We start from the raw sequence: 90,177 nt of genomic DNA on the forward strand, positions 1-90,177 counted from the left end.
AGTCCCCCACCCGCCGGACGCCGCTGCTCGGCGGGCAGACGTTGCCTGCCGGGGCGCTAATGGGTCAGCGTCACCGCGGCCGCCGCGGCCTGCCCCGACGCGGGCGCGGTGTGCGTCCAGCCCTGGTCCGACGCGCTGCTGTTCCAGTGCCGGCCGTCGTACGTCACGGACGTGACGCCGAGGGCGGTGGCGTGGCAGACCAGCCACAGGGCGAGGGACCAGCCGGTGGCCGGCTCGCCGGCCGCGATCGGATAGCTGACGCCGCCGTCCGCGCCGGCCGTGGGCACGGCACCCGGCACCCGGCCGAACTCCCTTCGGACGGCGGTCTCTATGCCGGACGCGGTGCCGGAGTCGCTCGTCGCACCGGGCCCGGCCGCACCCTGTCCCGCCCCGTCCTGGGCCACCGCCTGCTCCTCGGCGGCCTTCTGTCCCGCCGCCTTCCGGCCGCTGACCGTACAGCTCAGCGCCGGGCCCTGCCGGCCCGTCAGCACGTCGGCCAGGGTCGTCGCCATGCCCTCGTGCTGGGCATACGCCTCCGGGTAGCCGCTGTGCTGGACCCGCTGGGCGGCGACCGTGACCGGCAGGTCCGGGTAGTCCGGCACCTTGACCAGCGCGTCGAAGAACCTGCCCGACGCGTAGACGGGGTCGCGGATCTGGGCGGGGCTGCCCCAGCCCTGGGACGGGCGCTGCTGGAACAGGCCGAGGGAGTCCCGGTCGCCGTAGGTGAGGTTGCGGAGCTTCGACTCCTGGATCGCGGTCGCCAGGGCGATGGTGACGGCCCGCTCCGGCAGGCCGCGCGCGTGGGCGACGGCCGCGATGGTCGCGGCGTGGGACGCCTGGTCCAGGTCGAGCGTGACGGTCGTGCCGTCCGCGCCGTGCGCCGTACACTCGTCGGAGGTCGCCGAGCGCAGGAAGCGGACGGCGAGATAGCCCACCAACGCCAGGACCACGCCCACCCCGATCGCCACCACCGGCCACGCCCTGCGGTGCCCCCTCCCGCGTGCCGTCACGTCGACCCTCCTCTTACCCGCCCTCAGCTACAGTTCGATTGCGTTGTTGCGCAACCATATAACTCTGACGGCCGCGTACTGGGGCGGGATCCGGCGCGGCGGACCCGATCGAGGGGGAAGGCATGACTGGTCGGCGCGGACCGGCGAAACTGGCCGTGCGGCCAGGCCGGTCAGGACGCCTGGGCGACCGGGGACTTGAGCTGGTCCTGCTGCTCGGCGCCATTCTCATCTGCGTGTACGGCTACGCCGAGACGGCCCTCGCCGCCACCGGGCAGCTGCCCCCGAGCATGGCGACGGCGTGCGCGGTGGCGATCGTACTGCCCCTGGCGTGCCATGTGGTCGTACGCCGGTTCGCACCGCACGCCGATCCGCTGATCCTGCCGCTGGCGACCCTGCTCAGCGGGCTCGGCCTCGTCCTGATCCACCGGCTCGACCTCGCGTACGCGGCGCACTACCGCCACTCGACGCCCGCGGCGTCGGGGCAGCTGATGTGGTGCGGGATCGCCGCGGCGGTGTTCGCCGCGGTGGTGGCGCTGCTGCGGGACCACCGCCGGCTCCAGCGCTATCCGTACGTCACGATCGCCGTGGGCATGATCCTGCTGATGGCGCCCGCCTTCTACCCCGGCGACGTCTACGGCGCGAAGCGGTGGATCTTCATCGGTCCGCTGTCCTTCCAGCCCGGCGAGTTCGTGAAGATCGTCATCGTGGTGTTCTTCGCCGGGTACCTGACGCTGCGCAGGGACGCCCTCGCGCTCGCCGGCCGGCGCGTCATGGGGATGTACCTCCCGCGCGGGCGGCAGTTCGGCCCGGTCGCCGCCGTGTGGATCCTCAGCCTGCTCGTGCTGGTCTTCGAGCGGGACCTCGGCACCTCGCTGATCTTCTTCGGCCTGTTCGTGATCATGCTGTACGTCGCCACCGAGCGGACCAGCTGGGTGCTGTTCGGCGTCGTCATGTTCGCCGTCGGCGCCTTCGTCGTCGGCTCCTTCGAACCGCACGTCCACGGCCGTGTCGTCGCCTGGCTGCACCCGATGGACATCTTCCTCCCGCCCGACAAGCGCCCGCCGGGGCTGATCTCGGACCAGGCGGCCCAGGCGCTGTTCGGCTTCGGCTCGGGCGGCATCCTCGGCACCGGGCTCGGCCAGGGCCACCCGGAGCTGATCGGCTTCGCCGGGCGCAGCGACTTCATCCTCACCACGGTCGGCGAGGAGCTGGGCCTGGTCGGCGTCACGCTCGTCATCGTGCTCTACGCCCTGCTCGCCGAGCGCGGGCTGCGCACGGCCCTGACGGTCACCGACCCGTTCGGCAAGCTGCTCGGCGCCGGGCTGGCCACGGCGATCGTGCTGCAGGTCTTCGTCGTGTGCGGCGGTGTCACCGGTCTCATCCCGCTCACCGGCAAGGCCCTGCCGTTCCTCGCCCAGGGCGGCTCGTCCATGGTCGCCAACTGGCTGCTGGTCGCCGTCCTGATCAAGGTCAGCGACACCGCCCGCCGTCCCCCGCCGGCCCCGGCCACGGACGTCAGCTCCGCCGACACCCAACTCGTCCGGCCGTGACCCCCGGGGCACTTCCGGCGGCGCCGTGCCATCCCCGGCCGGCGCCGCCGCGCCTCAGGTCAGCGTGAAGTAGGCGAGGCTGCCCAGGCCGGCCACCGAGCAGTAGACGGCGAAGGGGATCAGGGTGCGGTTCTCGAAGTACTTGACCAGGAAGCGGGTGGCCAGGTAGGCCGCGACGAAGGCGGCGACGCCGCCCGCCAGCAGGGGGCCGCGCAGGCCGTTGCCCTGGGCGCCGAGGAGCGGCGGCAGTTTGAGCAGGGCGGCACCGCCGATCACCGGCGTGGCGAGCAGGAAGGCGAAGCGGGCGGAGTCCTCGTGGTTCAGGCCCTTGAAGATGCCCGCGCTGATGGTGGAGCCGGAGCGGCTGATGCCGGGCAGCAGGGCCAGGATCTGGGCCGCGCCGATCGTGACGGCCTGCCGGATCGTCATCCGTGTGATCCGCAGGTCCGACTGCTCCTCCGCCGACAGGTGCTCCTCCCCGGGGGCCACGGTGGCCCCGGCCCGCCGGCGGCCGGTCCCGCCGCGCCGCAGCTGCTCGGTGACGAAGAGGACGATCCCGTTGAGGGCCAGGAAGATCGCGGTGGGGACCGGGCGCCCGAGCGTCGTACGGAAGACCTTGTCGAGCGCGACGCCGGCGACCGCGACCGGGACGCACGCGGTGATGATCAGCCAGGCGAGCCGCTGGTCCACGGTCTGGATCCGGCGCTGGGTCAGGGAGGTCGCGAGGCCGCGGATCACGCGCACCCAGTCGCGCCAGAAGTAGACGACGAGCGCGAGCGCGGTGGCCAGGTGGAGGCCGACCAGTTCGTTGAGGTACAGCGAACCGTCGGCGGAGACGTCGAGGTCGTGCTTCCAGTGCCCGCCGAGCAGTGCGGGTATCAGGATGCTGTGCCCCAGGCTGGAGACCGGGAACAGCTCGGTGACGCCTTGCAGCAGGCCTACGCCCACGGCTTCGGGATAGGTCAGAACGGACATCAGCCGGCCTTCGTCTCCAGGTGCGCGAGGGGGCGGAACCGCGGACCCGCGCACGGCGGGCGGCTCCGGCGGCGGAAGGTACTACACCTGGGCAAGAAACCGGACAGGCCGTGCGAAGCACCCCGCGTGAAGCGGCCCGCCCGGAACCCGTCCGCGCCCCGGTCGGCGCCCGGAATACCCCGACTTAACCCGCCTCGACCCGCGCCAGGAGGTTGCGCTCGTAGCGCTTGCGGGCCAGGACGAGCCCGGCCGCGTACAGCGCGAGCACGATGGTGAGAAGCAGGTAATACTCCAGCGGGAGCAGGGTGAGACCGAGCAGCGGGCCGAGCGGGGAGGGCGGCAGGGCCAGGCCGATGACCGCGAGGGCGGCCGCGGTCCAGCCGACCGGGCCGGGCGGGCGGTCCTCGAAGAGCCGGCGGCCGGTGCGCAGCAGGAGCATCACCAGGCTCTGGGTGATCAGGTTCTCGGTGAACCAGCCGGAGTGGAAGACCGCCTCGTCCTCCGCCGGGGCGGCTCCGTGCAGGGCGAGGGCGAGGACGACGAAGGTCGCGAGGTCGGCCGCCGCGTTCAGGACGCCGAACCCGGTGATGAAGCGCAGCAGGGCGCGCGGGTCGAGCGCGGCCGGGCGGCGCAGCAGGGCCGGGTGGGGGCGGTCGTAGGCGAAGGCGAGCTGCACCGTGTCGAAGCACAGGTTCTGCACCAGCACCTGCGCCGGGAGCATCGGCAGGAAGGGCAGCAGCAGGCCGGCGGCGAGCATCGCGATGACGTTGCCGACGTTGGAGGAGAGCGTGATGCGCAGGTACGTGGCGATGTTGCCGCCGCTCAGCCGGCCCGCCGAGATGGCGTGGTCGACGGCGGTGAGGTCCTTCTCGGCGAGCACCACGTCGGCGCCCTCGCGGGCCACGTCGGTGGCGTCGCGCGGGGCGATGCCGACGTCGGCCGCCCACAGCGCGGACACGTCGTTGACCCCGTCCCCGAGGAAGCCCACCGTGTGCCCGCCGGTGCGCAGCGCGGCGCTGATCCGCGCCTTGTGCTCCGGGGTGCAGCGGGCGAAGACGGTCGTACGGCGGGCCAGCGCGGCCAGCTCGCCCTCGCTCAGGCCGTCGGTGCGGTCGGCGGTGACCACGGCGTCCGCGCCGAGCGGGACGCCCAGGTCGCGGCAGGCGCGGGCCGCCGTGCCCGGGTGGTCGCCGGTGAGGATCTTGATCGTGACGCCGCGCGCGGCGAGGGCGGCGAGGGCCGGGGCGGCGGTGGGCGCGAGGGCGTCGCGCAGGGTGACGAAGCCGCGGAAGTCCAGGCCGCGCTCGTCGGCCGGGGTGTAGTCGCGCAGCCGCGCCGGGCGCTCGGCGGTGGCGACCGCCAGCACCCGCAGGCCCTCCCGCGCGGCCCGGTCCGCCAGGTCCGTCAGGCGCTCCGGCTCCCCCGGTTCCAGGGCGCAGCGCTCCAGGACGGCCTCCACGGCGCCCTTGACGACGAGCGTGTGCGAGCCGAGCCGGCCGGGGGTGCGCACCACGGCCGTGGACAGCCGGCGCACCGGGTCGAAGGGCAGCGCCGCGACCCCGTCGTACGCCATCAGGTCGTCCTCGTCCGCCGTGTCCAGGACCGCCTCGTCCAGCGCGTCCGGCTCGGGCAGTTCGGCGAGCTGAAGGGTCCACCAGGCGTTGACGGCGGCCCAGCGCACCACTTCGGGGTCGGGGTCGCCCGCCGCGTCCAGGCCCTGCTCGACCACCGGCCGGTCCTGGGTGAGGGTGCCCGTCTTGTCCAGGCACAGCACGTCGACCGCGCCCAGGTCGTGCAGGGCCGGGAGCCGTTTGACGATGACCTGGTGGGTGCGGGCCAGCAGGGCCGCGCCGCGCGCCAGGCACATGGTGACGACGACCGGCAGCATCTCCGGGGTCAGCCCCACCGCGACCGCCACCGCGAACGGCAGGGTCTCCAGTCCCCGGTCGCGCAGCGCCGCGTTGGCCATCAGCACCAGCGGCGGGGTGAGCAGCATGAACCGGATCAGGATCCACGAGATGCCGTACACCGACCGGTCGAAGGCGCTCGGCTCCCGCCGGCCCACCGTACGGTCGTAGGCGGCCGCGAACCGGGTGCGCCCGCCCGTCTCGACCACGACGGCGGTGCCGCTGCCGGTGGCGACGCTGCTGCCCTGGAAGCACAGCTGCGGCTGCTCGAAGACGGCGGGCACGGCCGGCCCGGCGAGGTCCGCCGCGTGCTTGGCGACCGGTGCCGACTCGCCGGTCAGCGCCGACTGGTGCACGGTGAGCCCCCGCGCGCGCAGCAGCCGTACGTCCGCCGGGACCAGGTCGCCGGCGCCGAGCTGGACGATGTCGCCGGGGACCAGGTCCTGCACCGGGATCTCCCGGGCGAGCGGCGGCGCGTCCTCGTCGGCCCGGCGCACCACGGTGGAGGTGGTGGCGACCAGCTCGCGCAGATGGGCCATGGAGCGGTCGGCGCGGTGCTCGCCGGAGGCCCGCAGCACGCTGCTGGTCACGACCAGTACGAGGATCACACAGGCGGTGGACCAGGCGAGCACGGCGGCGGAGACCACGGCGAGGCAGAGCAGCACCGCGGTGAAGGGGTCGCGCAGGCCGCGCAGCAGCAGGCGCGGCCAGGCGGCGTCGGTGCGGGCGGGCAGCGTGTTGGTGCCGAAGCGGGCCAGGCGCTGCGCCGCCTCGTCCTCGGTCAGTCCGCGCGGTCCGGTGTCCAGGCGCCGCAGCACCTGCAGCGCGGTGGCCGCGTCCGGCACCCGGGCGGCCGGCGCGCTCTCGCGCGTCGCGGAGCGCGCGCCCGGCACGGCGCCGGCGGCCGGCGCCTCGGCGTCCTCTCCCCAGGCCGGGGCGCTCCTAGGCACCGGTCCCCTGCACCCCGGCCGCCGGCGCGGGCGCCTGCCCGGCGCGCTGGGACAGCCGGCCCACCAGCACCCGGACGACCGGGACGACGTCGGGGTCGCCGACGTAGTAGATCTGCCGCCGGCCCTCCCGGCGGGAGCGGACGAGACCGGCGAGCTTGAGCTTGGACAGGTGCTGGCTGACGGCGGGCAGCGCCCCGCCGACCCGGTCCGCGAGCGCGCTCACGTCGCTCTCGCCCTGGGCCAGCGCCCACATGATGTGCAGCCTCGGGGCCGCGGCCAGCAGCCCGAAGGCGGCGGCCGCCTCCGCGAGCACCTCGGCGGGCGGATCCTCGAAGCCGCCGGCGATCTGCGCCACAGTCCCTCCCTCGGGCCGCCCGGCCACCGCTCGTCGCATGCGCGGCCACCAGTGTAGGCGCCGGTGCCGGACATCTCGGGCGTCAGCCTGTGAATCGAGGCGGGGGCGGTGAGGAGCACCCCGTACACTTGCTAGATTGCGCAACCAAGCAATTCTGTTGCCGAACACTTGGCCGGTCGCAGGGCCGACCCCGTAAGCGCCGGGCCGACCGTTCACAGGAGTGGGACATGAGTGACCTGCGGGATGGTTCCACCGGCCGGACCACACGGCGGCGCACGACCGACCGGGTGCCCCACCAGCGCGGGCAGCGGCGCACCGTCCGCACCCGGCGCCCGCGCGGCCGGGTCCGGCGGGCGCTGCGGATCGCGGGCATAGGCCTGTCCCTGCTGATCCTGGCGACGGCCGGAGCCGGCTGGTGGTTCTACGCGCACCTGAACGGCAATCTCCACAGCGTCTCGCTCGGTGGCAGCGGCGGCAGCGAGAAGGCGGACGCCTTCGGCCGTACGCCCATCAACCTCCTGGTGATCGGCTCCGACGGCCGCACCAGCGCCGAGGACTGCAGACTGGGCGGCGGCTGCGCGCGGACCGGTGTGCAGTCCGGCAACGGCAACGCGGACGTGGAGATGGTCGTGCACATAGCGGCCGACCGCTCCAACGCCACCGTGCTGAGCATCCCCCGCGACACCATGACCGACGTCCCGGCCTGCACCGACCCCGTGTCGAAGACGGGCACGGCCGGCTACCACGGCGCGATCAACAGCGCCCTGTCGTACGGCCCGGCCTGCCAGGTCGCCACCGTCCACCTGCTCACCGGCATACCGATCGACCACTTCGTGCAGCTCGACTTCTCCGGGGTGGTCAGCATGTCCGACGCGGTCGGCGGCGTGGACGTGTGCGTCAGCGACAACGTCTACGACACCTACTCGCACCTGAAGCTCTCCCGGGGCGACCACACCCTCAAGGGCGTCGCGGCCCTGGAGTTCGTGCGCTCCCGGCACGGCTTCGGCGACGGCAGCGACATCGGCCGCACCTACGCGCAGCACCTCTTCCTCGGCGCGATGATCCGCAAGTTCAAGAGCGCGGGCACACTGGCCGACCCCACGGCCGTCTACGGCCTCGCCGACGCGGCCACCAAGGCGCTCACCGTCGACGACGGGCTCGGCAGCGTCGCCAAGCTGGTGGGGCTGGCCACCGACCTGAACAAGGTCCCCTCCCACCGGATCACCTTCGCCACCATGCAGACCGCCCCGGACCCCGGCGACAAGGACCGCGTCGTACCGGGCGCCGGCGCCCGGTCGCTGTTCGCCGCCGTCGCCGCGGACAGGTCGCTGACGGACGGCTCCGACCCCAAGGCTCCTTCCACTCCTGCCAGTTCCTCGACGCCGACGGCCCCCTCCGACGCCGGGAGCAGCGGCACGGACCGCGGCGCCCCCACCGCTTCCCCCTCCTCCTCCGCCTCCCATTCGTCGGCCCCCTCCCCCGCCGACACCCGCGCCGCGCACGCCCGGACGGCCGACCAGTCCGGCACCTGCGCCCAGGTCAGCCCCTACCGCACGGTCCGGCTCGACGGCGTCCCCATGACCCCCGCCCAGGCCTACGCCACCGCCCGCGACCAGCCCGACTCCGCCGCCTGAGTCCGCCGACGGCTCCCAGCGCGCCGGCAGGCGCGCCACGCCGCGGGCGGCCGGCCAGGTCGTCACCGGAGGCCGTCGACGGGTGACAGGCGTCCGCCCCGGGCACGGCGAGCAGGTCGCCGGGGCGACCGCCGGTCGGGGCCTGATCCGCACCCCGCGGCTGTGGCCCCGCCTCGACGAGGGCACCCGCAAGGCGGCCTGCCGCGGTGCGGCCAGACCGCCCTGCGCCGCCTGTCGTCCCGGATGGACCAGCAGACGGCAGGGTCGGTGTTCCGGTAAGGACACCGACGACGCCCTCTCACGCATCCGACAGCCGCGCCTCCTCCAGATCGAGCGCCCGCTGGAGCCGGCGCCGTGTGGTGTCGCTGATGGCGTGGGCGTCGTAGAGCCGGTGCAGTTCCGCCGTCTCCACCGCTATCAGGTCCCGCCGCAGCTGCCGGTAGACCAGGTCGGCCGATTCCGTGGCCGCGCCGTTCTCCCCGTTGCTCTCGGTCAGCCGGTCGCGGGCGTCCTCCAGGCGGGCGGTCAGCCCCCGGCGCAGCCGGTCCAGGACGACGTCCGGCACGACCTCCAGCTCGGCCAGCTCCTCCAGCCGGGCCAGTCCGGCGTGGGCCAGGTGGGAGCGGGCCTGCGCCTCCTCGCGGGCGGTGTGGGCGGGCTCCAGGGCGATGCCGGAGGCCCGGACGACCGGGGCGAGGGTGAAGCCCTGCACGACCAGGGTGACCACCACGACCGATGTCGTCAGCACCAGCACCAGCGGACGCCCGTCGAGCGGGGCGCCGCCCTTCATGGCCACCGGGATGGACAGCGCGGCGGCCAGCGGCATCACGCCGCGGGTGCCGGCCCAGGTCAGCACCACCGGGATACGCCAGTTCGGGCGGCTGATCCCGCCCTTGCGCTGCACGACCGCCGACAGCGGCGCGAGCCACAGCAGCCGCACCGCGACCAGCGTGGCGGCGATCGCGAGGGCGTACAGCGGCCAGGCCCGGTCGGCGTGGGCCAGCGCCCGCACCTGCGCGGGCAGGGCCAGCCCGATCAGGCTGAACACCACGCTCTCCAGCAGGAAGACGACCGTGCCGTACACGGCGTGGAGCTGGAGTCTTATACGGGCGTTGGTGAGCCGGTCGCCCCGGCCGCCGAGGACCACCCCGGCGACCACGCACGAGGTCACGCCGGAGGTGTGCGCGATCTCAGCCAGGAGGTAGGCGGCGTACGGCGTGACCAGCGCGATCACCGTCTCCAGCACGGGGTCCTCGGTACGGCGCCGGATCAGGGCGACCACGCCCGCGACCGCCGCCCCGATCACCGTGCCACCGCCCGCGAGCAGGAGGAACTCACCGCTCGCCGCGCCCCAGTCGGCGGTGGCCGCGGCCACCGCGATGCCGGCCGCGACGCGGACCAGCACCAGCGAGGTCGCGTCGTTGAACAGGCTCTCGGCCTGGACGAGGACCTGCACGCGGGGCGGCAGGGCGAGGCGGCGGCCCAGCGCGGTGACGGCGACCGGGTCGGTGCTGGCCAGCACCGCGCCCAGCACGAACGCCATCTGCCAGGACAGCGGGGTCACCAGCGCCGCCACCAGGGCCACGGCCGCCGCCGAGGCGAGGACCAGCCCGATCGCGAGGATCCCGACCGGTTTCCACACCGCGCGCAGCTCCCGCCAGGGCATGTCCTCGGCGCTCGCGTACAGCAGCGGCGGCAGCACGACGAGGGCGATGACCCGGGGGCTGATCTGGATCTCGGGGGTGCCCGGCAGCAGGGCGACGCCGAGACCGGCGACCACCAGCAGCGAGGGCGCCGGGATGCGCCAGCGGCGCGCGAAGGTGGCGACCACCGTGGCGAGGACCACGAGGGCGAGAACCGTACCGACGCTGCGCATGCCGTCCCCCTGGGATTGCGGAAGCCGCCCCGGCCCCCGGCCGACCAGACTTCCCGGCACACCAGCTCCCACCCTATCGGGCGCTCTCGCGTCAAGACAGTGTCAAGGTCGCCGGGGCCGCCCCCTGATACCGGCCGGCGGCGTAAAAATCCCGTCAAGATCGAGCCCCTCCGCGTCAGGGGCGCGTCAGCAGCGGTCGCCGGGGGCTGCCGGGGCGCCTAGCGTCGGCGGTGTGCGACGGGGCCGAGTCAGCGGGACCGCCGGTGACCGCCACTGGCGTGGCAGTGCCCGGCTCGCGGCGTGCTGCGCCGGGCTCTTCGGCGTGCTGGCCTTCCTGGTCGACTGGGACGCCGGCACCCTGACGGCGCCCCGCGCGCTGCTCTGGGCCGCCCTGTCCGCCGCCGTGTTCGTCGTGCTCCTGCCGCAGCGGGTGAGCGCGGGTCCGGGCTGGCTGGCGGTCCGCACGCCCTGGCGCCGGCGCCTCGTCCACACGGACGTGCTCGCGGCCGTACGGCAGTACGACGGCGTCTCCTCCCACCTGGTCCTGCGCGATGTCCACGGCCACCGGCTGGAGCTGGACCCCCGGATCCTCACCGCGAACCCGCTGCTGTGGCACGAACTCGACACCGGCGTGCGCCACTCCCTGGCGCGCGGCACGCTGCTGCACGGCGCGGACGTCCTCGCCCGGCTGGGCCACCGTGTCGACGACGAGGCGGCCCGGGCGGTGCTCCGGGCCTCCGGGCTCCTGTGACGGCTGGCTACTCTGCACGTGTGACGACCGAGCTGACCCTGCTGTCCCAAGTCGCCTTCCGCGGGCGGGAGATCACCGCGCCCCGGCTGCGCGGGCTCCTGGCGCTGCTCGCCGAGGACGTGGGGACCGGGTGCAGCACCGGGCGGCTCGTGGAGGGGCTGTGGGCCGAGGAACTGCCCGAACGGCCGGGCAAGGCGGTGCAGATCCTCGTCTCGCGCCTGCGCGCGCAGCTCGGCGCCGAAGTGGTCGTGAGCACGCCGACCGGCTACCGGCTGGCGCTGGAGGAGGCGCGGGTCGACAGTTCCGCGCTGCTGCTGCGCGAGGCGGCGAGCGCCGAACGCGCGCGGGCGGGGGACCACGGGGGCGCGCTCGCCGAGGCCGAGGCCGGGCTCGCGCTGTGGGACGGCGGCGTGGGCGCCGGGGCGGGAGAGGACCTGCACGATCCGCTGGTCGCGCTGCGGGCCGGCCGGGTCCGTGCCCACCGCGCGCTGGTCCGCTCCCGGGCGCTCGCGCTCGCCCGGCTGGGCCGGCGGGAGGAGGCCGCGGCGCCCCTGGCCGAACTGGCCGGGGAACTGCCGCGGGACGAGGAGGTACTGGCGGAGCTGCTGCGCTGCGAGGCGGTCACCGCCGGGCGGGCCGCGGCGCTGACCCGGTACGACGCCTACCGCCGGGGCCTGCGCGACGACCTGGGGACCGATCCGGGGCCGGGACTGAGGGCCCTGTACCAGGAGCTGCTGAGCGCAGACGCGCCGCCGGTCCGCCACGGCGTGCCGCACGACCCGAACCCGCTGCTGGGGCGGGAGGCCGACCTCGCCGCCGTGACCGGGCTGCTGCGCGAGGCCCGCGTGGTCACCGTCACCGGCCCCGGCGGGCTGGGCAAGACCCGGCTGTCGCACGCGGTGAGCCGGGCGGCCGAACAGCCGGTGGTGCACTTCGTCCCGCTGGCCGGCGTCACCACCGACGACGACGTCGCCGGTGAGGTGGCCTCGGCGGTCGGGGCGGGCGACGGGCGGCAGGTCGCCGGCGGTGCGGACGCGGTGAGCGGCATCGTCGGGGCGCTGGGCAAGGGTGCCACGCTGCTGGTGCTGGACAACTGCGAGCACGTCGTCGCCGGGGCGGCCGCCCTCGTCCAGGCACTGGTGTCACGGACGGCCGGACTGCGGATCCTGGCCACCAGCAGGGCCCCGCTGGGCCTGACGTCGGAGTCGGTGTACGCGCTGCCGGAGCTGTCCCTGGCGACCTCGGTCGAACTGTTCACGCAGCGGGCGCGGGCGGCCCGGCCCGGCGTGGAGCTGCCCGCGGCGCAGGTCGCCGAGATCTGCCGGCACCTGGACGGGCTGCCGCTCGCCGTGGAGCTGGCCGCGGCCCGGGTCCGGGTCCTGTCGGTGTCCGAGATCTCCCGCCGGCTGCTGGACCGGTTCGCGCTGCTGCGCGGCGGCGCCCGCGACGCCCCCGAGCGGCACCGCACGCTGCGGGCCGTGGTCGACTGGAGCTGGAACCTCCTGGAACCCGACGGCCGGGCCGCCCTGCGCGCCCTGTCCGTGTTCCCCGGTGGCTTCTGCGCGGACGCCGCCGAGTACGTCCTCGGCGAGACCGGGGACACGCTGACGCTGCTGGAGCAGCTCGCCGGGCAGTCCCTCGTCAAGGTGGACGACAGCCCCTCGGGGGTGCGCTTCCGCATGCTGGAGACGCTGCGGGAGTTCGGCGCCGCCCAGCGTGCCGCGGCCGGCGAGGAGGAGCTGGTGACCGGCCGTTTCCTGGCCTGGGCACGCGACTTCGGCCGCGCGCACCACGACGTGCTCTTCAGCTCCGACCCCGTACCCGCCTGGCTGCGCATCCGCGACGAGCAGGACAACCTCGTCCTGGCTCTGCGGTACGCCCTGGCCCGCGAGGACGGGGCGGGCACGGCCGCCGCCACCGCCGTACTGGCCTCCCTGTGGGCCACCGACTCCAACTACCCCCGGCTCGCCGCCCTCGTCGCCGAGACCGGCGGGCCGCTGTCCCGGTTCCGCCCCGGCGCCGAGGACGTCGAGGTGACCCGCAGCGCGGCGGCCGTCTGCGCGGCGAGCCTCTTCATGGGCCACGGCCCGCACGCGGCACGGCAGTTGGTCACCCTGCGCCGGCTGCCGCCCGCACCGCCGGACACCCTGCTGCGGGCGCTGACCGTCGTGCTGTGCGCCATGACGGAGATGCATCCGCCGCACTACGAGCGGCTGCGGGAGCTGTGCGAGGCCGACGAGCCGCTGCTGGCGGGTGTCGCGGCCTGCGTGGCGAGCTACCTCTGGGAGTCCCGGCAGGAGCCGGAGCGCGCGCTGGAGTACGCCCGCCGGATGCTCGACTCGCTGGGCACGCTCGGCAATCCGGCCCTGTCGCTGCTCAGCCACGGGCGCGTCGCCGAGCTGTGCCTGCAGTCGGAGCGGGGCACGGAGGCGTACGGCCAGCTGCGCGCCGCGCTGGACGCGATCGGCGAGTTCAGCGAGCACGCCAGCTGGTCGGACTCGGTCGGCGTGCACGGCGGACTGGTGCTGGCCTGCCTGCAGCGCGGGGACGTCGACGAGGCCGAGTACTGGCTGGGGCTCGCCGCCCTGGACCGGCCGCCGGAGGCCGCCCGGATCTTCACCACGGATCTGCCGCACCGCGCGGAGATCGCGCTGGCCCGGGGGCTGACCGAGCTGGGGCTCGGGCTGTGGCGCCGGGCGGTCGCGCAAATGCGGGAGGACAGCCTCGCGTATCCCGGGGATCCGTTCGTGGAGCCGTGGTCGCTGGAGCTGCGCTCCGCCGCGCTGGCCGCGCACGCGCACGCCGGCCGGCTGGAGCCGGTGGCCGGCCTCGCCGAGGAGCTGCGCGAGCGGCTGCTCGGGATGCTGTCCGGCGCGGCCGACCGGGGCCCGGTGGAAGTGCCGGTCTCCGGCACGGTGCTGCTCGCGCTGGGCCTGGCCGGACTGGCCAGGGGCGAGACGCGGGCGGTACGGCTGGTGGCGCTCGCGGAGCGGATACCGGCCGTACGGGACCTGCCCAGTCTGTCCTTCGCGCGGTCCCGGGCGGCGGCCGAGAACGCCGACAGGGCGGCGTACACCGACGCGAGGTCGAGGTACGCCGCCCTGGGGCGGGAGGAGGTGCGGGCGGAGGCGCTGCGGGAGCTGACGGGCGCCGGGGGGTGAAGCGCCCCGCCGGGGCGGGCCCGCACCCGCCGGACGGCCGGACTCACCGCTTCTGCTCGCGGCTGAACGTCGCCCTGGCCCACACGTAGCCCAGCACCGTCATCCCCGCGAACCACGCGACGGCCAGCACCGCGTTCTTCGTGCCGATCCCGCTGCCCAGCAGCAGCCCGCGCAGGGTCTCGATGGCGGGCGAGAAGGGCTGGTACTCGGCGAACCAGCGGAACCAGCCCGGCATGGCGTGCACCGGCACGAAGGCGCTGGACAGGAACGGCAGCATGACCAGCGGGGTCCCGATGTTGCTGGCGCCCTCGGGGTTGGGGCTCACCAGGCCCATGCCGACCGCGATCCAGGTCAGCCCGAGGCTGACCAGCGCCATCAGTCCGGCCGCCGCGATCCACTCCACCGGCGTGGCGTTCGGCCGGAAGCCGATGGCCAGTCCGATGCCGAGGACGAGCACCAGGGCCGCCATCGTCTTGATCACGCTGCCCACCACGTGGCCGGTCAGCACGGAGGCGCGGGAGATCGCCATGGTGCGGAAGCGGGCCATGATGCCCTCGGTCATGTCGGTGCACACGGACACCGCGGTGCCGAGCGAGGTCATGGCCACGGTCAGGTAGAGGATGCCCGGCACGAGGTAGGCGACGTAGTCGGACCGGTTCGCGTGGCCGCCGTTGATGCCGGCGCTCATCACGTCGCCGAAGACGTAGACGAAGAGCAGCAGCAGGATGACCGGGGTGAGCAGCAGGTTCAGGGTGAGGGACGGATAGCGGCGCGCGTGCAGGAGGTTGCGGCGCAGCATCGTGAGGTTGTCGCGGAAGGCGTAGCCGGCGGTGCTCATCGGGCGGTCTCCTTGTCGGCGGTCCGGGCGGCGGGGGTCTGGGCGGAGGTCTGGGCGGGTACGGAGCTGCCGGTCAGGGCGAAGAACACGTCGTCCAGGTCGGGGGTGTGCACGGACAGCTCGTCGGCCTCGATGCCGGCGGCGTCGAGCCAGTCGAGGACGGCGCGCAGTTCGCGCTGGCTGCCGTCGCTGGGGATCTGCAGCGTGAGGGAGTCGTCGTCCCGGGTGGCCTCGCGCAGGGCGGAGGCGGCGGACTGGTACGCGGCCGGGTCGGTGAAGCGGAGCCGGACGTGGCCGCCGGGCACGAGCCGCTTCAGCTCCTCGGCGGTGCCGTCGGCGACGATCCGGCCGCCGTTGAGCACCGCGATGCGGTCGGCGAGCTGGTCGGCCTCCTCCAGGTACTGGGTGGTGAGGAAGACGGTCGTACCGCCGGAGACCAGTTCGCGGATGATCTGCCACATGGTGTGGCGTGAGCGCGGGTCGAGGCCGGTGGTGGGCTCGTCGAGGAAGATGATCCGCGGCTCGCCGACCAGGGTCATGGCGATGTCGAGGCGGCGCTTCATGCCGCCGGAGTAGGTGGAGGCGGGCTTCTTCGCGGCCTCCACGAGGTCGAAGCGCTCCAGCAGCTCGGCGGTGACCCGCCGCCCCTCCCGCTTGGACAGGTGGTGCAGGTCCGCCATCAGCAGCATGTTCTCCTCGCCGGTGATCAGCCCGTCCACGGCGGAGAACTGGCCGGTGACCCCGATCGCCGCCCGCACCGCCTGGGCCTCGGCCGTCAGGTCGTGCCCGGCGATCCGCGCCGCCCCGGCGTCGGCCGGGATCAGGGTGGACAGGATGCTGACCGCCGTGGTCTTGCCGGCGCCGTTCGGGCCGAGCAGGGAGAAGATCGTGCCGGCGGGCACGCGGATGTCGATGCCGTCGAGGACCTGCTTGTCCCCGTAGGCCTTGCGCAGCCCGGTGGCCGCGATCGCGAGTTCGTGGCCGGTCGGCTGCGTCGGTTTCGTCGTCGTCATGCCCCAGAGCGTGCGGCCCGGGCGGTTCAGCGCGGCTTCAACCGGGTTTCAGCCGGGCGCCGGCCTCTCCACCGCGCTGAAACCGCAGGTGAGCGGTGGTCGGCGGGCCGGCCTTTAGGCTTCCTCTTGTAGGAAAGTCGCTTCGGAAAGAGGTCCCGTTGAGCTTCTGGTCGATCTACCAGCACGGCTTCGCGCGCGTCGCCGCGTGTACGGGCCACACCGTCATCGCCGACCCGTCGGCCAACGCCGCCTCCGTCCTGCGCCACGCGCGCCGGTGCGACGAGGAGGGCGTGGCCGTCGCCGTGTTCCCGGAGATGTGCCTGTCCGGGTACGCGATCGACGACCTGCTGCTCCAGGACGCCATGCTGGACGAGGTCGAGTCGGCCCTCGCCACCGTGGTCGCCGAGTCGGCCGGCCTGCTGCCGGTGCTGGTCGTCGGGGCCCCGCTGCGCCACCGCGGCCGGGTGTACAACTGCGCGGTGCTCGTCCACCGCGGCCGGGTCCTGGGCGTCGTACCGAAGTCGTACCCGCCGAACTACCGCGAGTTCTACGAGCGCCGGCAGATCGCGGCCGGCGACGGCGAGCGCGGCGGAACGATCCGGCTCGGCGGCGCCGACGTCCCCTTCGGCGTGGACCTGCTGTTCGCGGCCGACGACGTCCCCGGACTCGTGCTGCACGCGGAGATCTGCGAGGACATGTGGATCCCGGTGCCGCCGAGCGCGGAGGCGGCGCTGGCCGGCGCGACCGTCCTGGTCAACCTCTCGGGCAGCCCCATCACGGTCGGCCGGGCCGAGGACCGCAGGCTGCTGTGCCGTTCGGCGTCCTCGCGCTGCCTCGCCGCCTACGTCTACGCCGCCGCCGGGCTCGGCGAGTCGAGCACCGACCTGTCCTGGGACGGGCAGACCCTGATCTACGAGAACGGGGTCCTGCTGGCCGAGACCGACCGCTTCCCGCTCGGCGAGCAGTACGCGGTCGCCGACGTGGACCTCGATCTGCTGCGCCAGGAGCGCCAGCGGATGGGCACCTTCGACGACAACCGCCGCACCCATGCCGCCCGCACCGGCGACTTCCGCACGGTCTCCTTCGAGCTGGCCCCGCCGGCCGGCGCCGACCTGGGCCTGCGCCGGCGCCTGGAGCGCTTCCCGTTCGTGCCCGCCGACGCCGACCGGCTCGCCCTGGACTGCTACGAGGCGTACAACATCCAGGTCGCCGCGCTCCAGCAGCGCCTCGCCTCGATCGGCGGCCCGAAGGTGGTCATCGGCGTCTCCGGCGGGCTCGACTCCACCCACGCGCTGATCGTCGCCGCCCGCGCGATGGACCGCGCCGGCCGCCCGCGCAGCGACATCCTGGCCTTCACCCTGCCGGGCTTCGCCACCAGCGAGCACACCAAGGACAACGCCCACAAGCTGATGCGCGCCCTCGGCGTCACCGCCGCCGAGCTGGACATCACGCCGACCGCCCGGCTGATGCTCAAGGAGATGGGCCACCCCTTCGCCGCCGGCGAGCCGGTGTACGACATCACCTTCGAGAACGTCCAGGCGGGCCTGCGCACCGACTACCTGTTCCGGCTCGCCAACCAGCGCGACGGCATCGTCCTCGGCACCGGCGACCTGTCCGAGCTGGCGCTCGGCTGGTGCACGTACGGCGTCGGCGACCAGATGAGCCACTACAACGTCAACTCCGGCGTGCCGAAGACGCTGATCCAGCACCTGATCCGGTGGGTGATCAGCAGCGGCCAGTTCGACGACGAGACCGGCAAGGTGCTCGCCGCGATCCTGGACACGGAGATCAGCCCGGAGCTGGTGCCGGGCGAGGAGATGCAGTCCACGGAGTCGAAGATCGGCCCGTACGCGCTGCACGACTTCACCCTCTTCCACGTGCTGCGCTACGGCTTCCGCCCGTCGAAGATCGCCTTCCTGGCCTGGCACGCCTGGCACGACGCGGCGGCCGGCGCCTGGCCGCCCGGCTTCCCCGAGGCCGAGCGCCGCGCCTACGACCTGCCGGAGATCCGCCACTGGTTGGAGGTCTTCGTCCGCCGCTTCTTCGGCTTCTCCCAGTTCAAGCGCTCGGCCATGCCGAACGGCCCGAAGGTCTCGGCCGGCGGCGCCCTCTCGCCCCGCGGCGACTGGCGGGCCCCCTCGGACGGCACGGCGCAGGCGTGGCTGCGGGAGCTGGCGCGGTTCGACCCGGCGCAGGGGTAGGCGCCCGGGGCGGCGGGGCGTCCTCAGTTGTTCCAGGTCTCGTCGTAGGGGTCGTGCGGCACCGGCACCGGCCGCGCCGAGGTGACCGTCAGGTACGGGATCGGCCCGTTGTTGACGGGGTCCCGGAGCAGCCGGGGGCTGTAGGTGCCGGTGACCTCCAGCCAGGCGTCCGGCCGCAGCACCGGCGGCACCGTGCCGGTCAGGCCGATCTTGACCGGCTGGGCGTCCGCGGCACAGCAGTTGAGGGCCATCCGCACCAGATACGGCGTCCCCGAGCCGTCCATCGCGAGGAACCCGGTGACCTTGACCGGCCGGCCGCCCAGGGAGCGGCCGTGGTCGTAGGCCGCGCGGGAGGCGTAGTCGACCACCGACAGCGGGACCGGCCCGCTGCCCTGGGGCATCGGCGCGAGCCCGTACGGCTTCTGCAGCGCGGTACCCGAGCGCAGGGCGCTGTACGAGCCGAGGGCGGGCGGCGCGATGAGGATGAGGGCGAGGAGGGGGAGCAGGAGCAGCCAGGAGACACGGGGCTCGGGGTGGGCATGGGCGTGCCCGGCGGTGTGTCCCCCGGGGTGGGCGTCGGCGTCCGGCCCGGCCGCTCTCGCCCTGGCGCGCCGGCGCTCGTACCAGAGCGTCGCCAGCGCTCCCGCGATCAGCACCGCGCCCGAGGCCAGCAGCAGCGGCCGCAGACCCGCCTTGACGTACCGCAGGTACAGGCCGGTGCTGCCCGCGTGCAGCAGGGCGGCGCCGAGCAGGAACAGGACGGCGGCCTGGGAGTGGCGGTTCACAGCAGCACCGCCCCGGTCACCACGGCGCCCGCGACGGCCATGGCGAAGGTGGCGGGGGCGAAGCGCAGGGCGAAGCCGCGGCCGAAGGTGCCGGCCTGCATCGCGAACAGTTTGAGGTCGATCATCGGGCCCACCACCAGGAACACCAGCTTGGCCGTCAGGGAGAACTGGGTGAGGGAGGCCGCGACGAACGCGTCCGCCTCCGAGCAGATGGACAGCAGCACGGCGAGGACGGCCAGCGCGAGGATCGCGACCAGCGGGTTGCCGGCCGCCGTGCGCAGCCAGGAGGCCGGGGCCACGGCCTTCAGGGTCGCCGCCGCCATCGCGCCGAGCACCAGGAAGCCGCCCGCGTGCACGGTGTCGTGCCGTACCGAGTTCCAGAACGCCTCGCCCCTGGTCGCGCCCTCGTGCGCGCCGTGGGCCGGCGGGCGCAGCCAGTCGGTGCGGCCCAGCCGCTGCCACAGCCAGCCCATCACGCACGCCACCAGCAGGCTCGCGGCGAACCGCCCGAGGACCATCTCCGGGTTCCGGGGGAAGGCGACGGCGGTCGCGGTCAGCACGATCGGGTTGATCGCGGGGGCGGAGAGGAGGAAGGCGAGGGCGGCGGCCGGGGTGACGCCCCGGCGCACCAGCGCGCCCGCCACCGGCACCGACGCGCACTCGCAGCCCGGCAGGATCGCGCCCGCGACCCCGGCCACCGGCACGGCGAGCGCGGGGCGGCTCGGCAGGGCGCGCGCGAAGAAGGACGGCGGCACGAACACCGCGAGCGCCGCCGAGAGCAGCACCCCGAGTACCAGGAAGGGCAGCGCCTGCACGGTCACCGCGACGAACACCGTCATCCAGCTCTGCATCAGCGGGGTGCCGAGCAGCCCGCGGATCGGGGACTGGGCGAGCACGGCGAGGAGCAGCGTGAGCGTCAGCACGAGCGGGGAGCTGAGCCGGCGGCCCTCCTGACCCGGCGGTGCCTCGGCGGGGCCGGTCGGCGCACCGGGCGGCGCGTCTTCGGTGATGGCCACGGGCGGTTACCTCCGGCTGGTGTGCTGCCTCCCCCTCGGTACGCGCATGCTCGCGCGGGTGTTCACCCCGTCGCTGGAACCACTCTTCTTCTTGGGGCAGTCTTTTCCCTCGTGGCGAGCGTTCCGTATCAAGGGGGGCCGGGTATCCCGCCGGCGCACATGGTGGTCTGCGGTGACGACGGGCTCGCGCACCGGCTGGCCGCCGAGTTGCGCGGGGTCTACGGCGAGCAGGTCACCCTGGTGGTGCCGCCGAACGAGCGCACCGCCCGCCCACCGGTGGTCGGCCGCGCCCGGGCGGCGACGGCGGCGGCGCTGCTGGACCGCGTGGTGAGCGCGGCGGTGAGCCGGGCGGGTGCCGTCACCGGGAGTACGACGACGACGGCGGCGGCCGCGAGCACCCCGGGCGGTGCGGGCGGGCAGGACGGGCCGCGGGTGTTGGAGGCCGCCGACCTCAGTGAGGCGGTGCTCGCCGAGGCCGGAGTGGAGCGGGCCGCCGCGCTCGCGCTCGTCTTCGACGACGACGAGACCAACATCCGCGCCGCCCTGACCGCCCGCCGGCTCAATCCGCGGCTGCGGCTCGTCCTGCGGCTCTACAACCGGCGGTTGGGCCAGCACATCGAGGAACTCCTCGACCAGGCGGCCGCGTTGGCCGCCGGCGACGGCGAGTCCGGCGCGGACGCCTCCACCACCGTGCTGTCCGACGCCGACACCGCCGCGCCCGCGCTCGCCGCGACGGCCGTCACGGGCACCAGCAAGGTGGTGCAGACCGAGGGGCTGCTGCTGCGCGCCGTGGAGCGCCCGCTGTCCGCCGACGGGCGGCCCGCCGGCTCCGGGCTGTGCACGCTGGCCCTGCTGTCGGGCGGCGACCCGGCCGGCGCGGAGGGCCCGGAGGGGTCCGGGGAGCAGGAGACGCGGCTGCTGCCCGACGACGAGGAGGTGGCGCGGGCCGCCGGGCGGACGGCGCTGGTGCTGGAGCAGGCGTCGGCGACGGACGGCCAGGGCGCGAACGGGCGGGGTGCGAACGGGCGGGGCCCGGGTGGACGGGGGGCGGGTGGCCGGGGGGTCGGCGGTCGCGGGGTCGGTGGGGTGCCGCCGCTCGCCTCGCTGTTCTCGCGGCGGCTGCGGTGGTCGCTGGCGGGCATGGTGGCCTGCGTGGTCGCGCTCGCCGTCGCGCTGTGGCTGGTGAGCGGGATCCATCCGCTGCGCGCCTTCTACTACACCCTCCTCGACCTGCTCGCGATCGACGACCCCGCCAAGGAGGCGCCGCTGGGCCGGCAGATCCTCCAACTCCTCTCCGCGCTCGTCGGGTTGCTGCTGCTGCCGGTGCTCCTGGCGGCCGTGCTGGAGGCGCTGGGCACCTTCCGCACCGCCTCCGCCCTGCGCAAACCGCCGCGCGGCCTCGGCGGGCATGTCGTGCTGCTCGGGCTGGGGAAGATCGGCACCCGGGTGATGACCCGGCTGCGCGAACTCGACGTCCCCGTGGTGTGCGTGGAGTCCGACCCGGAGGCACGCGGGCTCGCGACCGCGCGCCGGCTGCGGGTGCCGGTGGTCCTCGGTGACGTCACCCAGGAGGGCGTCCTGGAAGCCGCCAAGATCCACCGGGCGTACGCGCTGCTCGCCGTGACCAGCGCCGACACCACCAACCTGGAGGCCGTGCTCTACGCCCGCACCGTACGGCCGGACCTGCGGGTGGTGCTGCGGCTGTACGACGACGACTTCGCCACCGCCGTCTACCGCACCCTGCGGGCCGCGTACCCGCACGCGCTGACCCGGAGCCGGAGCGTCACGCACCTGGCCGCGCCGGCGTTCGCCGGGGCGATGCTGGGCCGGCAGGTGCTGGGCGCGATCCCCGTCGGCCGCAGGGTGCTGCTCTTCGCCGCCGTCGACGTGGCCGGCCACCCCCAGCTGGAGGGCCGCACCGTCCGCGAGGCCTTCCGGGCCGGCTCCTGGCGCGTCCTGGCCCTCGCGGGCGCCACCGACACGGACCCCGGACACGTGCTGGAGAAGGGCGACCGGGTGGTGGTGGCCGCCACCCGCCGGGGCCTGGCGGAACTCCGCTGACCCGCCAGGCCCCGGCGAGGGGGGAACGCGGGCTACGGCCGCGGCAGGTGTCTGGCCGCGAAGTCCATCTCCAGGCGGACCTGCTTGATGCGTTCGTCGACGACCAGGGAGCCGTGGCCGGCGTCGTAGCGGTAGACCTCGTGGGTGGCGCCGCGGGCCTGAAGGCGTTTGACGTAGTTGTCGATCTGGCGGATCGGGCAGCGGGGGTCGTTGACGCCCGCCGAGATGTAGACCGGGGCCTTGACCTGGTCGACGTAGGTCAGCGGGGAGGACGCCTCGAAGCGCTCCGGGACCTCCTCCGGGGTGCCGCCCAGCAGGGTGCGGTCCATGGCCTTCAGGGCCTCCATCTCGTCGTGGTACGCGGTGACGTAGTCCGCGACGGGAACGACCGCGATGCCCACCGCCCACGCGTCCGGCTGGGTGCCGACGCCGAGCAGGGTGAGATAGCCGCCCCAGGAGCCGCCGGTCAGGACCAGGCGCTCGGGGTCGGAGAGGCCCGAGGACACCGCCCAGTCGCGGACCGCCGCCACGTCCTCCAGCTCGATCAGACCGACCCGGTGCTTGAGCGCGTCGGTCCAGGCGCGGCCGTAGCCCGTGGAGCCGCGGTAGTTGACGCGGATCACGGCGTACCCCTGGTCGACCCAGGCGGCCGGGCCCGCCGCGAAGGAGTCGCTGTCGTGCCACGTCGGGCCGCCGTGCAGGTCGAAGACCGTCGGCAGGGGGCCGCTCGCGCCCGCGGGCTTCTGGATCAGGGCGTGGATGCGGCCGCCGGGCCCCTCCACCCAGGCGTCCTCGACCGGCACCGACGGCGGGCACACGAGGCCCGGCGGGTCCAGGACGACCCCGCCGGACGTGGAGCGCACGGCCGGCGGGCGCGCGGCCGAGGACCACAGGTACTCCACGCTGCCGTCGGGCCGGGCGCTGGCGCCGGAGACCGTGCCGGGCGGGGTGGGGATGCGGGTCAGCTCGCGACTCGCCAGGTCGAGGCGGAACAGCTCGCTGCGGGCCTCGAAGCCGTGGGCGACGAGCAGGGCCGAGCCGTCCGGATACCACTCGGCGCTGACGTCACCCGGCAGTTCCAGGGCCAGGTCCGTCTCCTCGCCCGTCATCACGTCCCACACCAGCGGCTCCCAGCGGCCCCGGCGCTGGTGGCCGATGAGCAGGCGGGTGTCGCCCTCGACCGGGGCGAAGCCGAGCACCTCCAGGCCCAGCTCCTGCGTGCCGCCCTTGGTGTCGTCCAGCTCGGCGACCGTCGTGCCGTCCGGGCGCAGCACGCGCAGCGCCGCGTGCATGGCGTCACCGTGCTCGGTGTGCTCGACGGCGATCAGGGTGCCGTCGTGCGAGAGGTCGCCGACGCCCGCCGACTCGCGGTGGCGGTAGATCTCGACCGGGTCCTCGCCCTCGCGCGCGAGGTGGATCGTCGTGCCGTCCTCGTCCGTGGAGCGGCCGACCACCGCCGTGCGCCCGTCGCGGGCCAGGGCCAGCCCGGCCGGGTAGGAGGCGTCGAGACCGGGGACCGCCGGCTCGGCCGGGCCGCCCCCGAAGGGCTGGCGGCGCCAGACGCCGAACTCGTCGCCGTCCTTGTCGTCGAACCACCAGATCCAGGCGCCGTCCGGGGAGAGCACGCCGTCCGTCGTGCCGTTCGGCCGGTCCGTCGCCTGGCGCTGCTCGCCCGTCGCGCGGTCCCAGGCATACAGCTCGTACGTCCCCGTCGCGTTCGACACGAACAGGGAGCGGTCGGGCGCGTCCTCCGCCCAGTCGGGCAGCGACACCCGCGGCGCCCGGAACCGCTTCTCCCAGTCCGGCATGCCGGCCGCCGCACGGGCGCGCGCGCCCGGCTCCTTGCTCTCACTCATCGCCCCAGTCATGCGCCCATACTGCCTGGCCGCGCCGACAATTGGGTGGCGAGTGTCCGCAGCCTGTGGATAACTTTCGGATCATGACCGCAGAGAGTCCCGCGGAGAGCGCCTCCGCGTCCGCCCCGTCGAACTGGCGCGAGGACAACCGGGCCATGTGGGACGAAAGGGTCCCGATCCATGTCGGGGGCGCGTTCTACGACCTCGACGGCTTCCGGGCCCGCCCGGACGTGCTGCCGGACTTCGTGAGGACCGAGGTCGGCGACGTCACCGGAAGGACGCTCCTCCACCTCCAGTGCCACATCGGCACCGAGACCCTCTCCTGGGCCCGGCGCGGCGCCGCCCGCGTCGTCGGCCTGGACTTCTCCGCCCCGGCCGTGGCGGCCGCCCGCGCGCTCGCCGCCGACCTCGGACACGGCCCCGAGCGCGCCGCCTTCGTCACGGCCGACGTCTACGACGCGCCGCGGGCGGTGCCCGAGGAGTCGTACGACATCGTCTACACCGGGCTCGGCGCGCTGTGCTGGCTGCCGGACCTTCGCCGCTGGGCGCGGACGGCCGCCTCCCTGGTCTCGCCCGGCGGCTTCCTCTACCTCGCCGAGTTCCACCCGGTCACCGAGTCCCTGGACGACGCGACCGGTACGCGGATCGTGCGCGACTACTTCCACCGCGACGCCCAGGTGTGGGACGAACCCGGCACCTACGCCGACCCGGACGCCCGGACGGTCCACAACCGCAGCGTGCAGTGGCAGCACACGCTCGGCGACGTCGTCTCCGCGCTCGCCGCCGCCGGCCTGCGGGTCGAGTTCCTGCACGAGCACGACGTGTCGCTCTTCCCCCGGTTCGAGAACTTCGAGGTCAGGGACGGCTACCACCGTTTCCCGCCCGGCCACCCGCGCATCCCGCTCATCTACTCGCTGAAGGCGGGCAAGGACGGCTGAGGCGGCCGGCCCGCCGGAAACCGGGCCGGCATGCCGGAGCCTGGGCCGATCCGCGGGCGCGGCTTGGGCCGACCCGCCGACCGGGCTTGGGCCGACCCGCGGACGGGCGGCCGGCGGCGGCGCCGTACCGTGGAGGGCGTGTACCGCTTTCTGCTGACACCCCGCTGGTGGGGCATCAACGTCTTCGTGCTGCTCGCCATCCCGTTCTGCATCTTCATGGGGTCGTGGCAGCTGAGCCGGTTCGAGGGGCGGGTGCACGACAGTCGCACCGCGACCGAGCAGGCCGCCTCCGACCAGCGGGAGGCCGCGCAGCCACTGGACACGATGCTGCCCGTGGACAAGGCGACGTCCGGCCGCCGGGTCAGCGCGCACGGGCGGTACGGCACGCAGTTGCTGGTGCCCGGCCGCCGGCTCGACGACAGGACCGGCTTCTACGTCCTCACCCTGCTGCGCACCGACTCCGGCAAGGCCCTGCCGGTGGTACGGGGCTGGCTGCCGGGCACGGCGGACGCGGCGAAGGCCCCGGCCCCGCCGGCCGGCGAGGTCACCGTCACCGGCGCGCTCCAGGCGTCCGAGACGCCCGGCGACAACGGGGTCAGCGCCCAGGGCGGCCTCCCGGCCGGCCAGACCGCCGCGATCAGCTCCGCGTCGCTGGTGAACATGGTGCCGTACCGGCTGTACGACGCCTGGATCACCCTCGACAAGGCCGACTCCGGTATGAAGGCCGTCCCCGCGACCGCCCCGGCGGGCACCGGCCTGGACCTGAAGGCCTTCCAGAACCTCGGCTACACCGGCGAGTGGTTCGTCTTCGCGGGCTTCGTGGTCTTCATGTGGTTCCGCCTGCTGCGGCGAGAGGCGGAGGCGGTACGGGACGCCGCGCTGGGCCTGGTACCGGACGACGAGCAGGCGGCTGCGGCACCGGTGAGCGCCCCGTAGGAACACTCCGGCGGGGGTCACGACCCCGCCAGCACTCCGGTGTAGTAGACGGTCCCGGCGCACTCCCCGGGGACGGTCGCCGAGGCCGACGGGGAGCCGCCCTGCGCGGTGTGCGTGATCACGACGCTTCCCTCGGCCGTCCCCTGGTCGGTGACGAGCTGGGTCGTCGCACCCGACGTCGTGGACCCCGTCCCCGCGCCCGAACCGGAGCCCGTGGCCGAGCCGCTGGAGGCTCCCGCCTCCTGGCTGGGGGACGGGGTCGGTGACGCGCCGCCGGCGGAGCCGGTCGTGCCGCCGCCGGTGGTGGTGCCCCCGCCGGCGGTCGGGCAGGTCTCCGAGGGGACGAAGGCGAACTTCTCCTCGTACGCCGCGCCCGGCTGGAGCACCAGTCCGGACACCTCCAGCGTCGGGTCGGGCAGACCGGACGCCGGGTCACCGGCCGCGTGCCGGACGGTGGTGATCTTCGCCTGGTCGGCCGCGCCCTGTGCGGTGGGGGTGATGGTGCCGACGCCGCCGACGGTGCAGGCGGTGCGGGAGGTGTTGGTGACCCGGAACATGCCGTAGACCACGCCCGCGGAGTCGGGGGCGACGGCGCTGCCGGTGGCGGAGCCGAGCTGCGTGGCCGTACACGTCGGGACGCCGCCCGCGGCGGTGCTGGCGCTCGGGTCCGCGCCACCCGCGGAGCCGGTGGAACCGCTGCCGCTCCGGCCCTTCTCGCCGCCCCTGCCGGGCTGCTTGCCGGGCTTGGCGCCCGTACCGCCCGGTTGCGTCGTACCGTCCGTGCCGCCGCCGTCGGCCTTGTCCTGCCCGGAGCCGCCCTGGGCCTGGGAGGACTGGCCGGCCATGGCGGTGTCGGGGTCGGAGCCTGCCGAGGTCGAGACGTGTACCAGGGAGGGGATGGCGGTGCCGATGAAGAGGGCCGCGGCGGCCATCCCGACGACGGCCTGCCGCTTGCGGGCCCGCCGGGCCGGCACGGCCCGCCGCAACCGCTCCAGCGAACCGGCCCGCGGCTCGATACCGTCGACCGCGGACCGCAGCATCCGCCGCAGGGCGACCTCGTCGTCCCCGGCCTCGTCGAGGCCGTCACCGGCCCCGTCACGCCCCGAGCCGAGCCCGCCCAGCTCCGCCGCGAGCCTGTCCAGGCCGGCCCCGAGCCCCGCGGACCCCCCGCCGCCGAAGCCGCGCCCGCCGCCCGAGCCGGACCGCACACCGAGATCCGACCGCTCGCCGGAACCGGGCCCGTCACCCAGGCCGGCCCCCGCACCCGAGCCCAGCGCCTCGCCCCGACCAGGCCCCTCGCCAGAGCCCGGCCCCGCGCCCAGGCCGAACTCCCCGCCCGAACCGGACCGCACACCGAGATCCGACCGCTCGCCGGAACCCGACGCCGACCGCTCGCCCGGACCCGGACCGTCGCCCGGACCTGGCCCCGCGGTCACGCCCGGCACCGCACCCGAGCCCAGCGCCTCGTCCCGGCCCAGCCCCGTGCCCGAGCCCGGCCGCTCGCCCGAGCCGTCCCGCTTGCCCGGAACAGCCGCGGCACCCGAGCCCGGCGCCTCGTCGAAGCCGGTCCCCGCACCCGAGACGGGCCGCTTGTCCGGGCCCGGCTCCTCGCGCACGGCCGGTTCCGCGGCCGCCTCCGGGTGGTGCTGCCCCGCGGGGTCGTTCTCTCGGGGGCCGTGGTTCACAGTTCCGTTCCCTGCGTGCGATTGCGTGTGCTCGTCGTCTTCGTGCCGCCTCATACCGACCCTCGCTCGCTCATGCCGGTGCCGCCATGGCCACCCGCAGCGCGGCGATGCCCCGGGAGCCGTACGCCTTCACGGAGCCGAGGGATATCCCGAGGGTCTCGGCGACCTGGGCCTCGGTCATGTCGGCGAAGTAGCGCAGGACCAGGACCTCGCGCTGGCGGCGCTGCAGGCCCTTCATCGCCTTGATGAGATCGCGGCGCTCCAGCTGGTCGTAGGCGCCCTCCTCCGCGCTGGCCATGTCGGGCATCGGCTTGGAGAGCAGCTTCAGGCCGAGGATGCGCCGGCGCAGCGTGGAGCGGGAGAGGTTGACGACCGTCTGGCGCAGGTAGGCCAGGGTCTTCTCGGGGTCGCGCACGCGCTTGCGGGCGGAGTGCACCCGGATGAAGGCCTCCTGGACCACGTCCTCGCAGGAGGCGGTGTCGTCCAGGAGCAGCGCGGCCAGGCCCAGCAGCGAGCGGTAGTGGGCTCGGTAGGTCTCGGTGAGGTGGTCGACGGTCGTCCCGGCGACCTCGGGCGCCGCGGCCGCCGTGGTCTCGTCGGAGCCGTCACGCTGACCGGGTATGCGGGCGGGCCGCGCGGCGGGCATGGGCGCGATCACCGGCATGCCGCCGGGCGTGCGGGGCCGCAGCACCGCACGGGGCGGCCGGAGCGCCGCGGTGCCGCGGGCCGCGCTGAGTTCGAGTACCTCTGCCACGCCTGTTGGACACGTCTCGCCCCGCCAGGGTTGTACGTGCCGGGCGTCACATGTGCGACCACCGGCGGTGCCACAAGAGCCGTCATGCGTCCCGCTCTTCCCCTATGTCCCAAGTGGCCGGGGCGTCCCCACGCCCCCGCCACGACGTCCCCACGTCAGGATCGTTCGCCCCCCAGGCCCCGCAAGGGTGACCGCAAAGACGCGCCCCGCCCCGCAAGCGGTTGCGGAGGGCGGGGAGAAAAAAATCCTCTGGTGATCCTCTGTGCCGTACGGCAGATCTTCTGTCGCCGGACGGCCTGGTTCAAGTGGTCCGGACCATGCTCCTTGACACACTTCTTACCCAGATCCTACAAACGCGGCCCAGCGAGCGGGCGCAGGGCGGTCAGCCCAGCTCGGCGGCGACCAGTTCGGCGATCTGCGCGGTGTTCAGCGCGGCGCCCTTGCGCAGGTTGTCGCCGCACACGAACAGCTCCAGCGCGGTCGGGTCGTCCAGCGCGCGCCGCACCCGCCCCACCCAGGTCGGATCGGTGCCCACGACATCGGCGGGCGTCGGGAACTCACCGGCGCCCGGGTCGTCGTAGAGCACCACGCCCGGTGCGGTGGCGAGGATCTCGCGGGCGCCGTCGACGGTGACCTCGCCCTGGAAGCGGGCGTGGACGGTCAGGGAGTGCGTGGTGATCACGGGCACCCGGACGCACGTCACGGCGACCGGCAGCTGCGGCAGCCCGAGGATCTTGCGGGCCTCGTCGCGGACCTTCATCTCCTCCGAGGACCAGCCGTCCTCGCGCGGCGAGCCGGCCCACGGCACGACGTTCAGCGCGACCGGCTCCGGGAACGGACCGGTGTTGTCGCCCACGGCCCGCCGTACGTCACCGGGGCTGGTCCCCAGCTCCGTCCCCGCGACCAGGGACAGCTGGGCCCGCAGCGTGTCCACGCCGGCCCGCCCGGCCCCGCTCACCGCCTGGTACGACGACACCACCAGCTCGCGCAGCCCGAACTCGGCGTGCAGCGCGCCCAGGGCGACGATCATCGTCAGGGTCGTGCAGTTGGGGTTGGCGACGATCCCGCGCGGCCGCATCCGTACGGCGTGCGGGTTGACCTCGGGCACCACGAGCGGCACCTCGGGGTCCAGCCGGAAGGCGGCCGAGTTGTCGACGACGACCGCGCCGCGCGCGACGGCGACCGGCGCCCACTCTGCGGCGACGTCGTCCGGCACGTCGAACATCGCGATGTCGACCCCGTCGAAGGCCTCCTCCGTCAGGGCCGTCACCTCGACCTCCGCCCCGCGCACGGTCAGCTTGCGGCCGGCCGAGCGCGGGGAGGCGATCAGGCGGATGTCGCCCCAGATGTCCGCCCGCTGGGACAGGATCTGGAGCATCACAGCGCCGACCGTCCCGGTCGCCCCCACGACCGCGAGCGTCGGCTTGCCGGTCATCGGCGGGTGCCCCGGTTCATCGGCCGGTGCCGCCGTAGACGACGGCCTCGTCGGTGTCGGAGTCGAGCCCGAAGGCGGTGTGCACGGCACGGACGGCCTCCGGCACGTCGTCCTTGCGGGTGACGACCGAGATGCGGATCTCGGAGGTCGAGATCAGCTCGATGTTCACGCCGGCGTCGCTCAGCGCCTCGAAGAAGGAGGCCGTCACGCCCGGGTTGGTCTTCATCCCGGCGCCGACCAGCGAGATCTTGCCGATCTGGTCGTCGTAGCGCAGCGAGTCGAAGCCGATCCCCGGCCGGTTCTTCTCCAGCGCGTCGATGGCCTTGCGGCCCTCGGTCTTCGGCAGCGTGAAGGAGATGTCCGTCAGGCCGGTGGAGGCGGCGGACACGTTCTGCACGACCATGTCGATGTTGATCTCGGCGTCGGCGATGGTCCGGAAGATCGCGGCGGCCTCACCCGGCTTGTCCGGCACGCCGACGACCGTGATCTTGGCCTCGGAGGTGTCGTGCGCGACACCGGAGATGATGGCCTGCTCCACCTGCTTGTCCCCAATCGGCTCACTGCTGACCCACGTGCCCTGCAGTCCGCTGAAGCTGGAGCGGACGTGGATCGGGATGTTGTAGCGGCGGGCGTACTCCACGCACCGGTGGAGCAGCACCTTCGAGCCGGACGCGGCCAGCTCCAGCATGTCCTCGAAGGAGATCCAGTCGATCTTCTTCGCCTTCTTCACCACACGCGGGTCGGCCGTGAACACGCCGTCGACGTCGGTGTAGATCTCGCAGACCTCGGCGTCCAGCGCGGCGGCGAGCGCCACGGCCGTCGTGTCGGAACCGCCACGGCCCAGCGTGGTGATGTCCTTCTTGTCGGCGCTGACGCCCTGGAACCCGGCGACGATCGCGATGTTGCCCTTGTCGAGCGACTCCCGGATGCGTCCCGGGGTGACGTCGATGATCCGGGCCTTGTTGTGGACCGAGTCGGTGATGACGCCGGCCTGGCTGCCGGTGAAGGACTGGGCCTCGTGGCCCAGGTTTTTGATCGCCATCGCCAGCAGGGCCATGGAGATCCGCTCTCCGGCGGTCAGCAGCATGTCGAATTCACGCCCGGCAGGCATCGGAGAAACCTGCTCGGCGAGATCGATCAGCTCGTCCGTCGTGTCGCCCATCGCGGAAACGACGACGACAACCTGGTTGCCGTTCTTCTTCGCTTCCACGATCCGCTTGGCGACGCGCTTGATGCCCTCGGCATCGGCTACGGAGGAGCCTCCGTACTTCTGCACGACAAGGCCCACGTGCGCTCCTCGCTCGGTTCGTTTGTGTCGGCTCAGTCTAACGAGCGCCCGAATTCCACCACCCTGCTCCCGCATGGTGAGACATCGGCAGGCGGACACCGGGACGCTCGGTTCCGGTACCTGCCCAGGGTTGGCCGGACCACGCGGGAAAGTGCCCCGGGTCACAATGATCGCCTGCGTGGGCGGGGCATGGACATGAGCAGGGGGCGGACATGGGCATGACGGAGATACTGCTGGCGGGGACGATCCTGCTCGGCGGATGCGTCCAGTGGCTGACCGGCATGGGCTTCGCCCTGGTCGCCGTACCGGCGCTGGTGCTGCTGCTCGGGCCCGCCCAGGGAGTCGTCCTCGCGAACTGCGCGGCCGGCGCGATCAGCGTCGTGGGCCTGGCGGGCGGCTGGCGCCGCGTGCGCCCGGCGGCGATGGTCCCGCTGTGCCTCGCGGCGGCCGCCACGGTCCCGCTGGGCGCCTGGACGACCCGTCAGCTCCCGCGCCCGTACCTGCTGCTGACGATGGGCGCGCTGGTGACGGCGGCGGTCCTCCTCGTGCTGCGCGGCGCTCGGGTGGCCGCCCTGCGGGGCGGCAGGGGAGCGGTGACCGCGGGGGCGCTGGGCGGCTTCATGAACGCGGCGGCGGGCGTGGGCGGTCCGCCGGTGTCCCTGTACGCCCTCAACGCGGGCTGGACGGTACGGGAGTTCGTGCCCAACGCCCAGTTCTACGGCGTGGCGGTCAACGCCTTCTCGATCGCCGCGAACGGCACCCCGCACCTGACCGCGCCCCAGTGGATCGTGACGGCCGCGGCGATGATCCTGGGCGCCGTGATCGGGGGCGCGATCTCCACCCACGTTCCCGAACGCAGAGCCCGCGACCTGGTCCTTCTCCTCGCCCTGCTGGGCGGCGCGACCGCGATGACGAAGGGCGTGTGGGGACTGCGGCCCGGCGGCTAGTGTCCCCGCAGGCAACGTTTGCCCGTCACGGAGCGGCGTCCGGTGCGTGCTGTCGGCGTGCCGGCCGGAAGTCCTCGTACTGGGCGTACGTGGGCTTTCGGCCGGTGCGGCGAGTGGGGGCACCTCCCGCGCAGCGGGGGAGCGTGCCGGGCGTCGCGACGGGGCGAACGTCGCCTGCCCGGGCACTAGGCCGACAGGGCCTAAGGTGCGAGGGGTGCGCGTACTGCTGCTGGAGGACGACGAGACGCTGGCCGACGCCTTGCGGGCGCACGGCCACGAGGTGGACCACGGCAGCGAGCCGGACGCCGGCCACCACGTGGTCATCGTCGGTTCCGCATCCCTCCCGGCCTGCCGGACCCTGCGCTCTCGCACCGCCGCCGCCCTGATCGCCCTCGTCCGCACGGAGCGCGACCGTGTGACGGCCCTGGAGGCGGGCGCGGACGACCATGTGTTCCCGCCCTTCGACGCCGCCCGGATCGCCGACCGCATCCAGGCGACCGTACGCCTTCCCCTGCCGGGTCCGCCGGAAGTCGACCTGGCTGCCCACGAGTTGGGCCTGACGGATCCGGAACGCGCCCTCCTCGCCCTTCTCCTCGCCCACCGGGACCGCGTCCTGACCCGCGCCCGGCTCTCCCGCCTTCCCGGCCTGACGGAGCCCCTGGACGCGCACATGACGTCCCTGCGCGCCAAACTCCCGCCGGCCCTCACCCTGGAGCGGGTCCGGGACATCGGCTTCCGGCTGGTCACCGGCCGCTGACGTGCTCGTTCCCCGACGCCCCGAGGGGTGACCCGGCGCGGCCCTACTTCCCCTGCCGGATTCCCAGCGGTCCGCCGATCTCCTCCGCCATGACGCGGCCCGCCTCGAACTCCAGGGTCTCGTCGCCCATGGTCGCCTGGTCGGTGTCCAGGCCGTCCAGTTCCTCCAGGGGCTGGTTGAGACGGACGTGGATGAGGACGGACTGCAGGGCGCGCAGGACGGCGGAGGCGGTGGGGCCCCAGTTGGAGAAGTAGGAGAACTGCCACCACCACAGCGCTTCCGTGGTGCGGCCGGCGCGGTAGTGGGCCATGCCGTGGCGCAGGTCGGCGATGACGTCGGCCAGGTCGTCGGAGATGCGGGCCGGGACCGGGGCCGTGCGCGGCTCGTAGGGGTCGAAGACCTCCGAGTAGACGTCGACCGGCTCCAGGAGGCGGGCGAGGTTCTCGCGGAGTGCGTCGACGTCCGCCTCCGGGCCCGGGTCGGGCTCGTAGCGCTCGTCGGGGACGATGTCCTCGTGCGCGCCCAGGCGGCCGCCGGCCAGCAGGAGCTGGGAGACCTCCAGGAGGAGGAAGGGGACGGTCGAGCCGGGCTCGTCCCCCCTCGCCACCTCCGTCACGGCCACCAGGAAGCTCTCGATCTGGTCCGCGATCTGGACCGCGAAGTCGTCCGGGTCGTGACCGGTCGCGTGCAGTGTGGCGTCAGACATCTAGGAGTCGTCTCCCCTCGAAGGCGCGCCCGAGTGTGACCTCGTCCGCGTATTCCAGGTCGCCACCCACCGGGAGGCCGCTGGCCAGGCGGGTGACCTTCAGGCCCATGGGCTTGATCATCCGGGCGAGATACGTGGCCGTCGCCTCGCCCTCCAGATTCGGGTCCGTCGCCAGGATCAGCTCCGTGACCGTCCCGTCGGCCAACCGCGCGAGAAGTTCTCGTATACGCAGGTCGTCGGGACCGACACCCTCGATCGGACTGATCGCGCCGCCGAGCACGTGGTAGCGGCCGCGGAACTCACGGGTGCGCTCGATGGCGACCACGTCCTTCGGCTCCTCCACGACGCAGATCACGGACGGGTCGCGGCGCGGGTCACGGCAGATGCCGCACAGCTCCTCCTGTGCCACGTTGCCGCAGGTCGCGCAGAAGCGGACCTTCGCCTTGACCTCCATCAGGGCGTGGGCGAGACGCTTCACGTCCGTCGGTTCCGCCTGCAGGATGTGGAAGGCGATCCGCTGCGCGCTCTTGGGACCGACGCCGGGCAGCCGCCCCAGTTCGTCGATGAGGTCCTGGACCACGCCTTCGTACACCGAACCGCCCTTCCTGGAGACCTTTCGGTAGGTACCGTAGTTGCCCCGGGCTCAGAACGGCAGACCGGGGATGCCCGTGCCGCCGCCGAGGCCCTGGGCCAGCGGGCCGAGCTTCTGCTGCTGGAGGGCCTGCGCGTTGTCGTTGGCCGCCTTCACGGCCGCCACGATCAGGTCGGCGAGGGTGTCGGTGTCCTCCGGGTCCACCGCCTTCGGGTCGATCTTCAGCGCCCGCAGCTCACCCGCGCCGGTCACGGTGGCGCGCACCAGACCGCCGCCCGCCTGCCCGTCGACCTCGGTGTCCGCCAGTTCCTCCTGCGCCCGCTGGAGATCCTGCTGCATCTTCTGGGCCTGCTGGAGCAACTGCTGCATGTTGGGCTGGCCACCACCGGGAAACACGATCAGCTCCTCTACGTTTTTCTCCGCTGTGCATGAGCCTACGTGGTCCACGCCCCCGTCGCCCCGCCACTCTTTCGAGTGAGAAGCCCACGCGGCCTATACCTGATCAAGGCCTCCTTCCGGGCGGAAAAGTCGGCGAAGCCCGCTCTTCGCCACCCATTGGGCGGTAGGAAGGGTGCCGCGCGTCGGCAGGGATCGGCAGGGAACGTCAAGGGAACGCCACGCGACGTGGTCGGTCGTGGTCAGTAGGGAGTGCCGGGTGGGTCAGCCGGAGATGCAGCCCGAGGGTCCGCCTCAGGACGGGCGGGGCGAGGGTGCGGCCGGGCTGCGGCCGGGCGATCTGGCCGGGCGGCCCCTCCCGCTCGGGGACTGGGGCGAGCCCGCCGAGCGGCTGGACGAGCTGTACCGGTGGGTGGAGCGCGGGGCGCTCCAGACGGCGTGCTGGTACCTGCGCGACCGGGTGTGGAAGCGGCGCGCGGCGCGGGTGCTGCGGACCGGCGCCGCGGCGGGCGCGGCGGTCGGCGCGGCGCTGCCGCTGCTCGACCTGACCGGGGTGGCGCACGGGGTGGCCCCGTGGGGCTGCCTGGCCCTGCTGCTGGCGGTCGCGTGCGTCGGCACCGACCGGTACTTCGGTGTGACCTCCGGCTGGATGCGGGACGTCGCCACGGCCCAGGCCGTGCAGCGCCGGCTCCAGGCGTTGCAGTTCGACTGGGCCTCCGAGAGCATCCGGGAGGTGCTGGGGCCGGCGGAGGGCACGGCGAGCGAGGCCGCCGAGCGGTGCCTGACGGTGCTGCGCCGCTTCTGCGAGGACGTCACCGAACTGGTGCGCGCGGAGACGACCGACTGGATGGTGGAGTTCCGCACCGGCTCGGCCCCACTGGGCATCCAGACGGCGGTGGCGCCGGTGCCGAGGCAGGAGCCGGGGGGTGTCGCGGGCCGCTTCCCCCTGCCGCCGGCGAACGGCTCCCGCCCCAACATGCCCAGGCAGCGCCCACCGGAGCCGCGCTGAGCGCTCCGCCGCACGTGCCACGACCGGCAAGGTGCCACGGCGCGCCGTCGGCCGGCCGCGGCACCGTCCGGCGAACTCCGCCCGCGGTGACGTGCCCGTGCTCGACGCGAGGTCCAGCCGTCGCTCAACTGCTGCGGCGGAGGCAGGAGTTCCGTCACTGCTTGGTGTACGTCAGGCTCTCCCCGCCGCCCTTCTGCTCCCGCTTCAGCGTGCCGTCGGGCTGCAGGGTGACCTCGGTGGCCGCGCCGGGGGTGCAGGAGGAGGCGGGTTCGCCGGAGCTGACGGTGGACGGTCCGATCTCCAGCGGGCCGTTCCCGCTCGGCCGCTCGGCGAGCTTGGCCTCGAAGACGCAGTGGTACGACCCGCCGCCGTCGGCCGGCCCGTCCGCGACCAGTGTCAGCACGCTGTCGCCGACGTGGCCCTGCCGGATGGTCAGCCGCCGGGAGTTGGACCCGGCGGCGCTGTCGATGCTCGTCTGCCAGGTGCCGAGGTACGCCGCCGGGATCGCCCCGTCCGAGGGGGAGGAGGCGGAGGAGGTCGGCGAGGTGGTGGGACCGGGGCCGCCGGAGGTACCGCCGTCCGGCGGCGCGGAGGTCGCGGTCGGCGCGGAGCTCTGCGTCCCGCCGCCGTGGGCGTGTTGGCCGCCGTTCATCAGCGCGTACACCGAGCCGCCGGCCCCCAGCGCCACGACCAGCGCGATCACGACGAGCAGCGCGGTGGACCGCCCGCTGCGCCGCTCCTCCTCCGTGCCGGGAGGCGTCGGCCCGTAGGGCGGGGTGGGCCCGAGCCCGCCGCCGTAGTACGTCTGCTGCGGGTACGGCGTGTTCGGCGGCGCCGCCCCGAGGGGCTGGACGTGGGGCGGCACCTGCTGCGGGTGCTGCTGGGCCTGCCCGTACGCCAGGGGCGCGGGCACCGGCGGCAGGCCGGGCACCGGCGCCTGCCCCGCCACGACGGTGGGCAGCCGGTCGGCGCTCTCGCCCCCGGCCTCGCCGGGGGCCCCCTCGTCGGACGCGGCGGCGTGCTCGGGCGACCCGCTCCGGTCGTCCTCCCGCGCGGGCGCCGCGGCGGGTGCGGGCGGGCTCGGGTCCGCCTGCGGCGCGGCCGCGGCGACCGTCCCCGACGGCTCCTCCACCTCCAGCAGCTGCACGGCATGCCGGCCGAGCTGGGCCACCAGCACCCCCGGCAGCCAGGGGTCCCGGGACCGGCCCCCGGACACCGTGTCCTCCGCCCCGGTCCGCTCCAGGATCACGTCCAGCGAGGGCCGCGCCGCCGGGTCCTTGCGCAGGCACTCCCGCACCAGGTCGGCGATCCCCTCCGGCAGCCCCGTGAGATCCGGCTCCTCCTGGGCGATCCGGAACATCAGGGCGTGCGCCCCGCTGCTCGCGGCCCCGAACGGCAGTGCCCCGGTCGCCGCGTACGCCAGCACGGAGCCCAGGCAGAAGACGTCGCACGCGGACGTGATCCGGTCCCCGCGCACCTGTTCGGGCGCCATGAACCCGGGCGATCCGACCAGCGCCCCCGTGTGCGTCAGCCCCTCCCCGCCCTTCGAGGTCGTCTCCAGCGCCCGGGCGATACCGAAGTCGATGACGCGCGGCCCGTCGATCGTCACCAGCACGTTGGACGGCTTCAGGTCCCGGTGCACGATCCCGGCCGCGTGGATGTCCTTCAGCGCGTGCGCGAGCCCGGCCGCCAGGATCCGTACCGAGCGCTCGGGCAGCGCTCCGTACTCGCGGCCGACGACGTGCTGCAGGCTGGGTCCGGCCACGTACCCGGTCGCCAGCCACGGCACGGCCGCCTCGGTGTCCGCGTCGAGGACGGGTGCGGTCCAGTACCCGCCGACCCGCCGCGCGGCCTCCACCTCCTGCCGGAACCGGGCCCGGAACTCCTCCTGCCGGGCCAGTTCCTCACGGACGAGTTTCACGGCGACGGTGCGGCCCCGGTCCGAGCGGGCCAGGTACACCTGCCCCATCCCGCCGCCCCCGAGCCGCGCCAGCAGCCGGTAGCCTCCGATGCGCCGCGGATCCCCCGCCCCCAGCTTCTCCATGCCTCGCGCCGCCTCCCCCTCTGTCCGGGCAACGGGACTCTAGTGCGACCACACCGGGGTCGGCCTCCCCACCCCTGCGAAGTCGGCCACCCGAGCGGCCGTCGACGTCGACAGTGTGTCGCGGAATGCCCCCGCGCACGGAACACGTCGCCGATGTCGCGTCCGCATCGCGGACATCTACCCTCGCTGGCATGACCCCTCAGCCCCATCCCGAAGCCAACGCCGACGCCGGTGCCGCGGTGAAGGCCGCGGACCGCGCGCACGTCTTCCACTCCTGGTCGGCCCAGGACCTCATCGACCCGCTCGCCGTCGCCGGCGCCGAGGGGTCGTACTTCTGGGACTACGACGGCACGCGGTACCTGGACTTCACCAGCGGGCTCGTCTTCACCAACATCGGCTACCAGCACCCCAGGGTCGTCGCCGCGATCCAGGAGCAGGCGGCGACGATGACGACCTTCGCGCCCGCGTTCGCGGTCGAGGCGCGCTCGGAGGCGGCCCGGCTGATCGCGGAGCGGACCCCGGGCGACCTCGACAAGATCTTCTTCACCAACGCCGGCGCCGACGCCGTCGAGCACGCCGTGCGCATGGCCCGCCTGCACACCGGCCGCCCGAAGGTGCTCTCGGCCTACCGCTCGTACCACGGCGGCACCCAGCAGGCGATCAACATCACCGGCGACCCGCGCCGCTGGGCGAGCGACGGCGCCGCGGCCGGTGTCGTCCACTTCTGGGCGCCGTTCCTCTACCGCTCCCGCTTCTACGCCGAGAACGAGGAGCAGGAGACCGCGCGCGCCCTGGAGCACCTGGAGACGACGATCGCCTTCGAGGGACCGGGGACGGTCGCCGCGATCATCCTGGAGACCATTCCGGGCACGGCCGGGATCATGGTCCCGCCGCCCGGCTACCTGGCCGGGGTCCGCGAGATCTGCGACCGCCACGGCATCGTCTTCATCCTGGACGAGGTCATGGCGGGCTTCGGCCGCACCGGTGAGTGGTTCGCCGCCGACCTGTTCGGTGTCGTGCCCGACCTGATGACCTTCGCCAAGGGTGTGAACTCGGGTTACGTGCCGCTCGGCGGCGTCGCCATCTCGGAGAGGATCGCCGAGACCTTCGGCAAGCGCCCCTACCCCGGCGGCCTGACCTACTCCGGCCACCCGCTGGCCTGCGCCGCCGCCGTCGCCACGATCAACGTGATGGCGGAGGAGGGCGTGGTCGACAACGCCCGGCACCTCGGCGCCACCGTGCTCGGCCCCGGCCTCGCCGCCCTCGCCGAGCGCCACCCCAGCGTCGGCGAGGTCCGCGGCACCGGCATGTTCTGGGCCCTGGAACTGGTCAGGAACCGCGAGACCCGCGAACCCCTCGTGCCGTACAACGCGACCGGCGAGGCGGCCGCCCCCATGGCCGCCTTCGCCGCCGCCGCCAAGCGGCACGGCCTGTGGCCCTTCGTGAACATGAACCGCACCCACGTGGTCCCGCCCTGCACCATCACCGAGGCCGAGCTGAAGGAGGGCCTGGCCGCGCTCGACGCCGCGCTGAGCGTGGCCGACGAGTACACGGTGTGACGCCGCCTACCCCGCGTGACCGAACCGTGCCTGCCGCCGGGCGGACTCGAACGCGTAAGGTGACGTGCTCGTAAGACATTTCGTAGGAGACAGCGAGCACGTCATCTACGCGCGAGGAGAGACCCGACCATGCCCGGCAACGGCGCCGTCACCCGCAGCACCCTGCGCCAGCAGATCGCGGACGCGCTCCGTGACGAGGTGCTGGCGGGGCGGCTGCGGCCGGGCCGGGCGTTCACGGTCAAGGAGATCGCCGAGCAGTACGGCGTCTCCGCCACCCCCGTGCGCGAGGCGCTGGTCGACCTGTCCGCGCAGGGCATCCTGGAGGCCGACCAGCACCGCGGCTTCCGCGTGCCGGAGTACTCCGTCACCGACTACCGGAACATGATCGAGGCCCGCAGCCTGGTCACCGACGGCATGTTCCAGGCGCTCACCACCGGCCACCCCGCCTTCCGCACCCCGCCCGAGGACCCGCGCACGGCCGCCGCGCTCACCACCGTCCGGCGCCGCGGCGAGGAGGCCGCGCGGGCCGCCACGGCCGGCGACCTCACCATCCTCATCGGCTACGACCTGCGCTTCTGGCGCGAACTGAGCGCCCTGTTCGGCAATCCGTACCTGGGCGACTTCCTGCACCGCCTCCGCGTCCAGTCCTGGGTCTGCGCGGTGCAGCACCTCCTGCGCCTGCCCGACCTGCGCGGGCGCCTGTGGGCCGGGCACACCGACCTGGTCGACGCGCTGGCCCGCCGCGAGGCCGGGACCGCCCACGACATCGTCGCCGCCTCCAACGCCCATTCCCTGGCCCTGCTGGAGCACCTGACCAACGGTTGAGCGAGCAGTACGCTGCCCTGACGACCTTCCGTGTGCGAGTCCTGTGTGCGAGGAGCCCTCTTTGGCCTGTGACCTGTGGCTGGTGCCGCTCGTGGACGTGTTGTGCCACACCCCGGACAACCCCTTCGCCGACGAACTCGCGCAGTACGACAAGGCCCTGGCGGAGGCCGGCCTGCCCCCGGTGCCGGTGTACCAGTACATGCCGGGCCTGAACGGCGAGGTCGCCCCGGTGGCCGGCTTCGACTACGACGCCCTGCACTTCCTGCGCCGCGCCTACCTGTTGCAGGCGTGCGGCCTTCCGGTGACACCGGTGGGCGAACTCGGCGGCGACTACGAGCAGTTGCTGGAGATGTTCGAGTCCACGGCCCAGCAGTCGCACCTGGTCTGGCACTACGACCACGCGGGCGCGTACGTCCCCGTCGACTTCCCGAACCCGCTGTCCAACGACGAACTCCTCGCCAGCGGCGGTCCGTTGGGCTCCTCCCAGAGCCTCCTGCGCGAACTGGAGTACGTCGCCCCGTCCCTCGGCATCGACCCGGCCAACCCCCCGGCCGCCCCGGCGCCCCCCGCGGGCCCGACCGAGCTGGAGGAACCGGCCGTCCCGGCCCCCTACGACCCCAGCCCCTTCGCCCGCGAACGCCACGTCTGGCTGGGCCTGCACGCGGCGGCCACCCGCTCACTCGCCCAGGGCTCGATGATCGTGTTCAGCTGAGCAGGGGGTTTGGAGGGTGGTGGGTTGACCAGGGCGTTGTCACGTTTGGTGTGCTGCCGGTAACTGTTTGCGCATCCAGTCCGGGCGCCGGAGACCGGACGCGTCGAAAGGAACGTGGATGCGCCTGCATCGCACCCTCGCGAGCCTCGCCCTCACGACCGCGGCGGTCGCCACGGCGGGACTCTTCAGCGCCGCGCCTGCCGGGGCGGCGGAGGACGTCCCGACGTACTCCTGCGCGGAGCGGCTGCCCGCCCCGCCGGTCTTCCCGCCGTGGATCCACGGCAGGCAGTGCATCGCGGGCAGCGGGGCGCCCGTGGAGGGCGAGCTCGACGGACCGGTGCGGATCATCGTCCCCGTGTTCCCCGGCGGGCCACGCGAGAGCTGGATCTGCGAAAACTCGAACGCCGGTCCACGGGAAGGGATCCTTTACGTCCTCGGCAGGTTCTGCGAGCCCGAGCGCCCCGGCGAGTGACCTGAGCCGCTCCTGACGGGCCCGGTACCCCACGGCGGGGCACCGGGCCCGTCTCACGAGGGGAGCAGCAGGCCGTGCAGCAGCCGCGCGTGCACGAGCCGGTCGGGCGCGGTCGGCCGGTAGCGCCAGAAGAGCGGCCAGGTGGGCCCGTCGAGCGCGGGCACGGGGATGTACGACACCCGGTACGGCCCGCTCGTCAGCCGGGTCACGTGTTCCGGCCAAGGATGACGGGCCGTACTGCCCGGCGCCACGAGGAAGTAGACCCCCCGGCGCCTGCCGTCCGTCTCGACCACCGGCCCGGGGTCTCCCCCGGTCAGACGGGCGAGTTCGTCGGCGACGTACCGCCCGAGATCCCCGTCGACCCGCACGGCGTCGAATTGGACCCCTGCCTTGCGGAGTTGGATGCCGGTGGCGGGAATCCATTCCACGGCCAGGTGACTTTGCGTGTTCATGGGCTCAGTGTCAGGGGTGGGGGCTAGCTTCTTCTATAACTCTGCGTCGACCTTTCGGGACGGTATGAAGTCGACGCAGGGTGAGATGACCGGTTGAGTTCGGTTGAGTCCGGGGGTGACCGCGATGGCGCGGAGTGGGAACAAGGACGGAGCGAGCGGCACAGCACATATGGTTGCCGCCCTGGCGAAGGCCCTGCGGGAGCAGCAGGGGCTGACCCAGGAGGAGTTGGGCAAGAAGATCGGCTACACGGCGTCGGCCGTCAGCGCCATGGAGACGCTGTCGCAGCCCGCCAGCGACAAGATGCTGGTGGGGCTGGAGCAGTCGATCGGCGGCGGGATGGGGCTCTTCGAGAAGGCCCGCAAGTACATCCTGCTGGACAAGTACCCGGCGCAGTTCAAGAACTTCGCTCTGATGGAGGCGGAGGCGGTCTCGCTGGCGTCGTACGAGACGTACGTGGTCGCAGGCCTCTTCCAGACATCGGACTACGCACGGGCACTGATCGGCGGTGGGTTCCCCAAGCTTCCGCACGAGAAGGTAGAGGAACTGGTCGAGGCCCGCATAGCTCGCAGGGCCCTCTTCGACCGTACGGAGCCCACGCCCATGATCGAGCTGATCCTGGACGAGTCGGTACTGCGAAGGCCGATCGGCGGCTGGGAGGTGTTGCGAGGCCAGCTGCACTCGCTGGCCGAGGACGCGGAGCGGGACAATGTCAGCATCCAAGTACTGCCCATGGAGCGGGGGTTGAAGGGCAGTCACGCGGGCACGCGAGGGGACATGGTGCTCGTCGTGACCAAGGAACACCACCACGTGGTCTATCTGGAGATCGAGGACGAGAGTGTGCTGGTCAGCGATCCCGCAAAGGTGGCCCACCTCACGCACCGGTATGCGAAGATCCGCACACAGGCACTGAGCCCGGAAGACTCGCTGAGCCTCATCCAGAAGTTGGCAGGAGAAGAGCGGACATGACGAGCACTCTGCGGTGGTTCAAGTCGAGCTACAGCAATGACAGTGGCGGCAACTGCGTCGAAACCGCCTACACCTGGCGCAAGTCCTCGTACAGCAACGACAGCGGCGGCCAGTGCGTCGAAGTCGCCCCCTGCCCCACCCAGGTCCACGTCCGGGACTCCAAGAACCCCGCCGGACCCCACCTCACCGTGACCCCCGCGGCCTGGGCCGGCTTCCTCACGCACACCGCGAAGTGACCGCCGAGCCCCCGGCCAGGGCACATCACCCGACCGGAGCGGGCACAGGATGTCGGGTGCGGTAGGCCTGGTCCTTCCTAGCGTGGGTGAGCGAAAGGGAAGGAGGCCGGAGTTGCTGGATCGGCTGAACCAGGCCATGGAGTACATCGAGGACCACCTCGACCAGAGCATCGAGGTGTCCGCGCTGGCCCGGATCACGGTCACGTCGGAGTACCACTTCCGGCGGCTGTTCTCGTCGCTGGCGGGGATGCCGCTGTCGGAGTACGTACGGCGCCGGCGGCTCACCGTCGCGGGAGCCGACGTGCTGGCCGGGGAACCGTCCCTGCTGGAGATCGCGGTCCGCTACGGCTACTCCTCGGGGGAGGCGTTCGCCCGGGCGTTCCGCGCCGTGCACGGTGTCGGTCCCGGCGAGGCCAGGCGTACCGGCGCGGCTCTGAACTCGCAGCCCCGGCTGTCCTTCCGACTCACCGTCGAAGGGAACAGCACCATGCGATACCGCATCGTGGAGAAGGAAGCATTCCGGGTCGTCGGCAAGAAGGCCCGCGTCCCGTTGATCTACGAGGGCGTCAACCCGCACATCGCCGAGCACGTCAAGGGCATCCCGCCGGAGACGATGCTGCGGATCGCCGCCCTGTCGGACCAGGACCCGCAGGGCGTGGTGTCGGCGACCGTGCGCCTGTCGGACGGCTTCGAGGAGGGCAGCGAGCTGGACTACTACCACGCCGTGGTGACCGCGGCCGCCGAGGTGCCCGACGACCTCGACGTGCTGGACTGCCCGCCGGGCACCTGGGCGGTGTTCGAGAACACCGGGCCGTTCCCGCAGGCGCTGCAGCAGATGTGGGCCGACGTGGCCGCCCAGTGGATCCCGTCCAACCCGTACGAGTACCGTCCGGGGCCGGAGATCCTGCGCACCCGCCAGGCGCAGTCCGACCCGGCGCAGTCCGACGCACAGCTGTGGATCCCGGTGGTCCGCACCACCGGGTGAACCGGTTCGCCGCCGGGGCCCGCGAGGGCGGGTACCAGCGGCGAAGCGGCCGGCAACGCCTAGAACACCGGCGTGCCCGCCTGCGTCAGCTTCCAGTTGACCTTCGCGAAGTCGGCCGGGTCGAGCGTCTTCTTCGCCGTGACGTAGTCGATCATCAGCTGCCGGATCTCGTTGGTGGAGCTGTACGCGATCGGCGCCGAGGCGATGTGCGGGTAGCCGGAACCGCCGTTCGCCCGGTAGTTGTTGACGGCCACGACGAAGACCTGGTCGGCGGCGACCGGGGCGCCGTTGTAGGAGAGGTTCTTGATCCTCGACCCCTCCGGCTGGGCGATGTCGATCTCGTAGTCGACGCCCGACGCGACGTCGTACATGTAGTCCCAGAAGCTGTTGGCGTTGGTGAGGGTCGCGGTGTCGACCTTCGTGCCGGCCGGGACCTGGTGGTAGTACTTCGCCGCGTGCTCCAGGTAGTCCTTGAGCTGGGCACCCGTCAGCTTCTTGCCGTACAGGGTGTTGTCGTAGATGTAGAGCCCGGCGATGTCCCGGATGGTGACGTTGCCCTTCGGGATGTCGGCCGTGCGGCTGAAGGGCGCGGCGACCGAGATCAGCGGCAGGGCGGCGTCGGCGGCCGACAGGCCCGCCTTGACGGTCTCGGCCTGGACCTTCTGGATGAAGTCCATGATCGGCACGTCCTTCCAGCAGGACTCCGCCGCCGAGAGGTCCTCGGTGCAGGTGCCGACGGGCGTGTTGACGTACTTCACGACCAGGTCGTGGTCGGCCGTCAGCAGGCGCTTGATCTCCGGGTCCTCGTCCACCGTGTTGGGGTTGAGGGTCTTCGCGGTCTTGCCGACGACCTTCCAGCGGCCGTGCTCCAGCTCGACCTCGAAGTCGAAGACGCTGAGCCGGTAGCCCCAGCAGTACGGCTCGGACAGCAGCACGTCCTCACCGGTCTCCTGGTTCTTCACCGTGTACGACGGCACCTCGACGTGGGTGTGGCCGACGAGGATCGCGTCGATGCCGGGGACCTGCTCGGCGACGAGGTTGGAGGCGTTCTCGACGTACGGCAGCTCGTCGCCGTACGAGGACGAGCCGTCGAGGCCGGAGTGGTCGGTCAGGAAGACCACGTCACAGCCGAGCGCGCGCAGCCGGGGCACGTACTTCCTCGCCTGCTCCACCAGCCCGGGGAAGACCATCTTCCCGCTGACGTTGTCCTTGTCCCACAGGGCGATCCCGGGGTTGGTCAGGCCGAGGATGCCGACCTTGATGTCCGGGGCGCCGGGCACGCGCAGCCGCTTGACGGTGTACGGCTTGAACGCGGGCCGCAGGGTCTTCGCGTCGAGCGCGTTCGCGCCGAGCAGCGGGAAGTGGCACTGCTGCTCGAACTTCCTCAGCACCTCGATGCCGTAGTTGAACTCGTGGTTGCCGAGGGCGGCGGCGTCGTAGCGCATGTGGTTCATGGCCACGGCCATCGGGTGCTTGGGGCCCTTCGCGCCGCCCTTGCCCGTGATCGGGTCGACGCGCGCGAAGTAGTAGGCCAGCGAGGTGCCCTGGATGATGTCACCGGCGTCCACGAGCAGGACGCGGTGCTCGCCCTTCTCCGCCCGCTGCTGCTTGATGAGCGTGGCGACCCGGGCCACGCCCACGGAGTTGCCCGCCTTGTCGCTGTAGGCCGCGTCCTTGTAGTAGTCCCAGTCGAAGACGTGGCTGTGCAGGTCGGTCGTGCCGAGGACGGAGAACTTCCAGGTGCGGGGGTGGCAGTCCCGCTTCTGCTCGGCGGCCTGGGCGGGGGCCGCCGCGACGGTCCCGGCGGCGGCGACGGCCGCTCCGGTGACGGCCGACTTCTTCACGAACTCCCGGCGGTTCATGGGACTGACGGGCATACGGGGCTCCTGGAGCGAGGAGAAGGGACGGAGACAGTCAACTACCCGCGTAGATGCTTGCCTTCACTTCTTCCGCTGAGAACCACGGGAAACCCAAGGGCCGGTCAAGGAACTTCATGTCCATGACCGGCCCGTGACGCGGAGGTGAACCGCGGGGTGAACCGCTTGCGGCTACAGGAACGAGTTGATCTCGATCGTCTCGTCCCGGCCCGGACCCACACCGATCGCGGAGATCGGGGCGCCGGACATCTCCTCCAGCGCCTTGACGTAGTTCTGGGCGTTCTTCGGCAGGTCGGAGAAGGACTTCGCCTTGGTGATGTCCTCGCTCCAGCCCGGCAGGGTCTCGTAGACCGGCTTCGCGTGGTGGAAGTCGGTCTGGGAGTACGGCAGTTCCTCGACGCGCTTGCCGTCGATCTCGTACGCCACGCAGACCGGGATCTGCTCCCAGCCGGTCAGCACGTCCAGCTTGGTGAGGAAGAAGTCGGTCAGGCCGTTCACGCGGGTCGCGTACCGCGCGATCACCGCGTCGAACCAGCCGCAGCGCCGGTCACGGCCGGTGGTCACGCCCCGCTCGCCGCCGATGCGGCGCAGCGCCTCGCCGTCCTCGTCGAACAGCTCGGTCGGGAAGGGACCGGCGCCGACACGGGTCGTGTACGCCTTGAGGATGCCGATGACCCGGCTGATCTTCGTCGGGCCCACGCCGGCGCCGGTGCAGGCACCGCCGGCGGTCGGGTTGCTGGAGGTGACGAAGGGGTAGGTGCCGTGGTCGATGTCGAGGAGGGTGCCCTGACCGCCCTCGAAGAGCACGACCTTGTCCTCCTCCAGCGCCTGGTTCAGGACCAGGACGGTGTCGGCGACGTACGGCTCGATCTTCTCGGCGTAGCCCAGCAGCTCCTCGACCACCTGGCTCACGGCGATCGCGCGCCGGTTGTACAGCTTGGTGAGGATCTGGTTCTTGACGTCGAGGGCCGCCTCGACCTTCTGCGTCAGGATCGACTCGTCGTACAGGTCCTGGACCCGGATGCCGACGCGGTTGATCTTGTCGGCGTAGGTCGGTCCGATGCCGCGCCCGGTCGTACCGATCTTCCGCTTGCCCAGGAAGCGCTCCGTCACCTTGTCCACGGTGACGTTGTACGGCGTGATGACGTGCGCGTTACCGCTGATCAGGAGCTTGGACGTGTCGACGCCACGCTCGTTCAGACCGCTCAGCTCGGAGAGCAGGACCGACGGGTCGACGACGACACCGTTGCCGATGACCGGCGTACAGCCGGGGGAGAGGATTCCGGAAGGGAGGAGGTGGAGCGCGTACTTCTGGTCGCCGACGACGACCGTGTGGCCGGCGTTGTTGCCGCCCTGGTAGCGCACTACATAGTCCACCGAGCCACCGAGCAGGTCGGTCGCCTTCCCCTTGCCTTCGTCACCCCACTGAGCACCGAGCAGCACAAGTGCGGGCACGCGCGTACACCCCTTCCGGGCGGGGCATGTCCAAGGTCGGGGGCGTGGGCGTAAGGTTCACCGCCGCGTGCCACAGCGACCGCCGTTGGTCGCACAACCGTCGGACCGGATGCCCCGGAATAGACGAAGCCCCTGGCGCAATAGCGCAAGGGGCTCTTGCACAAAGATGCTACCCGAGGAAGCGAGGCAGGACCGAGGTGGCGACTTTCGCGATGTCCGACCAGCTGTTGGTGATCATCGATCCGGCGGCACGGCAGACGGACGGCGAGTCCGTCCGCATCGCGAAAGACGTGCTCAGCGCGGGTGCGGCGGCGAAAGTGTGCCTCCCGGACGGCCCGGAGGAATTCGCCCGGGCGCTGGGCCGAAGGGGTTCGCGCCGGCCGGTGGTGATCGGCGACGACCACGCACTGCTACGGGCGGTCACCCAGCTGTACCGCGCGCGGGAACTGGCCGGATGCGGTCTGTCGGTGGTCCCGGTCGGAGAGGCCGGAGAAACGTCACTGGCGACGTCCCTGGGCGTACCGGCCGGGGCGGTGGCGGCGGCCCGCACGGTCCTGGACGGCACGGAACGGCGCCTGGACCTGCTGGTGGACGACGGCGACGGGGTCGTCCTGACCGAGCTGGCCATCCCGCCCGCCGTCCGCGTCCCCGCGCCCGAGCCGGTGGCCCCGGCCGCGGCGGCCGCCCGCTGGTACCGCACCCTGCTCTCCCGTACCCGCCCGCCCCGGCTCCCCGCGGTGCCCTCCCCCGGCCCGGCCCGGCTGCGCGTCCAGATCGACGAGGAGACGGTGGTGGACCTGGACCAGCCGGTGGAAGCGGTGACGGTGGCGCCGGGCGCGGGCGGGCTGGCGGAGGTCGAGATACGTCCGCTGTCGGTGGGCGCGGAGGCCACCCCGCTGCGGGCCTGCGGCCGCGCCGTGACGGTCACGGGCCCGGACTTCCGCTACCGGGCCGACGCGACGGTGGCCGGCCCGGTGCGGCGCCGTACGTGGCGGGTGGCGCAGGGTGCGTGGGGGCTGGTGCTGCCGTCAGCGTGAGGCGGGGCGCTGGAAGCCGGTGGTGTCGAGGGTGCAGCCGAATGGGTCCGGGATGTCGAGCTTCTCACCGAACGACTTGCTCACCCGTGCCTGGTAACCGCGGTTCGTCGGCAGCCAGAAGACCGTGGCTCGGTCTTCCTGCATGTCGAGGACCAGGTAGACCGGGACGCCGGCTTTTGCGTACATCTCGACCTTGTCCGTCAGGTCGACATCCCTGGTAGAGGGCGAGGTCAGCTCGCCCACCAGGGAGAGGCCCTCCCCGTCCAGGTGACTGCTACCCGTTTCGTATGTCCGCTCATGGGCGGCGTGAATGTCCGGCCCGTAAGCACGCTCAACGCCTGGAAAGACGAACAGGTGAGGAGTCCGATCGATGATGTGGCCCTCGGGAAGGTGCGGCTGCAGCTGGTCGCACACGAGCCTCATGACGGGGGTGTAGAACCCCTTCGACCACGGCGACAAGACGATGTTCCCCCTGATGATCTCGGCCTTATAGCCGTCACGCACGTCCAATCCGTCGAGGACGTCCAGCATCTCCTCGAAACCGTCACGGGGCTCGGTGCCGCTTATCGTCGGTCGCTCTGTCATCAACGTCATGATGCGCCCTCCCTCTGATGCAGACCAGCCGCCACCCAGCGTAGCCGGACGAGCACAATGCCGCGCAGAGATCCAGCAGTTCGCGCCCTCAATGGTCTGGTGACAAATATTTAACCCCGCCGACCCCTTCCCGAACCCCCGTGCGGTCCACCATCCTGCTCCATCAGGACCCACCAGCGGCACGCACACCGGACAGGGAAGGGGCCACCCGATGGCAGTGGACGAGGGCGTCGCCCCGGCGGCGGGGACGGACGACGGCGAGGCGGTTCACCGGCTGAAACCCAATGCGATCGGGCTGCTCGGCGTGGTGTTCATGGCCGTGGCGACCGCCGCGCCGATCACCGCGATGACCGGCAACGTGCCCTTCATGGTGTCGTCCGGCAACGGGATCGGGGCGCCCGCGAGTTATCTCGTCGCAATGGTCGTCCTGGCAATCTTTTCCGTCGGTTTCACGTCGATGGCGAAGCACATCACGTCCACCGGCGCCTTCTACGGATTCATCTCCTACGGACTCGGGCGGACCGCCGGGCTCGCCTCCGGGCTGCTCGCGACCTTCGCGTACGTCGTCTTCGAGCCCGCGCTCATCGGCATCTTCTCGACCTTCGCGACGACGACCCTGCGGGACCAGACCGGCCTGCACGTGCCCTGGTGGGCCTTCGCCGTGCTGATGCTCGCGATCAACGCGACCGGCACCTGGTTCGGGGTGAGCGTCGCCGAGAAACTGCTGGTGGCGCTGCTGGCGACCGAGGTGACCGTCCTGGCGGCGATGGCGGTGTCGGTCGCGCTCCACGGGGGCGGGCCGCACGGGTTCACCTTCGCGCCCGTGAACCCCGTCAACGCCTTCAAGGGCACCTCCGCCGGGCTCGGGCTGTTCTTCGCCTTCTGGTCCTGGGTCGGCTTCGAGTCGACGGCGATGTACGGCGAGGAGTCCCGGGACCCCAAGAAGATCATCCCCAAGGCGACGATGATCAGCGTCCTCGGTGTCGGCGTCTTCTACGTCTTCGTCTCCTGGATGGCGATCAGCGGCAACGGCGAGGCCGAGGCCGTGAAGGCGGCCTCCTCCGCCAACCCGCTGTCGCTGTTCTTCCTCCCCACCGAGCGCTACGTCGGGCACTGGGCGGTCGACGTCATGCAGTGGCTGATGATCACCGGCTCGCTGGCCTGCGGCATGGCCTTCCACAACTGCGCCGCCCGCTACCTCTACGCGCTGGGCAGGGAGGGCGTCCTGCCGTCGCTGAAGAGCACCGTCGGGCGGACCCACGCCCGGCACGGCTCCCCGCACATCGCAGGGCTGGTGCAGACCGCCGTCACCGCGGTGCTGCTCGGCGCGTTCTGGGCGGCGGGCAAGGACCCGTACACCGGCACGTACGTCCTGCTCGCCATCCTCGGCACCATGGCGATCCTCGTCGTCCAGGCCGTGTGCTCCTTCGCGGTGCTGGCCTACTTCCGCTCCCACCACCCCGAGAGCCGCCACTGGTTCCGCACCCTCGTCGCACCGCTGCTCGGCGGCATCGCGATGCTCGGCGTCGTCGTGCTCCTCGTGTCCAACATGGGCGCGGCGGCCGGCCCCGAGTCCGGCTCGCTGGTGCTGAGGGCGACCCCCTGGCTGGTGGCCGCCGTCGCGGCGACGGGCGTCGGGTACGCGCGGTACCTGAAGCGGCGGGCGCCCGAGCGGTACGCGCTGCTGGGGCGGACGGTGCTGGAGGAGACGAAGGAGCGGTGAGGCCCGGCCTCAGCGGCCGTACCTCTCCTCCCGGTACACCCGCCACCGCTCCATCATCTGCGCCACGTCCCGCTCGATGAACTCGAAGAAGGCCAGCGTCTCGGCGAGCCGGCGCCCCGCGGGGGTGTCGGCGCCGAGGCTGTCCACCCCCTCGCGCAGGGCGTCCTCCCAGCGCTTGATGATCGCCTCACGGCTGGTGAGCGCCTCGTACCACTGATCGCTGTGCACCCGGTACCGCTCCCGGCGCGAACCGGGCTCGCGCTCCCTCGACACCATGTGGACCTGCGCGAGATAGCGCACCGCGCCGGAGACCGCCGCGGGGCTGATCCGGAGCCGCTCGCCCAGTTCGGCCGAGGTCAGGGAGCCGGTGTCGGAGGCGAGGAGGGAGGCGAAGACCCGGGAGGGCATGCGCTGCATCCCGGCCTCCACCAACTGCGCCGCGAACCGCTCCACGAACCGCGAGACCCCCTCCGGGTCCCGCTCACTCCCCGACTCCGTCATGCCTCCCACCCTATCCGGGCTTCATGCGTTTCCTTAACTTCACAAATTTCTGAAAAAAGTGTACGTTCTGAACCATGACCAAGGCAATCACGGTCTCCGGGCTGCGCAAGTCCTTCGGCCGTACCCACGCGCTGGACGGCCTGGACCTGGAGGTGGAGGCCGGAGAGGTGCACGGCTTCCTCGGCCCCAACGGCGCCGGCAAGTCGACCACCATCCGCGTCCTGCTCGGACTGCTGCGCGCCGACGCGGGCGCCGCCCAGGTGCTGGGCCGCGACCCCTGGCGGGACGCGGTCGAGGTGCACCGCCGCATCGCCTACGTCCCCGGCGACGTCACCCTGTGGCGCAACCTCTCCGGCGGCGAGGTCATCGACCTCTACGGCAGGCTGCGCGGCGGGCTCGACACCCGGCGCCGCGCCGAGCTGATCGAGCGGTTCGAGCTGGACCCCACCAAGAAGGGCCGCACCTACTCCAAGGGCAACCGGCAGAAGGTCGCCCTGGTCGCCGCCTTCGCCGCGGACGTCGACCTGCTGATCCTCGACGAGCCGACCTCGGGCCTGGACCCGCTGATGGAGGAGGTCTTCCAGGCCTGCGTGGAGGAGGAGCGGGAGCGCGGGCGCACGGTCCTGCTCTCCTCGCACATCCTCAGCGAGGTCGAGGAACTCTGCGACCGGGTCAGCATCGTCCGCAAGGGGCGGACGGTGGAGAGCGGGTCGCTCGCCGAGCTGCGGCATCTGACCCGCACCAGCGTCAGCGCCGAACTCGCCGGTCCGCCCGACGGGCTCGCCCGGCTGCCCGGCGTGCACGGCCTCGACGTCCAGGGCCACCGGGTCCGGCTCCAGGTAGACGCCGACCGACTCGACGCCGTACTGCGCTCGTTGAGCGCCACGGGAGTGCGCTCGCTGACCTCGACACCGCCGACGCTGGAGGAGCTGTTCCTGCGGCACTACACGGAGCAGACCGAGGGGGCGGCGGCACGATGACCCGCCAACTGGCCGGTACCGGCACCCTGTTGCGCTTCGCCCTGCGCCGTGACCGCGTGATGGCCCCGGTCTGGATCGCGGTGAACGCGCTGATGGTCCTGTCCATGCCGAACACCCTGAAGTCCCTGTACGCCACCCCGGTCCAACGCGCCGGCCTGCGCCACCAGATGGCCACCAACACCTCGCTGCGCGCCCTCGTCGGGCCGGTCTTCGACGACTCGCTCGGCGCGCTGACCGCCTGGCGCGTCGGGGTGTACGCGGGCGCGCTCGCCGCCGTCATGAGCCTCCTCGTCGTCGTACGGCACACCCGGGACGAGGAGGAGAGCGGGCGGCAGGAGCTGATCTCCTCGGGGGCGGTCGGGCGCCGGGCCCCGCTCACGGCGGCCCTGCTCGCGGCGGCGGTCGACAACGCCGTCCTCGGCCTGCTGATCGCCGCCGGACTGGCCGGACAGGGCGCGGCCGGTGCGGCGGCCTTCGGGCTCGCGGCGGCGGGCACGGGCCTGGTCTTCGCCACGGCGGCGGCGATCGTCGCCCAGCTGACCGAGAGCGCCCGGCTCGCCCGGGGTCTGACGGCGGCGGTGCTGGGCGCGGCCTTCGTGCTGCGCGCGGCCGGCGACTCGGCCTCCGCCACCGGCTCGTCCGTCCTGACCTGGCTGTCCCCGCTGGGCTGGCTGGAGAACGTGCGCGCCTTCGCGGCCGAACGGTGGTGGGTGCCGGCGCTCTTCGCGGCGGCGACGGCCCTCCAGGCCTGGCCGGCCTACGCGCTGGCGGGCCGCCGCGACACCGGCATGAGCTTCCTGCCCACCCGGCCGGGACCGGCGCGGGGCCGGCTCGGCACGGCCGGCGCGCTGGCCTGGCGGCTGCAGCGGGGCAGCGTGCTCGGCTGGAGCCTCGGCTTCTTCCTCGCCGGGATCGTCTACGGCGGCCTGACGGACGGCGCGGCCAGGCTCGTCGGCGACAACGCCCGGGCCCGCGAGATCTTCCAGCGCATGGGCGGGCAGTCGGGGCTGACGGACGCCTTCCTCGCGGCGATGGTCGGCATGCTCGGCCTGGTCGCCGCGCTCTACGTCGTCTCCTCCGTGCTGCGGCTCGGCGGCGAGGAGACCTCGGGCCGCACCGAACCGGTGCTGGCCTGCGCGGTCGGCCGACTGCGCTGGGCCGCCGGCCACCTGCTGATCGCCTTCGGCGGCTCCGCCCTGATCATGCTGCTCGCCGGTCTGGGCTTCGCCGTCGGCTACGGCAGGCAGATCGGCCCGGTGCTGGGCGCCTGCCTGCTCCAGGTCGCCGCCGTCTGGGTCATCGGCGGGCTCGCCGTCCTGCTCCAGGGCGTCCTGCCGCGGGGCGCGACGGCGGCGTGGGGCGTGGCGGGCGCGGCCCTGCTCATCGGCTGGGTCGGCCCGGCGCTGAACGTCCCCCACGCCGTCCTCGTCCTCTCCCCCTTCGGCCATCTGCCCAAGCTGCCCGGCGGCCACCTCGACTGGGCGCCGGTGGGCGTCCTGCTCGCCCTCGCGGCCCTGCTGGTCGCGGGCGGCCTGGCGGGCCTGCGCCGCCGGGACCTGATCGGCTGAGCGCGCTGGTCAGCCGACCTCCACCCGCAGCTCCTCGAGCCCCCGCATCACGAAGTTGGGCTTGCGCCCCGGCTCGGCCGCGAGGGCCAGGGTGGGCGCCCGCTCCAGCAGGGCCCGCATCGAGGCGGCCAGTTCGATGCGGGCCAGCGGCGCGCCGATGCAGTAGTGGATGCCCGCGCTGAAGGAGATGTGCGGGTTGTCCGCACGGGCCAGGTCCAGCCGTCCGGGATCGGCGAAGACCGCCGGGTCATGGTTGGCCGACCCGAAGAGCATGGCGATCTCCGCGCCCCGCGGGACCGTCGTGCCGCCGATCTCGATGTCGTCCAGCACCCAGCGCTCGAAGAGCTGCAACGGGGTGTCGTAGCGCAGCAGTTCCTCGACCGCCGACGGGACCAGCGAGTGATCGGCACGCAGCGCGGCCAGCTGCCCGGGATTGCGGAACAGCGCCCACCACCCGTTGGCCGTGGCGTTGACGGTCGCCTCGTGCCCCGCGTTGAGCAGCAGCACGGCCGTGGAGATCATCTCCTGCTCGGTGAGCCGGTCGTCCGCGTCGTGCGCCGCGATGAGCCCGGAGATCAGGTCCTCCCCCGGCTCCTTGCGCCGCGCCGCGATCAGCTCGCGCAGGTACTCGGAGAACTCCACGGAGGCGCGGACCGCCCTCGCGGCCGTCTCCCGTGACGGGTTCAGCTCGTACATCCCGCAGATGTCCGCCGACCACGGCCGCAACCACCCCCGGTCCCGCTCCGGGACGCCCAGCATCTCCGCGATCACCGCGACGGGCAGCGGCTCCGCCACATCGGCCAGCAGATCGCCGCCCCCCTCCCGGACCAGCCCCGCCACCAGCTCGTCCGCGAGCGCGCGCACGTACGGCGCCAGCCGCTCGACCGTCCGCGGCGTGAACGCCTTCGACACCAGGCGCCGGATCCGGGTGTGGTCCGGCGGCTCCAGGTCGAGCATCCCGTGGTCGTTGAGCGTGTGGAACGGCTCGTGCTCGGGCGGGGGCGCGCTCCGCCCGAACTCCTCGTGCGAGAACCGGTGCTGGTACGTCCGACCGAGCCGCCGGTCCCGCAGCAGCGCGGAGACGTCCGCATGGTGCGGGACCAGCCACTGGTCGGTCGCCTCGTACCGGATCACCCGGCCGCGTGCCCGCAGCTCGGCGTAGGCCGGGTAGGGGTCGGCGAGGAACGCCGGGTCCCAGGGGTCGAAAGCGAGGTCCGCGGCACCTGTCATGGACGGACGCTAGCTCCCCCTCACCCGGTGACGCCAGCCCCGCTCACCCCGGTGTGACCAGCCGTGCCTCGTACGCGAACACCGCCGCCTGGGTGCGGTCCCGCAGGCCCAGCTTGACCAGCACGCGACTCACATGGGTCTTGATCGTCGACTCCGCCACCACCAGGCGCTCGGCTATCTCGGCGTTCGACAGGCCCTGCGCGATCAGGACCAGCACCTCCGTCTCCCGTTCCGTCAGTTCGCCGTAGGCCGACCGGGCCGCCGGTATCAGGCGCGGAGGTTCCGACAGGCGGGAGAACTCCGTGATCAGGCGTCTGGTGACCGAGGGCGCCAGCAGCGCCTCGCCGGAGGCCACCACCCGCACACCGTCGGCCAGTTGGCGGGCGGAGGCGTCCTTCAGCAGGAAACCGGAGGCGCCGGCGCGGAGCGCCTGGTACACGTACTCGTCCAGATCGAAGGTGGTCAGCACGAGGACCTTCGCCGCACCGTCCGCCGCGACGATCTCCCGGGTCGCCTCGATGCCGTTCAGCTCCGGCATCCGGATGTCCATCAGGACGACGTCCGGGGCCAGCTGCCGGACCCGGTCCACCGCCTCCCTCCCGTTGACGGCCTCGCCGACGACCTCGATGTCCGGCATCGCGTTCAGCAGGACCGAGAAGCCCTCGCGGACCATCATCTGGTCGTCCGCGATCAGTACGCGGATGGTCATGCGTCCCCTTCGCTCGCGGTGGCCGGCACCGGCAGGAACACCGTCACCTCGTAGCCCCCGTCGTCCGTCGCGCCCGCCGTCATCTCGCCGTTCAGCATCGACACCCGCTCCCGCATGCCCGTCACCCCGTGCCCGGCGCCGGGCGAGGGTTTGACCAGGTGGGGGGCCGGCGGCGGGGTGTTGAGGACCCGCAGGCCCAGGCCGCCGAGCACGTAACCCATCTCCACTTTGGCGGTCCCCCCCGGCGCGTGCCGCAGGGTGTTGCTGAGGGCCTCCTGGACGATGCGGTACGCCGACAGCTCCACGCCCTGCGGGAGTTCGCGGACGGCCCCGGTGACCGTCTTCTCCACCTCCAGACCGGCCTCGCGCACATTGGCCAGCAGCCCGTCCAGATCGGCGAGCGTGGGCTGCGGGGCCTCGGGGGCCTCGTAGTCCTCGGCGCGGACCACGCCCAGGACCCGGCGCAGCTCGGTCAGGGCCGCCACCGCGTTCTCCCTGATGGTGGCGAACGCCTTCTCCAGCTCCGGCGGCGGGTTCTCCACCCGGTACGGCGCGGCCTCCGCCTGGATCGCGACCACCGACATGTGGTGGGCGACCACGTCGTGCAGCTCACGGGCGATCGTCGTGCGCTCCTCCAGCAGCGTGCGCCGCGAGCGCTCGTGCGCCGTCACCGTCTGCTGCACCGTCATCTCCCGCTGGGCCTGCCTGCGTGTGTGCCGGACTGTGACGACGAGCAGGATCAGCGCGGACAGGAACAGCATCTGCGGGGTGTCGGTGCCGTAGTCGCCGCCGAAGCCCACGTCGGCGAAGACGCCGAAGACCGCGGTCAGCACCCACATCCAGGCGGCCGTGCGCGGGCGGGTGCGCAGGGCGACGACCGTCAGCACCAGCAGGTGCGACAGGAAGCTGCCCGGCAGCCACGGCCAGCTGCCGTCACCCCGGCCGATCACCGACATGACGACGGTCGCCACCATGGACACCCAGAACGCGCCCACCGGACGCACCAGGGTCAGCAGGACCGGCACCAGCGCCGACAGACCGCACAGCAGGACCCTCACCGGCGCTTGCTCGCCGGCCGTGGCGACGAGCAGGGCCACCACGCCGCCGAGGCCCACCAGGACGTGCGGGGCCCAGGCGCCGTACTCCCGGGTCCGGCCCGACAGGCGCCGGATGATCGGGCCCCCCTCGCCGGCCCGGGGCATCGGGTCGTAGGCGAAGGCGTCCTCGAACAGCTCCTGCCGCAGCCCCCTCAGGGCGTCCGCGGCGAGCCGCATCTCCGGGCTGCGCGGCCGGCCGGCCGGGCCCGGCGTCGTCTGCGTGTGCGTCGTGTCGGTCACGTACAGAACGGTAGGCGGCGCCGGTGGTCGCGGTCGTCCCCTTGGAGAGGGGTCCTGCGGGGTCCCTCTCAGGTACTACGGGTCTGCCCTGCCGGGCCGTGGGCCCGGGTCCGGGACGCGCTCAGAGGCCGCCTCCGGGGCGGACCAGGCCCGACTCGAAGGCGAACACCGCAGCCTGGGTGCGGTCGCGCAGGCCCAGCTTCACCAGGATCCGGCCGACGTGCGTCTTCACCGTCTGCTCGGCCACGACCAGCCGCTCGGCGATCTCCGCGTTCGACAGGCCCTGCGCGATCAGCGCGAGCACCTCCGTCTCCCGTTCCGTGAGATCGCCGATGCGCTGCTTGAGCGGGACCTGGCGGCCGCCGTCCATGCGGGCGAACTCGGCGATCAGCCGCCGGGTGATGCCGGGCGCGAGGAGGGCGTCGCCCGCCGCCACCACCCGTACCGCCTCGGCCAGCTTGTCCGCCGAGGCGTCCTTGAGCAGGAAGCCGGAGGCACCGGCCCGCAGCGCCTCGTACACGTACTCGTCCAGGTCGAACGTGGTCAGCACCAGCACCTTGACGGCGGGGTGCTCCACGGTGATCCGCTGGGTCGCCTCCAGGCCGCCCATCTCGGGCATCCGGATGTCCATCAGCACGACGTCCGGAGCCAGTTCGGCGGTCCGGGCGATCGCGTCCCGACCGTCCACCGCCTGCCCGATCACCTCGATGTCGGGCTGGGTGTTGAGCAGCACGGTGAAACCCTGCCGGACCATCTCCTGGTCGTCGGCGATGAGTACACGGATGGTGCCGGCACCGCTCGTCATGGGGACTGTTCTCCTGTCGGGGGCTCGGGGTGGTGCGGATCGGTCGCCGAAGCGGGGGGTGACGGCGGGCGTGACTGCTGCGGCGGATACGGCGGGCGCGGGGACGGCGGAGGGCCGGACGGCGCCGGGCGGGCCGGGTCCGTCGGATCCGGGGTGCCCTCGCGCGGCAGGAACGCCGTGACGCGGAAGCCGCCGTACCGGTCGCCCGTCGCGACGACGTGCCCGCCCAGCATCGCCGCCCGCTCCCGCATCCCGAGCAGACCGTGGCCGCTGCCCGGCGACGGCGAAGCCGGGTGGCTGGGGCGGGAGTTGATGACGTCCAGGCATATCCCGTGCGGGTAGTGGATCACCTCCACGCTGACCGACGCGCCCGGGGCGTGCCGCAGGACGTTGCTCAGGGCCTCCTGGACGATCCGGTAGGCCGACAGCTCCACGCCCGGCGGGTAGCCGCGCGACTCGCCGTCCGTCTTCATGACGACCTCCAGACCGGCCGCCCGGGTGTTCTCGATCAGCGCGTCCAGCCGGGCGAGGTTCGGCTGGGGGGCGTCGGGGGCGGGTCCGGTACCGGGGGCGGATAGCCGGTAGGTGTCGTTCACGGCGTCCGGGTCGTCCGGGCCCGCCGACCGCAGGACGCCGAGCACCCGGCGCAGCTCCGTCAGCGCCTCCAGGGCGTTGTTGCGGATGCCCTCCAGGTTCTCCTTCAGCTCGTCGGAGGGGTTCTCGACCAGGTGGGGGGCGACCTGGGCCTGGATCGAGATCACGGACATGTGGTGGGCGACGACGTCGTGCAGTTCGCGCGCGATCCGGCTGCGCTCCTCCAGCAGGGCCCGGCGGGCCCGCTCCTCCGCGGTGATCGTCGTCTGCCGGGCCAGCTGCGTGCGCGCCTCGCTGCGGCTGCGCAGAGCGGTGCCGATCAGGACGGCGATGGCGAAGAGGGCGACGGCCATCACACCGGACGAGTCGTATCTCTGGGCGCCGATCAGGCCCTCCACCAACCACGTCAGCACAGTCGTGGCGCCGAGCGCGGCCAGCGTGCCGCGCAGGCGGGTGCGCAGCGCGAGGAGCGCCAGCACGAGCATGTGGGCCAGCATGACGGGCGTCGCCCAGGGCCAGGTGGCGTGGGGGGCCGCGTCCGTCGCCAGGTGCTGGCGGGCGAGCAGGGCGGTGAGGACGGCGGCGGCCAGGGACGCGACCCAGGCGGGGACGGGCCGCCAGATCGCCAGGACCACGGCGACGCCCTGGACGAGGCCGAGGAGCATGCCGACCGCGGAGGTGAACCGGTACTCGTTGTGCAGCTCCGCCCCGCCGCCCAGGCCGATCGCCAGGGCCGTGTAGGCGGTGAGCAGGTAGGTGAGGATGCGCAGCCAGCGGTGCCGGGCGAAGGGGGGCGACTGGGGGGAGGGGTTCTCGCCCAGCCAGATGCGCAGGCGACGGCGACGCGTGGGTCCCTTCCCGGTGGCCGGTCCGTCGCCGGACGAGGCTGCGCCGCCGGAGGCGGACGCGCTGCCGGGTGCGGAGGCGTTCTCGGGTGCGGGGCGGCGCGGTCGGTCGTTCTCGTCGTCGGCGGCCGCGGTCTTCACGGTGACAACCCTAGGCACTGCGGGGGGCCTTCGCCGGAGGCAGGTGGCGGCGGACCACGTGCGACGGGCGGTTCCGGGAGCGGCGCGGGCCCTGTTCGTGGTGCCGGAAGGCCGTCCAGAACACGGCCAGGACCAGCGCGAAGACGGGGAGCCAGGCGAGCCGGTACGTCACCCACTCCAGCGAGTCGGGCGCGGTGTGCAGACCGGGCAGGCGGCCGGCCGTCAGTCCTGTCGCCGTCGTGGCCATCATGGCCGTCTGGTGCCACAGGTAGATCGTCATCGCCGAGAGGTTGACGAGGGCCACCGCCGACCAGAGCAGCGGGCGCGCCATCGCGCGGCGCAGCCGGTCGCGCAGGAGCAGGGCCAGCCCGCACTGCGCCAGTCCGAAGGTGACGGCCGCGAGCGTCGGCGGGTCGAGGTTGGAGATCTTCGCGCCGGGGACGCCGACCATCGACGCCGGGTAGCCCGCGAAGCAGACGAGCAGGGCCGTGGCCGTCGTACCGCCGAGGAACAGGACCCAGGCGGCGCGGCGGCTGTCCGGCTCGCCGCGGGACCAGGCCGCGCCCAGGGTGTACGGCACGAGCCAGCCCGCCGGGAGGTTGAGCCAGGCGAGCCAGGAGGGGCCGAGGTGGAGGCCGAAGCGGAGGAGGTCGACGTGGAGCACGACGGCCAGCGGCCAGAGGGGGTTGAGGCGGGTGAGGAGCGGGGTGGCCGCCGTCAGGGCGGCGAAGACCAGCAGGAACCACAGGGGTGAGACGGCCAGTTTGACCAGGGCCTCGATCGTGGCCGGCGGGGTGCCGGTGAGGAGCAGGGCCGTGGCGGTCACCGCCCACAGGCACAGCAGCGCGGCCACCGGACGCAGCAGGCGGGTCATGCGGGCGCGCAGCCAGGTGCCGTATCTCTCGCCCCCCGCGCGGGAGGACGCGAGGCCGCGGGTCGCCACCAGCCCGCCGACCAGGAAGAACACGGCCAGGGTCTGGAACAGCCAGGAGATCGGGGCCAGCCACGGCATGTGCTGGAGCGGGCTGGTGGTGTGCAGGCCGCCGTCCTTGGCGACCAGCGCGGTCACCAGCCAGTGGCCCAGGACGACGCCGAGGATGGCGAAGGCCCGCAGGGCGTCGACCGCGCGGTCCCGGTCGGCGGGCGTGACGGAGTCGACGCGGTGGGCGCCACGGCGCAGGGCGTGGAGGGGGTGGAGGCCGCGAAGCGGGCGCAGGGGGTGGCTGCGAGAGCGGCGGGTGGGGTCCTGGCGGGGGTGGAGTACGGCGGGCTCAGGCACGGGTGACCTCCGAGGTCTCGCCGAGGGTGATCCGGGCCAGGTTGGCGAGGGCGGCCGAGCCCGGGGTGAAGTAGCCGCTGTGCTGGGCGTCGCCGGCGTCGAAGACCCGGGCGCCGAAGGCGCGGGAGACGGGGTCGGTGCCGAAGCCGATCGTGGTGCCGAAGAGGTGGACGCTGGTGTGCGGGACGTGGGCGATCCAGTCGCCGCTGCCGCGGGCGGCCCAGACGCGGGCGCGGGTGTGCAGGGCGGCGGCGGAGTCCGCGCCGGTGCCGGGGCTGCCGACGAGGGCGATGGCGTCGGCGTCCAGGCCGGGGGCGGCGCGACCGCAGACGACCGAGCCGTAGGAGTGGCAGAGCAGGGAGAGGCGGGCGCCGGGCTTGGCCGCCGCGCGCAGGTCGCGTACGAAGGCGCGCAGGTGGGGGGCGGCTTCGTCGGCGCGGGTGGTCGTGGTGACCGTGGTGCTGACCGTGGCCGGGGTCGCGTAGCCGAGCCAGGCGACGACGGCGGCGCGGGTGCCGTGGGAGACGCGGTGGGTGAGGTCGGCGTAGAGGGCCGCGGCGGCCTTGTGGAAGCGGGCGTAGGTGTCCAGGGAGGTGTCCGAGCCGGGGACCAGGACGGCGATGTCGTCGGCGTGGGCGAGGTCCCCGAGCACCTCCGTGGCCTGGCCGGCGCCTCGGCCGTCGAAGGTGAGGAGCATACGGGCGGGGGAGGCGAGGGCGCGGTCGGCGGCGGCGCGCCGGGTGTCGCCGTCCGCCGCCGCCATCCGCGCCGCCTCGGTGGCGTCGGCGCGGTTGGCCGCGTAGGTCGTCCGGAGGGTGCTCGCCGTGAGGGCGGGGAGCGCGGCGGGGCGCGGAGCGGGGATGTGGGGGTGGGTGGTCGCGGCGGAGAGGGGGGCCGCGATGGCGGTGGTGAGGAGGGCGGCGAGGAGGGCGCGCCGCCAGCGCCCGCGGCGCCTGGGAGGCGCCAGCCGCCGCCTCGGCTTCGCCGTCGCGTGCGGGCGGCCCTGCGCACAGGCAGGCGCCGTGGGCCGCTGCGGGTGTGTGGTGCGCGGGGACTGCCCCATGGTCGGCTTCCTTTCAGAAAGCCCGGCCATCGGGCGTTCCTGGCAAGGAAGTTATGGATCGGGGCCTGTCGTCGGCGTCCCGCCTGAGAGCGGTCCTTCGGGGTAGCTCTCAGGTATTACGGGTATGACCGGGGCGTCCCCCCAGGGGCAGAACCCGCCCCCTCACCAGGCCAGTTGGGCGATCTCCTCCGCCACCACCGCACACGCGTCGGCCGCCGGGTCGATCAGCGGGAAGTGGCCCACGTCCTGCAGCAGCGTCAGGCCCACCACCTCCCCCGCCTTCGCCGCCGCGTCCGCGTACGACTCGGCCACCGCCTGCGGTACGACCAGGTCCGCGCGGCCCTGGACCAGCGTCGTCGCGATGCCCGTCGGCAGGAGCAGGACGGGGTCGGCGTGCGGGCGGCGCTCGGCGAACGTGTCGTGGCCGCCGAGCAGTTGCAGGCTCGCGTTGCCGCACACGTCCAGTTTCTCCGCCACGTCGAAGTCCGCGATCGGGGCGAGCGCGACGACACCGCGCAGGACCGCCGGGCCCGCCGTGCGCCAGGGGGAGCCGGCGGGGAGGACGTGCCGGGCCGCCGCCCACAGCGCCAGGTGGCCGCCCGCCGAGTGGCCCGTCAGCACCGTGCGACGCGGGTCGGCCCCCGGCAGTGCCGTACGGACGAGGTCCGGCAGGGCGTCCAGCGCGGCCGCCACGTCGTCGAAGGTCTCCGGCCAGCGGCCGGCCGGCGGGGTGGCCTCGGCCGTGTTCTGCCCGGGGATCGGGGACGAGGGCTCGCCGCCGCGCCGGTACTCGACGTTCGCCACCGCGAAACCCCTACGGGACAGGTAGTCCGCGAAGGGCGTGATGTGCCTGCGGTCGTACCGGGCCCGCCAGGCGCCGCCGTGCAGGACCACCACCACAGGGGCGATGCCGCCGGGACCGGCGGACCGCGGCGCGTAGAAGTCGATCACCTGGTCGGGGTGGTCGCCGTACGCGGAGCTGACGTCGGGGTCGACCGGGGGGTGCGAGAAGGCCGACTCCTCTTCGGCGGCGGCGCGGGCTGCTGCGGCGTCGTCCGGCATGCTCCAACCTCTCAGTGATGGAACGGGTTTGGCGTGTGGCGGACCAGGCGGTGAACTGTGCGCTCACCGTTGGCGGGGACGGTATCAGGCCCGTGACGTGCGCGGACATGGGGTCGTCACGCAGGGTGAGGGGAAGGGCCTTTCGGACAGCCCTCCGCCCTTCCCCGCCCGCTCCGCGAAGCCCGCTACGCCAGTTCCTCCGCGAGGATCCGCGCCGCCCGCTCCGTCTCGGCGAAGCCGACGTACAGCGGCGTGAAGCCGAACCGGAGCACGTCCGGATGCCGGAAGTCGCCCACGACACCCCTGCTGATCAGGCGTTTCATCACCTCGCCCGCGTCCGGGCAGCGCAGCGCGACCTGGCTGCCGCGCTCCGCGTGACGCTCGGGGGTCACGCACTCGACGCGCCCCGGCTCGGTGTACGCCCGCACGCAGCGCAGGAAGAAGTCCGTCAGGGCGAGGGACTTCGCGCGGACCGCGCTGACGCGGACGCCGTCCCAGACCTCCAGGGCGGCCTCCAGGGCCAGCATGGACAGGATGTCCGGCGTGCCCACGCGGCCGCGGAGCGCGCCGGGCGCCGGGGTGTACGACGGGCTCATGCCGAAGGGCTCGGCGTGGGAGTTCCAGCCGGGCAGCGGGGAGTCGAAGCGGGGCTGGTGCTCCTGGCGGACGTAGAGGTACGCCGGTGAACCCGGGCCGCCGTTCAGGTACTTGTAGGTGCAGCCGACCGCCAGGTCGACCCCGTGCTCGTCCAGTCCGACCGGCAGCGCGCCCGCGCTGTGGCACAGGTCCCAGACGGCGAGGGCGCCGGCCGCGTGGATCGCCGCGGTCAGCCCCGGCAGGTCGTGCAGGCGGCCGGTCCGGTAGTCCACGTGGTTCAGCAGGACCGCCGCCGTGCGGCCGCTCAGGGCCCGCGGCACCTGCGCCGGGGTCACCAGGCGCAGCGTGCGGCCGGTCAGCCGGGCCGCGGACCCGGCGATGTAGCCGTCCGTGGGGAAGGTGGTGGCGTCGACCAGGATCTCCGTGCGGCCCCCGCCCGCCGCGTCCGCCATCCGCACCGCCGCCACCAGCGCCTTGAAGACGTTGACGCTGGTGGAGTCCCCGACCACGATCTGCCCCGGCGCCGCGCCGACCAGCGGGGCGATCATGTCGCCGATCCGCTCGGGCGCGGTCCACCAGCCGCTCTCGTCCCAGGACCGGATGCGCAGCTCGCCCCACTGGCGGCGGACCACGTCCGCCACCCGGTCGGGGACGTGCGCCGGGAGCGCGCCGAGCGAGTTCCCGTCCAGGTACACCACGTCGTCGAGGACGAAGCGGTCCCTGAGCGGCGCCAGCTCGTCCGCCGCGTCCAGCTCCCGGGCCTGCAGCTCGTGGGCTTCCAGCACCTGCCCGGACACGTCGAGCGCCTCAGACATGGGACCTCGCCGTCCACAGCTCGGGGAACACGTTCTTGCGGGCGCGCTTCTCCAGCCAGGCCACCCCGGCCGAGCCGCCCGTGCCGGGCTTGGCGCCCATCGCGCGGCGGGTGGCGACCAGGTGGTCGTTGCGCCAGCGCCACACCAGTTCGGCGACGTCGGTCAACGCCTCGCCCAGCCGGGCGAGTTCGTCGTCCGGGTCGCCGGAGTAGATCGCCGCCCAGGCCTGTTCGACCCGGTCGGAGGGCTCGTAGCGCTCGCAGACGTCCCGGTGCAGGACGGAGGCGGGGATCGCGTGGCCGCGGCGGGCCAGCAGGCGCAGCACCTCGTCGTACAGGCTCGGCTCGTGCAGCGCCTTCTCCAGTTCCGCGTGGGCGCGGGGGGCACCGCGGTGCGGGACGAGCATGGACGCGGACTTCTCGCCGAGCAGGAACTCCAGGCGCCGGTACATCGCCGACTGGAATCCGGAGCCCTCGCCGAGGGCGGAGCGGTAGGAGTTGAACTGGGCGGGGGTGAGCTGGGCGAGCGGGGTCCAGGAGGCGTTCAGGGCCTCCAGCTCGCGCACCGAACGCTTCAGCGCGGCGATCGCGGTCGGTACGTCGTCCGAGCGCAGGGCGTTCGCCGCCGTCTCCCACTCGTGCACGATCACCGTGAACCACAGCTCCATGACCTGGGTCGTCACCAGGAAGACCATCTCGCCGGGATCGTCGGAGAGGGTGTGCTGGAGGTGGGTGAGGACGTCCGCGCGCACGTAGTCCTCGTACGGCGTGGTGCCCTGGAAATCGAGATGCGGGGTCTCGGGCTCAGCGGCCTCGTGGGGGTGAGCCTGTTGGGACATCGCTGTCTCCTGTTGTACTCCGGGTAGCGGTCCGCCCCTGCCGATTCCGGCACGGGGGCCCCGGTCCCCACCGGCATCCTCCGCAATCGACTCCCGTACGGCAAGGCCCGCCCGTTGCCGGACGGGCCACACCGACCGCTCGGGGGAGCGTCAGCCCAGGGTCTGGGCGGCCGTCGCGGAGGAGTCCTTCAGGAACTGCGAGCAGCGCTCGTACTCCTCCTGCTCGCCGATCGCCTGCGCGGCGCGGGCGAGCGCGTGCAGGGCGCGCAGGAAGCCGCGGTTGGGCTCGTGCTCCCACGGCACCGGGCCGTGCCCCTTCCAGCCGCTGCGGCGCAGCGCGTCGAGGCCCCGGTGGTAGCCCGTACGGGCGTAGGCGTACGACTCCACGACCGCGCCGCGCTCGAACGCCTCGTCGGCCAGCTGGGCCCAGGCGAGGGAGGAGGTGGGGTACTTGGCGGCGACGTCCGCGGGGGCGGTGCCGTTCGCGAGGAGTTCGCGGGGCTCCGGGTCGTCGGGGAGGTGGGTCGGGGGCGGGCCGCCGAGGAGGTTCTGGTGAATCGTCATGGGGTCCAGTGTGCTACGGGGGTCCGACAGCCGCTGCCGGGTGGGCACCGCGCCCCGTGCTCACAGCCGCGGGCTACCCCCGGCTCTCCCCCTCCAGCGGCGGCGCCGTCACGCTCCCGTGGGTCCGGCATTCCGGATGACGGCAGTCCGGGGCCGGCCGGCGGACCAGCGCGAAAGCCAGCACCGAACCCAACAGCAGCGTCCCCGCGCAGACCGGCATCGCCCGCCGGAACGCCGCATCGAAAGCCGACGGCACCCGATAGGCATCCGGCCCCATCCCCGCCAGCAACGGCAGAGCCGCGACCGCGACCAGGCCCGCCGCCCGCGCCGCCGCGTTGTTGACGCCGCTGGCCAGGCCCGCCCGGGCGGTGTCCACGGAGGCGAGGACCGTCGCCGTCAGGGGAGCGACCAGGGTGACCATGCCGACGCCCATGACCAGCACGGCGGGCAGGACGTCCGTGAGGTACGAGGCGTGCGGCCCGACCCGCAGCATCAGCAGCATCGCCGCCGCGCACACCAGCGGGCCGGCCGTCAGGGGCGCGCGCGGACCCGTGCGGTCGGCCAGGGCACCGGAGCGGGCCGAGAACAGCAGCATCAGGACGGTCGTCGGCAGCAGGGCCGTACCGGCCGTGAGCGGCGAGTAGCCCGCCACCACCTGGAGCTGGAGCGCCACCAGGAAGAAGAAGCCGCCGAACGCCGCGTACACGCACAGGGTGACCAGGTTGACGGCCGTGAACTGGCGCGAGGCGAAGATGTCCGGCGGGAGCATCGGGTCCGGGCGGTGCCGCTCGACGTGGACGAAGGCCACCGCCGCCGCCACACCGGCCGCCCCGGTCAGCGCCACCGCCACCGAGCCCGCCCTCGCCTCGATCAGCGCGTACGTCAGCAGGGCCAGGGCCAGCGCGCCCAGCACCGCGCCCAGGACGTCGAAGCGGGCGTGCGCGCCGCCGTCCCTCGACTCCGGGACGTGCCGCAGGGCGACCGGTACGCACAGCAGCGCCAGCGGCACGTTCAGCAGGAACACCCAGCGCCAGCCGGGACCGCTGACCAGCCAGCCGCCGAGGAACGGGCCGACGGCCGCGCCGATGCCGCCGAAGCCGGACCACAGGCCGACGGCGCGGCTGCGGTCGTCGGGGTGGAAGGAGGCCTGGATCAGCGCGAGCGAACCGGGCGTGAGCAGCGCTCCCCCGATGCCCTGCAGCGCCCGCGAGGCGATCAGCGTGCCGGCGTTCGGCGCGAGGCCGCACAGCAGGGACGCGACGGCGAACCACACCACGCCCAGCACGAAGACCTTCCGGCGCCCGTAGTGGTCGCCGAGCGAACCGCCCAGCAGGATCAGCCCGGCCAGCGTGACCATGTAGGCGTTGACCGTCCACTGCAGCGCGCCGAGACTCGCGCCGAGGTCACGGCCGATGCGTGGCAGCGCGACGTTGACGACGGTCGAGTCCAGCAGGGCCATGCTGGAGCCGAGGACCGTGGTGAGCAGGATCCACTTGCCCCGGGGCGAGGCCAGCCGGATGTCGGGCACCCGTCCAGGTATACAACGGGCCCGGCGGCTTGGACAGCCGCCGGGCCCGCCGTGGAGCGGACGTGCCGCTTACTTGATCTTGTTGCCCGCCGAGCGCAGGTTCCGCGTCGCCTCGACGACACGCGCGGCCATCGACGCCTCGGCCAGCTTGCCCCAGGTGCGCGGGTCGTAGGCCTTCTTGTTGCCGACCTCGCCGTCGACCTTCAGGACGCCGTCGTAGTTCGCGAACATGTGGCCGGCGACCGGACGGGTGAAGGCGTACTGGGTGTCGGTGTCCAGGTTCATCTTCACGACGCCGTTCTCCAGCGCGGTCTGGATCTCCTGCTCGGTGGAGCCGGAACCGCCGTGGAAGACGAAGTCGAACGGGGACTGCTTGCCGAACTTGGCGGCGACGCCCTCGCTCAGCTCCTTCAGCAGCTCGGGGCGGAGCACGACGTTGCCCGGCTTGTAGACGCCGTGCACGTTGCCGAAGGACGCGGCCAGCAGGTAGCGGCCCTTCTCGCCCAGGCCCAGGGCCTCGGCGGTGCGGATGGCGTCGTCGACCGTGGTGTACAGCTCGTCGTTGATCTCGTGCGAGACGCCGTCCTCCTCACCGCCGGTCGGGGTGATCTCCACCTCCAGGATGATCTTGGCGGCGTGGGCGCGCGCCAGCAGTTCCTGGGCGATGGCGAGGTTGTCGGCGAGGGTCTCGGCGGAGCCGTCCCACATGTGCGACTGGAAGAGCGGGTTGCGGCCGGCCTTCACGCGCTCCTCGGAGATCGCGATCAGCGGACGCACGTACCCGTCGAGCTTGTCCTTGGGGCAGTGGTCGGTGTGCAGGGCGATGTTGACCGGGTACTTCTCGGCGAGGATGTGCGCGTACTCGGCGAGGGCGACAGCACCGGTCACCATGTCCTTGCTGTACTGGCCGCCGAGGAACTCGGCACCACCCGTGGAGATCTGGACGATGCCGTCGCTCTCCGCCTCCGCGAAACCGCGCAGCGCCGCGTTCAGGGTCTGCGACGAGGTGACGTTGATGGCCGGGTAGGCGAACTTGCCTGCCTTCGCCCGGTCGAGCATCTCGTTGTAGACCTCGGGGGTTGCGATGGGCATCTGTCCGCTCCTTGTGTTGCGGGTGAGAGGTTCTGCGTTACGGCCCTGACCTAGACCTTGGGGGTGACGTCATCGTCGTCCCCATCTTTCCAGACAGGGCGGGATGGTCGGCGCCCGGCCGAGTACCGGCCCGGTCCCCCCAAGTCCAGGTCGAACCGCCCGGTCAGTCCAGACCCAGTTCATCCTTCGAGAAGGCGAACCGGTACGGAACGCCCGCGCCGGCCTCGATCTTCTCGGCGGCGCCGGTCGCCCGGTCCACGATCGTGGCGACGGCGACGACCTCGGCGCCCGCCTCGCGCACGGCCTCGACGGCGGTCAGCGGGGAGCCGCCCGTGGTGGAGGTGTCCTCGACCACGAGCACGCGGCGGCCGGCGATGTCCGGGCCCTCGACCCGCCGCTGCATGCCGTGCGCCTTGGCCGCCTTGCGCACGACGAACGCGTCGAGCCGCTTCCCGCGCGCCGCGGCGGCGTGCAGCATGGCCGCCGCGACCGGGTCGGCGCCCATGGTCAGCCCGCCGACCGCGTCGAACCGGAGGTCGGCCGTCAGATCCAGCAGGACCTGGCCGACCAGCGGGGCGGCCTCGCCGTCGAGGGTGACGCGGCGCAGGTCGACGTAGTAGTCGGCCTCCAGGCCCGAGGAGAGCGTCACCTTGCCGTGCACCACGGCCTTGTCCTTGATCTGCTGCAGCAGCGCGCCGCGTACGTCCGTCATGCCGACCAGCTTAGAGGCGCCGCCAGCTCCAGGTCGTCGTCGCCTCCAGCGGTTCCAGCGGGGTGACCAGGCGCGGGAGGGTGTTCAGGCCGTTGGGCGGGCCGGTCTGCGGCTCCACGCAGACGGCCTCGGCCTGCTCGTCGTAGACGACGACCCACTCCTCGCGGGCGGCCACCTTCAGCTCCAGCTGCCCCGGCCAGGTGAGGGTGACGTCGACGCCGTCCGGCATGCCGAAGCAGTCGTCCCAGGGACCCGGCTTCGGGTCGATCCGGTTGCCGGTCGGCAGGTGGTCGCCGCCGCGCTCCTCCTGCCAGGCGGGCTTGAAGTCGAGCGTCACGTCCTGGCCGCCGAGGTTGCGCTGGAACCACGGGTGCCAGCCGATCTGCGCCGGGAAGGAGTCGTCCCGCGCCTCCACCGACATCGTCAGGGTCAGGCTGTCGGCACCGAGCGTGACGACCTGCGTGACGCGGCCGGGGTGCGGCCAGGGGTCGACCAGGTCGTACGTGATGACGGCCTCGTTCCCGCAGACGCGCGCGGTGCGCCAGGCGCCGTCGCGGGCGGTGCCGTGGATGGCGTGCGGCGGGGAGTTCAGCGGCATCTGGCGGACGGTGCCGCCGTCCAGGAAGCGGCCCTCCTTGATCCGGCCGCACCAGGGGACCATCGGGAAGCACCCGAAGCGGTCCCCCTGGCGGAGCAGTTCGAGGGAGTCGACCTTGAGGCTGGTGACGCGGCCACCGTGGGCGGGGCTGAGGCGTACCTCCGCGTCGCCCGCTGTCAGCGTGATGTCTTCGTTACTCACGGCACGACAGTACTGGGGGAGATCGCGCTACCGCCGTCTGCGCAGCGCCCTCGTCACGACGATCGCCGACGCCAGTGCCAGCGCCGCCGCCGGGGCCGCCCAGCGCAGGACCTGGGTGCCGACGACCGTCTGGGGGGCGGGGACCGGGGCGTAGCGGCCTCGGGGCGGGGCGTGGTCGACCTCCTCGGCGCTGCGGCCGATCATCGTGCGGCGCGCGTGCGCGGCCTCGGCGGGGGGTTCGCCGGTGTCGGTGAAGTCCGGCTCCAGGGAGGAGGGGGGCACCTCGGTGTCGTGGACCGAGGTGTGCGCCTCCTGCTCCGCCCGCTCCCCCTCCGCCTGCTCCTGCTCCTGCTCCTCCGCCAGGTTCTCCACGAACCGGTTCAGCAGGCGCGCCGCCGCCGAACTCACCGCGTCCGCCGGGAGTTCCGTGATCCGGCCGGAGGCGTCCGCCGTGCCCTCGGCCGTGACCGTCGTGCCGCCCTCGGTGTCCGCGAGGCGCAGGGTCAGGGCGAGTTTCACGATGCCGGTGCCGCGGGCCTCGGTGGCGTCGCCCGTGACGCCGTACCCGCCGCCCGCGCCGGGCGTGATCCGTACCGTTCCCCGGTAGGTGACGGAGTGGCCGCCGACGCGCAGCTTCAGACGGCCGGCGACGGGATCGGCACCGGCGTCCTGCTGCAGGCCGGGGATCGCGCGGGCGACGCGCGCGGGGTCGCCCAGCGCGGCGCGCAGTCGCTCGGCGGGGACCGGAACGAAGACCTGGTGCCTCATGTCCGCTGAGCCTACCCAGCGGTCGCCGGAACGTACCCTCACGCGACCGACCGGTCAGTACCGCGGACGGACCAGGGTGGACGCGGGCAGTCCCGGTATCCGGGTCCGCTCGGCCGCCGCCCCGTCCGCCGTCAGGCCGGCCTGGGTCAGGGTGCGCAGCCGGACGGGGCCCAGGCGCAGCGGCGGCGGCGCGGCGGGGGCCGGGGCGGCCAGCAGGAAGCCCCAGTCGTGCGGGGCGCGGGAGGCGCCGGCCGAGCGGTCGGGGCCGGCGGCGAAGCCGCAGTCGTGGCCGAGGACCCGGTACGGGGAGACGGCGAAGCCCGCGGCGCGCAGGGTCGCGGCGACCGTCCAGAAGACGCGGGGGCGGGCGGTGACCGGTCCGGCGTGCACGACGAGCCGTCCGCCGGGGGCGAGGACGCGGCGGGCGAGGCCGTAGAACTCCTGGGAGTACAGCTTCGTGCTGGCGGTGATGCGGGGGTCGGGCAGGTCGGCGATCACGACGTCGTACGCCCCGGGCGGCGCCCCGCGCAGCCAGCCGAAGGCGTCGGCGGTGACGACGTGGAGGCGGGGGTCGGCGTAGGCGTGGCCGTTGACGGCGGCGAGTGCGGGGTCGTGGCGGGCCAGCCGGACCAGGCCGGGGTCGATCTCCACGAGGTCGACGCGGCGCACCCCGCGCTCGCCCAGCGCCTCGCGGGCGGCCATGCCGTCGCCGCCGCCGAGGATGAGCACGCACGCGTGGGCGCCGCCGGCCAGGGCCGGGTGGACGAGGGCCTCGTGGTAGCGGCGTTCGTCGCGGCCGCCGACGCGGAGCCGGCCGTCGAGGAAGAGGTCGAGGGGCTTGCCGTCGGTGCCGCCGGCCAGGACGACCTCCTGGACGCCGGTCTGCACGGCGACCCGGACGTCCTTGCCGTAGACGGCGTGCCGGGCGGCGCGCTCGAAGTCGCCGGCGAGGGCGGCGGCACAGGCGAGGACGCCGAGCACGACCAGGCCGACGAGGAGCAGGGTCCAGCGGGCCCGGCGGGACAGGTCGCGGCGGAAGAGGCCGAGGACCAGGGCGCCGCCCGCCACGACGTTGACCGTGCCGGTGACCAGCGCGCCCGTCAACTGGCCCAGGAACGGCAGCAGCAGGAAGGGGAAGGCGAGGCCGCCGACCAGCGCGCCCACGTAGTCCGCGGCGAACAGGTCGGCGACCGCGCCGCCCGCGTCCTGCCGCCGGATGCGCTGGATCAGCTCCATCAGCAGCGGCACCTCGGCCCCGATGAGCAGGCCGATGGCGAGCGAGAAGGCGACCAGCAGGCAGCGCGGGCCGTCGGCCCACACCCCGCCCCAGCCGCCGGTCCAGGCGAAGACGGCGTACAGCGCCATCGCACTGCACCCGCCGACCAGCGCGAGCACGGTCTCGATCGCGCCGAACCCGGCGGCCGCGTGCCAGCGCAGCCGCTTGGCGCCCAGCGAGCCGATGCCCATCGCGAACACCATGACGGAGAGGACGACGGAGGACTGGGTGACCGAGTCGCCGATCAAGTACGAGGCGAACGCGACGAGTTCGAGTTCGTACACGAGTCCGCAGGCCGCGCAGACGAAGACGCACACGAGGACCAGGAACCGCCCGGTCCCGGGCCGCACGGGCAGCCGGGCGGGGCCTGTCCAGCGGGGCGGGGCCCCCGGCGGCGCGGGGGCGTGCGGTTCGATCACGGTGCGACGTTACGTCACGCACACGGCACGCTTCGTCACCCACACGTGTGGATCTGGAGCCCTGTTGAGGCCGTGGGGGTTTATGCGGCGGGCGCCGACACCCGGGCGCCGACGCGGGTGCGGGTGGCCACCAACTGGCCGTCCTGCGGGTAGGCGTGCCAGGTCCGCCAGTGCACCTGGCCCTCGTGGCGCTGGGCCAGCATCGCGGTGAAGGCGTGCGGGCTGCCCGGGAAGACGCCCGCGAGACCGTGCGGATGGTCGGAGACGAGGGCGAGCAACTCCTGGGCGCGGCCCGCGAACGAGCCGGGCGTGAGCAGTTCGACGCGGGCGGCGAACTCGTACTCCCAGTCGCCGACGCGCTTGGCGACGCCGAGCGGCAGCGGGGTGCTGGAGCCGGGGATGCACGCGACCGTCTCCGAGCAGTTGCCGCGCTCCTCCTCCAGCAGCACCTGATGGGACGCGCCGAGAAGTCTCAACTGGAGCTTCGCACCGGCAAGTTCGAGGTCGAGGGTGGCCAGAGCGGGCAGCGGCTCGCGTCCCAGGGCCCAGGCGAGGTCGGCGGCGCGCGTATCGGTGTAGGAGGTGTTCAGGGTCGTGAGCATGGATCGGCTCCGCTAACGCACGAAGAGGGGGAGATCGGCCATGTCAGCCCAGCCGGCCCGGCCGGAGGAGGGAGTCTGCGGGACGTCCGAGGGGCTGCGTTGGCGATTTAGAGGGAATCATGAACAGAGGGGCCGCCACAGCGTTTTTACCCAACTTCGTGGGGTTTCCATCCCTCAGAGGGCTCCACAGTTCAACTGTTCAACCATGGCGTGCGCCGGGCGCGCGCCAACCACGGCCTGGCGCCCGCCGGTTGCCTTCGCCGGCGGGCGCCCGTGAGAAGCTCAAGCGCCCCGTGTCAGCTGCCTCCCCCGCATCCGCCGCCGCAGCCGTGGCCGCCCCCGCAGGAGTGGCCGCCCCCGCACGAGTGGTGCCCGCCGCCGCACGAGTGGTGCCCGCCGTGATGCCCTCCGTGGTGTCCCCCAGGGCTGTCCGGGGACGAGCCCGACGACGACCCCGAGTCGCCGGCCCACCAGCTGGCGCCGCCGCCCCCGAACGCCCCCGACGCGGACGACGAGCGGGACGTCCGGGAGCGGGACCCGGACCGGGACGCGCCGGCGCCGCCCTTGCGGAGCGACACCGCACGCCGCCCGTTCCCGGCGCGGCCCGCCCGCGCCGTCAGGACCACGATCGCGCTCACGACCAGGATGAAGATGATGCCCGCAACCACGGCGTCACCCTCCTTCCGTTCCCCCGAAGCGGCCCCCCGTGGACCGCGGTGACCGGGAGATGCCCGGCCGCCGGAGGGCTCAAAGCAGAGTTGAGGAACTTGAGAGCTTGGGCGCAGGATGACCGGCATGACCTCCACCGCGCGCCCCCACCTCAACCGACGACTGGCCGAGTTCGGCACGACGATCTTCGCCGAGATGTCCGCCCTGGCCACGGCGACCGGTTCGATCAACCTCGGGCAGGGCTTCCCCGACACCGACGGTCCCGAGGAGGTCCGGGAGGCCGCCGTACGGGCGCTGCGCGAGGGCCGCGGCAACCAGTACCCGCCGGGGCCGGGCATCCCCGAGCTGCGCACCGCGGTCGCCGCGCACCAGCAGCGCCGCTACGGGCTGTCGTACGACCCCGATACCGAGGTGCTGGTGACGGCGGGCGCGACGGAGGCGATCGCGGCGAGCCTGCTGGCGCTGGTCGAGCCGGGCGACGAGGTCGTGGCCCTGGAGCCGTACTACGACTCGTACGCGGCGAGCATCGCGCTCGCGGGCGGCCGCCGGGTACCGGTGACCCTGCGCCCCGACAGCGGCGGCTTCCGCCTCGACCTGGACGAGCTGCGCGCGGCCGTCACCGCCCGCACCCGCCTGCTGCTGGTCAACACCCCGCACAACCCGACCGGCACGGTCCTCACGCGCGCGGAGCTGGCCGCGATCGCCGAGCTGGCGGTCGAGCGCGACCTGCTGGTGGTGACGGACGAGGTCTACGAGCACCTGGTCTTCGACGACGCCGAGCACGTGCCGCTCGCCACCTTCCCCGGCATGCGCGAGCGCACGGTCACCATCGGCTCGGCCGGCAAGACGTTCTCCTTCACCGGCTGGAAGGTCGGCTGGGTGACGGGCTCGCCGGAACTGGTCACCGCGGTCCGCTCGGTGAAGCAGTTCCTGACGTACGTCGCCTCCGGCCCCTTCCAGTACGCGGTCGCCGAGGCCCTCGCCCTGCCCGGCTCCTACTTCGAGGACTTCCGCCGCGGCATGCGGGCGCGCCGCGACATCCTCGCGCAGGGCCTCACGGCGGCCGGCCTGAAGGTCTTCGCCCCCGCCGGCACCTACTTCATCACCACCGACATCCGCCCCCTCGGCGAGAAGGACGGCTTCGCCTTCTGCCGGGCGCTGCCGGAGCGGGCCGGGGTGGTGGCCATCCCCAACGCCGTGTTCTACGACGACCGGGAGGCCGGAGCCCCCTTCGTGCGGTTCGCGTTCTGCAAGAAGGAGGAGGTGCTGCGGGAGGCGGCGCAGCGACTGCGCGCCATGTGAGGGGCGCGCGCACTCGCACACGACCCGCAGACGGGCGACGGCACACCGGACAACGGCGCGTCACCGCACGAGCGCACCCCACCGTCGCGCATGGTGCTCAGATGTGACCACCGCCAGCCCCGCCCGCGCCATCACCAGCGCCCTCGCCCCGGCCAGGCCGGCGCAGCCCCTCGTCGCCGTAGGTCTGTTCCTCGGCGCCCGGCTCGCCGGCTCGGCCGTGCTCACGCTCGTCGCGCTGAGCACCGGCCGCCACCCGCTCACGCTGCTCGGGCGGTCCTGGGACTCCGTGTGGTACCTGGCCGTGGCCACCCGCGGCTACGGCCACAACCTGCCCTCCAGCGCCTCGGGCGTCCACAGCGACCTCGCGTTCTTCCCGCTCTATCCGGCGCTGCTGCGGACGCTGACGGCGGTGTTTCCGCTGGACGGGGAGCCCGCCGGGCTGCTGGTCTCCTGGACCGCCGCCACGGTGGCCGCCGCCGGGATCTACGCCGTCGGCGCCCGGCTGCAGGGGCGGCCGGCCGGGATCGCGCTGGTGCTGCTGTGGGGGCTGCTGCCGCACTCGGTGGTGCTGTCGATGGCGTACACCGAGCCGGTGCTGGCCGCGCTCGCGGCCTGGTCGCTGTACGCGCTGCTGGCCGGGAACTGGCTGTGGGCGGGCACGCTCGCGGCGCTCGCGGGGCTGGCCCGGCCGAACGGGTTCGCGGTCGCCGCCGCCGTCCTTGCCGCGGCCGGGGCCGAGGTCTGGCGGCGCCGCGGGGAACTGTCCGGAGTTTCCCACAGGCTGTGGACGGGCGCGGCGCTCGCCCCGCTGGGCTGGACGGCGTACGTGCTCTGGGTCGGCATGCGCGAGCGCGATCCGCTGGGCGGCTACTTCGATGTCCAGCGGGCGTGGGGGTCGACGTTCGACTTCGGCCGCGGCTCGCTGCACTTCGTGCACCTGATGCTGGCGCACGGCAGCCGGTTCGTGTTCCCGATGGCGCTGCTGATCGTGGCGGCCGGGACGGTGCTGTACGCGCTGCTGCTGCTCGACCGCACACCCCTGCCGCTGCTCGTGTACAGCGGGGTGCTGCTGGTGGTCGCGCTCGGCGGGTCGGGCTTCTTCGAGTCCAAGCCGCGGTTCCTGCTGCCGGCGTTCCCGCTGCTGCTGCCGCTCGCCCGGGGCCTGGCCCACATGGCGAGAACCCGGCCCTGGCACGCCACCGTGCTGGTCGCGACCCTGGCCGGGTTCAGCTATCTCTACGGCGCGTACCTGCTGCTGTACGCGCACGCGCCGCTGTAGGGGCCGTACCGGGCCCCGGACGGGCTACTGCCCCTCTTCGTCCCCGGAGCCGGAGTCCGGGCCGGAGCCGTCCGTCTGGTCGATCTCCTGCTCCAGGCCGAGCTGCTCGACCAGCCACTTGTCGAACTCGATCGCGGCCCGCACCCAGCTGACCGTCGAGGAGACGAAGTGGTTGATGTCGACGCCCGTGCCGATCAGCATCTGCGCCTCGCCGATGAGGCGGACGGTGCCGTCGTCGTGGGTGTGGGTGTAGACCTTGGGCCACAGCGTGCGGCGGTTCCAGTCGTCCACCGACTCCAGCAGCTGCGGCTTCTCGTCGATCTTGTGGGGGCGGTCGTAGAAGGTCCGCACCGAGAAGACCGCCTGTTCGGCCTCCCCGCGGAACATGAAGTACGTGCGGAACTGCTCCCACGGAGCCGCGAGGTCACCCTCCTCGTCGACGACGTACTTCAGCTCCATCTGGTCGAGGAGCTGCTTCACGAGGTCCTGATCCGGAAGGACGGGGCCCGCCGGTCCCTGGGGCTGCGGGTCGGGCTGGCCCCCGAAGTTCGGAATCGAGGACGGGTCGATGCTCACCGTGATTTTCCCTTCATTGGATGCCGCCATCCTCCCCCATGCGGGGAGGGGGGTGGCAAGCCCCGTCGGCCCCGTGTCAGCCGTAGGCCGGCACGGGGCCCTGCGCGCGTACCCCGGCTACAGCGTCTTGCCGGTGGCCGGGCCCACCAGCAGGCCCTCGCCGAAGCGGTCCACGCGGACCGTGTCGCCGTCCTTGATCTCGCCGGAGAGGATCTCCCGGGCGAGCCGGTCGCCGATGGCGCTCTGCACCAGGCGGCGCAGCGGCCGGGCGCCGTACGCCGGGTCGTTGCCCTCCACGGCGAGCCAGGCCAGCGCCTGAGGGGTGACCTCCAGGGTGAGCCGGCGCTCGGCGAGCCGCCTGCCCAGCCGGTCGATCTGGAGCTGGGCGATCCGCTCCAGCTCGGGCGTGGTCAGCGCCGAGAAGACCACCAGGTCGTCCAGCCGGTTGAGGAACTCCGGCTTGAAGGAGGCCCGGACGACCTCCAGGACCTGCTCCTTCTTCTCCGCCTCGCTGGTGATCGGGTCGATCAGGTACTGGCTGCCCAGGTTGGAGGTCAGCACCAGGATGGTGTTGCGGAAGTCGACCGTACGGCCCTGGCCGTCGGTGAGCCGGCCGTCGTCCAGGACCTGGAGCAGGACGTCGAAGACCTCGGGGTGGGCCTTCTCCACCTCGTCCAGGAGCACGACGCTGTACGGCCGCCTGCGCACGGCCTCCGTCAGCTGGCCGCCCTCCTCGTAGCCGACGTAGCCGGGAGGGGCGCCGACCAGCCGGGCCACGCTGTGCTTCTCGCCGTACTCCGACATGTCGATGCGGACCATGGCCCGCTCGTCGTCGAAGAGGAAGTCGGCGAGCGCCTTGGCGAGTTCGGTCTTGCCGACACCGGTCGGGCCGAGGAAGAGGAACGACCCGGTGGGCCGGTCGGGGTCGGCGATCCCGGCCCGCGAGCGCCGTACGGCGTCGCTGACCGCGCGCACGGCCTCGCCCTGCCCGATGAGCCGCTTGCCGATCTCCTCCTCCATGCGCAGCAGCTTCTGCGTCTCGCCCTCCATCAGGCGGCCGGCGGGGATGCCGGTCCAGGCGGCGACGACGTCGGCGATGTCGTCGGAGCCGACCTCCTCCTTGACCATCGTGTCCCTGGCGGCCTCCTCCTCGGCCTCGGAGGCGGCCTCCAGTTCCTTCTCCAGCTGCGGGATCTCGCCGTACAGGAGCTTGGCCGCGCGGTCGAAGTCGCCGTCGCGCTGGGCGCGTTCGGCCTGGCCGCGCAGGGAGTCCAGGCGCTCCTTCAGCTCACCTACCCGGTTGAGGGACTGCTTCTCCTTCTCCCAGCGGGCGGTGAGGCCCCGCAGCTCCTCCTCCTTGTCGGCGAGGTCGCGGCGCAGCTTCTCCAGGCGGGCGACGGAGGCCGGGTCGGTCTCCTTGGCGATCGCCAGCTCCTCCATCTTCAACCGGTCGACGGCGCGCTGGAGTTCGTCGATCTCGACGGGCGAGGAGTCGATCTCCATGCGCAGCCGGGAGGCCGCCTCGTCGACGAGGTCGATGGCCTTGTCGGGCAGGAAACGGGAGGTGATGTACCGGTCGGAGAGGGTGGCGGCGGCCACCAGGGCGCTGTCGGCGATCTGCACCTTGTGGTGGGCCTCGTAGCGCCCCTTGAGGCCGCGCAGGATGGCGATGGTGTCCTCGACGGTCGGCTCGGCGACCAGCACCTGCTGGAAGCGCCGCTCCAGCGCCGGGTCCTTCTCGATGCGCTCGCGGTACTCGTCCAGGGTGGTGGCGCCGACCATGCGCAGCTCACCGCGGGCGAGCATGGGCTTGAGCATGTTCCCCGCGTCCATGGCGGAGTCACCGCCCGCGCCGGCCCCCACGACCGTGTGCAGCTCGTCGATGAAGGTGATGATCTGCCCGTCGGAGTCCTTGATCTCGGCGAGCACGGCCTTCAGCCGCTCCTCGAACTCGCCGCGGTACTTGGCACCGGCGACCATCGCGCCGAGGTCGAGCGCGACGAGCCGCTTGTCCTTCAGCGACTCGGGGACGTCCCCCTTGACGATCCGCTGGGCCAGCCCTTCCACGACGGCCGTCTTGCCCACACCGGGCTCGCCGATGAGGACGGGGTTGTTCTTGGTGCGGCGGGACAGCACCTGCACCACCCGCCGGATCTCCTGGTCCCGCCCGATGACCGGGTCGAGCCGGCCCTCGCGGGCGGCGGCGGTGAAGTCGGTGCCGAACTTCTCCAGCGCCTTGTACTGGCCCTCCGGATCGGCGGTGGTCACGCGGCGCCCTCCCCTGGCCTTCCTGAAGGCCTCCAGCAGCTTCCCGGCGTCGGCGCCCTGGTGCTGGAGCACCTCGGCGATCCGGCCGCCCTTGGCGGCGATGCCGATGAGCAGGTGCTCGGTGGACAGGTACTCGTCGCCGAGTTCCTTCGCGCGCTCGCCGGCGTCCGCGAGGGCGGCCAGCAGCTCGCGGTTGGGCTGCGGCGGCGCGACGGTGGATCCGGCCACGCTGGGCAGCGAGGCGAGGATCTTCTCGGCCCCGGAGCGCACGGCGGCCTGGTCGGCGTCGACGGCCGCGAGCAGGTCGGTGATGTTCTCGTTGTCCTGGCCCTGGAGCAGAGCCAGCAGCAGATGAGCGGGGGTGAGGTCCGGGTGTCCCTCGGTCACGGCCCGGTTGCTTGCCGCGTTGATCGCGTCCCGGCTCCTGTTGGTCAGCTCGGCGTCCACGTGTCCGTTCTCCTCCTGCGCGACTCTCTTCCACTGCTGACTTACCCAGCGTACACAAAGTTGAGTCTATTCCGCTCAAGTCACTGTTCCGGGCCGCGGACGGGACTAGGTTGCGGGCATGACGAGACACCCTGAGGAGTACCTGGCGTTCTGGCGCGAACGGCACCTGTGCACGCTGACCACGCTCCGGCCCGACGGCAGCCCGCACGTGGTGCCGGTCGGGGTGACGTACGACGCCGAGGCCGCGCTGGCCCGGATCATCACCAACGGCTCCAGCGCGAAGGTGCGGCATGTGCGCGCGGCCGGTCCGGAGGGCGCCCGGGTGGCGGTGTGCCAGGTGGACGGCCGGCGCTGGGCCACGCTGGAGGGGCGGGCGCGGGTGCGCACGGAGCCGGAGCGGGTCGCGGAGGCGGTACGGCGCTACGCCGAGCGCTACGAGCGGACACCGGGGCCGAATCCGGCGCGCGTGGTGATCGAGATCGAGGTGCGGCGGACGCTGGGGCACGGGTGACGGCACAGGCACAAGGGGCACCTGAACGAATATTTTCGGCCACCGTGCGAGCGCACCCATATCCTGATATGTCGCCACAAACGACAGCGGCGTCACCGTGTTCAGGTCACGGTGACGCCGCTGCGGGGGGAAGCACCTGAGCGATCTTTTACGACGGGGGAATCGCGTCAGGCACTGCGGGGGGTGGCCGAGATGGTTCGCAGATCGTGGTCCGTCGGCTCGGCAAGCCGGTGGTCACGCTGGTCCAGGTTCACAAAGATCATTCCGTACCGGATGGCACAGCGCACCGGCTGAGGGGCGCCGCGCGGCTTGCGCAGACACCGGTACGCCCGCACGTCCCCGTCCTCGTCCCGCGTCACGACGACCGGCTCACCGAACACGGTCACCATCAGCGAGTCACCACTGTGGGGGATGGCGGTGACCAGATCGATGAAGTGCCAGCCGGAGCGGTAGGCGGTGGCCATTTCGCGGCGGAAGGATCGGTCGTCGGGTGGAGTGGTCACGTCAGCTCCCGGCTCCATCGGTCGTCGAGGCAGGTCCATTGGTGTTGCCTTCGGCGGCGACAGTCGCCGCCGCGGCCGGCCACCCGGTGTTCGCCCGAACGTCCCCGTTCGCCTCGGACAAGCCGCTCCACGCGCTCGCGATCGCTATGGCGGAGAAAGCGGCTACAAGCACCGAGCGAAGCATTCTCTTGCGCATGTCCGGCTTCGTCCTCACTTGAAGGTCCCCTTTTCCCCCGTCAGGTACGACGATGGCTCATTCGGGCACGTCATGACCACACAATCGGTGCATCATGTTCCTGCATGTTCAGGACCCTGGGGGGTGGAGATTTGACAACGAATCGGGCGAAAGCGGCACATCCCCACGGCGTGGCCGACCTCTGTGAGGACGGACGTCGGATTTATGCCGCCGCTCTGCGTGCCGGCGGCGTCGCCCGCCCGGACGCCGCGGAAGCCCCCTGCCTGATGGAATTCGGCCTGCTCCAGCCGGATCCCGTCGACCCGGACTGGCTGCGACCGCTCCCCCCGGCGGTCGCCCTGGCCCACCGACTCGGCCCGATCGAGCGTGAGATCACGGAGCGCCGGCAGTTGTCGACGCGGCTCGCCGACGCCTTCGAGCCCTTCATGGCCCTCGGCGTGCAGACGATGACGGGCAGCGACTCGCTCACCATCCTGGAGGGTGGTGACCTCATCAACAATGCCCTCAATCTCGCGACCGCGCAGTGCCAGACCGAAGTACTCACGATCCAGCCGAGCGACCGCCTTCCCGAAAGCAGCCAGCGACGGGCACTGGAGCGGGACAGGCCGCTCATAGAACGCGGTGTCCGCATCCGCACCCTGTACCAGCACACAGCCCGGTACAGCCCTGAGAAGCTCGCGTACGCGGCACATCTCGCCGACGGCAAGGCAGAGTACCGGACCATCGACGAACTCGTGGAGCGGCTCATCATCTGCGACGAGACCGTTGCGTTCATCCCTGTCCGCGACGATCAGCAGGTCGCCCTGGAAGTGCGCCAGCCGGGCCTGGTCCGCTACCTGATCAAGGTCTTCGAGTTCATGTGGAGCCGCGCGGTCCCGCTCAGCGTGGGCGGCCCGTACGAAGTCGCCCCGGGCGGCATCACCGAGATCCAGCACTCCATCGCCAAACTCCTCGTCGAGGGCCACGTGGACGAGGCCATCGCGCGCCGTCTGGGCATGAACGTCCGCACCTGCCGCGCCCACATCGCCAAGCTCGCCCAGGCCCTCGGCAGCGGCAGCCGCGCCCAGCTCGGCTACCTCATAGCCCAGTCCGGCATCCTCGATCGGGAGCAATGACAGTTCGGTGAACATCCGCACCGCGCGGCTGCTCGGTCGTCTCATCGCACGGTCGGGGAGTCCCGCTCGGGAGTCGTGAGGGCCGGCGCGGCCCCGGGCGGGCCGGGGCGGTGGACGTGCAGGCCCACCTGGGCGATGCGGACGCCGAGTTGGGTGCGGCTGGCCGCGCCCAGGGTCTCCGACAGGCGGGCGATGTGGGCGCGGCAGGTGCGGACGCTGATGCCGAGGCGCTCGGCGATCACCGCGTCCTGGTGGCCCTCCGCCAGCAGCGCCGCGATCGACTGCTCGCGGTGGGAGATGCCCTCGATGCCGGTGTCGGGAAGCGGGGCCGTCAGGGGGATGGCGAGGCGCCAGAGGCGTTCGAAGACCGTCACCAGGTACTCCACCAGGGCCGGGTGGCGCAGCTCCAGGGCCATCGTGCGGTCGGCGTTGGCGGGGATGAAGGCCACCGTGCGGTCGAAGAGGATCAGCCGGTCGATCACCTCGTCCAGGGTGCGCGCCTCCACCGTGTCGCCCATCAGCTCCAGGTAGTTGAGCAGGCCCTGGCCGTGGCGGGCGACATGGGTGTAGAGGTCGCGCATGCGTACGCCCCGGCCGCGCAGCGCCAGGGCTCGGTGCAGGCCCTCCGTCAGCTCCGCCTCACGCCGGATGCCGCCCGGCTGCACGGTCAGCACCTCGGTCGTGCACGCCTCGGTCGCCTCGTCCATCGCGGCCTGGATCCGGGACAGGCCGTCCAGCACCCGGATCGCGCTGCCCTCGGCCGGTGCCGACAGCGCGTGCAGCCGGCGGCCGAGGCCGGCGTACCACTCGAAGGCGGCCACCGCGGAGCCCATCCGGCGCTGGCTCGCGCTGACCTCGTCGTAGACCCCGCGCAGCAGCCGGGTCATGACCTCCTGCGGGGAGGTCGGCACCAGCCAGTCCATGTCGTCGGGGTCCGGGTGCAGCAGGGCCAGCTCCAGCAGGCACGGCACCGTCTCGACGTCGGTGCGGGGCACCCGCCCGCGGCGCACGGCCCGGGAATACAACCGGTCGCCGGCCGCGCACAGTCGGTCGGCGCCGTGTGGATGCTCCTCCGCCCCGCGCCCGGCCATCACCCATTTCACCCCCGGTGTGCTGCCACTTCCGCAGCGCAACTATGCGCGGCGCCGACCGGGTCCGCAACACGGCTCGCCTCAACAGACCCACCGGAAAGGGGGGTTATGCCCGGATATCGACCGGGCTCCGCCGCGCGCCGTTGCAGGAAGCTGCGGCCTGCCCGCGCCCGGGCGCGGGCAGTTCCGCCCGGTCGCGGGCTACTTCAGGCCGATCGCCGCGCACGCCGCCTTGTACTTCGCCGTGCAGATGTCGCCCACCGTGTAGATGCCGTCCGCGACGACCGTCGCCTTGATGTTGCTCTTGGTCAGCGCGACCGGCTGGATGAGCTTGGCCGGGATGTTCTTGGTGGTGGGGCTGTCGGCCTTGTCCTGGGTGAGGGCGTCGAACTGGATGTCCTTGCCCTGGACCCTGGCGACGGCCATCTGGGCAGCGGCCTGGGCCTCGTCCGGGTACGACTTGTACACGCTCATGTACTGCTCGCCGGCCACGACCCGCTGCACGCCCTCGAGTGAGGCGTCCTGGCCGGTGATCGGGGGCAGGCTGGTGACGCCGGCCGCCTCCAAGGCCTTGATGACACCGCCGGCCATGTCGTCGTTGGCCGAGTAGACCGCGGCGATGTTGTGCTTGCCGATCTCGTTGATCGCCTTGGTCATGTTCGCCTCGGCGATCTCCGGCTTCCAGCCCGTCGTGTCGTACGACGCCGCGATGGTCACCTTGCCGTTCAGCTCGGAGAGCGCGCCCTCCTTGAACTGCTTGGCGTTCGGGTCGGTGGGCGAGCCGTTCATCATGACGATCTTCTCGGAGCTGTCGGCGTGCGAGCCGAGCGCCTCCAGGAGGGTACGGCCCTGCACCTCGCCGACCAGTTCATTGTCGAAGGAGACGTACGCGTCGATCGGGCCCTCGGCGAGCCGGTCGTAGGCGATGACCGGGATGCCCGCGTCCTTGGCCTTCTTCACCTCGTCGGCGATGCCGTGCGCGTCGACCGCGTCGAGCAGGATGACGGCGACCTTGTCGTCGATCATCTTCTGCATCTGCCCGGCCTGCTTGTCCGCGTTCGCGTCGGCGTTGGCGTACTCGACCTTGCCCCGGTTCTTGGTGAGCTGGGTGACCTGGGACCTGATGATGGGGTAGTCGAACTTGTCGTAGCGGGTGTTCGCCGTCTCCGGCAGCAGCAGGCCCACGGTGAGGTCGTCACCCTTGCTCGGGCTCGCGCTCGCGCCGCTCCCCGTCGCGTTCAGCATGCCGCAGCCGGCGAGCGAGACGGTCATCGTGGACGCGGCCACGGTTATGGCGATACGGCGCATGCGGGGGCTCACTTCGGGTGCGTTGCAGGTGTCTGAAAAGACAACGCGGAGGGCACACCCGGCGTCAAGAAGAACTACTTAACGAGTGCGCAACACCACGCTCCGCTGCGCCTGTGGAGGAGGAGCGCAATCGTCTTCAAACACCCTTTACGGGCTCTCCATCCAAGGGGAGTTCACGCGGAGGCAAAGAACGCGAAAGGGGCCGGGAGACCTCGCTGGTCTCCCGGCCCCTGCGCAGGCACCGCTCGTTTCCGGCCAGTTCAGTCGCGCTGCTGCCGCTTGGGCCGCCACACGACCAGCGCGCTGGTCTGCTGCACCTCCTGGTACGGCACGAGGTCACGGCGGTAGGAGGCGTGTACGGCGGCCTCGCGCTGCTGCATCGCGGCCGCTGCGCCGTCCAGGGCCGCCTGAAGCTCCGCGACGCGGGACTGCAGCGCGGCGACCTGGTTCTCCAGCTCGATGATGCGCTTGATCCCGGCCAGGTTGATGCCCTCGTCCTGCGACAACTGCTGCACCTGGCGGAGCAGTTCGATGTCACGGGCCGAGTAGCGCCGCCCCCGGCCGGCGGTCCGGTCCGGGGACACCAGGCCGAGCCGGTCGTACTGGCGCAGCGTCTGCGGGTGGAGTCCGGAGAGCTGGGCCGCCACCGAGATGACGTAGACCGGGGTCTCCTCGGTCAGTTCATACGGGTTACGTCGACGGCCGTCCATCTCTCTCTCAGTCTCCCTTCGCGGCCTCGAACAGCTCCGCCCGCGGATCGTCGCCCGCGGTCGCCTCGCGATACGCCTCCAGCGCGTCACGAGCCTTCCCCGTCACGTCCTTCGGGACACGCACCTCGACGGTGACCAGCAGATCACCCCGGGTGCCGTCCTTGCGGACCGCGCCCTTGCCCCGGGCGCGCATCGTGCGGCCGTTGGGGGTGCCGGGCGGGAGTTTCAGCGTGACGGGCGGGCCGCCGAGGGTCGGCACCCGCACCTCGCCGCCGAGGGCGGCCTCGGGATACGTGACGGGCACGGTGACCGTGAGGTTGTCGCCCTTGCGGCCGAACACCGGGTGCTCGCCGACGTGCACGACCACGTACAGGTCGCCCGCCGGTCCGCCCCGCTCGCCGGGCGCGCCCTTGCCGCGCAGCCGGATCCGCTGCCCGTCGGTGACACCCGCCGGGATGCGGACCTGCATGGTGCGCGAGGACTTCGCCCGGCCGCTGCCCTTGCAGTCCGGGCAGGGGTGCTCGGCGATCAGGCCGCGCCCCTTGCAGTCGGGGCAGGGGTCGGTCAGGGAGAAGCCGCCGCCCGAGCCCCGGGCCACCTGGCCGGTGCCGACGCAGGTCGGGCACACGCGCGGTGTGCCGTTCTTGTCGCCGGTGCCCGAGCAGGCCTTGCAGGGCGCCTGGGAGGACATCCGCAGCGGCACCGTGGCGCCCTCGATGGCCTCCGTGAAGCTCAGCGTGACCTCGGACTCGATGTCCTGGCCGCGCCGGGGCTGGGTGCGGGTGCCCGCGGCGCCGCCGCGGTTGAACAGCCCCCCGAAGACGTCACCGAGTCCGCCGCCGAAGCCTCCGCCCTGGGTGCCGCCCGCGCCTCCGAAGAGGTCGCCCAGGTCGAAGTTGAAGGAGCCGCCGGCGCCCGGCCCGGGGCGGAAGCCGCCGCTGCCGAACAGGGCGCGGGCGTCGTCGTACTCCTTGCGCTTCTTGGGGTCGCCGAGGATGTCGTTCGCCTCGGAGATCTCCTTGAAGCGCTCCTCCGCCTTGGCGTTGCCCTTGTTGGCGTCCGGGTGGAACTCGCGCGCGAGCTTGCGGTACGCCTTCTTGATCTCGGCCTCGGTGGCGTCCTTCGGGACGCCGAGGACCTTGTAGTAGTCCTTCTCGATGAAGTCCTTGGTACTCATCCCCGACGTCCCTCCTTCCTGCTCTCAGTGATGACGTCAGCCCTCCTCCGGGCCACCGCTCTCCTTGTCATCGGCGGCGGAGGCCTTCTTCGCCTCGGACGTGTCGTCCTCGGCGGCCTCGGTCTTGACGGTCTGCGCGCCGGGCTGCGGCTCGGCGACGGCCACCCGCGCGGGGCGGATGGTGCGCTCGCCGATGCGATACCCGGGCTGCAGGATCGCCACGCAGGTCGTCTCGGTGACGTCCGGCGCGTAACTGTGCATCAGGGCCTCGTGGATGGTCGGGTCGAAGGGCTCGCCCTCCTTGCCGAACTGCTGCAGGCCCATCTTCGCCGCGACGGTCTCCAGCGACTCGCCCACCGACTTGAAGCCGCCGACCAGCTCGCCGTGTTCCCGTGCGCGGCCGATGTCGTCGAGCACGGGCAGCAGCTCGGTCAGGAGGTTCGCGATGGCGATCTCCTTGACCGTGACCCGGTCCCGCTCGACCCGGCGGCGGTAGTTCTGGTACTCGGCCTGGAGGCGCTGGAGGTCGGCCGTGCGCTCGTTCAGCGCGGTGCGCACCTGGTCCAGCTGGGCCACCAGGCCCGCGTTCTCGGTTCCGTCCCCGGCCGGGGCCGCCCCCTTCTCGGGGGCGGCCTTCGACTCGGCGTCGTCGGGGGTCGCGCCGGAGGGGACGTCGGGCTTCTCCTCGAAGCCCGGGGTCTCCTCCGACATCACGCGGCACCCTTCGGCTTGTCCTCGTCCACGATCTCGGCGTCGACGACGTCGTCGTCGGCCTTGGCCTCACCGGCACCGCCGGCGGCACCCTGCGCGGCCTGGGCGTCGGCGTACATGGCCTGGCCCAGCTTCTGCGAGACGGCCGCGACCTTCTCGGTGGCGGTGCGGATCTCGGCGGTGTCCTCGCCCTTGAGCTTCTCCTTCAGCTCGGCGACGGCGGTCTCCACCTCGGTCTTGACCTCGCCCGGGACCTTGTCCTCGTTGTCCTTGAGGAACTTCTCGGTCTGGTAGACGAGCTGCTCGCCCTGGTTGCGGGTCTCGGCGGCCTCGCGGCGGCGGTGGTCCTCCTCCGCGTACTGCTCGGCCTCCTGGCGCATGCGGTCGACCTCGTCCTTCGGCAGCGAGGAGCCGCCGGTGACGGTCATCTTCTGCTCCTTGCCCGTGCCCAGGTCCTTGGCGGTCACGTGCATGATGCCGTTGGCGTCGATGTCGAAGGAGACCTCGATCTGCGGGACACCGCGCGGGGCCGGCGGCAGACCGGTCAGCTCGAACATGCCGAGCTTCTTGTTGTACGCCGCGATCTCGCGCTCGCCCTGGTAGACCTGGATCTGCACGGACGGCTGGTTGTCCTCCGCCGTCGTGAAGATCTCCGAGCGCTTGGTCGGGATCGTGGTGTTGCGCTCGATCAGCTTGGTCATGATGCCGCCCTTGGTCTCGATGCCGAGGGACAGCGGGGTGACGTCGAGGAGCAGGACGTCCTTGACCTCGCCCTTGAGGACACCGGCCTGGAGCGAGGCGCCGATGGCGACGACCTCGTCCGGGTTCACACCCTTGTTGGCCTCCTTGCCGCCGGTCAGCTCCTTGACCAGCTCGGCGACGGCGGGCATGCGGGTGGAGCCACCGACGAGCACGACGTGGTCGATGTCGTTGATGGAGATGCCGGCGTCCTTGATGACGTTGTGGAACGGCGTCTTGCAGCGCTCCAGCAGGTCGGCCGTCAGCTGCTGGAACTGGGCGCGGGTGAGCTTCTCGTCCAGGTGCAGCGGGCCCTCGGCGGACGCCGTGATGTACGGCAGGTTGATCGAGGTCTCGGTCGAGGAGGACAGCTCGATCTTCGCCTTCTCGGCAGCCTCGCGCAGACGCTGCAGAGCCATCTTGTCCTTGCTCAGGTCCACGCCGTGGCCGGACTGGAACTGCTTGACCAGGTAGTCGACGACGCGCTGGTCCCAGTCGTCACCGCCGAGGTGGTTGTCACCGTTGGTGGCCTTCACCTCGACGACGCCGTCGCCGATCTCCAGCAGGGACACGTCGAAGGTGCCACCGCCGAGGTCGAAGACGAGGATCGTCTGGTCGTCCTTGTCGAGGCCGTAGGCGAGGGCGGCGGCGGTCGGCTCGTTGACGATGCGCAGGACGTTCAGGCCCGCGATCTCGCCGGCCTCCTTGGTGGCCTGGCGCTCGGAGTCGTTGAAGTAGGCCGGGACGGTGATGACCGCGTCGGTCACCTTCTCGCCCAGGTAGGCCTCCGCGTCCCGCTTCAGCTTCTGCAGGATGAAGGCGGAGATCTGCTGCGGGTTGAAGTCCTTCCCGTCCAGCGCGATCTTCCAGTCGGTGCCCATGTGGCGCTTCACCGAGCGGATGGTCCGGTCCACGTTCGTGACCGCCTGGCGCTTGGCGACCTCGCCGACGAGCACCTCACCGTTCTTGGCGAAGGCGACGACGGACGGCGTGGTCCTGGCGCCCTCGGCGTTGGTGATGACGGTGGGCTCGCCGCCCTCCAGAACGCTGACGACGGAGTTAGTCGTGCCCAGGTCGATGCCGACCGCACGTGCCATGGTTGATTCCTCCAGCTGACTTGAGTGGAACGGACTCAAGTGTGCACGACTCCCTCCGCGGGGTCAACAGACCTGAGTCGGCACGACTCAAGTCTTATCCGCTCCTTACGCGCAACTGGCTCGTAACCTGGCCGCTGACCTGCATGGATTCCGTCCTCCGGGAGCGCTGGGCAGGGATGCGAAGGAGTACGACGACGGTCAGCAGCACCCCTCCGGCCACCCACAGGGCGGCCTCCTCCGCCGTCCACCCGGTGTGCACGAGCACCCCCACGAGCACCGTGGAGAAGGCGCCCGCGCCGAGCAGCACGACTGAGCCGGGCGTGGTGAGCCCGAGCCGCCGCAGCCGGTGCGCCAGATGGTCGGGGCCGCGCCGCAGCAGCGGGCGCCGGGCCAGCCGCCGCGCGAGCACGACGAGCAGGGCGTCTGCGGCGGCGACCGCCCCGAAGCACGCCAGTACGGCCGCGGTCGGCGCGAGCCCGTACCCCGCGCGCGTGAGGACGAGCGAGGCCGACAGCAGGAAGCCGGTGAAGAGCGCGCCGCAGGCGCCGAGTCCGATCCGCGCGGGGTGCCAGTTGTGCATCAGGAAGCCGGTGAGGGCGGCGGCCAGAACGCTCAGCACCACGGCGAGCCCGTCGAGCACCTCGGCGGCGGCACAGGCCCCGGCCCCGAAGGCGGTGACGACGCCGACGGTCCCCGCCAGTCCGTCCGCGTGGTCGAGCCCCTTGAAGGCGAGGGAGGCGGCGACGATCCAGCCGACGGCGAGGATCCCGCCCGGTACGCCCGTCTCGTCGTAGGGCACCACGAAGGCCGCCGCCACGGCCGTACCCACCACGAGCACGCGCGCGCGGAGCCGCCACACGTCGACGACCAGGCCCAGACCGGCGAGCGCGGCGGCCACGCCCAGCAGCCGGCCGACCCCCTCCCCGAGCGGGGCGATCCGGGTCCACTCGCCGGCCCAGGTGACGAGACAGGTGACGGTCACCACCGCGAGCCCGCCGAGCAGCGGCAGTCGGCGCTGCACCCGCCGGTCGACGATGCCCGCCCGCAGCGCGGGCCCCCGCAGCAGCGCCGCGAGCAAGGCGGTGAGCAGGAGCGCGGTGGTGGCGGCGGTGATCCCGTAGAGCACTGCTCCACGGTAGGGGCGAATGTAGCAATTCGGTATGAATAACACGATCCGATTGCCGCTCGGCGACCCAGATCACCCCGTGCTCTACTGCATCCCGACGGAAGATGGAGGTAGTCTCGGACGGACTCCATAAGTTACCGCTTAGTAATGTCGCCCAGCTAACTCAGGCCGCCTCAGGAGCCCCAATGCAACTCGCCGCGATCATCGTGTCGCTGGTCCTGATCGTGGTCGGCGTGGCACTGTTCGGCCGCGCCCTCCTCCAGATCTACCACTTCATGCGGATGGGCCAGCCGATTCCGGCCGGGACCCGGACCAACGACCCCGGACAGCGCACCCTCACGGTGGCCAGGGAGTTCGTCGGTCACACCCGGATGAACCGCTGGGGCGTCATCGGGGTGGCGCACTGGTTCGTGGCCATCGGCTTCTACACGCTGCTGCTGACGATCGTCAACGCCATCGGCCAGCTGTTCAAGGCCGACTGGGTGCTGCCGGTCATCGGCGACTGGGCGCCGTACAACATGTTCGTCGAGTTCATCGGCACCACGACCGTGCTCGGCATCGCGGTGCTGGTCGTGGTCCGCCAGCTGAGCAGGGCGGACAAGCCGGAGCGCAAGTCCCGCTTCGCGGGCTCCAACTGGGGCCAGGCGTACTTCGTCGAGACCGTCATCCTCATCGTCGGCGTCTGCATCTTCATGCTGCACGCCCTCGAAGGCGCCCAGCACCACGTCGACGGCTACGAGGCCTCCTTCTTCATCTCGTACCCGGTCGTGGCCTGGCTGAAGGGCATGGACGTCTCCACGCTCCAGAACCTCACCTACTTCTTCGCCGGCCTGAAGATCGCGACCTCCTTCATCTGGATGATCGTCGTCGCCCTGAAGACCGACATGGGTGTGGCCTGGCACCGCTTCC

At 72.8% G+C, this 90,177-nt stretch carries 77 protein-coding genes and 1 pseudogene; 27 read left to right on the forward strand and 51 right to left on the reverse strand.

Annotated features, from left to right (window positions below):
- Nucleotides 1-56: 56 nt before the first annotated feature.
- Nucleotides 57-1,010 (reverse strand): hypothetical protein, encoded by a 954-nt coding sequence (locus ACZ60X_RS25910; RefSeq protein ID WP_469602894.1) that lies wholly within the window; start codon nt 1,008-1,010, stop codon nt 57-59.
- Nucleotides 1,011-1,132: 122 nt separating this feature from the next.
- Between ACZ60X_RS25910 and ACZ60X_RS25915 the strand changes: the two genes are divergently transcribed.
- Nucleotides 1,133-2,560: an FtsW/RodA/SpoVE family cell cycle protein gene (locus ACZ60X_RS25915; protein WP_469602896.1), complete on the forward strand. Its 1,428-nt coding sequence runs from the start codon at nt 1,133-1,135 to the stop codon at nt 2,558-2,560.
- A 54-nt stretch (nt 2,561-2,614) separates the two neighbouring features.
- Here ACZ60X_RS25915 and ACZ60X_RS25920 read toward each other — a convergent pair whose 3' ends face one another.
- The 3 genes from ACZ60X_RS25920 to ACZ60X_RS25930 form a co-directional block, all read right to left on the reverse strand.
- Nucleotides 2,615-3,535 carry an undecaprenyl-diphosphate phosphatase gene (locus ACZ60X_RS25920; protein WP_469602899.1) on the reverse strand — a complete coding sequence of 307 codons (921 nt, stop codon included), beginning with the start codon at nt 3,533-3,535 and terminating at the stop codon, nt 2,615-2,617.
- Nucleotides 3,536-3,719: 184 nt separating this feature from the next.
- Nucleotides 3,720-6,392, reverse strand: a complete 2,673-nt coding sequence (gene mgtA / locus ACZ60X_RS25925; protein ID WP_469602901.1) for a magnesium-translocating P-type ATPase — start codon at nt 6,390-6,392, stop codon at nt 3,720-3,722.
- Complete coding sequence (locus tag ACZ60X_RS25930) at nt 6,385-6,786, reverse strand: ArsR/SmtB family transcription factor (RefSeq protein WP_469602904.1); 402 nt, start codon at nt 6,784-6,786, stop codon at nt 6,385-6,387. Before ACZ60X_RS25930 ends, mgtA begins: the two co-directional genes overlap by 8 nt.
- 188 nt (nt 6,787-6,974) lie before the next feature.
- Here ACZ60X_RS25930 and ACZ60X_RS25935 point away from each other — a divergent pair, with 188 nt between their 5' ends.
- Entirely contained in the window at nt 6,975-8,381 is a 1,407-nt protein-coding gene (locus ACZ60X_RS25935; RefSeq protein WP_469602907.1) for an LCP family protein, read from the forward strand.
- A gap of 298 nt (nt 8,382-8,679) precedes the next feature.
- Here ACZ60X_RS25935 and ACZ60X_RS25940 read toward each other — a convergent pair whose 3' ends face one another.
- Nucleotides 8,680-10,257, reverse strand: a complete 1,578-nt coding sequence (locus ACZ60X_RS25940; protein WP_469602909.1) for a Na+/H+ antiporter — start codon at nt 10,255-10,257, stop codon at nt 8,680-8,682.
- A gap of 232 nt (nt 10,258-10,489) precedes the next feature.
- Here ACZ60X_RS25940 and ACZ60X_RS25945 point away from each other — a divergent pair, with 232 nt between their 5' ends.
- Nucleotides 10,490-11,008 (forward strand): hypothetical protein, encoded by a 519-nt coding sequence (locus ACZ60X_RS25945; protein ID WP_469602912.1) that lies wholly within the window; start codon nt 10,490-10,492, stop codon nt 11,006-11,008.
- 20 nt (nt 11,009-11,028) lie between these two features.
- Nucleotides 11,029-14,169 carry an ATP-binding protein gene (locus ACZ60X_RS25950; RefSeq protein WP_469602914.1) on the forward strand — a complete coding sequence of 1,047 codons (3,141 nt, stop codon included), beginning with the start codon at nt 11,029-11,031 and terminating at the stop codon, nt 14,167-14,169.
- 43 nt (nt 14,170-14,212) lie between these two features.
- Here the strand turns inward: ACZ60X_RS25950 and ACZ60X_RS25955 are convergent, their stop codons facing one another.
- Entirely contained in the window at nt 14,213-15,007 is a 795-nt protein-coding gene (locus tag ACZ60X_RS25955) for an ABC transporter permease (protein WP_469602917.1), read from the reverse strand.
- On the reverse strand, nt 15,004-16,020 hold the full coding sequence (locus tag ACZ60X_RS25960) for an ATP-binding cassette domain-containing protein (RefSeq protein WP_469602919.1): 1,017 nt from the start codon (nt 16,018-16,020) through the stop codon (nt 15,004-15,006). The genes ACZ60X_RS25955 and ACZ60X_RS25960 overlap by 4 nt, the downstream gene beginning before the upstream one ends.
- A gap of 158 nt (nt 16,021-16,178) precedes the next feature.
- Between ACZ60X_RS25960 and ACZ60X_RS25965 the strand changes: the two genes are divergently transcribed.
- Nucleotides 16,179-18,221: an NAD(+) synthase gene (locus ACZ60X_RS25965; RefSeq protein ID WP_469602921.1), complete on the forward strand. Its 2,043-nt coding sequence runs from the start codon at nt 16,179-16,181 to the stop codon at nt 18,219-18,221.
- 23 nt (nt 18,222-18,244) lie between these two features.
- Here ACZ60X_RS25965 and ACZ60X_RS25970 read toward each other — a convergent pair whose 3' ends face one another.
- Both ACZ60X_RS25970 and ACZ60X_RS25975 read right to left on the reverse strand, forming a co-directional pair.
- Nucleotides 18,245-19,006 carry a TIGR03943 family putative permease subunit gene (locus ACZ60X_RS25970; protein WP_469602923.1) on the reverse strand — a complete coding sequence of 254 codons (762 nt, stop codon included), beginning with the start codon at nt 19,004-19,006 and terminating at the stop codon, nt 18,245-18,247.
- The gene (locus ACZ60X_RS25975; RefSeq protein WP_469602925.1) at nt 19,003-20,022 is read right to left on the reverse strand and encodes a permease; all 1,020 of its coding nucleotides are present in this window, start codon (nt 20,020-20,022) and stop codon (nt 19,003-19,005) included. The genes ACZ60X_RS25970 and ACZ60X_RS25975 overlap by 4 nt, the downstream gene beginning before the upstream one ends.
- 159 nt (nt 20,023-20,181) lie before the next feature.
- Between ACZ60X_RS25975 and ACZ60X_RS25980 the strand changes: the two genes are divergently transcribed.
- On the forward strand, nt 20,182-22,083 hold the full coding sequence (locus tag ACZ60X_RS25980) for an NAD-binding protein (protein ID WP_469602928.1): 1,902 nt from the start codon (nt 20,182-20,184) through the stop codon (nt 22,081-22,083).
- 32 nt (nt 22,084-22,115) lie between these two features.
- Here the strand turns inward: ACZ60X_RS25980 and ACZ60X_RS25985 are convergent, their stop codons facing one another.
- Complete coding sequence (locus tag ACZ60X_RS25985; RefSeq protein ID WP_469602931.1) at nt 22,116-23,939, reverse strand: S9 family peptidase; 1,824 nt, start codon at nt 23,937-23,939, stop codon at nt 22,116-22,118.
- A gap of 155 nt (nt 23,940-24,094) precedes the next feature.
- Between ACZ60X_RS25985 and ACZ60X_RS25990 the strand changes: the two genes are divergently transcribed.
- Both ACZ60X_RS25990 and ACZ60X_RS25995 read left to right on the forward strand, forming a co-directional pair.
- Nucleotides 24,095-24,877: a class I SAM-dependent methyltransferase gene (locus ACZ60X_RS25990; protein ID WP_469603117.1), complete on the forward strand. Its 783-nt coding sequence runs from the start codon at nt 24,095-24,097 to the stop codon at nt 24,875-24,877.
- A 138-nt stretch (nt 24,878-25,015) separates the two neighbouring features.
- Entirely contained in the window at nt 25,016-25,813 is a 798-nt protein-coding gene (locus ACZ60X_RS25995; RefSeq protein ID WP_469602933.1) for an SURF1 family protein, read from the forward strand.
- Between the two features lie 17 nt (nt 25,814-25,830).
- On the opposite strand, the gene ACZ60X_RS26000 is transcribed toward ACZ60X_RS25995, so the two are convergent.
- From ACZ60X_RS26000 to ACZ60X_RS26015, 4 genes are all read right to left on the reverse strand, one after another.
- Nucleotides 25,831-27,498, reverse strand: coding sequence for a hypothetical protein (locus tag ACZ60X_RS26000; protein ID WP_469602936.1), 1,668 nt, complete (start codon nt 27,496-27,498; stop codon nt 25,831-25,833).
- Nucleotides 27,499-27,568: 70 nt separating this feature from the next.
- Complete coding sequence (locus ACZ60X_RS26005; RefSeq protein WP_469602938.1) at nt 27,569-28,252, reverse strand: SigE family RNA polymerase sigma factor; 684 nt, start codon at nt 28,250-28,252, stop codon at nt 27,569-27,571.
- Nucleotides 28,253-28,634: 382 nt separating this feature from the next.
- Entirely contained in the window at nt 28,635-29,687 is a 1,053-nt protein-coding gene (locus tag ACZ60X_RS26010; protein ID WP_469602940.1) for an aspartate-semialdehyde dehydrogenase, read from the reverse strand.
- Between the two features lie 16 nt (nt 29,688-29,703).
- The gene (locus tag ACZ60X_RS26015; protein WP_469602942.1) at nt 29,704-30,975 is read right to left on the reverse strand and encodes an aspartate kinase; all 1,272 of its coding nucleotides are present in this window, start codon (nt 30,973-30,975) and stop codon (nt 29,704-29,706) included.
- 218 nt (nt 30,976-31,193) lie between these two features.
- On the opposite strand from ACZ60X_RS26015, the gene ACZ60X_RS26020 reads away from it, so the two are divergent.
- Nucleotides 31,194-31,922: a sulfite exporter TauE/SafE family protein gene (locus tag ACZ60X_RS26020; protein ID WP_469602944.1), complete on the forward strand. Its 729-nt coding sequence runs from the start codon at nt 31,194-31,196 to the stop codon at nt 31,920-31,922.
- A gap of 214 nt (nt 31,923-32,136) precedes the next feature.
- Nucleotides 32,137-32,679 (forward strand): response regulator transcription factor, encoded by a 543-nt coding sequence (locus ACZ60X_RS26025; RefSeq protein ID WP_469602947.1) that lies wholly within the window; start codon nt 32,137-32,139, stop codon nt 32,677-32,679.
- 43 nt (nt 32,680-32,722) lie between these two features.
- Here ACZ60X_RS26025 and ACZ60X_RS26030 read toward each other — a convergent pair whose 3' ends face one another.
- From ACZ60X_RS26030 to ACZ60X_RS26040, 3 genes are read right to left on the reverse strand one after another with little or no spacing between them, the layout of a single operon-like run.
- The gene (locus ACZ60X_RS26030; protein ID WP_469602950.1) at nt 32,723-33,385 is read right to left on the reverse strand and encodes a DUF5063 domain-containing protein; all 663 of its coding nucleotides are present in this window, start codon (nt 33,383-33,385) and stop codon (nt 32,723-32,725) included.
- On the reverse strand, nt 33,378-33,977 hold the full coding sequence (gene recR / locus ACZ60X_RS26035; protein ID WP_469602953.1) for a recombination mediator RecR: 600 nt from the start codon (nt 33,975-33,977) through the stop codon (nt 33,378-33,380). The genes ACZ60X_RS26030 and recR overlap by 8 nt, the downstream gene beginning before the upstream one ends.
- Nucleotides 33,978-34,028: 51 nt before the next feature.
- Nucleotides 34,029-34,373, reverse strand: coding sequence for a YbaB/EbfC family nucleoid-associated protein (locus ACZ60X_RS26040; RefSeq protein ID WP_469602955.1), 345 nt, complete (start codon nt 34,371-34,373; stop codon nt 34,029-34,031).
- A gap of 259 nt (nt 34,374-34,632) precedes the next feature.
- Between ACZ60X_RS26040 and ACZ60X_RS26045 the strand changes: the two genes are divergently transcribed.
- Nucleotides 34,633-35,382 (forward strand): SLATT domain-containing protein, encoded by a 750-nt coding sequence (locus tag ACZ60X_RS26045; protein WP_469602958.1) that lies wholly within the window; start codon nt 34,633-34,635, stop codon nt 35,380-35,382.
- 154 nt (nt 35,383-35,536) lie between these two features.
- Here the strand turns inward: ACZ60X_RS26045 and ACZ60X_RS26050 are convergent, their stop codons facing one another.
- Nucleotides 35,537-37,426 carry a serine/threonine-protein kinase gene (locus ACZ60X_RS26050; RefSeq protein WP_469602961.1) on the reverse strand — a complete coding sequence of 630 codons (1,890 nt, stop codon included), beginning with the start codon at nt 37,424-37,426 and terminating at the stop codon, nt 35,537-35,539.
- 191 nt (nt 37,427-37,617) lie between these two features.
- On the opposite strand from ACZ60X_RS26050, the gene ACZ60X_RS26055 reads away from it, so the two are divergent.
- The 4 genes from ACZ60X_RS26055 (at nt 37,618) to ACZ60X_RS26070 (ending at nt 40,994) form a co-directional block, all read left to right on the forward strand.
- On the forward strand, nt 37,618-38,985 hold the full coding sequence (locus tag ACZ60X_RS26055; RefSeq protein ID WP_469602963.1) for an aminotransferase class III-fold pyridoxal phosphate-dependent enzyme: 1,368 nt from the start codon (nt 37,618-37,620) through the stop codon (nt 38,983-38,985).
- Between the two features lie 129 nt (nt 38,986-39,114).
- The gene (locus tag ACZ60X_RS26060) at nt 39,115-39,810 is read left to right on the forward strand and encodes a GntR family transcriptional regulator (RefSeq protein ID WP_469602966.1); all 696 of its coding nucleotides are present in this window, start codon (nt 39,115-39,117) and stop codon (nt 39,808-39,810) included.
- 61 nt (nt 39,811-39,871) lie between these two features.
- Entirely contained in the window at nt 39,872-40,522 is a 651-nt protein-coding gene (locus tag ACZ60X_RS26065; RefSeq protein ID WP_469602968.1) for a hypothetical protein, read from the forward strand.
- A gap of 118 nt (nt 40,523-40,640) precedes the next feature.
- Nucleotides 40,641-40,994, forward strand: a complete 354-nt coding sequence (locus tag ACZ60X_RS26070; protein ID WP_469602970.1) for a hypothetical protein — start codon at nt 40,641-40,643, stop codon at nt 40,992-40,994.
- 53 nt (nt 40,995-41,047) lie between these two features.
- On the opposite strand, the gene ACZ60X_RS26075 is transcribed toward ACZ60X_RS26070, so the two are convergent.
- Nucleotides 41,048-41,446: a hypothetical protein gene (locus tag ACZ60X_RS26075; RefSeq protein WP_469602973.1), complete on the reverse strand. Its 399-nt coding sequence runs from the start codon at nt 41,444-41,446 to the stop codon at nt 41,048-41,050.
- 124 nt (nt 41,447-41,570) lie between these two features.
- Here ACZ60X_RS26075 and ACZ60X_RS26080 point away from each other — a divergent pair, with 124 nt between their 5' ends.
- The 3 genes from ACZ60X_RS26080 (at nt 41,571) to ACZ60X_RS26090 (ending at nt 43,634) form a co-directional block, all read left to right on the forward strand.
- A complete protein-coding gene (locus ACZ60X_RS26080) occupies nt 41,571-42,413 on the forward strand; it encodes a helix-turn-helix domain-containing protein (protein ID WP_469602975.1) in 843 nt (280 codons plus the stop codon).
- Nucleotides 42,410-42,649 (forward strand): DUF397 domain-containing protein, encoded by a 240-nt coding sequence (locus tag ACZ60X_RS26085; protein ID WP_469602977.1) that lies wholly within the window; start codon nt 42,410-42,412, stop codon nt 42,647-42,649. The genes ACZ60X_RS26080 and ACZ60X_RS26085 overlap by 4 nt, the downstream gene beginning before the upstream one ends.
- A gap of 112 nt (nt 42,650-42,761) precedes the next feature.
- Nucleotides 42,762-43,634 (forward strand): AraC family transcriptional regulator, encoded by an 873-nt coding sequence (locus tag ACZ60X_RS26090; RefSeq protein WP_469602981.1) that lies wholly within the window; start codon nt 42,762-42,764, stop codon nt 43,632-43,634.
- Between the two features lie 59 nt (nt 43,635-43,693).
- On the opposite strand, the gene ACZ60X_RS26095 is transcribed toward ACZ60X_RS26090, so the two are convergent.
- Together ACZ60X_RS26095 and ACZ60X_RS26100 are read right to left on the reverse strand one after the other, a co-directional pair.
- Complete coding sequence (locus ACZ60X_RS26095) at nt 43,694-45,511, reverse strand: bifunctional metallophosphatase/5'-nucleotidase (RefSeq protein WP_469602984.1); 1,818 nt, start codon at nt 45,509-45,511, stop codon at nt 43,694-43,696.
- A gap of 171 nt (nt 45,512-45,682) precedes the next feature.
- Nucleotides 45,683-46,966 carry an adenylosuccinate synthase gene (locus tag ACZ60X_RS26100; protein WP_469602987.1) on the reverse strand — a complete coding sequence of 428 codons (1,284 nt, stop codon included), beginning with the start codon at nt 46,964-46,966 and terminating at the stop codon, nt 45,683-45,685.
- Nucleotides 46,967-47,178: 212 nt separating this feature from the next.
- On the opposite strand from ACZ60X_RS26100, the gene ACZ60X_RS26105 reads away from it, so the two are divergent.
- Nucleotides 47,179-48,003 carry a diacylglycerol kinase gene (locus ACZ60X_RS26105; RefSeq protein WP_469602990.1) on the forward strand — a complete coding sequence of 275 codons (825 nt, stop codon included), beginning with the start codon at nt 47,179-47,181 and terminating at the stop codon, nt 48,001-48,003.
- On the opposite strand, the gene ACZ60X_RS26110 is transcribed toward ACZ60X_RS26105, so the two are convergent.
- Complete coding sequence (locus ACZ60X_RS26110; protein WP_469602993.1) at nt 47,995-48,597, reverse strand: Uma2 family endonuclease; 603 nt, start codon at nt 48,595-48,597, stop codon at nt 47,995-47,997. The genes ACZ60X_RS26105 and ACZ60X_RS26110 overlap by 9 nt on opposite strands.
- 211 nt (nt 48,598-48,808) lie before the next feature.
- Between ACZ60X_RS26110 and ACZ60X_RS26115 the strand changes: the two genes are divergently transcribed.
- Nucleotides 48,809-50,320: an APC family permease gene (locus ACZ60X_RS26115; RefSeq protein ID WP_469602995.1), complete on the forward strand. Its 1,512-nt coding sequence runs from the start codon at nt 48,809-48,811 to the stop codon at nt 50,318-50,320.
- 9 nt (nt 50,321-50,329) lie between these two features.
- Here ACZ60X_RS26115 and ACZ60X_RS26120 read toward each other — a convergent pair whose 3' ends face one another.
- A complete protein-coding gene (locus ACZ60X_RS26120; RefSeq protein WP_469602998.1) occupies nt 50,330-50,821 on the reverse strand; it encodes a GbsR/MarR family transcriptional regulator in 492 nt (163 codons plus the stop codon).
- A 74-nt stretch (nt 50,822-50,895) separates the two neighbouring features.
- Between ACZ60X_RS26120 and ACZ60X_RS26125 the strand changes: the two genes are divergently transcribed.
- Nucleotides 50,896-51,801 (forward strand): ABC transporter ATP-binding protein, encoded by a 906-nt coding sequence (locus tag ACZ60X_RS26125; protein ID WP_469603000.1) that lies wholly within the window; start codon nt 50,896-50,898, stop codon nt 51,799-51,801.
- Nucleotides 51,798-53,369: an ABC transporter permease gene (locus tag ACZ60X_RS26130; RefSeq protein WP_469603004.1), complete on the forward strand. Its 1,572-nt coding sequence runs from the start codon at nt 51,798-51,800 to the stop codon at nt 53,367-53,369. Before ACZ60X_RS26125 ends, ACZ60X_RS26130 begins: the two co-directional genes overlap by 4 nt.
- Before the next feature lie 9 nt (nt 53,370-53,378).
- Here ACZ60X_RS26130 and ACZ60X_RS26135 read toward each other — a convergent pair whose 3' ends face one another.
- The 18 genes from ACZ60X_RS26135 to ACZ60X_RS26220 all read right to left on the reverse strand — a co-directional run bounded on the left by ACZ60X_RS26135 (nt 53,379) and on the right by ACZ60X_RS26220 (nt 72,444).
- Complete coding sequence (locus ACZ60X_RS26135) at nt 53,379-54,599, reverse strand: cytochrome P450 (RefSeq protein WP_469603006.1); 1,221 nt, start codon at nt 54,597-54,599, stop codon at nt 53,379-53,381.
- Nucleotides 54,600-54,642: 43 nt separating this feature from the next.
- A complete protein-coding gene (locus ACZ60X_RS26140; RefSeq protein WP_469603009.1) occupies nt 54,643-55,308 on the reverse strand; it encodes a response regulator in 666 nt (221 codons plus the stop codon).
- Complete coding sequence (locus tag ACZ60X_RS26145; RefSeq protein WP_469603012.1) at nt 55,305-56,645, reverse strand: sensor histidine kinase; 1,341 nt, start codon at nt 56,643-56,645, stop codon at nt 55,305-55,307. Before ACZ60X_RS26145 ends, ACZ60X_RS26140 begins: the two co-directional genes overlap by 4 nt.
- A gap of 121 nt (nt 56,646-56,766) precedes the next feature.
- Nucleotides 56,767-57,450, reverse strand: coding sequence for a response regulator transcription factor (locus tag ACZ60X_RS26150; protein WP_469603014.1), 684 nt, complete (start codon nt 57,448-57,450; stop codon nt 56,767-56,769).
- The gene (locus ACZ60X_RS26155) at nt 57,447-59,030 is read right to left on the reverse strand and encodes a sensor histidine kinase (protein WP_469603017.1); all 1,584 of its coding nucleotides are present in this window, start codon (nt 59,028-59,030) and stop codon (nt 57,447-57,449) included. Before ACZ60X_RS26155 ends, ACZ60X_RS26150 begins: the two co-directional genes overlap by 4 nt.
- A 10-nt stretch (nt 59,031-59,040) precedes the next feature.
- Complete coding sequence (locus tag ACZ60X_RS26160; protein WP_469603121.1) at nt 59,041-60,210, reverse strand: acyltransferase family protein; 1,170 nt, start codon at nt 60,208-60,210, stop codon at nt 59,041-59,043.
- Nucleotides 60,211-60,301: 91 nt separating this feature from the next.
- Nucleotides 60,302-61,372 (reverse strand): alpha/beta hydrolase, encoded by a 1,071-nt coding sequence (locus ACZ60X_RS26165; protein WP_469603019.1) that lies wholly within the window; start codon nt 61,370-61,372, stop codon nt 60,302-60,304.
- Between the two features lie 162 nt (nt 61,373-61,534).
- Nucleotides 61,535-62,434 (reverse strand): alpha/beta hydrolase, encoded by a 900-nt coding sequence (locus tag ACZ60X_RS26170; RefSeq protein ID WP_469603022.1) that lies wholly within the window; start codon nt 62,432-62,434, stop codon nt 61,535-61,537.
- 185 nt (nt 62,435-62,619) lie between these two features.
- A complete protein-coding gene (gene kynU / locus ACZ60X_RS26175; protein ID WP_469603024.1) occupies nt 62,620-63,846 on the reverse strand; it encodes a kynureninase in 1,227 nt (408 codons plus the stop codon).
- The gene (locus ACZ60X_RS26180; RefSeq protein WP_469603026.1) at nt 63,839-64,684 is read right to left on the reverse strand and encodes a tryptophan 2,3-dioxygenase family protein; all 846 of its coding nucleotides are present in this window, start codon (nt 64,682-64,684) and stop codon (nt 63,839-63,841) included. Before ACZ60X_RS26180 ends, kynU begins: the two co-directional genes overlap by 8 nt.
- Nucleotides 64,685-64,834: 150 nt before the next feature.
- Nucleotides 64,835-65,248, reverse strand: coding sequence for a DUF3151 domain-containing protein (locus ACZ60X_RS26185; protein WP_469603029.1), 414 nt, complete (start codon nt 65,246-65,248; stop codon nt 64,835-64,837).
- 73 nt (nt 65,249-65,321) lie between these two features.
- Entirely contained in the window at nt 65,322-66,776 is a 1,455-nt protein-coding gene (locus ACZ60X_RS26190; RefSeq protein ID WP_469603032.1) for an MFS transporter, read from the reverse strand.
- A gap of 69 nt (nt 66,777-66,845) precedes the next feature.
- Nucleotides 66,846-67,868 (reverse strand): class II fructose-bisphosphate aldolase, encoded by a 1,023-nt coding sequence (gene fbaA, locus ACZ60X_RS26195; RefSeq protein WP_469603035.1) that lies wholly within the window; start codon nt 67,866-67,868, stop codon nt 66,846-66,848.
- Between the two features lie 163 nt (nt 67,869-68,031).
- Nucleotides 68,032-68,580 carry an orotate phosphoribosyltransferase gene (gene pyrE, locus ACZ60X_RS26200; protein ID WP_469603037.1) on the reverse strand — a complete coding sequence of 183 codons (549 nt, stop codon included), beginning with the start codon at nt 68,578-68,580 and terminating at the stop codon, nt 68,032-68,034.
- A gap of 10 nt (nt 68,581-68,590) precedes the next feature.
- Nucleotides 68,591-69,379 carry an aldose epimerase family protein gene (locus ACZ60X_RS26205; protein WP_469603040.1) on the reverse strand — a complete coding sequence of 263 codons (789 nt, stop codon included), beginning with the start codon at nt 69,377-69,379 and terminating at the stop codon, nt 68,591-68,593.
- A 27-nt stretch (nt 69,380-69,406) separates the two neighbouring features.
- On the reverse strand, nt 69,407-70,147 hold the full coding sequence (locus ACZ60X_RS26210; protein ID WP_469603043.1) for an SRPBCC family protein: 741 nt from the start codon (nt 70,145-70,147) through the stop codon (nt 69,407-69,409).
- A gap of 54 nt (nt 70,148-70,201) precedes the next feature.
- Nucleotides 70,202-71,842: a polyamine aminopropyltransferase gene (locus ACZ60X_RS26215; RefSeq protein ID WP_469603046.1), complete on the reverse strand. Its 1,641-nt coding sequence runs from the start codon at nt 71,840-71,842 to the stop codon at nt 70,202-70,204.
- Between the two features lie 80 nt (nt 71,843-71,922).
- Nucleotides 71,923-72,444: a DUF2617 family protein gene (locus tag ACZ60X_RS26220; RefSeq protein ID WP_469603049.1), complete on the reverse strand. Its 522-nt coding sequence runs from the start codon at nt 72,442-72,444 to the stop codon at nt 71,923-71,925.
- A 786-nt stretch (nt 72,445-73,230) separates the two neighbouring features.
- Between ACZ60X_RS26220 and ACZ60X_RS26225 the strand changes: the two genes are divergently transcribed.
- Both ACZ60X_RS26225 and ACZ60X_RS26230 read left to right on the forward strand, forming a co-directional pair.
- Complete coding sequence (locus ACZ60X_RS26225) at nt 73,231-74,415, forward strand: pyridoxal phosphate-dependent aminotransferase (protein ID WP_469603052.1); 1,185 nt, start codon at nt 73,231-73,233, stop codon at nt 74,413-74,415.
- Nucleotides 74,416-74,518: 103 nt separating this feature from the next.
- Nucleotides 74,519-75,694 (forward strand): hypothetical protein, encoded by a 1,176-nt coding sequence (locus ACZ60X_RS26230; protein WP_469603055.1) that lies wholly within the window; start codon nt 74,519-74,521, stop codon nt 75,692-75,694.
- Nucleotides 75,695-75,718: 24 nt separating this feature from the next.
- Here ACZ60X_RS26230 and ACZ60X_RS26235 read toward each other — a convergent pair whose 3' ends face one another.
- Together ACZ60X_RS26235 and clpB are read right to left on the reverse strand one after the other, a co-directional pair.
- On the reverse strand, nt 75,719-76,270 hold the full coding sequence (locus ACZ60X_RS26235; protein ID WP_469603058.1) for a type III secretion system chaperone family protein: 552 nt from the start codon (nt 76,268-76,270) through the stop codon (nt 75,719-75,721).
- 117 nt (nt 76,271-76,387) lie between these two features.
- Nucleotides 76,388-78,985, reverse strand: a complete 2,598-nt coding sequence (gene clpB / locus ACZ60X_RS26240) for an ATP-dependent chaperone ClpB (protein WP_469603062.1) — start codon at nt 78,983-78,985, stop codon at nt 76,388-76,390.
- A 118-nt stretch (nt 78,986-79,103) separates the two neighbouring features.
- Between clpB and ACZ60X_RS26245 the strand changes: the two genes are divergently transcribed.
- Entirely contained in the window at nt 79,104-79,496 is a 393-nt protein-coding gene (locus tag ACZ60X_RS26245) for a pyridoxamine 5'-phosphate oxidase family protein (protein WP_469603065.1), read from the forward strand.
- A gap of 167 nt (nt 79,497-79,663) precedes the next feature.
- Here ACZ60X_RS26245 and ACZ60X_RS26250 read toward each other — a convergent pair whose 3' ends face one another.
- The gene (locus tag ACZ60X_RS26250; protein WP_469603068.1) at nt 79,664-79,999 is read right to left on the reverse strand and encodes a hypothetical protein; all 336 of its coding nucleotides are present in this window, start codon (nt 79,997-79,999) and stop codon (nt 79,664-79,666) included.
- A 300-nt stretch (nt 80,000-80,299) separates the two neighbouring features.
- On the opposite strand from ACZ60X_RS26250, the gene ACZ60X_RS26255 reads away from it, so the two are divergent.
- Nucleotides 80,300-81,310 (forward strand): helix-turn-helix transcriptional regulator, encoded by a 1,011-nt coding sequence (locus tag ACZ60X_RS26255; RefSeq protein WP_469603070.1) that lies wholly within the window; start codon nt 80,300-80,302, stop codon nt 81,308-81,310.
- Nucleotides 81,311-81,351: 41 nt separating this feature from the next.
- On the opposite strand, the gene ACZ60X_RS26260 is transcribed toward ACZ60X_RS26255, so the two are convergent.
- From ACZ60X_RS26260 to ACZ60X_RS26290, 7 genes are all read right to left on the reverse strand, one after another.
- Nucleotides 81,352-82,401 (reverse strand): helix-turn-helix transcriptional regulator, encoded by a 1,050-nt coding sequence (locus tag ACZ60X_RS26260; protein WP_469603072.1) that lies wholly within the window; start codon nt 82,399-82,401, stop codon nt 81,352-81,354.
- A 201-nt stretch (nt 82,402-82,602) separates the two neighbouring features.
- Nucleotides 82,603-83,709: a sugar ABC transporter substrate-binding protein gene (locus ACZ60X_RS26265; protein WP_469603075.1), complete on the reverse strand. Its 1,107-nt coding sequence runs from the start codon at nt 83,707-83,709 to the stop codon at nt 82,603-82,605.
- 260 nt (nt 83,710-83,969) lie between these two features.
- Nucleotides 83,970-84,419: a heat shock protein transcriptional repressor HspR gene (locus tag ACZ60X_RS26270; RefSeq protein ID WP_469603077.1), complete on the reverse strand. Its 450-nt coding sequence runs from the start codon at nt 84,417-84,419 to the stop codon at nt 83,970-83,972.
- Nucleotides 84,420-84,426: 7 nt separating this feature from the next.
- A complete protein-coding gene (dnaJ, locus tag ACZ60X_RS26275) occupies nt 84,427-85,596 on the reverse strand; it encodes a molecular chaperone DnaJ (protein ID WP_469603081.1) in 1,170 nt (389 codons plus the stop codon).
- A 36-nt stretch (nt 85,597-85,632) separates the two neighbouring features.
- Nucleotides 85,633-86,307 (reverse strand): nucleotide exchange factor GrpE, encoded by a 675-nt coding sequence (grpE, locus tag ACZ60X_RS26280; RefSeq protein WP_469603084.1) that lies wholly within the window; start codon nt 86,305-86,307, stop codon nt 85,633-85,635.
- Nucleotides 86,307-88,142 carry a molecular chaperone DnaK gene (gene dnaK, locus ACZ60X_RS26285; RefSeq protein ID WP_469603086.1) on the reverse strand — a complete coding sequence of 612 codons (1,836 nt, stop codon included), beginning with the start codon at nt 88,140-88,142 and terminating at the stop codon, nt 86,307-86,309. The genes grpE and dnaK overlap by 1 nt, the downstream gene beginning before the upstream one ends.
- Nucleotides 88,143-88,236: 94 nt before the next feature.
- Nucleotides 88,237-89,268 (reverse strand): MraY family glycosyltransferase, encoded by a 1,032-nt coding sequence (locus tag ACZ60X_RS26290; protein ID WP_469603089.1) that lies wholly within the window; start codon nt 89,266-89,268, stop codon nt 88,237-88,239.
- A gap of 185 nt (nt 89,269-89,453) precedes the next feature.
- On the opposite strand from ACZ60X_RS26290, the pseudogene ACZ60X_RS26295 reads away from it, so the two are divergent.
- A pseudogene (locus ACZ60X_RS26295) lies at nt 89,454-90,177 on the forward strand (Fe-S oxidoreductase); the annotation flags it as partial.

The organism is Streptomyces sp. NPDC104106 (genome assembly GCF_055584345.1).

Excerpts from the sequence above, each read along its gene's own strand:
- ACZ60X_RS26105 (WP_469602990.1), top strand. The coding sequence starts at position 47,179 with ATGTCCGACCAGCTGTTGGTGATCATCGATCCGGCGGCACGGCAGACG.
- ACZ60X_RS26265 (WP_469603075.1), bottom strand. The coding sequence starts at position 83,709 with ATGCGCCGTATCGCCATAACCGTGGCCGCGTCCACGATGACCGTCTCG.
- ACZ60X_RS26020 (WP_469602944.1), top strand. The coding sequence starts at position 31,194 with ATGACGGAGATACTGCTGGCGGGGACGATCCTGCTCGGCGGATGCGTC.
- ACZ60X_RS26165 (WP_469603019.1), bottom strand. The coding sequence starts at position 61,372 with ATGGGGCAGTCCCCGCGCACCACACACCCGCAGCGGCCCACGGCGCCT.
- ACZ60X_RS26080 (WP_469602975.1), top strand. The coding sequence starts at position 41,571 with ATGGCGCGGAGTGGGAACAAGGACGGAGCGAGCGGCACAGCACATATG.
- ACZ60X_RS26125 (WP_469603000.1), top strand. The coding sequence starts at position 50,896 with ATGACCAAGGCAATCACGGTCTCCGGGCTGCGCAAGTCCTTCGGCCGT.
- ACZ60X_RS26070 (WP_469602970.1), top strand. The coding sequence starts at position 40,641 with ATGCGCCTGCATCGCACCCTCGCGAGCCTCGCCCTCACGACCGCGGCG.
- ACZ60X_RS26060 (WP_469602966.1), top strand. The coding sequence starts at position 39,115 with ATGCCCGGCAACGGCGCCGTCACCCGCAGCACCCTGCGCCAGCAGATC.
- ACZ60X_RS25985 (WP_469602931.1), bottom strand. The coding sequence starts at position 23,939 with ATGAGTGAGAGCAAGGAGCCGGGCGCGCGCGCCCGTGCGGCGGCCGGC.
- ACZ60X_RS25980 (WP_469602928.1), top strand. The coding sequence starts at position 20,182 with ATGGTGGTCTGCGGTGACGACGGGCTCGCGCACCGGCTGGCCGCCGAG.
- ACZ60X_RS26050 (WP_469602961.1), bottom strand. The coding sequence starts at position 37,426 with ATGGAGAAGCTGGGGGCGGGGGATCCGCGGCGCATCGGAGGCTACCGG.
- ACZ60X_RS26120 (WP_469602998.1), bottom strand. The coding sequence starts at position 50,821 with ATGACGGAGTCGGGGAGTGAGCGGGACCCGGAGGGGGTCTCGCGGTTC.
- grpE (WP_469603084.1), bottom strand. The coding sequence starts at position 86,307 with ATGTCGGAGGAGACCCCGGGCTTCGAGGAGAAGCCCGACGTCCCCTCC.
- pyrE (WP_469603037.1), bottom strand. The coding sequence starts at position 68,580 with ATGACGGACGTACGCGGCGCGCTGCTGCAGCAGATCAAGGACAAGGCC.
- ACZ60X_RS26110 (WP_469602993.1), bottom strand. The coding sequence starts at position 48,597 with ATGACGTTGATGACAGAGCGACCGACGATAAGCGGCACCGAGCCCCGT.
- ACZ60X_RS25920 (WP_469602899.1), bottom strand. The coding sequence starts at position 3,535 with ATGTCCGTTCTGACCTATCCCGAAGCCGTGGGCGTAGGCCTGCTGCAA.
- ACZ60X_RS25915 (WP_469602896.1), top strand. The coding sequence starts at position 1,133 with ATGACTGGTCGGCGCGGACCGGCGAAACTGGCCGTGCGGCCAGGCCGG.
- fbaA (WP_469603035.1), bottom strand. The coding sequence starts at position 67,868 with ATGCCCATCGCAACCCCCGAGGTCTACAACGAGATGCTCGACCGGGCG.
- ACZ60X_RS26075 (WP_469602973.1), bottom strand. The coding sequence starts at position 41,446 with ATGAACACGCAAAGTCACCTGGCCGTGGAATGGATTCCCGCCACCGGC.
- dnaJ (WP_469603081.1), bottom strand. The coding sequence starts at position 85,596 with ATGAGTACCAAGGACTTCATCGAGAAGGACTACTACAAGGTCCTCGGC.
- ACZ60X_RS26225 (WP_469603052.1), top strand. The coding sequence starts at position 73,231 with ATGACCGGCATGACCTCCACCGCGCGCCCCCACCTCAACCGACGACTG.
- ACZ60X_RS26095 (WP_469602984.1), bottom strand. The coding sequence starts at position 45,511 with ATGCCCGTCAGTCCCATGAACCGCCGGGAGTTCGTGAAGAAGTCGGCC.
- kynU (WP_469603024.1), bottom strand. The coding sequence starts at position 63,846 with ATGTCTGAGGCGCTCGACGTGTCCGGGCAGGTGCTGGAAGCCCACGAG.
- ACZ60X_RS26260 (WP_469603072.1), bottom strand. The coding sequence starts at position 82,401 with ATGGCCGGGCGCGGGGCGGAGGAGCATCCACACGGCGCCGACCGACTG.
- ACZ60X_RS26245 (WP_469603065.1), top strand. The coding sequence starts at position 79,104 with ATGACGAGACACCCTGAGGAGTACCTGGCGTTCTGGCGCGAACGGCAC.
- ACZ60X_RS26270 (WP_469603077.1), bottom strand. The coding sequence starts at position 84,419 with ATGGACGGCCGTCGACGTAACCCGTATGAACTGACCGAGGAGACCCCG.
- ACZ60X_RS25940 (WP_469602909.1), bottom strand. The coding sequence starts at position 10,257 with ATGCGCAGCGTCGGTACGGTTCTCGCCCTCGTGGTCCTCGCCACGGTG.
- ACZ60X_RS26030 (WP_469602950.1), bottom strand. The coding sequence starts at position 33,385 with ATGTCTGACGCCACACTGCACGCGACCGGTCACGACCCGGACGACTTC.
- ACZ60X_RS25960 (WP_469602919.1), bottom strand. The coding sequence starts at position 16,020 with ATGACGACGACGAAACCGACGCAGCCGACCGGCCACGAACTCGCGATC.
- ACZ60X_RS26115 (WP_469602995.1), top strand. The coding sequence starts at position 48,809 with ATGGCAGTGGACGAGGGCGTCGCCCCGGCGGCGGGGACGGACGACGGC.
- ACZ60X_RS25935 (WP_469602907.1), top strand. The coding sequence starts at position 6,975 with ATGAGTGACCTGCGGGATGGTTCCACCGGCCGGACCACACGGCGGCGC.
- ACZ60X_RS26085 (WP_469602977.1), top strand. The coding sequence starts at position 42,410 with ATGACGAGCACTCTGCGGTGGTTCAAGTCGAGCTACAGCAATGACAGT.
- ACZ60X_RS26055 (WP_469602963.1), top strand. The coding sequence starts at position 37,618 with ATGACCCCTCAGCCCCATCCCGAAGCCAACGCCGACGCCGGTGCCGCG.
- ACZ60X_RS25990 (WP_469603117.1), top strand. The coding sequence starts at position 24,095 with ATGTGGGACGAAAGGGTCCCGATCCATGTCGGGGGCGCGTTCTACGAC.
- dnaK (WP_469603086.1), bottom strand. The coding sequence starts at position 88,142 with ATGGCACGTGCGGTCGGCATCGACCTGGGCACGACTAACTCCGTCGTC.
- ACZ60X_RS26130 (WP_469603004.1), top strand. The coding sequence starts at position 51,798 with ATGACCCGCCAACTGGCCGGTACCGGCACCCTGTTGCGCTTCGCCCTG.
- ACZ60X_RS25930 (WP_469602904.1), bottom strand. The coding sequence starts at position 6,786 with ATGCGACGAGCGGTGGCCGGGCGGCCCGAGGGAGGGACTGTGGCGCAG.
- ACZ60X_RS26180 (WP_469603026.1), bottom strand. The coding sequence starts at position 64,684 with ATGTCCCAACAGGCTCACCCCCACGAGGCCGCTGAGCCCGAGACCCCG.
- ACZ60X_RS26010 (WP_469602940.1), bottom strand. The coding sequence starts at position 29,687 with ATGACCGGCAAGCCGACGCTCGCGGTCGTGGGGGCGACCGGGACGGTC.
- ACZ60X_RS26150 (WP_469603014.1), bottom strand. The coding sequence starts at position 57,450 with ATGACGAGCGGTGCCGGCACCATCCGTGTACTCATCGCCGACGACCAG.
- ACZ60X_RS26210 (WP_469603043.1), bottom strand. The coding sequence starts at position 70,147 with ATGAGGCACCAGGTCTTCGTTCCGGTCCCCGCCGAGCGACTGCGCGCC.
- ACZ60X_RS26135 (WP_469603006.1), bottom strand. The coding sequence starts at position 54,599 with ATGACAGGTGCCGCGGACCTCGCTTTCGACCCCTGGGACCCGGCGTTC.
- ACZ60X_RS25955 (WP_469602917.1), bottom strand. The coding sequence starts at position 15,007 with ATGAGCACCGCCGGCTACGCCTTCCGCGACAACCTCACGATGCTGCGC.
- ACZ60X_RS26140 (WP_469603009.1), bottom strand. The coding sequence starts at position 55,308 with ATGACCATCCGCGTACTGATCGCGGACGACCAGATGATGGTCCGCGAG.
- ACZ60X_RS26170 (WP_469603022.1), bottom strand. The coding sequence starts at position 62,434 with ATGCCGGACGACGCCGCAGCAGCCCGCGCCGCCGCCGAAGAGGAGTCG.
- ACZ60X_RS26255 (WP_469603070.1), top strand. The coding sequence starts at position 80,300 with ATGTTCAGGACCCTGGGGGGTGGAGATTTGACAACGAATCGGGCGAAA.
- ACZ60X_RS26220 (WP_469603049.1), bottom strand. The coding sequence starts at position 72,444 with ATGCTCACGACCCTGAACACCTCCTACACCGATACGCGCGCCGCCGAC.
- ACZ60X_RS26185 (WP_469603029.1), bottom strand. The coding sequence starts at position 65,248 with ATGACGATTCACCAGAACCTCCTCGGCGGCCCGCCCCCGACCCACCTC.